This window comes from Paraburkholderia sp. SECH2, from assembly GCF_030464795.1.
Taxonomy (GTDB): Bacteria; Pseudomonadota; Gammaproteobacteria; order Burkholderiales; family Burkholderiaceae; genus Paraburkholderia; species Paraburkholderia aspalathi.
The window spans coordinates 343,879-457,693 of record NZ_JALPRH010000003.1 but is presented as its reverse complement, the minus strand read 5'-3'; the positions used below and the strand labels follow the sequence as shown (position 1 = coordinate 457,693).

The following is a 113,815-nucleotide window of genomic DNA, read 5'->3' as shown; positions in this document are numbered from 1 at the left end:
CGCCATCGAAGACACGGTCAAGCTGAGTGTCGAAGCGTTGATCAGCGACCCAGGCTTCGTTAATTCGGTGAATTGAGCGGACGGACCGAATAGGCGCCGTCTGCCGATTCGCTACAATCGGGAAATATCGAGAGGAACGCAAAATCGCGCAGCATCGAAGCGCCGCTGGCGCCTGCCGTCTCGCGTGCCCGATTCTGCAACCCTGTGCCCTTCTCCGTGCGAGCCGTCATGTCTATCACCACCTGGCTGTTCTTCCTGCCCGCCTGCTTCGCGATCAACCTAGCGCCCGGTCCTAACAATCTTCTATCCATCAACGTTGCCGCGCGTCACGGCTTCATGACGGCTTTCGTCGGCGGCACCGGCCGGCTGGTCGCGTTCGCGTTGATGCTGGTGTTGGCCGCGACTGGCCTCGCCGTCGTGCTGCACGCGTCCGAGTGGTTCTTCCTCGCAATCAAACTGGCCGGCGCCGCGTATCTGATCTGGCTTGCCATCCAGTTGTGGCGCAGCGACGCGCCGGCCATCGATACGATTCAACAGGACGACGCATCGCTCTGGCGGATTGCGCGGCAGGAGTGTCTTGTGGCTGCGGGCAATCCGAAGGCGATTCTGGTTTTCACCGCATTTTTGCCGCAGTTCGTGGATATCGCCAAACCGATACTGCCTCAGTTCGCGGTGCTCGGCGCGAGCTTCCTGGTCCTCGAATGGGTGGCGATCGCGTTGTATTCGTGGGCCGGCATGCACCTTGGCAAGTGGCTGGTTCGCGCCAAGGTTCGCCGGTGGTTCAATCGCTGCTGCGGGGCGTTTCTGGCGGCGATCGGTGTGAGTTTTCTGCTGGTTCGGCGGACTTAAAACGCCTGAACTCGAAACCTGATATTCAGCTTTCCGAATCATCTGTTCAGCAGCGCCTCAGCTGTACGACGCCTTCTCGCACCGTTGAGAGCTGAATGGCAGTCGGCCTGTTCGTGAAACCATAAACAATAGGTAATGGACGACCGCATAAACTTTAACTGTCAGTAATCGTCCTGCGCCTTTATGCTCGAAGAATGACCCGCCGCCGCAGCTGGACCATACGCGGCATCGGACAAGCGACTTCTCATAGTCATAGGGGCGGCATCATGAAGATCTGTATCTTCGGAGCAGGAGCGATTGGCGGTTTGATGGGCGTGCAACTGGCGCGTGCCGGCGCGGATGTGAGTTTCGTCGCGCGCGGCGCGCATCTTGCCGCCATGCGCGAACACGGCGCGCGCCTGATCATGGACGGCGAGACGATCAGCACGCCGGTACGCTGCACGTCCGACCCGCGCGAACTCGGTGTGCAAGATTTCGTGATCATCACGCTGAAGGCGCACTCGCTGCCCGGCGTAGTCGACGCGATGCAGCCGCTCCTCGGCAAGCACACGGCCATCGTTACCGGCGTCAACGGCATCCCCTATTGGTACTTCTATCAGCACGGCGGAAAATTCGCCGGCACGCGCCTCGCCAGCATCGACCCGGACGGCAGCCAATGGACCAAACTCGGACCGGAACGCGCAATTGGCTGCGTGCTCTATCCCGCCGCGGAAATCGTCGAGCCGGGCGTCATCAAGCATGTGTACGGCAAGAAATTCCCGATCGGCGAGCCGAGCGGCGAACGCACGCCGCGCATTCAGCAGTTGCACGAGATCATGCAGGCAGCAGGATTCGATGCGCCGATTCGCGACAATATCCGCGACGAAATCTGGCTCAAGCTGTGGGGCAACCTCTGCTTCAATCCGATCAGCGCATTGACCCACGCCACGCTCGATATCCTCACCAGCGACCCCGGCACGCGTGCGGTATCACGCACGATGATGCTGGAAGCCAAGCGCATTGCCGATCAGTTCGGCGTGCATTTTCGCGTGGATGTGGAGAAGCGCATCGACGGTGCGGGTGCGGTCGGCGCGCATAAGACCTCGACGCTGGTCGATCTGGAGAATCGCCGTCCGATGGAGATCGATCCGCTACTGACGGTGGTGCAGGAAATGGGCCGTCTCGTTGCCGAGCCCACGCCGACTATCGACGTCGTGCTTGCCCTCATCAAGCTGCGCGAACGGATGGCATTGCAGGGCGATTGAGATTGAGCGCCGGTTGGCGCTTCGACCGACGTCTCACAAGCTTCAGAAAAGGATCGAACGCCACGCGTTCGATCCTTTTTTACATCGCTATTGATCGATCGCCAGCCACACCGCCTTGGGCTCGGTGAAGTTTTCAATCGCCACGTCGCCGTGCTCACGGCCAAAGCCTGAATCGCCGGAACCGCCCCAGGGCAAGCGCACATCGGTATAGCCGTAAGTGTTGATCCACACGGTGCCCGCCTTCAGGTCACGCGCCACTCGATGCACGCGACCGATATCCGCGCTCCATACGCCAGCCGCAAGGCTATACAACGTGCCGTTGGCGATACGGATCGCGTCGGCTTCGTCGTTGAAGCGAATCACACTCGCCACCGGCCCGAAGATCTCTTCCTGCGAAATGCGCATTTCATGTTCGACATTGGCGAACACCGTCGGCTCGACGAAGAAGCCGCGCTCGCCCACCCGCACGCCGCCGGTCACGAGCGATGCTCCTTCGGAGCGCCCCGTCTCGACATAGCCGAGCACGGTTTTCATCTGCGCCGCGGAGATAAGCGGCCCCATCGACGTTTCGCGCGCGGCCGGATCGCCGACCTTGATCGCCTTCGCACGCGCCGCGAGACGCTCGACCACTTCGTCGTAGACGTCTCGGTGAGCCAGAATGCGCGAGCCGGCCGAACACACCTGGCCGGTGTTGAAGAAAATCCCCGACGCTGCGGCTCGCACCGCATTGTCGAGATTCGCATCCGGGAAGATCAGGTTCGCCGACTTGCCGCCGAGCTCAAGCGTGACGCGCTTGAAGTTGCTGGCCGCGCCCTGCAAAATACCGCGCCCCACGGAAGGCGAGCCCGTGAAGGTCACCTTGTCGATGCCGGGATGCGCCACCAGCGCATCGCCGACCACCCGCCCCTTGCCGGTGACGATGTTCAGTACTCCCGGCGGCACACCCGCCTCGAGCGCGAGTTCGCCGAGGCGCAACGCCGTCAGCGGCGTAATCTCCGCAGGCTTGACGATCAGCGTGCAACCGCATGCCAGCGCGGGCGCGATTTTCCACATGCCGATCATCAGCGGGAAATTCCACGGCACGATCGCGGCGACCACGCCGACCGGTTCGCGCAGCGTGTACGTCAAGGCATCGGGACGTACCGGCACCACCTGCCCATTGATCTTGTCGCACCAGCCTGCGTAGTATTCGAGCGTATCGATCGCCGCCGGAATATCCTGGCGCATTACCGCCGAGATGGGTTTGCCTGCGTCGAGGCTTTCGAGCGCCGCGAGTTCGTCCAGATTCGCGCGCATCAAGCCGGCGAGACGCATCAGTATGCGGCCACGCTCGGCTGCCCGTATGGCATTCCACACTTTCAACGCGGCGCGCGCCGCGTGCACCGCGGTGTCGACATCGGCCGCGCTGCCTTGTGCAACCAGCGCAATCGGCTCTTCGGTCGCCGGGTTGATGTCGACGGAATATTCGCCGGTGCCAGGCGGCAAACGCTTGCCGTCGATCAGCAAATCATGGCGCCTGAGGTCGGTTTCGGTTTCCATCATGAAGCTCCTTGCTTGGGATATTGCGTGGACTGACCGGCAGCGGATCGGCCGGCACCGCCCTGGCGGCAGGCGAAGCCGCACCGGCGAGCGCAGCAAACTGCGCCCAGGCCGCTGCGGCGTTGGGTCTGAGGGAGCGATTGCGGCGATGCACGAGCAGCGTCGTGAGATTTATCTCGGGAAGTAGCGGCCGGCTCACCAGTGCCGCGCCGGGCGCGGGCCAATGTCCATCGACGGGTAAAACGCCGACACCAAGATCCAATTCGACCATGCGCGACACTGCCGCAACATGGCCGAGCTCCTGCACAGGCCGTCGCTTCAGGCCGTGCGTGTTGAAGGCAAGATCAAGCGCGGCGCGCACACCCGCGTCGGCATTCAAGGTGACGAGCGCCCACTCGCGCAATGCATGCCATGCGACGCTGGCTTGCCGCGCCAGCGGATGCGCGGGTGGCATCACCACATGCAGCGGCGTTGTGAACACTACTTGCGCGTGCAACTGATCGTTGGCCAGAGGCTCCGCCACCGAGACCACGCCGAAGTCCACTTCCCCCTGCTCGACGCTCGCGAGCACGCTGCTTTGCGATTGATCTCTGAGGGATACGACGAGTTCGGGAAACGCTGACGCGCAACGCGCCAGCCCCTGCGCCACCCAGCTCGACGACAACACGGGATTGCTCGCCAGCACGACCACGCCAGTGTGTCCGTCGTAAGCGGCCCGCTCCTCGCGCAGCGTCAATTCGATTTCATCGAGCAGGCGGCCGATTCTGCGCTCGAGACTCGCGCCGGCATGAGTCAGTTCTACTTGCCGCGTGGTGCGGTCGAAGAGCTTCAATTCAACGGCGTCTTCAAGTTCGCGCACACAACGGCTCACCGCCGACTGCGTCAGATCGAACTCGCGCGCCGCGCGTGTAAAGCTCCGTTCACGCGCGACGGCGACAAACACCTTGAGTTGCTGCAACGAAACATTCATAACGTTACTGCCGGGTGTAGATGGGTCACCCTATTCCCCCGATTGCTCAGGCCAGTGGCTAAGCCGCGAGGCCTTGCTGCCGGCAACGGCCAGCACGCCCTGGGGCTCATTGTGCGCTTCGATCCAGCGTGAACGCATGGGCGCAAGAATGAACTTCGCCGAGATGCCCGCGGCAATCGTGACGACGGCGGACACAATAAAGACGAGACTCCAGCCACCTGTCGCCGACAGCACCGAAGCAATCGGCACCAGCAGCGAGGCGGTGCCCTTCGCGGTGTACAGCGTGCCCGCATTGGCCGCCGCATATTTGCTGCCGAAGGTATCGGCGCAAATCGCGGGGAAGATCGAGAAAATTTCGCCCCAGAACAGGAAGATCAACGCGGCGAACGTCATGAACGCATACGGGTTGGTGCCGTACTGCATGAGACCGAGCAATGCGAGACCCTCGCCGATGAAGATCACGAACATCGTGTTCTCACGGCCGAGTTTGTCGGAGATGAAACCACACAGCGGACGGGTAAAGCCGTTGCAGATATTGTCGATGGAAAGCGTGGCCGTGAGCAGCGGCAGGGTCATACCGAAGATCGTCATCGGAATGCGTGCGAGCCCCCAGTCTTTGGCGATCGGACCGATTTGCGCGGTCGCCATCAGGCCGCCCGCCGCCACCGCGACAAACGATACGTAGATCACCCAGAACACCGGCGTCTTGATCATCTGGCCCGGCGTGTAGTCGACCTTGGTGACCGCGAACTTCTTCTTCGGTGCGGCTTGCTGGCGCAAGTTCGGTTTCTTCAACAGCAGCGCAAGCAAAAGTATGCTGACGCCCTGCAGGATGCCGAAGAAAAAGAAGGTGTGCTCGTAGCCCGAGCGCGTGATCATGTTGGCGATCGGAATGACCGTGACGGCAGCACCCGCGCCAAAACCTGCAGCCGTCAAACCGGCCGCAAGACCCCGGCGATCCGGAAACCATTTCAACGCGTTGCCGACACAGGTACCGTACACGCCGCCTGCGCCGATCCCGGCAATGACCGCTGACACATACAGCATCGGCAAGGTCGTCGCATACGAATTCATCACCCACGCGATGCCGGCGCATACCGCGCCGCCTGCGACCACCGGGCGTGGTCCGAATTTGTCGACCAGCCAGCCCTCCACCGGCACGAGCCACGTTTCTGTGAGAATGAAAATAGCGAATGCGAGCTGAATGGATGCTTCACCCCAGTGATGCCGCGAATTCATCGGCGTGACGAACAACGTCCATGCGTATTGCAGATTGGCTACCAATGCCATGCACATCATGCCGATGACGAGCTGCCACCAGCGGTTCGCCCAGAATACGCGAGTCGTGGTCTGTCGAGTGATATCGTCCATGAGCCTTGTCTCCGCTATTTATTGAGTGCGGCCGGCCATCACGCCGCACTGTATGCGTCTCACCTTATGCTTATGACCCGGACAGCCTTGCCATTCGGGAATATTTAATATTTGCGTCTTTAATTCGAATTCTTTAAGGGCTGCTCCTGCCTGAATCACCGTTTTTCAGACGATTTCTTTATTCCGATCAATTAAGTATCGACACTGCATCGGCGCTTCGCCGCTTCCCTTGCTACGCCTCAAATACAAGCGTTAACCCGAGTACCGCATCAAGCACAACGCCGACAATTCCGCTTCTTATACAGCCCCATGCTAGGGTCATTGCTGAATAACTAATAATTAAAGTTTGTTATTATGTCGATTCATATTTGCTTATACATCGGCCATGACGATGCGCAATGCCACTCTGCGGCAATTGAAGGTCTTTGAAACGGTAGCGCGCCACCTCAGCTTCTCGCGCGCCGCGGAAGAATTGCATCTGACGCAGCCCGCCGTCTCCACTCAGGTGAGGCAACTTGAGGAGCACGCAGGGCTGCCGCTGTTCGAACAGCTCGGCAAAAAAATCTATCTGACGCCGGCCGGCACCGAGATGCTTCACTACAGCCGCGCGATCATTCAGCAGTTCCACGAAGTCGACGAGGCGATGAGTCAGCTGAAGGGTGTCTCCGGCGGCAAGCTGAACGTCGCGGTGATCAGCGCCGGCGACTACTTTTTCCCGCGCCTGCTGGCCGAATTCACGCGGCGTTACGCGGGCGTCGTGCTCAATCTCGCCGTGCACAATCGCGCAGAACTGCTGCATCAGCTCGCGACCAACCAGACCGATCTCGCCGTGATGGTGCGGCCGCCGCACGAGACCGACGCGACCAACGAACCGTTCGCGCCGCACCCTTACGTGATCGTGGCGGCGCCTACGCATCCGCTCGCGCACAAACGCAACATCAAGATGAGCCAGTTGGCGAGTGAGGCCTTCATCGTGCGCGAACGCGGCTCGGATACCTGGAATTCGATGGAAGAAGGCTTCGCCGGCCGTCTCGCCAACCTGAAGATCGCGATGGAGATCAAGAGCACCGAAACGATCAAGCAGGCGGTGATCGCCGGCATGGGCATCGCGTTCCTGTCCGCGCATACGATCAGTCTCGAGTTGCAGCTCGGCCATCTGGTCGTGCTCGATGTGGAAAGCTTTCCGGTCATGCTCAACTGGTACGTCGTGCATCGCAAGAACAAGCGCCTGCCGCCGGTTGCGGTCGCCTTCAAACGCTTCCTGATGGAGGAAGGCGCGGGTCTCATCGAGAAGATTACGCGCGTGAAGGAATTGAGCGTCTATAAGCAGTAGGCTATGGAAAGCCAATGAAACTTTAACTATTGCGGATTGATCAGTATCCCTATGCTGCAAGTGAGTTCCCTTACTTGTCAGCCCAGGAGGCCGATCATGAACCACGCTGCGGTTGAGTCTCACGCCAGCACACGTACTGCACGCGCCACCGCGAACAATCCGGACGACGCCCATCTGAGCGCGTTCAACGCGGCCTTCAGCGACCTTGGCCTGCGGTTCCGCTGGGACCAGGCCACACTCGATGTGCTGAAGGAATTCAACAGCGAAGCGGCGCGCGTCACCGCCTACATCGAGCGGTTTCACGCGCATCTTCACAGCGCATACGACGCCGATTTTCTTGCCCAGATGATTCTGAGCAAGAAAGCCAGGTACTACAGCGAATTCGCGGCTGCCGGCGAATAAGGGCTTCGGCGGGACGATTCCGCCGTTCGCCCTGCTCGCCGTCCGGCGCATCGGTGTATTCATCTTTGACGGCACATTGCACGGTGGGTGGCGCGTTGGCGGACAGACCCGCGCTTTTGTACGCCCACCGTCCCAGTGTTATGCCAGCCACGACGATGCCGGTATGCTGCCGCGCGCACCATGCCGGGCGTTATCTCGCGCAGCGCCCACACCTGCTCTTCGCCGCCGTGCCATTCGATGCGCGCCAACAACCCGCGCCGCTCCAGTGCAAATCCATCGCAACGTCCGGCAAACGCATGACAGTGTGAATCGCGAACGTTCGTCGAGTACTCGCGGCTGGTCATCAGATGCGTGCCTAGCGCAACGGCCAGCACGCTCATCGCAAGCAGCGCGGCGAGTCCGAATGGCTGCGCCTGTTCCGTGACGAAGCCGTAGCCGAGCCAGCCACACAGTAAAAGCGCCAGGACGTTGACAATGCCATGCCCCGGAAGCGCGACTGTACTCAGGTCCAGCACGCCACGCAGTTTGCAGAATGCGATGGCGGAGGTGGCGAAAACCAGCGCACCGATAAAGACCGCGGCATAGAGCTCGATACGCTCGACATTCGCCTGCGCCGCCGCCGACAGGTAGCACGCAAACCCGCCCACCATAACGGCGAGCCCCGTGCCACTGCCGAGCAACGCAACGAGCCGCGGCCGTCGCGTCATAGCGCTAGCTCACACACAGTGGTCAAGGTATTGCTCAATGTACCGATCCCTTCGATTGAGATCGTCACGGTCGCGCCGTCCTTGATCGAGCCGACGCCGACCGACGTGCCGCACGCAATCACATCACCCGGTTCGAGCGTCAGGTCCTGTGAAATCAGACTCACCTGCTCGGCAGGTGAAAACACCATATCGGCAAGCGGATAGTTCTGCCGCTCCACCCCGTCGAGCATCGTCACGAGGCGTGCCGCGTGCCAGTCGAAACCGGAGACGATCGAGGGTCCAATACAGCAGAACGTATCGAAGCCCTTCGCACGGCACCATTGCGGGAAGTGCGGATTCTCGTTCAGCAGATCGGCGGCGGTCACATCGTTGACCAGCGTGTAGCCGAAGATCGATTCCGCAGCCTCTTCGATACTCGCGTCGCGGCAGCGCCGCCCAATCACGATACCGAGTTCGCCTTCGTAGACGATCTTGCCAGCGTAACTGAGCGGCCGACGGATCGATTCACCTGAACCGATCACCGACCCCGCCGGCTTCAACAAAAATAGCGGGTGCGCCGGCACGGGCTTGTCGAGCTTCGCCGCGAGCGCGTGAAAGTTATTCCACAACGCGACGATCTTGCCGGGCGCACAAGGCGCGAGCGGCGTAAGCGCACGTGTCGACAACACCGCACCGGTCGGCACCGGTTGATCGAGACTTTCGTACTCGTGTAAATAACCGCCTTCCACCCGGCCGAACACGACACCACCGTCGCTCGACATGAAACGCATCCACGTATCCATACATCGCTCCTTGAACTCTCAAATCGCGCCGGCGGTCCGCAATGCGCTGATCTGCTCGGGCGAGTAGCCGAGTTCAGTCATCACCTCGTCGGTATGCTCGCCCAGCAGCGGCGAGCGCGTAACTTCGGTCGGACTGTCCGACAGTTTGATAGGATTACCAACCGTCAGATATTTACCGCGGGTCGGATGATCCACTTCGACAATCGTGCCGGTCTTGCGCAGCGACGGCTCTTCGGCGATTTCCTTCATCGAGAGAATCGGCCCGCAAGGAATGTCGTATTTGTTGAGGATCTGCATGGCCTCGAACTTGGTCTTGGTCATGGTCCAGCGCTCGATCTCGGCAAAGATATCCTTCAGATGCGGCAAGCGCGCGGCAGGTGTCGCGTAGTTCGGATCGGTGGCCCATTCTTCCTTGCCGATCACGTTGCAGATCTTCGCCCACACTGGCGCCTGCGTGATGAAGTAGATATACGCATTCGGGTCCGTCTCCCAGCCCTTGCACTTCAGAATCCAGCCAGGCTGACCACCGCCCGAAGCATTCCCCGCGCGCGGCACGGCTTCACCGAACGTCCCGTTCGGATATTGCGGATACTCCTTCATCGTGCCGGTACGTTCGAGCCGCTGCTGATCGCGCAGCTTCACGCGGCACAGGTTGAGCACGCCGTCCTGCATCGCGGCGAGCACCTTCTGACCGCGCCCGGTGAGCGTGCGCTGATACAGCGCCGTGACAATGCCGAGCGCCAGATGCAAACCCGTGCCGCTGTCGCCGATCTGCGCGCCGCTCACCACCGGCGGCCCATCGTCGAAACCGGTGGTCGAGGCCGCGCCGCCCGCGCATTGCGCAACGTTCTCGTAGACCTTGCAGTCCTCGTAAGGGCCGGGGCCGAAACCCTTCACCGAAGCCACGATCATGCGCGGGTTCAACTCCTGAATCCGCTCCCACGTGAAGCCCATCCGGTCCAGCGCGCCCGGGGCGAAATTCTCCACCAGCACGTCGCACTTCTGGATCAGCGCCTCGAGCACCAGCTTGCCTTCCGGGTTCTTGGTATCGATCGTGACCGAGCGCTTGTTGTGATTGAGCATCGTGAAGTACAAGCTGTCCACGTCGGGAATGTCCCGTAGTTGCTCGCGCGTGATGTCGCCGGCGCCGGCCCGCTCCACCTTGATCACGTCCGCGCCGAACCACGCGAGCAACTGCGTGCAAGTCGGACCCGATTGCACATGCGTGAAATCGAGAATGCGCACGCCGTCGAGTGCTTTGCTCATGTCAAGTCTCCTGTCCTGATCAGTCTCAGTTGTGTGCAACGGTTATCGACCGACGCGCCTGCTTCGATAACGTCCGCTCCAGCGGATGTCCGGTTAGCCCCGGTACATACGGTATGTGATATATCACATTCAATCAAGCGCGGTCTCAAAATGCGGCTGCTGCGGGATTTCTGCTCTGAATGCTTGTCAGGCCTACGTTTCAACGAGATGAAGCCGCGCCGGTCTGCTCGATTCGAGGGAAAACACCGAGATGTCGCTTGCCTCGATCGCCTTTGATATATCACATACTACATTTCAGTCACCGTCAAGCCGGGCTTAACCCCACCCACTGCGAGGCGACGACTAGAGAGGAAAGAAATGGATCGAAAACGCAAAAAGGCCCGCGGTGACGTCGTCACCGCGGGCCTTTCTTTGTCATTCGTTGCGCCAAGCAGGTGCTCAGGTCACCATCAATCCAGAAAATCGCAATTCGCTTCGACGAACGCCGCCAGATCGAGCGAATGCTGGCGCGTAAGACGCTCAGCCAGTTCGGTATCGCGCTGCTCCAGCGCCTCGATAATGCGCAGGTGGTCGACGATCGAACGCGACGCGCGGTCGCTTTGCGAAATGGTCATGCGGCGAATCGCCCGCACATGGATGAAGATGTTCTTGATCGTGTCGAGAATGATCTGCGATTTCGACAGCTCGACGATCGCCTGATGAAACGCGATGTTGGCGTCGGAGTACTCGGCAATGTGCTCGGCCGGCGTGGCGTCGCGGAAATTGTCGAACATGTGGCGCAGGCGGGCGATTTCCTCGTCCGTGGCGTGCAGCGTGGCAAGACGCGCCGCCATGCTTTCCAGCGCGGCCCACATCTGGATCATTTCGACGATTTCACGCTTGCTCTTGCGCACAATATAGATCCCGCGCCGCGGCACCATGCGCAAAAAACCTTCCTGTTCGAGCAGCGTCATCGCTTCGCGCACCGGCGTGCGGCTCACGCCCAGCGATTCGCTCAGCACGCGCTCGTCGAGGCGGATTTCTTCGTGAGTCCGGTAGATATCCGCGTCAGCAATGGCCTGGCGGAGCATGGCATACGCCTGATCGCGCAAGCTCACGCTCGCGCTGATCGGCTGCAACGACAACGTCAGGGGTGGGGCCACTGCTTCAGTTTGAAGTTCTGACGACATTCATCGCCTCTTGTTGAACATGCGCACGGTAGGGCACCACTGCGGGCGCCACTGCGGCCATTCTGCCATCCTGCTCGCCCAGGCCGACGAACCGGCCATGTTGCGCTGCAAGTTGCGCAACCGGCTGCGGGATCCAGCGGGTCAGCAGAACGGTGGCGGCAGCGCCCAAACCTACGAAACCAACGGCGAGCAGCGAGAGAGGAACAAATTCCATTTGTAACTCCGAATGATTGAGTGAATAGATGACTCAATCATATGCTGCAGCGCCGCAAAAATCAATATTCCGTATGTAGTATATCAGTCACTGTTGTTTTTAGGATTAGATGTTCAAGGTAGCACGGGCAACCCGCGGGCGCTTCTCCTGCTTGTCCCAACACACGACGCTCGGTGTAAACGCGCAAAACGCGCGCTATGCGCGCAGTCGCGTTCGATGATCGCGCAAATTCACCCGAATGCGGATTGTGGGAACCGCTACGCATCATTAATCTTCGGGGAATCCTGTGATGGGCCGCAGCGTCCCCTGCCCTGCATCTGCCGCGCGCTTCCAGACAGCATCCGAGAATTCGAAGGAGACACCGTCATATGAGTACCACTATCCCGAGCGCGCCGAAAACGTCCATCACCGACAACCGCGCGGCGCGCAGCCAGGCACGCAAGGCGGCGCTTGGCAGCTTTGTCGGCGCCGTAGTCGACTGGTATGACTTTCTGCTGTACGGCATCGTCGCCGCGCTCGTCTTCAACGCCGAGTTCTTCCCGAAGGTCAGCCCGGCGATGGGCACGCTCGCCGCATTCGCGACTTTCGGCGTCGGCTTTCTGTTCCGGCCGCTCGGCGGCTTCGTGTTCGGCCACTACGGCGACCGGCTTGGACGCAAGCGCATGCTGGTCCTCACAGTGATGATGATGGGCCTCTCCACCGCAGCAATCGGTCTGCTGCCGGCTTTCTCCAGCATCGGCTGGTGGGCGCCGGTGCTGCTCGTCACGTTGCGCGCGATCCAGGGCTTCGCGGTCGGCGGCGAATGGGGCGGCGCCGCCTTGATGGCGGTCGAAAGCGCGCCGGAGAAGAAGAAGGCGTTCTACAGCAGCGGCGTGCAGGTCGGCTATGGCGTGGGTCTGGTGCTCGCGACCGGATTGGTCGCGATCATCAGCCGCTCGATGGACAACGCGTCGTTCCTGAGCTGGGGCTGGCGCCTGCCCTTCCTGTTCAGTGTGGTGCTGGTGCTGGTCGCGCTGTGGATCCGCTCGAGCATGGAAGAATCGAAGGAGTTCGTCGAGAAGGTCGGCGAACGGGGCGAACGCAGCGTGCGGCTGCCGATCGTCGAGGCCTTGCTGAAGCACCCCAAGGCTTTCCTGCTGATCATCGCGCTGCGCCTTGCCGAGTTGTTCACGATGTATATCGTGACCGCGTTCGCACTGAACTACTCGACGGCGAATCTGCACATGCCGCGTGAGTTCTTCCTCTCGATCGGCCTGCTGGTCGGGGCGGTGAGCTGCGTGACGATTCCGTGCTTCGCGTGGCTTGCGGACCGTTTCGGCCGCCGGCGCGTGTATATCATCGGTGCGCTGGTCGGTATGTTCAGCGCGGTGCCGTTCTTCCTCGCGCTCGAAGCCCGCTCGACGGTGTGGATCGTGATCTTCGCGGTCATGCTCGCCAACGTCGCCCACGACATGGTCGTGAGCGTGCAGCAGCCGATGTTCACCGAACTGTTCGGCACCGAGTACCGCTATAGCGGCGCGGGCGTCGGTTATCAGGTGGCGAGCGTGGTCGGCGGCGGCTTCACGCCGTTTATCGCGGTGGCGCTGGTCAGCTTTGCCGGCGGCTCCTGGCATCCGGTGGCGGCGTATCTGGCGGTCGGCTGTCTGATCTCAGTATTGGTGGCAGCGAAGATGAAGACGGGGCGCACGGTCGCCTGATTCCTACCGATGAGGATTGCGGCGGGCCGGCGTGGCAGAGGTGCTACGACCGGCCCGTTGGCTTTTGAATGAATACTGGATTTCTCGCGAGTAGCGCTACTTCATGCCCCTCGCGCACCTCCCCCCAACACTCCGCTTTTTGCCGATTCCGGACACTGATTGCCCTGCATTCAGTAGCTCGTTCCCGGCCTTCGTGCCGCATCGCCGCATTTCCGCAGATTACGGTCGCATTTCACCAGGCTAATGCCTTATGCATTTACATCTCATATTGCAAACGCCAGGTTCGCGCCCTATCGTTCGACGGAACGAGTTTTGTCTGAATTTGACGACCGTCATATGAAATAAAAATACATATATCTAAGCCACATGAATCTGCAATTTTTACGCTGCGACCCTAAAGCATTCTGTAAGAAGCGCCGATAACAAAGCATTCGTCACACCGGAGACCGACCATGAGCAGTATCACCGAGCCGAGCGGGAATTCAGGCTCTGCCCCATTCTTTTCCAAACAGGCCACCATCGCGAAGCCGGGGTTTTCGCGCTGGATGGTTCCGCCCGCAGCGCTCGCCGTTCACCTTTGTATCGGTCAGGCGTACGCCTTCTCCGTGTTCAACGGACCGCTCACGAAAGTCATCGGCATTACGCAATCCGCCGCTGACGACTGGTCGCTGACCTCGCTCGGCTGGATCTTTTCGCTGGCGATCGTGTTCTTGGGTTTGTCGGCGGCATTTGCCGGCAAGTGGCTCGAACATGTCGGCCCGCGCCGCACGATGTTTACCGCTGCGTGCTGCTTCGGCGGCGGCTTCCTCGTCTCCGCGCTCGGCGTGCATCTGCATCAGATCGCGCTGCTTTATCTCGGCTACGGCGTGATCGGCGGGATCGGACTCGGTCTTGGTTATGTGTCGCCGGTGTCGACGTTGATCCGCTGGTTCCCGGACCGTCGCGGTATGGCGACCGGCATGGCGATCATGGGCTTCGGCGGCGGCGCGATGATTGCCGCGCCGTTGTCGGTGGCGTTGATGAACCACTTCCGCAGCGCGACCAGCATCGGCGTGGCCGAGACCTTCGTCGTGCTCGGCATTGCGTACTTCATCTCGATGTCGATCGGCGCACTTGCGATTCGCGTGCCGCCGGCTGACTGGAAGCCGGCCGGCTGGACGCCGCCCGAGACCACCCAGAAGAAGATGATCTCGCGTAACCACGTGCACATCGATCAGGCGTTGAAGACGCCGCAGTTCTACCTGATCTGGCTCGTGCTGTTCCTGAACGTGACGGCCGGCATCGGCATTCTCGGCCAGGCGTCGGTGATGATTCAGGAGAGCTTCAAGGACACCGTGACGGCTGCCGCGGCGGCTGGTTTCGTCGGCCTGCTCTCACTGTTCAACATGGGCGGCCGTTTCGTGTGGGCCTCGGCTTCGGACTGGATCGGCCGCAAGAACACCTACTTCATCTTCTTCGCGCTCGGCGCCGTGCTGTACTACCTCGTGCCCGGCTTCGCGGCTTCCGGCCAGATCGCTCTGTTCGTGCTCGCGTACTGCGTGATCCTGTCGATGTACGGCGGTGGCTTCGCGACGGTGCCCGCGTATCTCGCGGACATGTTCGGCACGGCGTTCGTCGGCGGTATTCACGGCCGCTTGCTGACGGCCTGGGCCGCGGCGGGTGTCGCCGGTCCGGTGCTGGTGAATTACATCCGTGCCTATCAGGTGGCGCACGGCGTGGCCAAGGCGGACGCCTACACGATGACGATCCACATCATGGTGGTGCTGCTGGTGATCGGTTTCGTCTGCAACCTGCTGGTCAAGCGCGTGGACGACAAGCACCACATGACCGACGCACAACTCGCCAAAGGCGCCTAAGGAGACTCGCATGTCGACCGTTCAAGCCGTTCATCCGACCAACAAGGTCAAGCTCGCCGTCTTCTGGCTGTATGTGACGTTGCCGCTCGCATGGGGCGTGTTCAATACGCTCTCGCAAGCGATGAAGCTGTTCAAGTGAGTTAAGTGTTGCACGCGCCCCGCACGATCGAACTTGCGGGGCGCCAGCAAAGCGTCACAACGCGCGCACGAGTTGCGCGCGGTCTCCTACCCTCCGCCTCCGGCTACTGCGGACACACCGCACTGCCGCCGCTTCAGATCTTCTCGAACAGTACTTCTTGCGCGCCTTCCCACAGCACCTTGGTGCCGAGTTCGCGCAGCTTTTCCTTGCCTTCCACGATGGTCAGGAAGTGATTGCCCGCGAGCTGGCCGAGCTTGCTTGCGAAGCAGCACGAGCCGTACGCAAGAATGATCTCCGTTTCGCTGTAGCCGCCCGGATAGAACAGGATGTCGCCCACCGACGGATGGCTCGTGTGATTTTCGAAGCCGACCGCCACGCCGTCGTTTTCGAGCTTGAAGTCGCCGAGCGGAACCCAGCAGCCCTCGCCGCTCCAGCGCACGTGAATGATCTTCTGACGATATGGCAGAAGCTTCAGAAAGGCGGCCACCGTTTGCGGCGCGTCGGGATGCGTTTCGGCGGTAAAGACGTGGCCGCAGGAGGTGATTCGGAGTCGGGTCATCGCTAAGGTATCCGGTGTGAAGGGTTGAGTGGAAGGGTCGGTCAGACGCCGGCTGGGGCCAAGCCGACGGCACAACATTCTGTCGGCCGGTGCAAGGCTTCGACAGATACAGTTGCCGAGCAACTGGTCAGGCCAGTTAGCCCAATGGCCGCGGCGAACGCGCATTGCACAGGCCATCGCGCGTTCATAGCGCTCCACCGTGTGCTACCGCAAACCAACAAGCGCAAAGGATGCAAGCGGTTCTATCGTTCACCGCGCATGAAATCACAGGGCTTCAAAATTGGCCGGAACAGCACCGGGGCGCATCCATGCCAGCTTCATCCTCAATCGCGCCACGAAACTTCGTAGTTTGCAAGCCGCGCAATGCGCAGCAAACTGCGAAAAGTGCGTGATTGCCGTTTTCGGCGCTTCATCAAACCTTGCCCTCGACAACCCGCCGCGACCGGCCTCGATACACGGTGCCACGCGGCGATCAGGCGTTCCCGCTCTGCACAGCAGCATAGCGTGTCGCGACCGACGAATCCCGCGTGCCGTCAACTGTCGGCATGCAGCTCGGGCATCGCATAGTGGCGAGCCGCCCACACGATCCAGCCGCGCAACCTGACGCTCAGCCGCGCAGCCGGTAGGCAAGCGGCGTTACGCCGTAGCCACGCTTGAACTGCACGGAGAAATGACTGGCATTCTCGAAACCAACCGCAAGCGCGATTTGCAGCACCGGCTGATCGGAGGCGCGCAGCAGCCTCGCGGCTTCCTCGAGACGCAAGCGCGTGACGAACTGATGGGGTGTTTCACCGGTCTCGCGGCGGAACACACGCGCAAAGTGGAAGCTGCTTAACCCGGCCTGCGCGGCCAGTTCGCTGATGGCCAGATCGGCGGCAAGATTGGCGCGAATGTAATCGGTTACACGGCGGATGCGGCGTGGCACCAAACGCTCGGGATGCGGCGGCAGGCCGGCCGGAGCGTGACGGCCACGCGAATAATGTTGCAACAAATGGGCGGCGAGCGCGTGGGTCAGCGCGTCGACATACAGCCGCGAGTCGGCGGGATCGCCCGCGGCGCGATGCAATGCGCGAAGCATCTCGGCGATCAGTGGATCGTGAAATTGCATTGCGTCGCCTAGCGTCAGCTCGCGTGAACCACCCAGCTCCATCTGGTCGGCGACGCTGTCGATCAGGCTGCGCTCCAGGTGCAAATGAACGGTCGACAGCGGCTCATCGCTGATCGAACGCCAGCGCCACGAGATCGGCACGGGCGGCACGAACCAGACGTCGCCCATACGCAGGTCGGCGCTCTCCCAGCGTCCGTCCAGGTTGCGCTCGAGGTGTTCGGCGCCGCTGCCGAGCGTCATCAGCGTGACGTCCTGCAGGCCGGGCGCCTCCAGCAGTTCCTGCTCGTCAGGTTCGAGATACGAGCGCAGCACCAGGTGCCGCCACGGGCGATCCACGCTCGACACCAGTTTCTGGCCCGCCATATAGCGGTCGTAGGCAAGCGTCGTTGTCAGCTTTGGAATTTTTGCCATCACATCTCTTTCAGGGAGGTCCTATATGCACATGAGCAAACCCTGCCGCACCCGCGTCGCCGGTTAGAGGTCAGCGCAAGATCTCAAAAATGATAGCAAGGAACCGGCTACCGTAATATTTGGAAATAGTTAATCATCCAGGTTGTCGTCTTTCACGCGTTTCGAACGCCGGAGCTACCGTTTCATGGAACACGAATGCGATACGTTGCCGCATTGGCTGACGGGCTCGCCGCAAGGCGAGGCCAGCCACGTGTCGGCGGCATACAACTCAGCGGTTACCGCACAACCGGCTTACCCGGCCGGCACGCGGCAACTCGAGAATTCAGCCCACGCGGCTGAAGCATCCAGGACATCAACCCGCATGGCGTCAGGCATTTCGGCTGGCGGTTTCCTGACTCTTTTCACCGAAGAGGAGATCGGCACGCCCTCGCCAGCCGCACGACGTGCAGCGCCAGTCATCAGTCCGCTGGTGCGTTTTGGCAGTGCGCAGGACCGCATCGAATTCGTGCGGCGGCGCATCAAACAACTCGGCTTCGACTCGTTCAGCTATTCGGCCACGCGCACCACCGCGCATCACAAGTCGATGTTCGTGCTGACCAGCTACGAGTCGCAGACATGGCTCACGCGCTATTTCCGCGAGCGTTATTTCGAGCTCGATCCGCGCGTTGCGCTGGCGTCGCCGACCGGCATGCCGTTCCTCTGGAACACCGCCGACATGCGCGCCGACCTGCCGCGCGCGCAGATGCGCAGCGAGCGGCTCGGCGGGCTGATCGACATGCTGGAGGCCAACGGCCGCAAAAGCGGGATTCTCACGCAGATGCCGCTGCCTGAGCCGGAGCTGAGCGCGAGCTTGTGCTTCAACTCGGAGATCGGCAACCCGCGCTGGATGACGGAATCGATCGTGGCCGAAACGCTGATGTTCGCGCACACGATCCATGAATTCATCTGGATGCACGCGAAAAGCGTGATCGGGATCGCACCCGAGCAGCAGCAGCGCGTCTCGCTGAGCGAATTGCAGCATGCAGTGCTGAAGGCGGTTGTGCAGGGACAGCGCGACAAAGAAATCGCCTACTTCCTCGGGCTGTCGCCGCATAACGTCGACTACCACTTGCGGCGCTTGCGGCAGTTGTTCAACGTGCGCAATCGCGTGCAGTTGATCAATGTGGCGCAGGGGTATGTGACTTAAGGGAGGGACTAAAGAGCACTGCGGCCGGCGCGCATGTCGAGCCGGCCGCGTGCGCTTGAATCATGAGCGCCGTTAGCTCTTGAGCCGGTACCCGGTCTTGAAGATCCAGGCAACAATCACGAGAAACACCGCCAGAAACAACGCGGTCATGCCGAGGCTGACACCGACATCCACATCGGCCAGACCATAAAAGCTCCAGCGAAAACCGCTGACCAGGTAAACGATCGGATTAAACAGCGTCACGACCTTCCAGAACGGCGGCAGCATATTGACCGCATAGAAACTCCCGCCGAGGAAGGTAAGCGGCGTGATGATCAGGAGCGGCACGAGTTGCAGCTTCTCGAAGCTATCCGCCCAGATGCCGATAATGAAACCGAGCAGACTGAACGTGACCGCGGTGAGCACCAGAAACAGAATCATCCAGAACGGATGCTGCACCTGCAGCGGCACGAACAGGCCGGCAGTCGCCAGAATGATCAAGCCGAGCAGAATCGATTTGGTGGCGGCCGCGCCCACATAGCTCACCACGATCTCGAGATACGACACCGGCGCCGATAGCAACTCATAGATCGTGCCGGTAAAGCGCGGAAAGTAAATTCCGAACGACGCATTCGAAATGCTTTGCGACAGCAGCGAAAGCATGATCAGACCCGGCACGATGAACGCGCCGTAACTGATGCCGTCCACTTCCTTGATACGCGAACCGATGGCTGCGCCGAACACGACGAAATAAAGCGAAGTCGAAATCACCGGCGCGATGATGCTCTGCATCAGCGTGCGCCAGGTGCGCGCCATCTCGAACTTATAGATCGCGCGAATTGCGTAGATATTCATTGATTACCTCGGAGCAGACTGACGAAGATGTCTTCGAGCGAACTTTGCGTCGTATGCAGATCCTTGAAGCGGATGCCGGCATCGTCAAGCGCTTTGAGCAGCGCGATGATGTCGGTGCGCCCGCCGTCGCCCTCATACGTGTAGATCAACTCGTTGCCACCCTTGGCGACATCCAGTCCATATCCGGCCAGCGCCGGCGGCACTTCAGTTAGCGAACTCTCCAGTTGCAGCGTCAACTGCTTCTTGCCGAGTTTGCGCATCAACTCCGTCTTCTCTTCCACCAGCATGATCTCGCCCGCATTGATCACGCCGATGCGGTCGGCCATTTCCTCGGCTTCGTCGATGTAGTGCGTGGTGAGAATAATCGTCACACCGCTTGCAGTAAGCGAGCGCACCAGCTTCCACATATCGCGGCGCAACTCGACGTCGACACCGGCCGTGGGTTCGTCGAGAAACAGCACGCGCGGTTCGTGCGAGAGTGCCTTGGCAATCAGCACGCGGCGCTTCATGCCGCCCGACAGCGTAATGATCTTGTTATCGCGCTTTTCCCACAGCGACAGATCACGCAAGACCTTCTCGATGTAAGCGGGGTTTTTCGGCTTGCCGAACAGCCCGCGGCTGAACGAGACGGTCGCCCAGACCGTTTCGAACGAGTCGGTGGTGAGCTCCTGCGGCACGAGGCCGATCAGCGAGCGTGCGCCGCGATAGTCCGTCGCGATGTCGCGGCCGTCCACCATCACGCTGCCAACGCTCGCATTGACAATGCCGCAAATGATGCTGATGAGGGTGGTTTTGCCCGCCCCATTGGGCCCTAGCAGGGCGAAGATTTCTCCGCGATTGATCGCCAGATTGATGTTTTTGAGTGCATGAAAACCCGTGGCATAGGTTTTCGACAGATTCGTGACTGAGACGATAGGCTGCATGGATTCGACGATGGCAGACACCGGTATCGGATTAAAAGGGGGCGGGACGAATACGCCGCCGCACCCGCAATGTAATTGAAAGTGGGAAAGCCTGCAGCGTAACCGCGAGATTTCGGAGGAGCGGATACCGCCGGTAAGCGTGTCAGCCTTTCAGGGCCGGCCGAGTTCTTGCCAGACAGGCCGGTGCCCGTCACGGTTCGGCGCACGTGAAACTGCTGGCGAGATTCACATTGCCCTTGCCGCTATAGCGGGGAAACAGCGGGTAACGGCACAACGGACGCGAGCGTCCGTTGGTCGCGACCGCGATATCCGTAGCGGTCAGCGTTTCGGGCGATACGCCACGCGTCACCCAATTGTCGAGCGCGCCCAGCAGATCCACCGACGGAATGAACACGCCGCTGCCATGCTGGAAACCCGGCACCATGTAGAGCCGCATGAATGCATCGACCTGGTCGATGCCGAATCGATCGATCAGCGCATCGTAGTAAGCGATCGTCTGGTTCGGGCTGATGACTTCGTCGGCGAGGCCTTGCAGTGTGATGAGCTTGCCGCCCTTCGCGATGTAGCGAGCCAGGTCGGGGTTCATCGCGCCGATCGTCTGTGAGAGCGCGATGAGCTGTCCGCGATATTTGCCGGGATGAAGCGGGTCGAACCTGAGCGGGTCGAACTCCGCATCGTGGGCCACGAAGTAGCGGACGTAGCCGTCGCCCTGCGCGAACAGATAGCCGTTGGCGAAGAAGGTCGGCACCGGCAGTCGCCCGGCTTGATGTCCGAGACCGAGCATGCCGGTCAGACGCGTGCCCTGAAAGATGTTGTAGCCGCTATAGCCGCTGACATTCCACGCCAGCTTGTAGGGCAACGACAGGCCGTCGCGCATCAGCAGCAAGGTGGAGAGCTGCGTGTCGGTGAGGCACTCGTCATGCGAGGGAGACCGTCCGGCGCAGCGCAACGAGGCGATGATTTCCGCTTCGTGTTCCTTGCACCCGTCGACGTCGCTGACCACGCCGTCCGCCGCGCCATCGAGCCGGTCGCAGACCGCGAGCGTGCGTTGATACACGTGCTCGAGCAGTACTGGTGAAACGAAACCGCCGGGCGTCGCGTATTCCGCCTGACCGAGCTTCACACCCATCAAACGCACGCCGGAAAAATTGAGCGCGGGTGAATTGGCGATTACGCCGTCGTAGTCGTCGGGATAGCGCTGCATCACCGTGTAGCCTTCGCGGCCGCCCGTCGAGCCGCCGGCGAAATACATCCGTTGCGGCGGCCGGCCGTAAGCGCGTGCAATCAATGCGAGCGCGGCATCGTGCGTTTTCTTCAGATGCGCGTAGCCGAAATTCGTCACCGCTTCATCCACGAGGCCGAACACCGCGAGCGATGAATCGCCCACATGCCCCGAGTCGTCGCCGAAGGTCGCATAGCCTTGCGCGAGCGGTGCGCGATCCGGAGAGAACGGCATCACGCCCGTCCCGCTCACCACCACGCCGTTATAACCACCGCCGCCGATCTGCAACGCGCGGCCGTTCCAGCGGCGCGGCAGATTCAGGTCGAAGCGAATATCAGGCGTGGTGGCTTTGAGCGCCTTGATGCGCCCGGTGATACGGCAATATTCGCCGCCTTGCTGATTGCCGAGCGCGGTGGCCGCCACCATCGCCGCACTTTCGATTTGCACGCCAGCAGTCGGCAAAGCGATCAGTTCCGGGGGCAACACCGCGCCCGCGAATTCCGCGCAACGCATGGCGAGCGGCGCATCCTTGGGCGCGGCGAATGCCGGTGAGGCGTTCGTCAGCCATAGCACCGCGCCGGCCACCGTGACAGCAGTGCGTGAACGCCCCTTAGAAAGCCCACGGCGGACATGGCGCACCCGCGCCCTCATCCGTAACCCGCGCCGTTGACAGCCGCGCGCGAGCGCGGCCCTCTCCAGTCGTTCCAGCCGCGCGCGATCATCAGCACCGCGCCGATGGCGACCAGATCGCCGCCGAGTCCGATCAGCGTGCCGCGAAAGCCGTGGAACGTATGCGGCGTTGCCGTATCGACGATCAACGACACCAGCGTGCCGGCGACAAAACACACAAGCCCGGTACGGCCGACCGTCACCACGGCCGGCAAGCGCTGCGCGAGCCACGCAATGCTGCCCGTGCGCACGAACTGCGCAGCGAGCCAGGCGATGACGAGAAAGTTGATCACGCGTTCCACGGAAAGGTTCTGTTTATTCAAGCCGGGCAGCGGCTGCGTCAATACAAAGAGTTTAACAATGGCGAACCCCAGCACCGCGATCACTGCGGCACGCGTGAACCAGTGCGCCGTGCGGGTGGCGTGAAAGCGCTCGCTGACGGGTTGCACCCGGCACAGAATACCGAGCACGAACATCAATTGCCATGCAAACGGATTAAAAGCCCAGTCGGCCACGTCGTCAATGCTGAATAGCGCGGCCAGCGGCCGGGCAAGCGCCCAGATCGTCACGCTCAGGCCCAGCGCCGCGAGCGACGACCGGCGCGCCAACGGCACCACGAATGGCACGAATAGCGCAAAGATCACGTACATGGGCAGCACGCTCGACAAATACGGCTGGCGCCGCAGCACGGCAATATCGAATGCTTCGCGCAGCGGCTGAACCGCGAACGGCTGCCAGCCGGTCAGGTCGACCATCGGCTGATTCAGATGCAATAGCGCGAGGACGGCGCCGGACAGCAGCGTCAATACGGCCGTCAATAGATAGGCGCGATAGATCTCCCAGCAGCGCCTCACGAAACGCATCTTCGCCGCACTTTCGCCACGGCCCGCGAGTACCGCTGTAAACGCTGCCGCCGACGCATAGCCGCCGAGGAACACGAACACTTCCGCCGAGTCGCACAGGGCATACGTGTGCAACATCAGATGCGACAGCGTGCTGCCGGGAATGTGGTCCAGCACGATGACGATCAACACGACGCCGCGGAAGAAATCCACTTCGATCGAGCGTCCGCGGCGGGTGTCCATTCTGGTTCTCGCAAGATGGCGCGTGCGTGCAATGCGCCGTGAAAAGCGGTCATACACAGGGAGTTCCATGTAGGAACTCCATGAGAATAAAACGTTCCCAGCAAGGCCGTGCGCCAACTCGACATGCGCTGACAACCGCCCTCTAAATGCATTCGGAGTGCCAGCAATCTGAAAATCAGATGTCGGCATGCAGTAATACTGAGTTGTCGTGCCATGGTTAGCGGAAAGTCTTGCAGCAAGTTTTGCGACTTTCAAACCATCCAGCACAAACACGATCGGTAAAGGTCACTGAAAAAAATCACTGATTGCGATGCGCGATTTTTTTCGCTTTTTTTCATCGTAGGATGGGTTAATGCACGCCCGTCGGACCCCGCGCATTTCCCGCGATACCACCCCTCGACGGCGGCCACTCATGTGGACCGGACACGCTGCCGGGCTGATCTTCGATCTCCTGGTTTGCTGAGCGTCATTGCGACGTTTTCCCTTTGCCGTTGTTGACTTTGCCGTCACCGGTACGTTCCGGTCCTTCCACTCTCGCCCTGAACGGCAGCGCTTTGCGCACCGCCTTCGCACTGGAAGATAACCACATGAACAACAGAATTGCAGGCTTCGACGGATTGCGCGCGATCGCAGTCCTTATGGTCTTTTTTCAGCACCGTTTATTCGGCGACATCGGCGAAATTGGCCATCTTGGGGTGTGGATATTCTTCGCGTTAAGCGGCTTTCTGATCATCGGTATTCTGTCCGCACAACGCGCACGCATCGAAACAAACGGCAGCCGGTTCGGTCTGGAATTGAAGCGTTTTCTGTTTCGCCGCACGTTGCGCATTTTTCCGATTTACTACCTGATGCTGGCGGTGATGTGCGTGCTGATGGCGCTCGGGATGGCGAGCCCGGAGCTCGCGAGCGGCATGCCGTTTCATTTCGCCTATCTGTCGAACTTCTGGATCGGCTCGGTGCTGCATTACTGGCCGGGGCGTTACTCGCATCTCTGGAGCCTCGCGATCGAGGAGCAGTTTTATCTCGTGTTTGCGCCGCTATTGCTGCTGGTTGCGGTGCGGCGGCATCGCGCCGTGTGCCTCGCGATCATCGCGGTGGGACTCGTTTCGCTGCTGGCAATGCGTGCGGCACAGTGGCAGGACATCACGATTTATACGCATCCGCTGACCAACTTCTGGCTGCTCGCCTTGGGCGGGATTGGCGGCTTGATGATCGCCGGGAACGAGAGCCGTTTGCGCATCGTGCTCGGGCATGGCATGACGCTGTTCGTATTGAGCGTTTGCCTGGTGGGCTTTTGTGCGACTGAGCCTATGTGGAGTCAACTGGACAGTTCGCTTGCCTTCACGACGGTCAGCGCCTTGTATGGCCTCTGTATCGCGGCACTGGTGTGTTCGATTGCGTGCTGCCGCAACGCCGCCGTGATCGGCCTGCTCGAAACCGGCTGGCTGATGAACTTCGGGCGCATCAGCTACGGCTTTTATCTCTATCACAATCTGATTCCGGACCTGACCCGCAACCACCACGCCACGGCGTTCTTCGGCGGTACCGTGCCGCTGTGGGCGCATGTCGCCGGAATTGTCGCGTCATTCGTGATTTCACTGACGATGGCCGTGTTGTCCTGGCGCCTGATCGAAGCACCCATTCTTCGCTTGAAAACACGGCGTGCGCCGTTGGACACCACGACACCAACTACTACGCAAACACCGGCCTCTTTTGCTGCCCGCAACGGGCATGCGTTGAGAGAAAAAAGCACCGCTTCAGATGCCGCCTGAAGGACTCACCCATTACGTTCTGCTTTCATGCGACATGAGTAAGGGCGCGGTATCATGCGGCCTCACTTGGCCGGCTGCTTCGACCCTTGCGCGACACGCAGGCACTGAACAGGCCGAACGATAAAAACAAGCCACTGCCCGCGCGAACTCCGGTCCATCTGGTCCGCGCGGTGGGCTCGCGGACTTCAACGATGTTTCATTTCAGTTTCGCCAACGGCGTGCTTGGCGCGAGCCTGCAGACGCTCAGCCTTTACGCGCTGCTCGGCATTGTTGCGGCGCTATTGCTGGGCGGAATGGTCAAGGGCGTGGTGAGTATCGGCGTGCCGCTGGTGGCGATGCCGATTCTCAGCCAGTTCATGCCGATCAAGGAGGCCGTTCTGTTGCTCTCGATGCCGATCATTCTCGGCAATATTCCACAGGCACTGGAAGGCGGCGACATGCTGCCGACGGTCCGGCGCATTGCCGCGCCCTTGATCGGTACGGTGATCGGCAACATCGTCGGCGTGAGCGTACTGATTTCGCTTGCGCCCCATCGCGCGCAGGCTGCTGCGGGCGTATTGCTGATCGTTGCGGCGCTGCTCCTGTTGCTTTCACCGCGGCTCACGCTGTCACCGAGATGGGCGAAACCGGCGGGCTTCGTATTGGGATTCGGGGCGGCGGTGATGGAGAGCATCGCTTCGGTGCCGGGGCCTTTGCTGGCGATGTATCTGATCGCCACGGGCGCGACGGGAAAAGTCTTTACCAAGCAGATCGCAATTATTCTGGTGGTGTCGATCATCACGCTGGTTGCCACGTTTAGCGGCGGTGCGCATGCCAGCTGGAGCGATCTGGTCATTTCGGTCTGCGCGAGTGTGCCGGTGATCGCGGGAATACTGTTGGTACGGCCGCTTAGAGACAGATTGCCGCCGGGAGCGTTTCGCGTTCTGGTTCTGGTGTTCGTTCTGGCAGCCGCTGCGCAAATGGTCTGGAAATCCGGGGTTTTATAAGGGTGTGGGCTGTGCGCACCAGCCGTGGAACGCGTATTGCTGCTCATTGCTCATAGCAATCCACCGGAGAGCCAGCATGGCAAACCTGCCCAATCCCCCGAACGAGCACGAAAACAAGCCGGATGAAGACCCCGGCAGCCCGCCTACCGAGGTTTCCAAGCCTATCGGCGACGCCATTCCTACCCCAGTCGAACCGGGTCTCGATCAGCCTCTGCCGCAAAAGGGCGACACGCCACCACCCAAGAAATGACGTTCCCGCTCTCGTGGCGGCAAAACGGAACAAACGCGGATCAAGCGGCAGCCGGCTCGTGGACGATCTTCAGCGCGCTCTTGTGCTCTTTGATCAGCCGGTAAACCGCTTCGCCCGGAACCGTCTCCCGCTCGAGCAGTTCGTCGGCAATGGCGCGCAGCACGGGCTCATAAGCATGCAGCAGCCCGTAGCACAACTCGTTCAACTCCTTGAGCAGCACGTTGGCGTGCTCGATGGCGCTCTTCATTTGCAGCCCCGCGTACTGCGACGGCAGCGCCGCGAGGCTGAACAGATCGCCATCGCGATTGAAGCCGAACTTCGACACCATGTCGAGACTGATGCGCGACGCTTCCTGCAGATCCGACGCGGCGCCGCTCGACGCTTCGGAGAACGTGAGAATTTCGGCGTTGCGACCGCCGAGCAGGACCTGAATCTCGTTGCGGATCTCGGTTTCGCGGTACAGGTGCTTGTCTTGCGCCTTGGTGATGAGCGCCACACCCAATGCGCCGCCGCGCGGCAAGATCGTGACTTCTTCCAGCACACCGGTGCCGAGCAGCGCGGCGACGAGACCGTGTCCCGCTTCGTGCACCGCGATACGCGTACGCTCGTCTTCGCTCAGTGCCCGCTCTGCCCCGCTCACGTCGCCGATGCGCGCAATCTTGATCGCCTCCATGAAATGCTTCGCGGCGATTTCCGTCTCGCCGGCTTTGCGCGCGACCAGTCCCGCCTGATTCACGACCATCGCGACCGTTGCCGGAGACAGACCAGTAGTCAGGCGAGCGAGCTGGTCGTAGTCGATGTCGGCGGCCTTCGACTTCAGCTTCTCTGCGTAGAAGCGGAAAATTTTCGCGCGGTCTTCGCGGTCGGGCAAACGGACCTGCACCGTGCGATCGAAACGGCCTGGCCGGCGCAACGCCTCGTCCAGATTGTCGGGATGGTTCGTGGCCGCGACGATGATGACGCCGTCATTCGAAGCGAAGCCATCCATTTCCGCCAGCAGCTGGTTGATGATGCGATTGCTCTCGGCTTCGACGGGACCGCCGCCGGTATCCGTGCGCTTGGCGAGGCCGTCGGCTTCGTCGATGAAGATGACCGTGGGCGCATTCTTGCGCGCGAGTTCGAACAGGTGTTTGACCTTCTGGATGCCGACACCGTAGTACTTCGCACTGAAGTAGCTGCCGGTGATCGAAATGAAGTTCGCGCCGCATTCGCCGGCGAGCGCCTGGGCAAGCCGCGTCTTGCCAACGCCAGGGCCGCCGACCATCAGAATGCCGCACGGTGCGCGCACGCCCATCGACGTGAACTGCTTCGGATCGGAAAGATAGCCGCGGATGTCCGCGAGCGCCGCCTTCGCTTCACCCGCGCCGATCACGTCGTCGAAACGCAGCGTAGGCGCCTTGCTGAGAAGCGACGCGCCGCCTCTCATCTCGCGGCGCATGAACCACACCATGCCGCCAATCAGCAATAGCGGCAACAGCAAACTGATCGCGTCGCGCACCTGATTGAACACCGGCACCCAGCGCGATGCGCCGGTGCGAATGTCGGCGTCGGGTAGCCAGACGAGCTGGTAGGACGCGGCCTGGCCAGCTTTGGGTTCACCGAGCAATAGTGCGTGCGAAAACGTCGCGTTATGGTCGGTGACGAAGTATTTCGCGCCATCGCGCTTCGACACGAGAATCGCGTTGGGGCTCACGCCGATCGCGGCCACGTTGGCGTCGTGAATATCGCGCAGCATTTGCGACGCGTCTTTCTCGTCATGTGTCCACGCCGAGGGATCGTGACGCATCTGATTCGCGATGCCGGTAAGCGCCGGAGTTGTCCGCACGTCGCGCTGCTGATAAATCCAAACGCTGAATGCGAGCAATGCCGCGATTAATACCGCACTGACCCCAATGGCGATCTTGCGTGCGCGTCTTTTCCCAAGCGAGTTCTTTCCCGGCTTCATGAGTCACTTCCAAAAACGGGCTAAAGGGAGCCCTGATACTGGTCAAATACAGGTAGTAGCGGTGGGTAGTCCGGCGATTTAAATCGTCGAATTTGGGGGAGCGATCGGCGCCTTGAAAGCGACGACCTGTTGTTCCGGCGCACAGTTTATCAGCGCTATATTCACTGCGTATTCTGCATACCTGAAAGTAACCGCGCCCTATTTAAAAGCGGTCAATATTGCAGTAAATCGCGGAATATTAGAGGCGCAATTCCAAACAGGCTGGCGGCTATATAGGCAGGTTTGGTATGACGCAGGCATGAGCCGAGCGAGCGCCCGGCGAGGACGACACTTTCGTGGCGATCCCCCGCCGGTTGCTCGGCCAAGTCCGCAGGTGTGTGTTGCAACACCCCCAGACGTCCGATGGGCAAGACGCCCATCGGTTTCACAACTGAGCGGCGAACCTCTGTGGGCCCATCCGCATCATTACCGCACTCTCAGGTCCTTCTTTTTTATTGCCGGTACCTTGTGGCACCGATCTTCTCTCCTGCAACTACCCCCGATCCTCGCAACCTTTCCCTTCAGTAAATCTGAACTCAGGCAGCGGTACGCCGCCTCAGCTTCATCTGCGCATCAGTCCCGAGCAGGTCGAGAAGCTTGATGACGCGTTTGCGATGGCTGGCAAGTAGCTCATGAGTCTCTTCCAGCGCGCGAATGCGCTTTTCCCAATACTCATGGTCTAGCGGGACCAGCACGCCAGCCGCGTCGCCACGTGTCACGTACTGAACCATGTTCTCAAGATGCTCCAACTGGCTATCCACCAGACTGGACGGACGCCGCCCGCCGCGTTGGGCGGTCGGTTGCCTGTTCGTGCCGCTCATCTTTCGATTCCCCGTAAATTGGCCGCCGGCAAAGCCCGGGCCTCGCACCCATTGCGCCGAGAATGCCAATCGGCGCGCTTTCTGCGTGCTTTGCGTGTTCAAACGCGGAGCCTGTTATAAACGCATGGTGGCGCCGTCGATGAAACCGATCTGCATCTAATCATCCGACGATACCGCAGCTTTTTTGTTAGGCTTTACCATCCGTCTCAATATTGGACGACGGCGTGTTAAATATCTGGTTACCGCCGCTGCCCGCCGGAATCACACGCATTGTTCGCAGCAACCGATCCATGAACCAGCGCACCTTACCGCCGCACCTGGCTGCTGCCGCCGCAGCCGAATCGCGCTCCGCCATTTCCACGAGCCGCTTCAGCACGCACGCGCTCACAGCCGACGAACAATTTCTGGCCTGGCGCCAGCGCGTGGGGCATGTGGTCGACGTGCCACCGTCGAAGGAACAGGTCGCCGGCGGATTTCGCGGCGAGATCGATCTTTATGCGGTCGGCGGCATGGTGTTTACGGACTGCAGCACGGACGCGGTGCTGCTGGAACGATCGGTCGCGCGGGTTTCCACAGACTCGCGGCGCGATTACGCCTTTCAACTGTTCGTGGAAGGCGAAGTCGGCCACGTCACGGGCATGCGCAAGAAACGCAGCGAGCAGGGCTCGGTGCAGGGCATCGTCGCGTTCGACCTGAATCAGCCGTTTCGGGCCGAGCGACCCGAATGCCGGCTTCTGAGCCTGTTCGTACCCGCTGCGATCGTGGATGAGGAACTGCGCGACGCCACAGCGATTCACGGCCGCGTCGTCCAGCAGGGTGCGCCGTTGACCAGTCTTGTGCTGGACCACATGACGGCAGTTGCCCGGGAAATCCCCAGGCTCGATCCAGCCAGCGCGGCGGAGGCATTACATGCCGGCGCCCAACTGCTGATCGCCGCCTTCCGCAAGGAGGCGCGACTGACCGGCGCGAGCCGGGCGGCGATGCAGGCCGCCGTGATGGGACAGGTGCGGCGTTACGTCGAAGCCAATCTTCATCAGGGCGACCTCACACCGACCAGCGTGGTTCAGGCCTTACAGCTGAAACGCGCCACCATCTATCGCTGGCTCGAGCACGACGGCGGACTCGGCGCCTACATCCGCAATCGCCGCTTGCGGGAAGCAGCGGACGAACTGGTTCGTTTCCCGCATCTTCAGGTAACGGAAATCGCCTATGGACTCGGCTTTCAGAGCGCGTCCGATTTCACACGCGCGTTTCGCCGCGCCTTCGACATGAGCCCGCAGGACATGCGGGCGCGCGCCGTGGACCTGCAGCACCGCGGCACGAGGGAGCGCTGGGGGAGCGCGCTTAAGCCGATTTAAGCCGGTTTAAGCCGGCGGCTGCGAAGCACCGGCAAGGCTCGCATCCGGCGCCTCTGCCTCCGGAAAGGCCCTTACCGCAGCAAGCGTAAGCAGGGTCGCGGCCATCAGATACCACGCCGGAACCATCGGATCGCCCGTGCGGTTGATCAGCCACGTCACGAGGAACGGCGAAAATCCGCCGAACAGGACGACGCCGAAGCTGTAAATCATCGCAACTCCCGCCGCGCGCCGATGCACCGGAAACGCCTCCATCATCAGCACGGAACTCGGACCGGCATTGTTGACCGCAAGCGCGACGTACCCTGTGATGATGACGAGCGCGGCAACCTCACCCACGCCGTGGGTCAGCGCCCAGAATGCCGGCCACGCGGCCGCCAGCGACGCCACGAGTGCCGCGTACTGCAACGTCTTGCGGCTTACGAAACGGTCGGCCGCGTGCGCCACGAGCGGCGTCACTACCAGGATCACGAGGCCCGACAGGCAGGCTGTCAGGAGACTGATTGCCGCCGGCCGATGCAGCGTACGAACCAGGTAGGCCGGCATATAGAAGACGGTGAGGTAGATGCCCACCGAAGGCGCCGCCATCATCAGAAGGCCGCAGACGAAGGGACGCGGGTACTCCATGAACATGCGCCTCGCACTGAGCCGCGTACGCGGCAGCGGCGCGGCCACCGGCATGCGGCGACGCAGGTACCAGCCGACCGGTCCGATCAGCCCACCCAGCACGAATGGAACGCGCCATCCCCAGTCATGCATGGCGGCGGGCGACAGCAGCGCCGTCGTGCAGGCCCCAACCAGCGCGGCGGCGAAGGCCGCCGCGCCCTGGCTCGCGCCGCGCCAGCTCACCATGAAACAGCGGTGCCGGTAGGCGACCGACTCCATCAGCGAAGCCGACGCCGGCCCGATCTCACCGCCTGCGGCGAGCCCCTGCATCAGGCGCGCGAGCACCATCAACACCGTCGCGGCCGGACCGATCGACGCATAGCCTGGCAAGCACGCGATCAGCCACGTGCCAAGGGTCATCAGCGTGAGCGATACCGTGAGGCCGGCTTTGCGGCCACGGCTGTCGGCAATGTAGCCGATCATGATCGCGCCGAGCGGGCGCATCACGAAGCCCGCGCCGAAGGTGGCGAGCGAGAGCAAGAGCGACGACGCGGGATTGCTCGATGGAAAGAACAGATTGCCGATAATGACCGCGGAAAAGCTGTAGACGGTGAAGTCGTACGCCACGAAGCCGTTACCGATAACAATTGCCGTGACGATACGCCTGAGTTCGGCGCGGGACGGTTGGGCCGCTTTGCGGGCAGCTGTTTGCATGGATTGCGGTCGACGGGGGAAGCGTCGAGGTGTTCAGGAGATGGGCAGAATTGCGGTAAAGCCTTTTTTAGCGGCGCAAAAAGACGCAACTTTACACCGCGCGCGCGGATGTCGCCTCGCTTACCTCACCAACGGGTGGTGTCATTGTCGGATGCCGCGAAAGCATCTGAGCGCACTGCTACACTTGCAAACCGCTAACTTCCCGAAGAACCGTCGCTGCCGTCGTCCGGCACATTCTTCGGCTGACCCACTCCGCACGTCATGCTTCGATTCGAGAACCTCAGCAAACGCTATAGCGAACGCATCATCTTTCAGGGGCTGCATTACGACACGGCGGCAGGATGCGTGGCGCTCAACGATGAATCCGGCAGCGGCAAGTCGACGTTGCTGGGCATCCTCGCCGGCACGATCGAGCCCGACGCCGGCGACGTGTGGCTCGGCGGCCATTCGCTGCGCACCGCGCCGCGCGAGGCGAAATCCGTGCTCACGTACGTGCCCGAAGACTGCATGACGTATCCGGAGCAGACCGGTCGAGACTATCTGGCGCGTGTGGCGTCGGAGAGAAAGACAGCAGTCGATAGCCACACGCTCGACCTTGCCCTGCGCTTCGGACTCGAGCCGCATCTCGACAAGCGCTTCGAGCAGATGTCGTTTGGCACGCGCAAGAAATTCTTCCTGACCGGGGCCGTACTCGGCGAGACCAAAGTCGTGATCGCGGATGAACCGGTCGGCGGACTCGACGCATCGGCGCGTGGCGTTCTGGTCGATCTGTTTAAAACGCTGGCCGAAACCCGCACGGTCTTTTTCTCGAGCTACGACACCGCTTTTACGCAAGCATGCGAAGCGAGAACCGTCAGTTTTGCGGACCTGGGTATGCGTGGCTAGAAAGATTCCGCACCCTATTGGCGAGCCAACGCGCCGTAGCTTCAGGCCTCACTGATAGCTCATCGTGAAGGTGGCGAGCCCCTTCACGATGCCCGGCCCTACCGTGCCGGTGGAGATGTACTGTGCGGTCAACGGAATGCGAGTCGTGCTCGACGATGCACCGACCAGCCATTGATTCCGATTGCCCGCCACCGCCGAATCCGGCCCGTAGCTGACTGCCGTTCCACCGCTATTGAGCACGCGTAACGCGACACCCGTCGCGGTTGACCCGCTCGCCAGCGTCAGATTACTGGTCGTATTGCCGGGAGTAGTGGCGTCGGTCAGCGTCACATAGACATTCGCGCCGGCCTGACACGATAGTCCGATGCTGAGGCTCGTGTTACCGAGTGTCGTGTCGACGGGGCTCAATGCGCTGGCATTGACGGTAGGCAGCGTGATGCTCACCGACGGCGTGGTCACCGTGCACGTGGTCGCGACAATCGAGGTGTTGTTGACCGAGATCGTCACGAGAGCCGGCGACGTTATGTTGGCGGGAATATTGTGGCTAACCAGCGTGAGCAACTGCGGGATGTTCACCGCGCCACCCGTTGTCACCTGCGCGGCCGTTTTGACCAGTTGGTAGGTGAACGTGAAGCTGCCCTGGAACGCCGCCGTGTTCGTAATCGGTGCGCCGAAATCGCCCCACTTGCCGACTGCCAGTGAGGACAAAGTCGTATTGCCGTAGGTCACGTCCACGACCTTGATGCCGATGCCCGCAATACCGGTGTTCCACACGCCCGCTACCGGGCTGCTCGTCAGTTGCGGGTAGTACTGGATATACCAGCCGTTGTTGTATGGTGGCACCGTCCCGGGATTCGACGGGCAGTTAACAGAAACGGTCGACGACTGCACCGGCCCGATTGCCGTGCCGACTGGCGTATCACGTGGCACGGTGAGCGTGCCGAAGCTGATCGCCGCCGATCCGCTAATCGTGCATTGCAGCGCTGCGTGAGCGGGTACGCTGGCGATCAGACCGGTGGATGCAGCAGCGAATAGCATCAGGATACCGAAGCATCGGCGCAAGGCACCGAACGAGAGAGACATCTTCATTGCGCTTTTCCTCCAGCAGACGAGCCCGCCGCTGCCTGGTTCGTCATGCCGGCCGCCGCGCCGCACACGGCATCGATATGCGCGTACGCGCCGCGATCTTCGCCCTTCGGCGGCAAGTGATAACCGAAGGCACACTGTTCATCTGCTGCATCCCCCCACTTCACCGTGAGCGCCCCCTCATCGGCCACGCCGCGCACAAAGATGCGACTGTTCTGGCCGATCGCGCCGACACCTTGCCCCTTCGCGTCGTACACCGTCGCGCCGAAAGGCAACGGTGCGCCGTTCGGCAAGCGCGCGGAGATCACCGCTGCCCTGCCCGTCACCGTGCCGAAGTGAATCATCACCACCGAGTTGGCACGCGGCGCCACCTGCTGGCTGGTCGACTTGAATTCGACGTCGAGCGGGATTCCCTTCGGATCGATTTCGACCGTGTTCAGGCTATACGGCGTCAGATACGGAATCACTGCATAGCCGAAGTTGTCGACGCGCACACCGGACGAATTGGTGATGCGGGCGCCCTTCGCGTCTTTCGCCTCGACCACACCGATCGTGTCGCCCAGATCGTTCGCGAAGGTCACGCCGCCCGGATGCGCGACGATCGCGCCGGTCACGCCGGCCGACACTTGCGAATAACCGGAGCCGCCGCTTGCGCTCGCCGCCAGCGTCGCGTACGGACTGCGGTACTGGCCGTTCACGCCGCCCGCACTCGAGCCCGGCGCATGGTTTGCCGTCACGCCATAGGTGAATTCGTTGTCCACGCCGGCGGAGCCGTTCAGCATCGCCTGTTCGGACGAACCGCTCTGACTGTTGTGCGTGAAGCTGGTCGAGAGGGTCGGCGCATGCTGACCGTTGCCGAGCGGAATCGAGATGCTTGCGAAGATCTGATTGTTCATCTGCCCGGTCAGGCCGTCGCGCTGCCTCGACAGCGACACGTTGTAGCTGAAGTTGGTGCCGAGCGCGCGCAACACGTTGTTGTAGCCGATCTGGAATTGCGTGGTGGTGCCGCTGCGATTCCAGTAGTCAAGTGTCGAGCCGACCACATAGGCATTGCCCCAGCCATTGCCGAAGCTCTGGTTCATCGTCAGTTGGACCTGATTGCGCTGGCGATCCACCGAGGACGGGTCCTGCCCTGCGGCAACCGCGCTGCGCGCCAGCATGGCGTCGCGCAACGCCCAGAAACCGCTCGACGAATAGCGATAGGCGGCGACAGTGAAGTTCGTGTTGGTGGTCGGCACCAGCTTGCTGTAGCTGATTCGCACGCTCTGGCCGGTGGTGTTGGTCACGCCGCGAATGTTGGCGCGCGCCTCAGTTACGTCCAACGCAACCGCGCCCAATGGCGTGTTGACCGCTGCGCCGAGCAGCCCGGCGAGATAGCCGTCCGCAACAATCGTCCCCGCGTAGCCGGTGATGACGTTGTTGAAACCGTGCTGCACCGTCCCCTGTAGGAGGTTGTCGTGCTGATTGACCTGCGCATCGCGAAGCTGGCCCGCGGCGACATTGAAACGCGTGATGCCCGGACGCAGCAACTGCGCGACCGACGCATAGGGCACGGAGAAACTATGCTGACTGCCGTCGGCTTCAGTGACCGTGACGAGCAGGTTGCCGCCGTAGCCGGTGGCGTACAGATCGTTGATCTCGAATGCGCCCGGTGCGACGGTCGTTTCGTACAGTTTGTTGCCGTTCTGCGTGACGCTCACGCGCGCATTGGTCATCGCCACACCGCGAATCAGCGGTGCATAACCGCGCAGCGAGTCGGGCAACATGCGGTCGTCGCTCGCGAGTTCGACGCCGCGAATGCCGATGCTGTCGAACACTGCTCCATCGGTAAAGGCATCGCCGAGCGTCAACTGGCTGCGAATCGACGGCAGATCGTGCTGCACGTAGGTCGCGATGTTCTGATACGTGCGCGGTCCGTTCGATTGCCACGTCAGCGCGGAATTTTGCCTGAAGTGCCAGCTGCCTACATTGACGCCGCTATTCAGGCCGAGATAGGTCTGTGTGTTGGACAACCCCGCGGAGCCCGAACCCGTCACGCGAAACGAATTCAGGTTGTAGCCCAAAGTGGCCGAGGTCACGCCTTCGTCCCAGAACTCGGGACTCACGTAGCCTTGCGGATTGCGCAGCAGCGCCGCCTGCGGGATGCTCAGGTCGAGCCGCAGATCGGACAGGTCGAAGGATTGCGACGCACCGTCGACGAGATTGGCAACGTTCGCGCACTCGCCCGCCTGGGCTTTCGCGAGTTCGCTGCGGCCCTTGTCCGACAGCGTCGAAAAGTCCAGACCGAGGCGCTCGATCAGCGCCTTGCTGAAACACGGCACGGCGTTCCCCGCGCCGTCCCGTGCCACGAAACGCAGCGTGTCGTGGCCGACCCAGTTTCCGTTGACGTAGAGGTCGACGGTGTACTCGCCGGGCTGCACCGGATTGCCGCGCTCGAAACGCGACACGTCGACGCTTTGGCCTTTCGGCTTCATCAGAAATTCGCTGTTGAACTGCACATCGGCAAGCATCGTGGAGTCGGCGAACGCGGGCGTTGCGCCCCATGCGGCCAGCGCGCCGAGCATCACGGCATGGCTGCGCCTGAGCGCGAACCAGTTTCCGGCTCGCGGCCGCGAAGAATATTCCCGGGTGCGCATGATTACTTGCGGGTCCCGTCGCGCAGCGTTTTGCCGGTGACGCCGGCGCCGTAGTCGTTGATGAAGGTGTAGTCGACTTGCGCCGGCACGTCGGCGAGCGGTGCAACGTTGCCAATGTCGAAGTCCGCGCTCGCGCCCGGGTCGACCATGCCGCCCTTGTCGCTGGCCCAGCTCGTCGTGCTCTCGCTCGCGACGATCTTGCTGAACGTCACGTGATACGGCGTCGGATTGGTCGCCTCGAGCGCGTAGGCGCCGTTGTCCTTGCGCACGAATTTCCAGCTGACTTTCGCGGCCGCTTCGTCCGCATTGCCCGGCAGCCCCGCCGGACGGAAGAACAACTTGATGCGCGAACGGAACGCCAGCTGCAGCGAATTCGGATCGTCCGCTGTGGTGCTCGCTGCCGCGCGCGGCGGCACTTCAAGCACGTTGAGCCAGAACAGGGACTCCTTGTCTTGCGGCAACGGTTCCTGCGTGTAGATCAGGCGCAGGCTCTGCCCTTTCTTCGGATCGAGGCGAAAAAGCGGCGGCGACAAGGTGAACGGCACCTTCGATTCGTCCGGCATCGCGTTCGGATTGCCGGTGTCGAGCCACACCTGAACCAGCGCCGGTGCGTCACCTTCGTTACTGAGCTTGACGGTTACTTCACGCTCTCTTGCCTGATAGATCACGCGCGTGCCGCTGATCACGACACCCGCATGCGCGCTGCTCACCAACCACGACAATGCGAAAACCGTCATCGCCCTTGATAAATTCTTTCGCATTGCCATTTCGTTATCCTGATTTCGTGGCGAACTCGTGGTTCGCTCTGTTCTCCTCGACAGCCGGCGCCTCTCGCGGGCGCCGGCTACCGCCCCGTAGCGTCCTGCTTTTACTGGTAGACGATCGAGTACATGACGGTCGTATTGACGGTACCTGCCGTCGATGCGCCATTGGTTGCCACGTATTGCGCAAAGTACTTGAGCGTGGCCGCACCGCTTGCCAGCGCGACTGCCTTCGAGTTCTGCGAGGCCTGCGCCGCACCCAGCGTGATCACGCTGCTGTCGCCGTTGAGCAGGCCGATTTCGACGTTGGTCGCCGTGCCCGAAGCGTTGATCAGTTGGCCCGTGGTCGTATCGACCGTGGCGCCCGGTTCGAAATAAGTCGACACGTTGCCCGAGTTCGGCGTGCAGTTCGACAGTGCGATGTTGAACGGCGTGCGGCCCGCGGTCGTGCCCGCAGTGGCGAGCGCCGAGGTCGAGACAGTCGGCAGCGTAACGGTGAAGTTCTTGCCGCCGCCGTTACCGCTGATCGTGCAGGTCTGGCTGGTGATCTGGCCGTTGAATGTGATGGTGCCGTCGGCTGCGTGCGAAACGGCCGGCATGGCGGCTGCTGCAGCGATGGCCGTAGCGAGAACGCCTGAGCGCGTGAATTTCATGGTTATCCCCATTGATAAGTAATGCGTCGTATTGAAAGACCGTGTGTGTGGCGGGTTCAGCGATGGCGTTGCGCTCAAACCGACCGCGCCGGGGGCAATTATCGGGACGATGGCAAAAAGGGACAGTCAAGCACTGTCAAGCTGGACGGGAGAAGGTTGAAGCAGTGTCAAAACGAACGTTTTCTGGAAGTAAGAGCTACTTGCGTGGCTGCTTTTGTGGCCGAAAAGCGCGTCTATCTACCGGATTTATTCATACGAATAGGACTTAATCGAGAAAAATCTACGTTTAAAACGTGAGTGCAAGTCGATTTTGCCGGAAAGAGCTTTTTGTTGTCCGTTACCGGACTGTCAAATCGCCTTAACTGAAGCTCGTTGTCTTCGCTCCCCAGCAGTGATCACGCCTCGGAGTGCCTCGACGCATTCAATTGACGCGCGGGCATCTCCGACGACATCTATTCGCGGAGTCCGAAATGAAACGCGCGCTCATGATGCTTGCGCCGGTCGGCGGGATGCTGGTTGGCGCTGCCCACGCGCAAAGCTCGTTGACGATCAGCGGAACAACGTACACGTACTGTGCGGCCGAGGGTCAATTCTGTTCATTCACAGGCACGGCGAACGTCGTCTACGGCACCACGTCGCCTACGCTTCAATACGATATCAATGGGCCGTTCACGGGCGGGGTGCAGTGCTCGACGGGAGCGGTGTCGAGTACGGACCCAGCGTTCGGGTATGGGAAGAGTTGCTGGTACAAAAGCACTTCGGCACCCACGCCCACGCCGACTCCTACTCCGACGCCAACCCCCACCCCTGCTCCGACGCCGAGTCCCTCTGGTGCGTGGACGCAGTGTGCCGTCGAGAACGCGCGCTGTTCGTTCAGCGGCAAGATGACCGTGCTTTATGGCGCGAGTACGACTGCCAATAACGTGAGCAAAGTTTTCACCAATGGCGTGACTTGCAGCAATACGGCTTTTGGTACCGACCCGGCGTACGGGGTTTCGAAGTTCTGCTGGATTCCGAAGACACCTGCACCGGCGCCTACACCTACACCTACACCTACACCGACACCTACACCGACACCGACACCGACACCTACGCCGACACCTACACCTACACCTACACCTACACCTACACCTACACCTACACCTACACCGACTCCAACACCAACACCAACACCGACACCGACACCCACACCGACGCCAACGCCGACGCCGACGCCAACGCCGACACCCACACCGACGCCAACCCCAACGCCGACGCCGACTCCAACACCGACGCCTACGCCTACGCCTACGCCGGTATCCGCCATCGCCTGCGCAGCACCGACGTCAGCAGCCGGAGGCACCGCCAATGGCCTGATCGTCACCGACACGCCAAGCAGCAACGGCACACGCCTTTTCAATCAAGGCAGCAGCTTCCAGGTGTCGTTCGTCACCGCGGCGACATCGGCGGACACCGTCGTCTGGTCGATGCAGGATCAACTAGGCAACATCAAGGGCAGCGGTTCGTTTGCCGTTGCGAGCGGGACACGGACCAGCACGCTGTCGTGCCAGAGCAGCTCGGCGGGTTACTTCGCGATCACGGCGACGCTGTCGCACTCAGGCGGCACGCTGCCGCAATTCGGCACACGTCCAACCGGCATCGCCACGTTCGGCATCTTGCCGAACCTGTCCAGCACCATACCGGCAGTCAGCTACGCGCATCAGGAGCAGCACCGCTTCGGCATGCAGGGCTTCAACGACAATGGCGCGATGCTCACAGCGCTCGGCATCTCCCAAACGATCGACGACCGTGAACTGTCCGCCATGGAGCCCAATGCGGCGAATACGTGGACGCCTTCCTTATCGGATCTCGATCCGTTCTATACGAATGGCAAGATCATGCGGCTCATCAGGCTGGACGGCATTCCCGGGTGGGCGAGTCCGACTGGCGCGTTTCAGGACGACACCAACGCACCGTCAAACGAAACCTACTACCAGAACTACATGGCGCGCGTGGGCACCGACAGCGCTGCGATCCGTCAACAGTATTTTCCCAATCAGCAATACAACTATTATCAGGTGACGTGGGAGCCCCAATGGGTCGATTCAACCGCCAATTTCGTCGCGATGTACGCGGCGGCCTATAAAGGCTTGCATTCGACTGATCCGAACGCGGTCGTGATGGGCACGACCAACGTCTTCCCCGCCAACTGCTCGGCGCAATGTACGCAGGGATATCTCGCCACCTACGCGTCGCTAGGGCTCGGCAATTACATCGACGGTGTGACGACGCACGGCTATTACAACGCCGGCACGTTTGCGGGACACCCGCCCGAACAATACGATACCGATCCGAATCCCGCGAACGTCGCGAACGCCCTCGATCAGCAGATGAGGTCGTTGCGTTCGCAGATGCAGTTGGTCATGCCGAACATGCGCTTGTGGATGACCGAGCTCGGCATCACCTACGACGCCGGCGCCGCTTATGGGCCGAGTTATCCGCCGGCGAACCAGCTATATGGGCAAGCTGCAGTTGCATTGCGCGCGCACCTCATCATTCTTGGCGAAGGTGCACAGGTCACTTACTTCTTCTACGGCTCGGACTATCCGGCTGACGTGGGCATCGGCACGTTCTTCGATCTCGCTGATCCGCAAGGGCAATATGGCGCGACGAATCTGAGTCCCAAACCAGAAGCGCTCGCGTTCGCCGCACTAACGCGCGTCCTCGACGGCACGCAAACGCTCGGGCGTCTCAACGGGCTTCCTTCGATGGTGTATGGCTATGCATTCCAGCAACTGAACTCAGGACCGGTGATCGCGGCGCTCTGGACGCACAACAATTCGAACTGGCCGACGTCATCGGGCACCTACAGTTCGACCTATAGCACCACCTATGCATTGACCGTGAACTCGACCGGCACGAACGGCACCGTAAGCGTCATCGACATGATGGGCAATGTAAGCTCGGTGAGCTACACGAACGGCGTCGCGAATCTCACGCTGACCGAGTCGCCGATTTACGTGGTGCTCGCGAACGCCAATGCGATCCAGGGCAAGTACACAGCACCCGTGGGCTATGCAGGACAATAATTACGCCTGGATAAAATCACGCCCATTTTCCTTTCGATATCCTGACTACATCTGTTCTCGGGTATAGTCCACTGGCACACCGCGCGAAACTGCCCTACATTTTCGTTGTCGATCGCCGATGACCGCAGCCGCGGTCGCTACTTGTCATTCTCCTTACGCCCGAACCATTCGGGCGTCGAACCATAGACAACAGCAGTCACACCGGCACGCCTGACCGGGCCTGGAGGGGACATGGCCGTCTTCGCTAACTTCTGGCGCCTGATAGTCGGCAAGCCGCTGGATCCGCTCGATCCCCGGACTCGTCACGCGATCGCTGTCACGCCGCTGCTAGCCTGGGTGGGTCTCGGTGCCGACGGGTTGTCGTCGTCATGCTATGGGCCTGAAGAAGCCTTCCTCGCGCTCGGCCAGCACACCTCGCTTGCCGTGTTTCTCGCACTGGCTACCGCAGCGACAGTTTTCATCATCGCGCTCGGCTATAACCAGGTCATCCAGTTGTTCCCCACCGGTGGCGGCGGCTATCGCGTTGCGACCGCATTACTGGGCCCGCATCCAGGGCTGGTGTCAGGCGCCGCGCTGCTGGTCGACTACGTCCTGACCGTCGCGACCTCGCTTGCAAGCGGCGTCGATGCCTTCTTCAGCTTGCTGCCGGTGAGCGCACAGGCGTTCAAGCTCGCCACCGAGCTCATCCTCATCGTCCTGATGACAGGCCTCAACTTTCGCGGCATGCGCGAGTCGATCATGGTGTTGCTGCCGATCTTCCTCGGCTTCGTGGTGCTGCATCTCGGCCTCATCGTGTACGGCATCGCGGTGCACGGCGATCATCTGGCCGCCGTCGTGCCGGGCGCGATCGGCGAGGCGCACAGCATGTCGCACGCGGTCGGCCCCCTCGTGGTGGTGGCGTTGCTCATGCGCGCGTTCTCGTTAGGCGGCGGCACGTATACGGGCCTCGAAGCCGTGTCGAACAACGTCAACATGCTGGCCGAACCGCGCGTGCCGAACGGAAGGACGACGATGTTCTACATGTCCACGTCGCTCGCATTCACGGCCGGCGGCATCATTCTGCTGTACATGTTGTGGCATGCTCAGGCGGTAGAAGGTCAAACGCTCAACGCGGTGGTATTCGGCAGTGTCATCGACCATCTCGGGCTCGGCTCCGCGTTCGCACGGCATGCGCTGCTTGCCGCGGTGCTGGCCTTCGAAGCCGGTCTGCTGCTGGTCGGCGCACAAACCGGCTTCCTGGATGGGCCGGCTGTGCTGTCGAACATGGCGTCGGATTCGTGGGTGCCGCGCCATTTCCGTGATCTGTCCGCGCGGCTGGTCAGACAGAACGGCATCGTCGTGATGGGGCTGGCGAGCCTCGCCATCCTGATCTGGACGCACGGTGACGTGTCGATCCTGGTGGTGCTGTACAGCATCAACGTGTTCCTGACTTTCAGCCTCTCCCTGCTGGGACTGTGCATTTACTGGTGGGGCCATCGCCATGAAGGCGAAAACTGGCTGACGCACTTCGCGCTATCCGCATTGGGGCTTTCGGTCACCAGCACCGTGCTGGTGATCACGCTGATCGAGAAGTTCACGGAGGGTGGCTGGCTGACGGTCCTGGTGACCGGCGCCGTGGTGGCGCTGTGTTTCGCCATCAAACGGCACTACAGCGAAACCCGCGCACTGATTGCGAAGGAAGATGCCCTCTTCACCGGCGCTCCGCCCGAGGTCAGCGAAGCGGCGGCGGCGCTCAAACCGGACCCATCCCTGCCGACTGCTATTCTGCTCGTCGGCAAACACCGCGGCGCCAGCATGCATGCCCTGCTATGGGTGAACCGGTTGTTCCCGGACCACTTCAGGAACGTGATATTTCTCGCAGTCGGCGAAGTGGACGCGCAAAGCTACGAAGGTGCGGAGCACCTTGAGCAGTTGCGGCAAACGATTTCAGCAGCGCTCGAATACTATGTGGCGCAGTGCCGCCGGCACGGAATGGCCGCCGAATACAGGATCGCTTTCGGCACCGATCCTGTGGAAGAATTCGTCGGACTGACCGGGACCGCCATGGAGGAGTTCCCGAACAGCGTGTGCTTCGCCAGCAAACTGATTTTCAAACGGGTGAATATCCTGACGCGGTGGCTTCACAATCACACACCGCTGGAAATCCAGACACGTCTGCACCAGCATGGCAAACAGATGGTGCTACTGCCGATGAACGTGGGATGACTCAGTGGACCATCGTTACCGGCGTAACCGTGCGCCTTGACAGCGACGCCAACATGGCCAGTCTTCTAAAGAAGCCCATGTGGCTCGCGTCGATCACCATGACGTCCGGCTGGGTCGTTGCCGCATAGTCGGCAATCGCTTTCGTGCGGTGGCCGAATACCCGCTTCCAGTGGTACGGCACGCCCGCTTCTTCGAGAATCGTTCGGGCATCGATCAGCGCCTTGAGCATGGCGTGTTTTTCCATCCGCACCAGCGAGCTTCGAGTATGGAAGGCTGCAGCGCGCCCCTGATCGACAGGCTCGAGCACTTCAAGCAGTTCGACTTCAGTTACGCCGCGCTCCAGAAACATGAACGCCGCATAGCGCGCGGCTTCTATCGCGCCGCCGTGGTCGAGAACAGGGATCAGCATTCGTATCATCGAGAACTCCTGGCGGGTACTTTGTACTTTGAGCTTAGCGAAAGCGGCATTAATGTCGTGTAAAAAAACTGCTGTTTTTGCAGCACGCACGCGCGCAAATTACACGGCGACGAAAGGCATCTTCACGATGCCTGTATCGCAGCCGGATTCAGCTCGATATGCAAGATCACCAGCCACCGCTTCGGACAATCCTCTGCAATCTGCAATTCCTGTTTCCTGTCACCGCCCGTCTTCACAAAACCTTTCGCCCGCGCGAAGCCGAACGCGCGCCGTGCATCGGATTGCAGCCACAGCGTCAGCAGCCCGCATGTCACGCAACTGAACAGCCAGATCGTTTCGTGAGGCAGCGTCGCATCGAGTTGCTGCGCGACGTACGTAAAAATCGTCGTGAGAACCTGATTGGTGACGAAGGCAATGGCGACGACCTTGCACATTCCCCTGAATATCATGGCGGGTCTTGAGGGCGTCATGGCAGGTCAAAACCTGGTGCGGAAAACACGCAAGCCTCCACGGTCACGTTGCCCTTTGTTTGTTTGACTGCCATACACCCCTCCAGCAAAACCCAGATTTTTCTTGCGGCGAAACGCCAGACTCGAACTATACGGAGCTCGCCGTAAAGGCCGAGAATCGATTGCCGCCGGCGATATAAAAATCCTGTGAAAATCACCGCACGCCGACCAGCCGGTAGCCCACGCCGGCCTCGGTGACAATGTGTTCAGGATGTGCCGGATCGCGCTCGAGCTTATGCCGCAGATGCCCCATGTAGATACGCAGGTAGTGGTGGTTGTCGGTCTGCAATGGGCCCCATACCTCGCCGAGCAGTTGCTCGTGCGTCAATACGCGGCCTGGATGGCGCACCAGCGCGGAGAGCAGGCGATATTCGGTGGGGCTGAGATGGACGATCCGACTGCCGCGTACCACCCTGCGCTCGCCGAGATCGATTGTGACGAGGCCGAACTGAACCTGAGGCACGCCAACCCTGTCGCCGCTGGCCTGCCTGCGCAAATGCGCTCTGATCCGCGCGCTAAGTTCGGGTAAGCCGAACGGTTTGGTGAGGTAATCGTCGGCGCCGGCATCGAGCGCGGCAACCTTGTCTTCTTCGCGGCTTCGCGCCGAGAGGACGATCACCGGCATCGCGGACCAGCCGCGCAACTCGCGGATCACCTCGATGCCGTCCATGTCCGGCAAACTCAGATCGATGATGACAAGATCCGCCAGCCGCGTCGCCGCCTGCGCCAAACCTTGTGCGCCGGTCTGCGCGTCGAAGACACTCATGCCGGCTGCTTCGAGGCTAGTACGAATGAAGCGGCGGATAGCTTTGTCCGCGTCGATCACAACGACTGTTACGGTGGGATCGCTCATCCGCAGGCTCAATGCATCGGCTTGAGGTCATCCAAAGCCAGGTTGAGCTTCAGCACGTTCACGCGTGCCTCGCCGAAAATGCCGAACTGCCGCCCCGAAGTATTGCGCCCAACAAGATTGGTCACCTGATCGACCGGCAGGCCGCGGGCCTGCGCCACGCGCGCCACCTGATAGGCGGCAGCGGCCGGACTGATCTCCGGGTCGAGGCCGCTGCCCGACGACGTCACGAGATCCACCGGCACCGGTTGCGACATGTCGTTGCCTGCTGCCTTCAACGCATCGAGACGGCCTTTGATTTCGTCAGCGAGCGCGGGATTGGTCGGGCCGAGGTTCGAACCACCTGAATTCTGCGCGTTGTAGGGCTGCGGCGAGGTAGCCGACAGGCGTCCCCAGAAATAGTACGGCGCATCGAACTGCTGGCCAATCAACGCGGAGCCGGCCACCTTGCCGTCCTTCTCGAGCATGCTGCCATTCGCCTGTGCCGCGAAGGCAGCATGACCGATTGCGGTCACAACGATCGGATAGATCACCCCGGTGAACACCGTCATCAGGATGAACAGAACAAGTACCGGGCGAATCAGCGTTTTCATGATGTTCACTCTTTTGGGTCAGACCCAGCCAAACACGTTCAGCACCATATCGATCAGCTTGATGAACGGGAACGGCAGCAGAATGCCGCCCAGCCCGTAGATCAGCAGATTGCGGCGCAGCAGCGACGCCGCGCCGAGCGGCCGGTACTTCACGCCCTTGAGTGCCAGCGGAATCAGCGCAACGATAATCAACGCATTGAAAATCACCGCCGAGAGAATGGCTGACGACGGCGAGCTCAGATGCATCACGTCGAGCACACGCAATTGCGGATAAGTCGTCGCGAACGCCGCCGGGATGATCGCGAAGTATTTGGCCACGTCGTTCGCAATCGAGAACGTGGTGAGCGAGCCGCGCGTCATCAGCATCTGTTTGCCAATTTCGACGATCTCGATCAGCTTGGTCGGATTCGAATCGAGGTCGACCATGTTGCCGGCTTCCTTCGCTGCCTGCGTGCCGGTATTCATCGCCACCGCGACGTCGGCCTGTGCGAGCGCAGGGGCGTCGTTGGTACCGTCGCCGGTCATCGCCACGAGCCGGCCTTCTGACTGGTGCGAGCGGATCGTGGCGAGCTTGGCCTCAGGCGTCACCTCGGCGAGGAAGTCGTCAACGCCGGCCTCGGCGGCGATCGCTGCCGCGGTCAACCTGTTGTCGCCGGTCACCATGATGGTCTTGATGCCCATCTTGCGCAGTTCGGCGAAGCGCTCCTTGATGCCGCCCTTGACGATGTCCTTCAACTCGATCACGCCCATGCAGCGTGCGCCGCTCTCGCCGCGCACTTGCTGCGCGACGACCAGCGGCGTGCTGCCGCGCCGCGCGATTTCTGTCACCGCCGCCGTCAACTCAGCCGGGAAACGACCGCCGTGCGCCTCGACATAGTGTTTGATCGCATCGGATGCGCCCTTGCGAATCTCACGGTCGGGCAGATCGACACCGCTCATGCGCGACTGTGCGCTAAACGCGAGGAACGTCGCCTGCAATGCGTGCATATCGCGTTCGCGGATATTGAAGCGCTGCTTGGCCAGCACGACGATGCTGCGCCCTTCCGGTGTTTCGTCCGCGAGTGAAGACAACTGCGCCGCGTCGGCGAGCTGTTCCTCCGTGACGCCCGGCGCAGGTGTGAAAGCCGAGGCTTGGCGATTGCCGAGCGTGATCGTGCCGGTCTTGTCGAGCAGCAATACATCGACGTCGCCTGCGGCTTCAACAGCACGGCCCGAGGTGGCGATCACGTTCGCCTGCATCATCCGGCTCATGCCCGCTACGCCGATCGCCGAAAGCAGACCGCCGATGGTGGTCGGAATCAGACACACTAGCAGCGCGACCAGCGCGGTGATCGTGACTACATGCCCTGCTTTCGCGGCTTCGACCGAGAACATCGAGAACGGCAGCAGCGTCGCGGTTGCGAACAGCAGCACGAGCGTCAACGCGACCAGCAGGATCGTCAAGGCGATCTCATTCGGCGTCTTTTGACGCTTCGCCCCTTCCACCATCGCGATCATCCGGTCGAGGAAGGCCTCGCCCGGATTCACGCTGACGCGCACGACGATCCAATCCGACAGCACACGCGTGCCGCCCGTCACCGACGAGAAATCGCCGCCCGACTCGCGGATCACCGGCGCGGACTCGCCCGTGATCGCCGACTCGTCGACCGACGCGACGCCTTCGATCACTTCACCGTCCGCCGGAATCACGTCGCCGGTTTCCACCAGCACGACGTCGCCCTTGCGCAGATCGGTGGCCGTCGTAATGCGAATCGGCGACTTGGGATGCGCCTCCTGCAGCTTCTTCGCCATCACGTCGCGCTTCGCGCCACGCAGCGAAGCCGCCTGCGCTTTCGAGCGCCCCTCAGCGAGCGCCTCCGCAAAGTTGGCGAACAGCACGGTAAACCACAGCCAGAGCGCGATCGCCAGAATGAAACCCGCCGGCGCCTCGGCCTGGCCAGCGAGCGCGGCGACCCACAGAATGGTCGTCAGAATGCTGCCGATGTATACGCAGAACATCACCGGGTTACGCAACTGATGGCGTGGTGCGAGCTTCCTGAACGAATCGACGAGCGCCGGCCGGGCAATCGACGGGTCGAACATCGAGCGCGCCGCGTTGCGCGCCTGACCGATGTTGCCCGGCTGATGAACCGGCGGTTGGAGTCCGTTAGTCATGCTGTCCTCTCAGTCAATGTCCCGCGACCATGATCAGATGTTCAACGACCGGGCCGAGCGCCAGTGCAGGCACGTACGTCAGCGCGCCGACCAGCACCACCGTGCCGAGCAGCAGCACGACGAACAGTGGGCCGTGCGTCGGCAGCGTGCCGGCGGTCGCGGAGATGCGTTTCTTTGCGGCGAGCGATCCGGCGATTGCCAGCACCGGCACAATCGAGCCGAAGCGGCCGAACCACATGGCGATGGCCAGCGTGCTGTTGTAGAACGGCGTATTGACCGAGAGGCCCGCGAAAGCGCTGCCGTTGTTATTGGCGGCCGAACTGTAGGCGTAGAGAATCTCGGAGAACCCGTGCGGCCCGGGATTGGAGACGCCCGCCACGCCGGCCACCGTCAGCACGCCGATTGACGCGCCGACCAGCACGAGCAGCGGCGTGAGCAACACGGCGATCGACACCATCTTCATCTCGTACGACTCGATCTTCTTGCCGATGTATTCCGGCGTTCGCCCGATCATCAGGCCGGCCACGAATACCGCGAGCAAGGCGAACACGAGCATGCCGTACAGGCCCGAGCCCACGCCGCCGAAGATCACCTCGCCGAGTTCGATCAGCAGGAGCGGAACGAAGCCTCCCATCGGCGTCAACGAATCGTGCGTGTTGAGAACGGCGCCACACGAGGCGGCAGTGGTCGCCACGGTAAAGATGCCGGACTGCGCGATGCCGAAGCGGGTTTCCTTGCCTTCCATGTTGCCGCCCGTTTGCGCGGCCGACGCCGTTTGATCGACATGCAGCGACGCATACAGCGGGTTGCCGTTCTGCTCAGACGAAATCTCGCCCCAACAGGCGACCGCGAACGCGATCGTCATCGCGGCAAGCACCGCATAGCCCTGCCGCTTGTCGCCCACCATCCGGCCGAACACCAGGCACAACGCAGCAGGGATAACGAGCATCGCTATCATCTGAACGAAGTTGGCGAACGGCGTCGGGTTCTCGTACGGATGCGCGGAATTGGCGTTAAAGAAGCCGCCGCCGTTGGTGCCGAGCATCTTGATCGCTTCCTGCGACGCAACCGGCCCCATGGCGATGGTCTGCTTGTCGGCCTTGTTGTCCACCATCACCGGGTTGCCCTTGGCGTCCTTGACGGGATTGCCCTGGGCATCGGTCTTCGGCGTCTGATACGTCGTCACCTGCAGCGTCGGCACGTCTTCGTATGACTTGAAGTTCTGAAGCACCCCTTGACTGATCAGGACGAGCGCAATGACCGTCGCGAGCGGCGCGAGGATATACAGCGTGATACGCGTCAGATCGACCCAGAAATTGCCGATCGTCGTGGCCGTATGGCGCGCGAAACCGCGAATCAGCGCGATCACGACAGCAATGCCGGTGGCGGCTGAGAAGAAGTTTTGCACCGTCAGCGCGGCCATTTGAGTCAGATAGCTGACCGTCGATTCCGGCGTGTAGTCCTGCCAGTTCGTGTTGGTCACGAAGCTGACCGCCGTGTTGAAGGCGGCGTCGGGCGTCATCGGTCCGAAGCCCTGCGGGTTCGCGGGGAGCCATTGTTGCAAACGCAGAAATCCGTACACCGCGAGCACGCCGAGCGTGTTGAAGACCAGCACGGCCAGCGCGTAGTGCTTCCACGACATTTCGGCGCTGGGGTCGACCCCAGCGAGCTTGTAGAGCGCGGTTTCGATCGGACGCCCTATCCGGCGCACGACGACCGAAGAACCGTCCACCACGGCGGTCATGTAACGTCCGAGCGGAATGGCGAGCGCGATCAGCACGACGATAAACAGGCCGGGCTGAAACAGGTTGTTGAAGTTCATTCGAGAGCCTCCGCGCGTAGCAAGGCATACACGAGGTAAGCGAACAGAATCAGCGTCGAGGCCGCCGCGAGCCAGGTCATCCAGGTGGTCATGGACGGCCTCCGGGGGCGCGGTGAAGCTTGTCGCAGCCAATCACGAAGCCCGCGACGAGGCCGCTGAATGCAATGATGGCGATGAGGTAAAGCAGATCCATGGTCCGGTCTCCCACAGGGGACTCCTGCACCATGAAATTTAGGAAAATCCGCGTAAACGCAGCGTTAATACTTCGCGCGGTTTCGTAAAAACGATGGACGTGGTGCGGGAGAGCGCTGGGTTAAGGCAGCGGTATGGTCTTGCTGGGGGACTTTCGGGCTTTCGTACTGCTGTTTGAAAACGGCTGGCGCTTGAGTGGCTTAAGCGGCCTAAGAGACTTAAAGGGCTTAAGCCGCCTTGGCCGCCTTACTCGCTTGAACCGCCTGGGCCACCTGAGCGGCTTGAGCAGCTTCGCGCGCAGCCTGTTCGATCCAGAGCCGGCTATCGGGAAACCAGAACGCGTCCGGGCGCGGCGGCGAGACGAGCTTCACCGGAAGGGAGGGATTGAATATCTTCGACCATGCGGACAGATAGGACGGTGTCTTCACGAGGAAGCCGCAATTGGCCAGGAGCAGGCAGGACACCAGCGCCTCGCGGCCGATTTCGAGTCCCGGATAGCCGCTGAAGTGAACGGGCGTGCTGCCACGGGCGAGATGTTTTGCCGGTGCGACTCTGACCGGCTTGCTGAATGGCCAGGCGACAAAATAATCGATAAACGCCCGTTCGTCGCTGGAGACAAAAATATTGGTCAAGTGCGGGTTTTCAGCAAGCGAGGCTTCCACCTGCCGGCAAAAGCTTCCCCACGAAACCGGGATGGCTTCCTGCGCCTTGTCGGTCCCTCTGAAATGCGCGCCAAGGGTCGACGGGCCGAGCCCGAGCTTCTGGCAGATCGCATCGACTTCTTCGCAGATATGCGCGGCCGGACGATAGTGCGCGAAGAAAAGCTCGCTTGCACTCCTCAGTCGAAGCCGCGCTTCATAACGCTGACGAAAGCCGAGTTGAACCAGGTCGCGCACTGTCGACGTTCTGATCTTATGAGTGATCGTGACTCCGGAGGTGGTGTGCACGGACTCGAAGAAGGCCGAGAACCAGTCCAGCTTCCCTTCGGCATCACCATACAGCCCGCCGCGTGCACTGATGCACGGGGTGAGGCATTTCTCGTCGCAATACATCAGAATAAACAGGACCATCTGCATCACGGAGAAGAAACCGGAGTTCTCCTGAATCTCGATGGAAAAAATGCCCCTATTCAAACGCTGTGTTGCATGGAGGGAAATCCGGCGCGGCATGGCCACGCTATGCTTGAATCCCTCGCTACGTCGGATCTGTTTCGCCCGATCGACTACCTTTCTCAACATGCCTGACTCCTAATTAATTAGGTATTTTTTAAAATGGCACGGACCTGTTTGCTGCGAAGGAAGGGACGGTTGAGCATAACATTTCAAAAGCACGACCACGTAAAGTTTGGCTCATCTTGGTGAGCTAGCGTACAAAGGATCGGTAAGGTTTTCCCTGGATGGCCGCGCCGCACTGCCGGCTCAACCCTCCGGCATCTCGCCGGTGTACTCATAGGCCACCGTCCCCTTGGGATGCCTGAACCACCCCGGATCGCGATAGTCGTTGCGCCCCAATCCCTCCCGCACTTTCACGACGGTGAACATGCCGCCCATCTCCAGCGCGCCGAACGGCCCCGTGCCGGTCATCATCGGCAGCGTGTTGTCGGGCAGCGGCATTTCCATTCCGCCCATCGAGCCGCCCGTGCTGCCCATCGCCATGTATTCGGGCACCAGCTTGTTGATGCGTTGCGCGAGGTCCTTCTGCGGCACACCGATCAGGTTCGGGACCTGATGACCCATCGCGTTCATCGTGTGATGAGACTTGTGGCAATGAAACGCCCAGTCGCCCGGACGGTTCGCCGTGAACTCGATGGCGCGCATCTGGCCGACGGCCACGTCCGCGGTCACCTCGGGCCAGCGGGCGGACGGTGGAATCCATCCACCGTCCGTGCCCACCACTTCGAAGTGATAGCCGTGCAGATGGATCGGATGATTGGTCATCGTCAGATTGCCGACGCGGATGCGCACACGATCGCCGGCGCGTACCGGCAAGGAATCAATGCCTGGAAAGACGCGCGCATTCCACGTCCACATGTTGAAGTCGGTCATCTCGTTCACGCGCGGCGTGAAACTGCCCGGGTCGATATCGTATGCGGACATGATGAATACGAAGTCGCGATCCACCTGCATGACGCCCGGGTCTTTCGGATGAACAATGAATGTACCCATCATGCCCATTGCCATCTGCACCATCTCGTCGGCATGCGGGTGATACATGAAGGTGCCGTGTTTCTCCAGTTGAAACTCATAGACAAAGGTCTTGCCCGGCGGAATGTGCAGCTGCGTGAGACCGCCGACGCCATCCATGCCGCACGGCAGGAGCATGCCGTGCCAGTGAACCGTGGTGTGCTCCGGCAGCTTGTTGGTCACGAAGATGCGCACCTTGTCGCCTTCAACGGCCTCGATGGTCGGCCCTGGCGCCTGGCCGTTATAGCCCCACAGGTTCGCGCTCATGCCCGGCGCCAGTTCACGCACCACCGGCTCGGCAATCAGATGAAACTCCTTCCAGCCATTCTTCATACGCCACGGCAGCGACCAGCCGTTCAACGTGGCGACGGGTGCATAGGGCCGGCCGTTTGGAGGAGCGAGCGGCGCCTGCATCGCGGCCATGGCCATCGTGGGCGCTTCAGGCAATGAGGCAGCGCCGGCCTTGCTGACGAGTGCTGCGCCCAACAACGCGGTTCCAGAGCCGCCCAGAAAATTTCGACGAGACACCATGTCATTGACCTTCGGAATCGGTGGATGACGCTTGCGGCGTCATGGATGTAAATGGCGCAGCGGCCATCGCGAGGGGCGGCAGACGACCACCGAGCGACTGCTGCAGGTCGGTTTCCGCGAGCCAATAGTCTTTGAGCGCGTCGATATAGCTATTCACCGCGCCGATCTGGTCGCGCGAATCGGCGAGCAGTTCGAACACGCTCGCGAGCATGCCGTTATAGCGAAGCAGCAGTTCGTCCGAAATCGTTTTGCGGATGGGTACGACTTCGTCGCGATAGTGCTTCGCAACGTCGTAGTCGGTCACATAAGCCGAATACGATTCTCGAACCTCTGAGCGCGCGTTGATCGCGGTCTCGGCGACGCGGTTCGCCGACTGCAGATAGATCGCTTCGGCGCGCGCTACTTTCGAGGCGCCCCAATCGAAAATCGGAATCTCGACGCTGATCTCGTAGCCCTGTTCGCGGCCGTCGGAGGTCGTGAAATTGTTCTGATAGCCCACATCCAGCGCATTGATGAATCGCGTTGCCCTACTTAGGCCCAGTGAGCTTGCAACGCTCTGCGTCTGGAGTTTTTCTGCTTGTATGTCCAGGCGATTCTGCATCGCGAAGTGTTCGAGGTCCTGCAATTCGGGCCTCGTTGCAGGCAGGTCAGGCAGACGCTCGGGAAGGTCGTACTGCGCTTGCGAGCCCCATAGGCCCATCGTGCGAGTGAGTTTTTCTCGCGCGGCTACCTGTTGCTGCCGCGCTTTCGCTAGTTGCGCCACAGCTTCCGCGTAGAAGGCCTGCTCACGTGCATAGTCGAGCTTGCTGAAGTTGCCGGCTTGCTGCATACGCAACGCGAGTTCGGCGCCGGCTTCTGCCGAGTCCTTCACCTGCTCTGCGTAGACAGCGGACTGCTTCGCCGCGACGGCACCGATATAGGCGCGTCGGGCATCGGCGGCGACCTTGAGCATGGCGTCCGCTGCGAGCAACCGGGTCTGCTCGAAACGGCGACTCTCGATGCGTGTCGCCAACGGCAGCGTCAGCACGTTCAGCAAGCCGAGCGTAAATGTGCGGCTGATGCTCAGATCGTTGCCGCCGTGCGTGCGGCTGAATGTGAAGCCGGGATTCGGCAGTCGTCCCGCCTGCACCAGGTCCGCCTCGGCAATGCCGAGTTCGCTATACGAGGCCTGCAATCCGCGGTTATTCAACAGAGCGATCTGGATCGCGTCGTCCATGCCGAGTGGCCGGGATAGCAGTTCCTGTGTGCGTTTGGCGATAGCGTTTCGGTCTTCGTCTGTCTTGACTAGTACAGCGTCTTTGCCGAGCCGCTGCGATGCTGTGGTGGACACGGTGTCGAAGCCACCGTCCTTCGAAAAGGTCGTGCAGCCGGCGAGGAACGCCAATGCAGTAGTGGCAGCAATGACGCGGCCGGTGGGAAAGAGAGGCGGCTTCATTCTGCCGGCCCCTCTTGATGAGAAGCGTGGCCGCTGTGGTTGGCGTGAGGGTTGGAGCCGTGGTCGGAGTTGTGGTTGGCACCAGCGTTGGCACTCGCTTTCGCATCGCCCGAATGCACTTGACCGTGGTCCATCTGCAGCTTGCCCGATGGACTCGCCACCGCGCGATTAAGCGCTTGCCAGCTTGGGGCCTTCTGTTCCCGATATGGCCGATAGTCCGCGAAGGCAGACGGCACATTGACCGCAGGAACCGATGCTGCTGCATCCACCGGATCAGGAGGGAGTGATATGGCGTGCACGAGCACCGGCAATACTGCCGTCGCGCCGAGCAGCGCTGCAATAAACGTTCGCATTGATTTTCTCGTCGTATGCCACCCGGACGGCCGACGTGCAACGTGCGGCCATCAAGGCGAAATTGAACATCGCAGCATCACGCTGCGAAGGAACTAGACGAAAGAGATTCGAGGAGGTCGTTCGATGCCGTCAGTCAGAAATGACGCGACACGAACAGAGGGAGCAAGAGGTACAGCGAAATGGACTGCGTCAGCAGATATCGCCGCAACCGGAGCGGCCGGCAAGCCGCCGCCGAAACAGCACGACGCGCAGGCCGAGCAGGCATGCGCATGATGCGCGCCGTCAGGGTGACTGTGGTTTTGCGAGTGATCACCGGCGATGTCATTGGCGCTATCGGCCATCATCGCGGCATGGTTATGGTGGTGAGTCGCCACGCCAGCATTCTCATGGAGCGTGGACACCCCTTCTCCACCAACATGCGAGGACTCGCATTTCATGGAGACGGCCGCGAACGACTGAACCGGAAGGCTCAGCACGAGCAGCACGACGAGAAAGAGTTTGCGCCAGTAAGACATGGGTACGGAGTCTAGCACGCTGTTTAAGAGGAACGTAAGGCTGGAACCGCTACAGTCTGTGGCGGCTTTTTGCGTCGATAGGGCCACGCTTGGCGGCAGAATAAACAACATGGACGTATATGCTTGACCTTCCCTCAGTGGGAAGGTCCAAGCTTAAATTCTGATTTCTCATCGGAGGCAAGAAATGGAATTCCAGATCCCGGACATGTCATGTGGCGGATGCGCCAACGCCATTACCCGTGCAGTCACTCGCATCGATCCAGAGGCGAAGCTCGACGTCGAGGTCGCCGTTAAAATCGTGAAGGTCGCATCGACCTTGCCGCCGGAACGCGTGATCGAGGTAATCGAAGCGGCGGGGTTTCACCCCTCGCTCAAGCGCTAAGCGGATCACATGAAGCATGTGTCTATCGATTAAGCTAAGCACCCTGTTCGCAGCATCACGGTCACCCGCTATCACTGTTTCCCCAACGGAAAACCCAATATGAAAAACCTTCGTGCATTCCGTGCCCTTTGCCTTTTCAGCAGCGTTGCGTTTGCTGTCGCCGCGGCGCCCGTCTACGCCCAGCAGGCTGCGTCGATGCCCGGCATGGACATGTCCGGTTCAGCGGATGCCGGGTCGAGCGCATCGACCCAGGCGTTCAAGGACGCCGACGAGAAAATGATGCAGGCCATGGATGCGCCCGCCTACACGGGCGATGCCGACAAGGACTTCGTCGCCCACATGATTCCGCATCATCAAGGCGCGGTCGAAATGGCGCAGGTGGAACTGAAATACGGCAAAGATCCCGACTTGAAGCGCCTCGCCCGAAACATCATCAAGGCGCAACACGACGAGATCGCCTTCATGCAACGCTGGCAGGCGAAGCACGGCGTGAAGTGACAACGGGCAACCTGCCCGCTCTGACGCCTCCGACGCTTTAGCGTTTCAACACCGCGCCTGGCTTCGCGGCGGCGCCTGCGCCGCCCCGAACGCTGGAATTCAGCCGCGAATGACTGGTGTTTACCCGCCAAACCCACTCTGACACTTGCCACTTCGTCGGAATGTGGCTCAAAATGTAAGCGCTATCATTTTAAACACGCAGCTTTAGCTAGCTGAAATGACCACCTGATACACGGTCAACACGTCAATATGTAAGCGCTAACATAGCGCGAGTAATGGCAATTGGAGAACCCCGATCTCCCGGCAACCTGACACCGCATCAGCGCGCCCCACCCCAAACAAAGACTTAAACCGGAGACAACCAGCATGAGCGCCACCCCGAATCTCGAGCAGGCCCCACCGAAAATCCGCCGCGCCCAGATCGTGGCGCTCACGCTGCTGATGGTGAGCGGCATCGTCAACTATCTGGACCGTGGAACGCTCGCGGTAGCCAATCCGTTGATCCGTCATGACCTGGGGCTCTCGCTCGGCCAGATGGGTCTGCTGCTGTCCGCGTTCTCCTGGAGCTACGCGTTGTTCCAGTTGCCGGTGGGCGGCCTCGTCGACCGGATCGGACCGCGCAAGCTGCTCGGCATCGGCCTGATCGTCTGGTCAATCGCGCAGGCCTCCGGCGGATTCGTCTCGACTTTCGGCTGGTTCGTCCTTGCGCGAATCGTACTGGGCATCGGCGAGGCGCCGCAGTTTCCGTCGGCGGCGCGTGTCGTCAGCAACTGGTTTCCGTTGCGCGCGCGTGGCAAGCCGACCGGCATCTTCAATTCGGCGTCCCCGCTCGGTACGGCGCTCGCGCCGCTTTGCCTGTCGATCATCGTGGTTCAGTTTCACTGGCGCTGGGCCTTCATCGTGACGGGCGTGCTGGGTCTGGTGGTCGCTGTCGTATGGCTCGCGGTGTATCGCGATCCCGTCAAAGCCACGATGAGCGAAGCAGAGCGGCGCTATCTCGAAGGCGACAAAGCGGACCGCAAGCCGGCCCCCGCGGTCACGTTCGCCGACTGGCGTTCGCTGTTTTCCCACGGAACCACGTGGGGCATGCTGATCGGCTTCTTCGGCTCGGTCTACCTGAACTGGGTGTACCTCACGTGGCTGCCTGGCTACCTGACGATGGAGCGGCACATGAGCCTGATGCATACGGGCATTGCTGCGTCGATACCGTTCTTCTGCGGCTTTCTGGGCTCGCTCACGGCCGGCTGGTTCTCCGATCTCATCACGAGCGGCAGCTCGAACCCGGTCACCAGCCGCCGCAATGCGGTGGTGATCGCGATGCTCGGCATGGTCGCGTTCACCATTCCGGCGGCGCTCGTCGAGAGCAACACGATCGCGATCGTGTGCATCTCGGTGGTGATCTTTCTGGCGAACGCCGCCTCCGCCAGTTCATGGGCGCTTGCCACCGCCGCCGCACCGCCGAACCGCGTCGGCTCACTCGGCGCGATCCAGAACTTCGGCGGCTTTCTGGGCGGCGCCCTCGCACCGATCCTGACCGGCTATATCGCTCAGACCTGGTCGTTCGTCCCTGCTTTGCTGACGGCCGCCGGCATCGCGTTTGCCGGCGCCATGAGCTACCTCCTGCTGGTGCGCAAACCGATCGACGACCAGCCCGTCTCCACTGAAACCCTGCGCGCGCCCGCCTGAAGGCGGCCGCTGCGCCCTCTCATCGAACTCTTCCCCGGAGATCAACAACATGACTACCGCCAAGCAAGCCACGACCTCAGTTGAGGGCATCGTTCCCGTGATGCTGACGCCGTTCGACGATTCCGGCGCCATCGACTACGCCGGACTCGAACGCCTGATCGAGTGGTACATCGCGCACGGATCCGACGCGCTGTTCGCCGTCGCCCAATCGAGTGAAATGCAGTTTCTGACGCTCGCCGAGCGTGGCGCGCTGGGACGCTTCGTCGTTGAGAAGGTCGCCGGCCGCATTCCTGTCGTGGTCTCGGGCCACATCAGCGACGACGCCGATGCCCAGGCCGAAGAGCTGAACGTCGCCGCGTCTACCGGCGCGCAAGGCGTCGTGCTCGTGACGAACCGGCTCGATCCGAATCGTCAGGGAACGGAGGCCTTCGCGGCCAATCTCAAGCGGCTCCTCACGCGACTTCCTTCGGACATGCCGCTCGGTTTGTACGAATGCCCCGCGCCCTACCGCCGGCTGCTGTCCGACGATGAACTGAAGCTCTGCATCGATACCGGCCGCTTCATCATGCTGAAGGACGTGAGTTGCGATCTCGCGACCGTCAAGCGGCGCGTCGCGCTCGCCCAAGGCTCGCCGCTGAAGATCCTGAACGCCAACGCGGCCATCGCGTGGGACGCCATGAAGGCCGGTTCCGCAGGCTTCAACGGTGTATTCACGAACTTCCACCCGGATCTGTACAACTGGCTGCGCAATGACGCGGCACAGGACCCGGCTCTCGCGGAGGAACTCGCGACGTTTCTCGTGCTCGCCGCCGTATCCGAAGCGCTCGGTTACCCCGCGCTTGCAAAGATCTATCACCAGCGTATCGGCACGTTCGATTCGATTCGCTGCCGCGCGATCGACTATGACGTGCGCGAACGTTTCTGGGCGCTCGACGCGGTACTCGACAAGATCGTCGCCGGCACCGAGCATTTCCGCTCGCGCATCGCCGCACTCGGTCAACGCGGGTAGGCTCGTGGGCATCAGCCGTCAGAAACACCCAGTGACCGGAACGCGAGCACCCACTGCCATATCCGCCCGCGCTTCGCGCGCGCAGGCGGCGGTAAGATGTCGGGCGTTCTCCGATTCACTCTTCGTTTTCTGATCCAATGCCCGATTCCGCCGACTCCCCCGCGTCCTCGGCCACCGTCCGAACCCCGACGAACCGTGCCCGCCGCAACACGGGCCGTACCGTGCTGTCCGATGTCGCCAAGCTTGCGGGCGTATCGACGGCGACCGTATCGCGGGTCTACAACGAGCCGGACAAGGTCTCGGCAAACGTGCGCGAGCGTGTCGAACACGCCGCGCTCACGCTCAACTGGTTCCCCAACGCAGCGGGCCGCGCGCTTGCTTCGACGCGCAGTCACATTGCCGGCATCATCATTCCAACGCTGGACGACCAGGTGTTCGCTTCGCAAGTGAGCGCCATGCAGGCTGCGTTCGCGGCACGCGGCATCACACTCGTGCTCGGCTGCTCGAACTACGATCCGGCGCAGGCGCTCGTGCAGGTGCGCGCCATGCTCGCACGCGGTGTCGAGGCGATGGCCGTGGTTGGCGAGGCTCACCCGCCCGAATTATTCGAGGCGTTGCGCAGTTATCGCGTGCCTTATGCGGTCACGTACGCGTATCGCAAGGACAGTCCACATATCTGCGTCGGCTTCGACAATCACGCGGCCTACACGGAGATCACCGAACATCTGATCGGCCTCGGGCATCGCTCGTTCGCGGTCTGCATTCAGCCGACGCGTGACAACGATCGCGTGCAGGCGCGCGTGGCAGGCATCCGCTCGACACTCGAACGCCATGGCCTCGCGGTGCGGCCGGAGCACATGCTCGAAGGCAAATCAACGATCGAATTCGGCCGACGCTGCCTGCGCTCGATCTGGCAAGCGCCATGCGAGCACCCGACCGCGATCATTTGCGGCAACGATCACATCGCGCTGGGCGTCCTGCGCGAGGCGGAGGAACTGGATATCGCCATTCCCGGTGAACTATCCGTAACGGGCTTCGACGATCTTGAGATCGCGAAAGAGCTACGCCCCGCACTGACGACGATGCGAGTCGACACGTACGAGATCGGGCGTCTTACCGCGCAGTATCTGCTCGATGTGCTCGACGGCAAGCGCCCGCAGCACGGACACGAAGTGCGTGCGCTATTCCAGCTCAGGCAATCGACCGGGCCGAGCGCGCGATAGCTGCGCGGTTGCGCATGGCTGCTTTGTCACACCGAGTCAATCGGATCGCTCACCGCGCCTTGCTGCACCGCGTGCCCCAACTGCTCGCCGAACTGCAGAGCGGCAAGCTGCGCATAGAGCGGTGAACTCAGAAGAAGCTCTGCGTGACGGCCCTGCGCGACGATGCGGCCTTGTTCCAGTACGACGATGCGGTCAGCCTGTTGCACAGTCGCAAGACGGTGCGCGATAACCAGTGTGGTGCGGTTCTGCGCGGCATTGTCCAACGCCTTTTGCACCAGCCGTTCACTGGCGGCATCGAGCGCGCTGGTCGCTTCGTCCAGCAGCAGAATGGGCGGATTCTTCAGGATCGCGCGAGCGATCGCAATGCGCTGGCGCTGTCCGCCAGACAACCGCACGCCACGCTCGCCGAGAAAGGTGTCGTAGCCTTGCGGCAGTTCGTCGATAAAGCCGGCCGCAGCGGCCATCTCGGCCGCCCGTTGCACTTGCTCGAGCGTGGCTTCCGGCGCGCCGTAGCGGATGTTGTCGAGCACGCTGCCGGAAAAAATCACCGACTCCTGCAACACCACGCCGATTTCCTTGCGCAACTCGACGAGCGGCACATCGCGCGTCGGGACGCCGTTGATCAGAATGCTGCCTGACTGCGGATCGTAAAAACGCAACAGCAATTGAAACAACGTGGTCTTGCCCGCACCGGACGGTCCGACCAAAGCGACATGTTCGCCCGGACGGACATCGAGCGAGAGTGCGGAAAGCGCTGCGATGCCGGGGCGCGACGGATACGAGAAGCCGACGTTGTCGAAGCGGATGCCCTCGCCTCGCGCAGGCAGCGCGACCGTGGTCTCGGCCTGCACCACCGGCGAACGCGCCGCCAGCAGTTGCAGCAAACGTTCAGTGGCACCGGCAGCGCGCTGCAGATCGCCCCACACTTCGGCAACTGCTCCCACGGCACCCGCCGTGAACACCGCGTAGAGAATGAACTGCGACAGCTGGCCCGCTGTCATCCGCCCAGCCAGCACCGCCTGCGCGCCGAGCCACAGCACGAACACGATGGCGCTGAACACCAGCACGATCACCACGGCGGTCAGCCAGGCGCGCGCGCGAATGCGCGTGAGCGCCGTATCAAAGGCTGCTTCCACCGCGCCGGCAAAGCGCCGCACCTCGAAGGGTTCCTGCGTATACGACTGCACGGTCGGCATGGCATTGAGCACCTCGCCTGCCAACGCGCTGGTGTTCGCGATCTTGTCCTGGCTCGCGCGCGAGAGCCGCCGCACACGCCGGCCGAAGATCACGATCGGCGCGACCACCACGACCAGCGTCGCGATGATGTAGCCGGACAGCACCGGGCTCGTCACCGCCAGCATCGCCACGCCGCCGACCAACAGGAAGAAGTTGCGCAATCCCAGCGACAGGCTCGTGCCCACCACCGCCTGGATCAGGGTGGTGTCGGCGGTGAGTCGTGACAGCACCTCGCCGGTTTGCGTGGTCTCGAAGAACTGCGGACTCATTCCCAGCACATGATCGTAGACGGCTCGCCGCAAGTCGGCCGTGACCCGCTCTCCCAGCCACGACACGAGGTAGAAGCGCAGCGCCGTAGCGGCGGCCAGTACCAGCGAAACGAGAAACAGCGCGAAGAAATAGCGATCGATGTGCGCCCGGTCGCCTCCCGCGAAGCCACGATCGATCAGGTATTTGAACGCCACCGGCAACACCAGCGTGGCGCCGGCCGAGGTCACCAGCGCGAGGAACGCGAGCGCCCAGCGGCCCGCATAGGGGCGCAGGAAGGGCAACAGGGCAAACAGAGGGCCGATACGTCGTGAAGCGGATGCAGGCGGCGAAGACGGGACAGCGTCTGACATGGAAATTCCCTGGTGAATCGGAGGTCACCCCGATTGTGCCAGTCCTGTGGATTCGAAGGCGGTTCACGTAAAAGCCTCTTTCACGTGCTTGCCGCGACTGGCCATCTGTATCAAGATCAAGCCGACTCATCCGGACCTGGCTATTCCCATGAAAGACGACTCTGACTCCGATTCCGATCCCGACAAACTGAAAGGCCCCGGTGGTTTGACGCTGCGCCAGATCCACAATCAGGTGCAAAAGAGCGTCGAGCGCGACCGCGAAGAGCAGGCATCACGCAACGCTATCGCTCCGCAACGGAGCAGGTGGCAGCGTTGGATACGTTACGTGTGGGGCCGCAGCGGGCGTCGTTAGGTGGCGAAGATGGCCGCGCAAAGCCAATGGGTAGCCACAGACCCTAGACGATGGAAATCGGCTCCGCACTCTGCTTCGCCTCAGAAAGCAGCCAGTTCCGGAAAGCCACGACGTTGGCGCGCTCCAGCGCCGCAGCCGGATACACAAGCCAGTAGCTGTAATCGTTGGGCAGCACGACGTCGAAAGGCTGTACCAGTCGACCGGTACGCAGATCGTCCGCGGCGAGCATCAGCCGGCCTAATGCCACTCCCTGCCCCTCCACCGCGGCTTGCAATGCGAGGCTCGTGTCGTTAAACGACGCGCCAGCATCCATGTCGAGTCCCGCTATTCCCGCCTCGTCGCACCAGTGCCGCCACGCCTCGCGCGGCGTGTCGTACAACAAGCGGACATGGCGCAAGTCGGTCGGAACACGAATGGCAGGCGGCCCATCGGCGAGCGTCGGACTGCAGACCGGACTCAGCGTTTCACGAGCAATCAGGTCAGCTTTCACACCGGTCCATTTCCCGAGTCCTGAGCGAATGCCGAGATCGAAGCGCTCCGTTGCGAATGTCCACACATCAGCCGAACTATCGAGGCGCACGTCGATGTCCGGATGCAAGACGCGAAACGCTTCAAGACGCGGCACCAGCCATCGCGAAGCGAACGACGGCAGAACCGTGATGCGCAGCGGCCGCGCATCGGGCTCCATCAGACGCAGCGTTGCCGCCGCGATGCGATCGAGCGCGCCGGCCAGTTCCGGAAGATAGGCTTCGCCCTTTGCGGTGAGCTTCAGCGCATGCCCGCGACGCTCGAACAAACGAAAGCCCAACCAATCCTCGAGCTGGCGAATCTGATGACTGATGGCCGCCTGCGTTACATACAGTTCGGCAGCAGCACGGGTAAAGCTCAGATGCTGGGCCGCGGCTTCAAAGGCGCGCAGCGCACCTAGCGGAGGCAGGCGTCGCATGGATTCGTCGATTACCGTGGTTTATCGAGAGCATGAAGATAACCCGTTTGTGACGCAGGAGGAAGTCGCTTCTAATCACACACTGCGCGGGCAAACGTGATGTCCCGGCTCCTTATCGACATGAGGTCAATCGATGATTGCATGGAACATCTGGATCCTGTTTCTTGGCTACACCGTACCGATGGTCGTCAGCCCCGGTCCCGGTAACACGGTCCTCGCGACCGCCGGCGGCCGCTACGGCGTGGCCGGCTCGATTCCATTCTGGGCCGGCTTCGAAATAGCCAATCTCGTGTTGTGCCTCGTCTACGGACTGGGTCTCGGCAAGGTGCTGCACGGCCACCCCGAAATCCAGATGGTGCTCAAGTGGGCGGGCACCGTCTATCTGCTCTATCTTGCCTGGGGATTTTTTCGTTGGTCGGCCCAATCCGCAAACAGCAGCGAGCAGGATCATTCACGCCTGAATACCGGCGACGGATTTCTATCCGTGATCCTCAACCCCAAGATTCACTCGATGATTCTGGTAATGTTTTCGCAGTTTCTCGACTCGGCAAAACCGCTCCCGGGACAAGTCTTTCAGTTCGCGGCAGCGTTTCTCGTGGTGTGCATGGTCTGCCATTTTCCATGGATCTATGGCGGCCAGTTGATTCTTCGCCGGTTTCGATCCGCACGTGCGTTGCGGATTCAGGGACGTGTGTTCGGTATCTGCATGATCCTCGTGGCGGCTTATGTCGCCTTCGCCTGAAACGCGATGTTGCTGCACGTGCAATTGCCGCAGCACGTCAGCGCTGGCTGTACCGGGTGACCTCGAACACACTTGAATTTCAGAACGATCAGTCTTAATATTGTTTCACCATGAGACGACACCCTCCTTCCGCCAGCCCTTCCGTCCCGTCGCCCGAGCGCGGGCGGCCACGTGAATTCGATCTTGACGAAGTAACCGGCATTGCCGGCAAAGTCTTCTGGGAACAGGGCTACCATGCAACGTCGATTGAATCCTTATGCCAGTCAACGGGCCTTTTCCGTGCCAGCCTCTACAGTACGTTCGGCGATAAACACGGGCTTCTGGTCGCCGCATTCGACCGCTACGCAGAAGGCGCCATTGCTCGCCTGAAAGAGCGACTCGCCGCCGATCTGCCGCCGCGAGAAGCACTTCGTGAGGCTTTGCTTCACTACACGCAGGTCGCCAGCAAGCTGTCGGGGCGCCACGGATGCCTCATCACAAACGCAGCCATCGAAATGTTGCCGGCTGACGAGGCTTTGCGCCCTCACATCGAGACCACCTTGAGACGTATTGCCTCACATCTGGTAGCTGCAGTGGTTCGCGGCCAACAAGCGGGGGAATTCAACGCCGAACTCGACGAGCAATCTGTCGGCAACTTTCTGCTCTGCATGGTTCAGGGCTTGCGCGTGCTGGGGAAAGTGAATGTGAGCAGGAACGAACTGGTGTCGATCGTAGACATGACTATGCGAGCGCTGGTCTAAAAAATTTTTCCTATTTCTGGAACGATCATTCATGAATAAACCCATCGAATTTTCTGTCACGCCAGTGTCGGGTCGGGGTAGCCCGTCTGCCGGTCTGGTTGCGCAGTCGATCCGCGGTAGCTACTGGAAGGGCGTTGCGTTTTGCGTGGTGGCAACGATCTTGATGGGCATCATGTTTCCAGTGATGACGAGCGCCCTTGTGTATGTCGATCCATTTACGTTTACGTCGCTCAGGTACCTGATCGCCGGCGCGGCGTTTCTCACCCTGTTGCTGATAAAGGAAGGAAAGGGGGCGCTGAAGGCGAATGGGGAATCGTTCGCCCTGGCGTGGCTGCTCGGGTCGGTCGGCTTTTGCGGATTCGGATCGTTCGTCTTTCTGGGACAGCAACTGGCGGGGCGCGAGGGTGCACTGACTGCATCGATCATGATGGCAACGCAGCCCATGATGGGCCTGCTCGTGAACTCGATCGTGCGCAAACACCGCCCGCCGTTCTATTCGTTTCTGTTCATTCTGATGTCATTCGCCGGCGTCTCGCTTGTGGTGACAAAAGGGGACGTCGCTGCCGTTCTGCGCGAACCGCAGCACTATTCGGCGAACGCCTTGATCGTCCTCGGCGCGCTGTGCTGGGTGATATATACCTTTAGCGCGTCCCACTTCAAGCGCTGGTCCGCACTCAAATACACGACGATGACCACCTGGCTCGGACTTACCACGATCGTTGGCCTGAACGTGGTGTTGTTCGCGCTTCACGTTGTACCGGTGCCATCAGCAACGGCATTGCATGCGATCGTCCCTCACCTTCTCTATATGGGCCCGATCGCCGGCTTCATCGCGATCCTGTTCTGGAACACGGGTAACAAGATTCTCACCCCGCTCAACGGCGTTCTGTTCATGGACGTGTTGCCAGTCACGACCTTCGTGGTGTCTTCGTTGACCGGTGTGGTTCCGGGACATTGGCAAATCGCAGGCGCGTGCATGACTGGCGCCGCGCTAATCTTCAACAACATCTATTTGCGACGCCAGGCCCGGAAACCGGCATTGCAATGCTAGTGAGCGAGCCCGGCGTATCGATTTCGACGATCCGGAACAGATAAACGCGTGCGAGAGCGGAAAACATCGAAACGACACTGCAGCGCTGGTAAAGTGCCGGTAATTTGGTTGCTTCCGCCACGTATTCACTCACCTCGCGACGCCGCAATGCCGTTCAAACCAAATCAAAGAAGCGCCTGCGACCCGATCGTGCTCCGCACGCGGTATCTTTCGGCCGTCGCTGCCCTTAGCCTGTCCTTGCAGGGGTGCACGCTGCGCGGTGCGCCGTCGTATGAAATCTTCGGCGCCTACTTTCCGCTCTGGCTGTTGAGTGCGGTGATCGGACTCATCGGCGCGCTCGTCGCCCATCGGATCTTCGTGTCCACGGGGTGGGCGCAGATCGTTCCGCTTCAACTCTCCGTCTGCCTGGCCATCGGTTTGACGGTCGCCGTGCTCTGCTGGCTTTCGGGAACGGGACAACTTCTATGAAAATCGCCGGCAAGCGGAAGGCCTCCGTCAAGGGCCGCGTGATCGCGGGCGTCATCGTCGTAGTCGGCCTCGCGGCGGCCTGGTACGGCTATGACCGGACCACCCGGTTTCCGTCAACGGACGACGCGACGATCGATGCCGATGTCGTCCACGTCGCGTCGCCAGTCGGCGGCCGGATCATCAGGCTGCCGGTGGAAGAAAACCAGCGGGTTGCAAAGGGCGACGTGCTCTTCGAGATCGATCCTGTGCCTTATCGACTCGCGGTCGCGCAAGCGCAGGCCGACCTCGAACTGGCCCGCGCGTCGCTCGACACGCGACGCAGGTCGATTGTCGGCGAGCGCGCCACGGCGGTTATCGCCGGCGACCAGACCGGCAAAGCGGCACACAACTACGAACTGGCAACGCGCACCGTCGAGCGGCTCACGCCGCTCGTGGCGAAGGGCTATGTCCCGGTTCAGCAACTGGATCAGGCGCAAGTCGCGCAGCGTGACGCGGCGTTGTCGCTCAAACAGGCGCAGGAGCAGAAGCAGGCCACCGCGCAGACGATCGGCGACGAAGCGGGCGCCATCGCCTCGGTGCACGCGCGCGAAGCCGCCCTCGCGCTTGCGCAGCGCGGTCTCGAGGACACCGTCGTGCGCGCGCCGCAGAATGGCTTCGTCACGGGGCTGTCGGTGCTGGCGGGCGAGACGATCGCGCCGCATCAGTCGATCTTCACGCTCGTCCATGCGGACGAATGGTTTGCCGTCGCCAACTTCCGGGAAGGCGCGCTCGCTCGGATCGAGCCAGGCGATTGTGCGACCGTCTATTCGATGATCGACCGCAGCCAGGCGATCCACGGCAAGGTGGTCGGCATCGGCGCGGGCGTTGCCGATTCCGACCGTATCAATCTGCCGCGCACCTTGCCGATCGTGCAGCAGTCCGTCAACTGGGTGCGAGTCGCCCAGCGCTTCCCCGTGCGTGTGCGGCTCGACGAGCCGGCCGCCCGGCTGGTGCGGATCGGTGCGAGCGCGATAGTCGAGGTCCGGCATGGCGCAGCCTGCCGGTGATCTTGCCCGACCGGGCCCCGCCGACATCCTGAAGCTGCTGGCGCCCTATCCCGGGCGCGCGGCGATGGCGACGCGCATCGCGCTGATCTGCGCGCTGACGGCGTTCGTGACGAGCGCATACGGCACGCCGGAAGCGGCGATCTCCGCCTATGTCGTGTTCTTCCTGAACCGGCCCGACCGGGTGCTGAGCGTGATACTGAGCTCGGCGCTGCTGGTGCTGGTCACGCTGATGATCGGCCTGGTCACGGTGGTGGCCATGTTCGCGCTCGACGATCCCATGTGGCGAGTTGCGTGCATCACGGGGCTATCCTTCGGTCTGCTGTTCGTCACCTCGGCGAGCAAACTGCGGCCGGTGGGCGCGATCCTCGCGATGATCGTCGGCTTTGCACTCGACGAACTCGGCAGCGTACCGTTCGGTGAAGTGGCGACGCGCGCCCTGCTCTACGTCTGGCTGATGGTCGCGATTCCGGTTGGGATCTCGATTGGCGTCAACCTGCTGATCGCGCCGTCGCCACGGAAGCTGGTCGGGCGCGCACTGGCGAAACGTCTGCGACTCGCGGCGCAGAGCCTGGTGGAACCCGAGGCAACCGCCGACGAACTCAGCGCATGTCTGCGCGAGGGCGACGCGGAAATCGGCACCTGGCTCAAGCTCTCGGTCGTTGACGGGTCGTCGGTGCGTGATGATGTCGGGCCGCTGCGGCAAGCCGTGTCGTCGACGCTGGCGATTCTGGTCGCGGCCGATCTCGCCGTGCGCGACTCTTCGGGACGGCTGCCGGCATCGTTCGCCGCGCCTGTTGCCGAGACACTGGAGAACATGGCGCAGATGCTTGAGGCAGGTGGGTATCCAATCGACATCGAACTCAAGCTGCCCAGCGGGGCCGAACTGACGCCGCTCGCGCGGATCGTCGTCGAGGATCTGCACGATGCGATCACGCGCTTCGCCGTGGTCGAGGCGCAGGCAGATGTCGATGGCGCAGGCAAAACTGAAACCGATGCGCGAACCCAGGCGCAAACTGATGCCGAAGGCAAAGTCGCAACCGCCGCGCGAACCGAAGCCCAACCCCAAGCTCAAGCTCAAGCTCAAGTCAAAGCCGAACCCACGCCGCCCCCCGCCGCCAAGGGCGGCGGGTTCTTCCTGCCGGATGCATTCACCAATCCCGAACACGTCCGCTACGCGCTGAAAACCACCGTGGCGGCCATGTTCTGCTATCTGCTTTATTCGCAGATCAACTGGCCCGGTATTCACACCTGCTTCATCACGGTCTACATGGTGTCGCTTGGTACCACCGCTGAAACCGTCGAGAAGATGACACTGCGGATCGCCGGGTGTCTGGTGGGCGCGCTCCTGGGTATCGCGGCGATCGTGTTCGTCACGCCCGTGCTGACGTCCGTCGCCGGGTTGATGACGCTCGTACTGGTCGGTGCATGGCTGTCGGCGTGGATCGCGTTCGGTTCGCCACGGATGGCGTACGCCGGTTTCCAGATCGCCCTGGTGTTCTTCATGTGCGTGTTGCAGGGCGCGGCGCCTGGCTACGATCTGACGGTCGCTCGAGATCGCACGATCGGGATACTGATTGGCAACGTGGTCGTCTATCTGGTTTTCACGCGCGTGTGGCCGGTCACCGTGGCCGCGCGCATCGACACCGGGCTCGCCGCACTGCGGCAGCAATGGGAACGACTGGTGGCGCTGCCGGATGCCGTCACGCGCCGGGCGCAGGCCGCGAGCGCCATGGCTCAATGCGGCGCACTGGAACAAGACATCGCGTTGATGCATTACGAGCCGTCGTGGGTTCGCCCCGAAGCGCAGTGGATCGCCGAACGCCGCAGCGCGCTGGCTAAGCTCGATGCGCTGGAAGGGCCAATGTTCCTGCTTGCGGAACGTCGACCAGGCGATGCCGCGATTGAAGGCTGGATCAAGCGGGCCATGGACGGGCTTCCGATGCCGGCGGCTGAAACCGGTGCCAAGGTCACGCCTTTACCCGTCGCCCCAGATGCGGCTTTAACGGAAGCCGCAGCCAACGACGACACACGCACCGCTTTGCTACGCCTCGGCGATGCACGCCTCACTCAACTCGAACACGCTGCGTCGGACGACGCAGCGAAGGGACTCGCGACTCATGCGCCGGCTTAACCCTTCATTCGCACTGGCGATCCTGGCCGCAGCGGGTTTGGCAGGATGCGCCACGTCATCGCTGGACATGGCGCCGGATAGTCCCGATCGTCCGTGGCAACCGCAGACGGATGCGGCGGGCGCCATCGTGCCTGGGCCGGCTTCGGCTGCTTCAGCTGCTTCCGCTGCACCGGCTAACTCCGCAGCGTCGACTACTGCCGCACACAGCTACCAGCTCCCCGCCAATCCCGCACTCGCTGCCGTGCCACCTCCGCCGGCACTCGAGCAGGCGCATGCATACGACCTACCCGAACTGATCGACCTTGCGGAGTCGGCGAATCCGCTAACCCGCATCGCCTGGAACGACGCGCGCAACGTAGCGCTCGCGGCCGGCATCGCGAAGAGCGCATACCTCCCGCAACTGTCGGTCGCGGCGATGGGGCAATACGCCGGCTTTCATAATTCGGAGACGTCCGTACTTGGCGATTCATCGTCGACCGCAACAGGGCACGGCATGACTTCGGTGGTCGCGTTGCAATGGCTGCTGTTCGATTTCGGCGGACGCGCCGCGCGCGTCGAGGCTGCGTCGCAGGCCTCGGTGATGGCGAACATCGCCTTCACTGCCGTTCACCAACAGGTGATCTTCGACGTCAGCGTCGCGTTCTATATGTATCAGGCCGCGCGCGCCCTCATCGTCACGACACAACAAGGGCTCGACAACGCCGAAGCGATCCTCGCTGCCGCGCAGTCGCGCTACAAACACGGCGTCGGCACAGTCATCGAAGTCGCGCAGGCTAATCAGAATCGCGCGCAGGCCAGGCTCGCGCTCGTCCAGGCGCAGGGTGCCGAAAGCAACAGTTATCTCGCGCTGATCGCCGCGATGGGGATTTCTCCGCTGTCGAAACCCAGGATCGCCGAGATGCCGGCGCACACGCTCCCGGCGATCACGAACGACTCGATCGACCGGATCGTGTCGTCCGCCATCGCTCGACGCCCGGACGTGTTGAGCGCCTATGCAGCCGAGCGGGTCAATCTGGCGAAAGTGAAAGCGGCCGAGTCGGACTTCATGCCGAAGGTATTCCTCTCGGCGAATGGCGCGTACAACACCGGCAGTTCATCGATTTCGGCGGTGCCGGCCATCGGCCAGCAACTGCCGACGGTGAACCTGAGCGGCGGTCGTTACGGCGGCAGCGTGATCGTCGGCGTGACGATTCCGCTGTATGACGGCGGCCTGAGATCGGCCGTGCTCGCACAGGCACGCAACGATGCCGACAGCGCGTCGACCCGTCTTACGCGAAGCCGCGAAGAAGCGGTTCGGCAAATCGTCGCCGCGCAGAATACGCTGCAGACGAGTCTCGCCGCACAGGCTGCGTCGAAAGAGTTGCTTGCCGCCGCGCAAACGACGTATGACGCCGCGTTCGATGCCTATCGGCACGGCGTCGGCTCGGTCACCGACGCGCTGCTTGCGCAGAATCAATTGCTGGCAGCGAAGAACGCGGACGCCGATAGTTACAGCAGTTCGTTATCCGCAGCGGCGGCGCTTGCGCTGGCGGCTGGCTCGGTTGACTCAATTCCGATGCGGGACAATTGGTGAGCGAGTGGCTGTGGACGCGACTGCGGATTAAACGCTCGGCATCACCCCTTCGTTTGCGCTTCACGGATCTCACGAACTAGCGTCTCAACCAGTTCCGCCGCCGGCATCGCACGTGAAAGCCGCACGGCTTGTCCTGCCCATTGAGCCGCATACTCAGCGCTTCCCTGCGCTTTCGCGGCCGCATGCAAGGCCTTGCCGGCGTCGTAAGTAATCGGATAGTCAGGCAGCGCGGGGCGCGCTGGATCATCGCCCAACTCACTGAAGCGGTTCTCGATGCCGCGCGCCGCCCGTCCGGAAATCGCGCTAATGAACGTCGTGCGGCTCTCGGGACTCAGCAGCGCGGCACGATACGCAGCATCCGCAGCAGATTCGGGCGACGCCACGAATGCCGTGCCGAGTTGCGCGGCCTGTGCGCCCAGCGCCAACGCAGCCGCGATGCCCGCGCCGTCCATGATGCCGCCGGCCGCAATCAGAGGCAGCGGAATCTCGCGAACAATCAGCCGCACGAGCGCCATCGTGCCGAGCAATTCGTCCGGTGCCGAAGGATCGAAATTGCCCCGGTGACCGCCCGCCTCGGCGCCCTGCGCGACGATGCCGTCCAGTCCGGCCGCATGGATCTGAGCGGCTTCGTCGAGGTTCGTGGCACTCGCCACCAGCACGATTCCGGCTTCGCGCAACGCCGCGATTTTCGCAGCCGACGGCAAGCCGAAGTGAAAGCTGACCATCGCCGGACGCTCGTCGAGGAGCATCTCGAACATCGCGTCATCTTCGACAAAGCTCGTGTAGATCTCGCGCAGCGCCGCGGGCGGTTTCGCGCCGAAGCGCGCGAAGTGCGGCGCCAGATACTCGAGCCAACGCGCCTCACGAACGGGATCGGCAACGGCCGGCGCATGGGTAAACAGATTGACGTTGAACGGCTTGCTGCTCAATGCACGAATTTCGTGGATCGCCGCCCGCGCGCTCTGCGCGTTCATCGCACCGACACCGAGCGAGCCCAGTGCGCCCGCATTCGATACCGCCGCCGCCAGCGCCGGCGTACCAACGCCCGCCATCGGCGCCTGGATGATCGGCAACGCGACGCCCAACCGGGCGAGCAGATTCGGAGAGTCCTTCATGTCCTCAGCCCCTTGAAATCGCAACGCGCTCAGCGCTGCCGTGCTCGGATGTCTGTGATCGATTCACCGCCCCAGCCCCAATTGTCCGTATCGACTTCCTCGATCACGACAAAAGTGGCTGCAGGGTCCTTGTGCAACACGCGCACCATAAGATCGGTGGCGCCCTTGATCAACTCGTTCTTCTGTTCACGCGTGACACCTTCGCGCGTCACCTCGATCTTGACGTACGGCATGATGCACTCCTTTCAGTTGGCCCAAGTTCGACAGGGGATTGCCAGCGGCCGGCAGTCGGTCCGCCATCCACAGGCACCGCGGGGCGTCCCGATGTCTGTCCCGCTCCCACGTAACTCACTATACTTATGCCACTCGCGTCGATAAATACGTCCATGTCAAATTCATTTGATACGCCAAGTAATGAATAGCCCGCGGATCATCGAACGAACCAGTAAGCGTCAATTCGACGACTTGATGCTGGGCAGTATCGAGCTGTTCTGTCTCGCCGCGGAACTGGAGAGCTTTACGGACGCCGCCACCGCGGCCGGCGTCACGCCTGCGGCGGTGAGCCGCTCGGTATCGCGGCTCGAGGAGCGCCTGGAGGTGCGGCTCTTCGTCAGAACCACGCGCCGTATCCGGCTGACCGACGCGGGTAGAACATACTACGAGCGTTGCCGCGAGGCGCTCGGACAACTCCTCGACGCGGAGCGCGAAGCGACCGGCCAGCAGTCCGCCGCCGCCGGCGTGTTGCGCATCAGCATGCCGACACCCTACGCGCACTATCGCGTGCTGCCCATCCTGCCGGCGTTCCGCGAACAACATCCGCAAGTGCACGTCGACGTCCACATCAGCAATCGCAACATCGATTTCGCCGAAGAAGGCTTCGATCTGGCGATTCGCGGCAGCGCGCCGGGTGAATCAAATCTGATTGCCCGCAAGCTCGAGGACGCGGAACTGGTCGTGGTGGCCAGTCCCGCTTATCTGTCGCGAGCCGGAATGCCCAGGTCGGTCGACGACCTCACGCACCACGATTGCATCCAGTTCGACCTGCCGAGCAGTGGCCGCAAAATTCCCTGGCTGTTCAAAGACGGGGAGCACATGCAGGAGCATTTCACGGACGGCGGTTATTCGAGCGCGGGCGACGTACTCGGTGGCGTGACGTTGGCGCGCTGCGGCGCGGGACTGTTCCAGACGTATCGTTTCGTGGTTGAGCGGGACCTGGCGACTGGCGGTCTGGTGGAAATTTTGCCCGCGTTCGGCGGCGCCTCGCGGCCGTTCGTGCTGTTGTACCCCCACAAGCGCCATGTCTCGTTGCGGGTGCGGCGCTTCGTCGATTTTCTTGTCGAGACGCTCGGCTCCGCCCGGCACGACGACGCCACCTCGACCCTCCCCTGAAGGCTGACCGGCGATGGATCGAATCGATGCGATGAAGGTGTTCGTCTGCGCCCTCGACGAGGGCAGCCTTGCCGCGGCGGGCCGGCGCCTCGGCCGCTCGCCCGCCGCCGTGAGCCGGGCCATTGCGTTTCTCGAAGCGCACGTCGGCATGGCGCTACTGCATCGCACCACGCGCACGATCAAGCTGAGCGAAGCCGGCGAGCGTTACGCCGCCTCGTGTCGGCGAATCCTGACCGACCTCGAAGAAGCTGATCTGATGATTGCCGGCGAACGCGCGGCGCCGCGCGGCACGCTGACGCTGACCGCGCCCGTGGCCGCCGGTCAGGACTTTCTGCGTCCGCTGCTCGACGAGTTTGTGGATCAGTATCCGGAAGTCACCGCGCGCCTCTACCTGCTCGACCGCCCCGCCAACCTGATCGACGAAGGGATCGACGTCGCGCTGCGCATTGCCCACCTGGCCGATTCGACGCTAATCGCGATGCCGGTCGGCGAAGTACGCCGCGTGGTAGTTGCCGCCCCTCGCTATCTCGCCAAACACCCGCGCCTCAAGGAACCCGCCGATCTCGCCCAGCACCGGATTATTTCGATGACGCATTTCGGCGTCGATTCATGGAGCTTTCCGTCGTCGAACAATTCCGCCGCGCCGCAAACGGTGCACTTCACGCCACGGCTGATCGTCAACAGCGTGCAGGGCGCGGTGGCCTCCGCCGTCGACGGGCACGGCGTCACGCGGCTCTTTTCGTATCACGTCGCCGAACAGGTTCGCGACGCTTCGTTGAAGATCGTGCTGACCGGGCACGAGCAGGCGCCGCTTCCTGTTCATCTGCTCACGCCGCAAGGCCGTCTCGCGGTGCCTAAAGTCCGGGCTTTCGTCGACTTCGCGGTCCCGCGTCTGCGCGCCCATTTCAGCACGCTCAAAGCGATCACCGACGCGGATTGAACCGCCGCGCGGAAGAATAGCTGCCGCGCGGCGGCGATTCTCTCGCTGCGTGTTTGTTCGTAAACTGCTCGCCATGGGTAACAGCTGCGGCCAAACCTGGCTGCAACGCCAAACGCATGGAGCAGGCAATGGACTCGGAACAGAACGTGGTGCTCATCGCCGGTGCGCGGTTGCGCGCCGGATCACGGGGGGCGTTATGAATCAGCCAGCTAACGCCGCGGCCGGTGAGGTCGGGATCGGCTTTACAAACAACACCACCAGCTACGCGGCACGAAACACCCTCTACTGGCGCCGCAACCTGTTCATTTGCGTGTTCGGCTCATTTACCACGCTCGTCAGTTTGAGCATGCTGCTGCCGTTTCTGCCGCTCTACGTGCAGCAACTCGGCGTGACTTCGCAGGCTGCGATCGTGCAGTGGTCAGGCGTGGCGTTCGGTGCAACCTTTCTCGGCACGGCCGTCACGGCGCCGCTCTGGGGACGTCTGGCCGATCGTTACGGACGCAAGCCGATGCTCGTGAGGGCGGCGGTCGGCATGGCGATCGTGATGTCCTTGATCGGCATGGCGCACAACGTGACCGAACTGGTGATATTGCGGCTGCTGGCCGGATTGATCGGCGGCTATGCCTCGGCGTCGATTGTGATGATCGGCACCCAGGCACCGCGCGAACGTGCGGGGTGGGCACTCGGCATCCTGTCGACCGGCTCGCTGGCGGGCAGTCTCGTGGGTCCGCTGGTGGGTGGTGTGCTGCCCTCGTTGATCAGCATTCGCAGCACGTTCTTTGCAGGCGGCGCGATGATCGCAGTCGCCGCGCTGCTGACGATCCTGTTCGTACGCGAAGATTTTCACCCGGACTCCGACGCCAAAGCGCGCGCCTCGAGCCACGCCACAGCGCCGAAGCTGGCTAACCGCACCGTGATGATTACGCTGCTGCTCACCGCGATGATGGTGCTGCTCGCCAATATGTCGATCGAGCCGATCATCACCGTCTATATCTCGCACCTCAATGTGCCGACCGACCATCTGGCCCGCACTGCCGGCATCGTGATGGCATGCTCTGCGTTCGGCAGCATGCTGACCGCTGCGCGGCTCGGCGCACTGGCGGATCGGATCGGCAGTTGGAACGTAATTATCGGTTGCCTCGTATTGACCGGGCTCGTGATGGTGCCGCAAGCATTTGTCACGCACTGGTGGCAACTGGCGGCTCTGCGCGGGTTGATGGGGATGACGCTGGCCGGTCTGCTGCCGTCGATCGCGAAGCTGGTTCGGCACACGGCCACGGAAAGTCAGTCGGGAACGATGCTCGGGTATCTTCAGTCGGCGCAATTCGCCGGTCAGGTTGTCGGACCGCTGATCGGTGGCGTGATCGGCGTCCATCTCGGTCTGCACGCTGTGTTCTTTGTCACGGGTTCGTTGTTGATTGCCTGTGCTGTGCTCGGTCAAACCGTGCGCAATCGGCCGACGCACGCATGACGGCGTCCTGCGTGTTGTTCCGCGTCGAAAGAAACAATGCCGGCAGCGGGACACGGGCGCCACCGGGCTACAACGCGGGCTCAACCTCCCGCAACGGCGAGTGTCCGGGCGGCAAGCGGCGCAATGCCCACGCATCGCTCGCCGCCACAATCGCGCCCTGCAATGCAGCACCATGACCGAACGCTGCAATTGCCTTTCATAGCCCTTCCTCGAATGATTACTGGTTTGACGAATCATGTTGTTGTCGCAATGCATCTGGAAGCTTAGTCTTCCGACGAACGCATCGACACGTCGCCGACGACCACCCCTCTCAACCCCTCCCGCAACGCCGTAACATTGTCTACACCGTTCAGTTGCTCGAACTTCCGCTGCGCTTCCTGCCAGAGAGGGGCCGCCCTTTCGTGCAGGCGCCGTCCCTCTTCGGTCAGTTCGACAAGGCGGCTTCGACCATCAGTGGGCGAGGGCTTGATCGTGACGAAGCCGTCGCGTTCCAGGAAGCCAACCATTTTCCCCATCGCCGTTCGTTCGATATCGAGCCGTTCGGCAAGGGCATTGACCGGGGTGCTTCCCACCTCGTTTAGGGCGGCCAGGGTGAGGAATTGCGTGATGCGCAGACCCGCGGGCTCGAGATGGCTGTCGTAGAGTCGGGAGATCTGCCTGCTCGCTTTCCTCACGGCGAAGCAGTTGCATTGATCGATTCCAAGCGGCTGGTTGACCGGCAACATCTGTTTCACTCCTGATTTCGGTTAATTGGGCTAACGCTGCGCGCGCGTCGCGCGAAGGTACGGCGGTATGTTTCGATGAAAGCCGGGAGCGACAGCGCTGGCGTACGGCGAACTGCGCACCTCATGTCTCGCTGCTGAAACCGACCGGCGTCATCTCGGTGTTCAAAGCCCTGCAGGCGGTGTGATGTAGCCGGGTATCTCGGCCGCAAGCGTGCTCTTCAGCACCGCTGTCCCCTCGTCGGCCATAACCTCGCTCTTGCCGGCGGCGAGAGCGTCGTAGGTCTGTCGCACAACGTCCTCGGGACTGGCTTTCGGCACGTCAATGCCGTTGGTCAGATCGGTATCCACGAACCCGACGTGCAGGCCCAGAACCTGGATGCCACGCTCGTGCAGGTGAAAGCGAAGCTGGTTTGTGTAACTCCAGGCTGCGGCCTTCGACGCGGCATACGGTGTCAGATAGGGCCGCGGAAGCCACACGATGTCGGAAAGCACGTTGATGATGGCAGCATGCGGCTGGGCCGCCAACATCTGCTCGAAGGCCTGTGTGACGCGCACTACGCCGTAGTAGTTGGTATCGAACATGCGGGTGGATTGCGCTTCCACGTCGGCCGCCAAAGGCCCGTCGATCAGAGCGGCAATGCCAGCGTTGTTGATCAGCAGAGTCGTATCCGCCGCCAGTTTCGCGGCCTCGGCGATCGACGCCGTATCCGTGACATCGATCCTGACCGGCACAATGCCCGGCTCGTCGAAACCGCTCGTGTTGCGCATGCCTGCGTATACTTTCGCCGCGCCGCGCCGACGTGCCTCTCGTGCAAAAGCCAGGCCCAAGCCACGATTGGCACCGGTGATGAAGACGGTAGCGTTCCTGATATCCATGACAAGCTCCTCTTTCAAAAGCCGCATACGGGGGGAGAGTCAACTCCCGCCACTAGCCTGCGGGTGTTTGGTTCAAAGAAAGATGTTTTCCGGCAACTGCTTCGAAAGCGCCTCCCGCAGATGGGTGGCGAGAGTCAGTACAGCGCCAAGCGGGCTCATCCGCACACTGACACGCGGCACCGATCCGTCGGAATTGCGATCGACGACAACGGCCGCGCTCAACTTCTCGCCGCTCGTCAGAACAGCCTCGTATTCAAGAAAAAGCCGCGAGCCGACGGTATGAAGAAACGTGGGCGTCTGTGAGACGTAGAAGGTTCCGACGGCGTCGACGGCGAGGCGGATGTCGTCGCGCCCGATTACGGGACTGCGCAACACTGAGCTGAACAGCTCCGCGTCAGCCGTCAGATCATCGAGAAACGGGTGACGTTCATCTTGGGTGAGTGACATTTTCAAACCTCGATTCGCTTTAAGGACGTGTTCACACGAATGCGGCCCGATTTTTGGCGACGAAATTCTGGACCGAAAGCGGCGGCTTTCCGGTGATCTTCTCGACGGCATCGTTGGTGCCTGAGAAGATGCCGTCGCGGTAGTTCTGCGCGACTTCGACCAGATGCTGCGTGAGGAACGGCGGAAACTTGTAAAGGGTTTCCATCTTGATTCGGAATTCCTCGATAGAAGTCGGCGCGTATTCGATCCGGGCACCGAGAACCTCGCTCATCGCGGCTGCGATCTCAACATGGTTCATCTCGACGGGGCCGTGGAGCGTGTAGGTCTTGCCCTCGTGGCCTTCGGGGTTGGCGAGGACATGGGCGATGACGCGTCCCTGATCATCGGTGGCGATGGGCGCGTGACGGCCGTTGCCAAAGGGAAATTCAATCTTCTTCGTGGCCCAGATCTCCCTTGCAAAATGCGGATAGACGAGCCAATCGGCAAAGAAGGTGGGGCGCAAATGCGTAGTCGCGACACCTGACCAATCAAAGACCTGCTCGGAAACCCAGTGGTCCTGTGCTGCGTGGCTCGCCGACTCCCGGCGTGCGGAAATCTGCGACATGTTGACGATCGACGTGACGCCCGCTTCCTTTGCTGCCTGCGCGAAATAGGCCGCGGCCCCGATGATTCCGGGCGCGATTGGATGAAGGAAATAGGCCGATCGGATTCCTTCCATCGCTGCCCGAATGTCGTTGATGTCGGTGAAGTCCCCGACCGCGATATCGACACCGCGCTGCTTCAGGGCGGCCGCTCGATCGTCATCTGTGCGCACATATGCCCGCACGCGTTTGTCCATCTTGAGCAGTTCGTCAATGGCAATACCTCCGGTCCGTCCGGTCGCACCGCTCACAAGAATCTCAGCCTCGTTCATCGCTTCGCTCCATTTGAAAGTAAGAGCATATGCTCTCTTGAGGCAAGAATAGGAGCATGTGCTCGCACTGTCAAGTTTTTCTGGTTCTTGCGCAGCCCGAGGGACACCACGCTCGATTCGGCTGGCGGCGTTGCTAGCGACGCATCGACGGGCTGCTGCGTAGGTGCCCCGCAATGCGAAGCGCCTGAAGGTGTCGATATCGTCCCTGCTTATCTGAATGGCGAGATGTTCAATATCTACGACCGTTGGGATCGACGAAGCGATTCCCTATGGTGTGACGAGGGCGCTGAGATCAGTAAGGGCCTCGAGATTCCGAACTACCCGCAGATGCGTAGATCCGTACCAAAACCAAACCGCAAATTGTCGTTTGCGCAGGTCAGCGATAAAAATACAAAGGCCGAGATGCGACTGATCAGCTAGATGTGTGAGGGGCGGCTACCGTCTCTGGAGCCGACATTTGAGTGTCCATCCGCGGGCGCGAGCGAACGACTGAAAATGGCCGATCTGGAAGTTCGGCCAGCCCCCGTCAGTCACCAGATCGGCCTCGGCTCGAATTTCTCTTGTCGACCCGGAGCGGTCCTTCGGCTGCGTGATCTGAATGACCGGAGTTTGGGTGCACCTGACGTCGGGTCACTGTCTGGCCTTCCGTCACAGTTCACCTGCCCTAAATTCATGACGGCAGGTCCAGTAATTGCGCGAAATTTGAACCTCGCATCCAGCATGCGTCGCCGGCTCTGGCGACATGTGCCGTCGCGTGTCTGTAAGTGTTATCTCGCGCCCATATTACTGGTAGAAGTTAGAAGGAGATTCCAAATGAAAACCATGACGTGCAAGGAGCTCGGCGGCCAATGTGATCAGGAGTTATCGGCTGAATCATGGGATGAAATGGTAAAAGTCATGACGAAACACGTCATGGAAAAGCATCCGGATGTCGCGAAGGAAATGGAAAAGATGCACAAACAAGATCCGCAGAAGTGGGGGAAAGAAATGAAACCAAAATGGAACGCGGCGCCCGACCTTTGAACGTTCGCCGAGTCTCGAGTGCCCGGTCTGTCTGCGACGGTCCCAACCGATTCCGCTTGTTGTTGCTGAACAGGCGGTTGAGGAACTTGAGCATCATTCGTCCTTTTTCCTGGCCAACTCCATACAGCAGACCGGCAAAACTGGGATGCCGGTTTTTTGTCCTTTTCCAGGCTCAGCGGTCAGCCGTTCGAACGTCTCCGCTCTCTCGATGATGAACGCCTGGAATTGGCCCGGCATCTGCCGATAAGGAACGACCGTTTTCAAACAATGAACGGGTGTAATCTGCGGTCGTATGCACGCCATTTCGCCGACGTCGGCGCTCATTGTTTGGAGAAGCGATGAACATCAGCGCAAACAAGCCTGACACTCCCACCTGTCAACTGGTGCACGCTGGCCCACAGTTCGAGGGGAAGCAAGGGCTGACCTATGCGGTAGGTATCTCAGCTGAAAGTGTGGGATCGAAGCATGTGCATCTTCAGCTGGCAACAATTCCGCCGGCTGCCCGGGCCAAAGCCCATCTCCATGCGGAGCATGAGACGGCCATCTATCAGCTGAGCGGCATCTCGGGATGCTGGTATGGCGAACGATTGGAGCGCCATGCGGTGGTTCGGGCCGGAGATTTCTTCTACATCCCGGCAGGGATGCCGCATGTTCCGTACAACGCGAGCGCGGATGAGCCTTGTGTCGCGGTAATCGCCCGAACCGATCCCAACGAACAGGAAAGCGTCACAATGCGGCCGGATCTTGATGCCTTGCCTGACTGGTCGAGCGTTCTGCCTTCATCGCTCTGATTGAGCTGAGTGACGATGCATCTTGCCGTAGATGCCCATATTTCCGTGCTGCCGGCGCGAGGTCGCCTTCGTTAGCCATGAAAAAATTCAGCCCCGTCGCCAGAGTCGTCGATTCACACCTTCACTTCTACGATCACAAACGAAACCGGCACACATTTCTGGATGAGGTCGACCCCAACTACGAGGCGTTTGTCGGCAATTACGATGCGCTGCCCAGGCGTTACCTGCTGGACGACTATCTTGCCGACAGCGATGGTTATAACGTCGAGGCCGTCGTGTGGCACGAGTTCCTTTCGTCCGACCCCTTCAAGGAGGCGGCTTGGGCGCAACAGGCGGCAGCCCGAAGCGCGATACGTCATGCGCTAGTCGCATTCGTTGACTTCCTCGATCCCGAGTTGGAACGCAAGCTGGAGCAATACAGTGCGCTTTCCAATCTCACATCGGTTCGGGAACATCTTGTTTGGGACGATGACAACCCTTTGAAGCGATTCGCCAAACGGCCAGATTTGCTGACAGATTCAACATGGAGCAAATCGCTGGCTTTATTGGGCAAGTACAACTTCAAGTGTGGGCTCGAAATATTCGCCCATCAAATGCCCGACTTGACTCGCACCATACAAAATCATCCGAATATCGGTTTCACCATCGCATTGATGGGGTGGCCGCTCGACCTGAGCAAAACCGGCTTTGACCGGTGGAAACGGGATCTTGTACAGCTTGCCGGTTGTGAAAACATTTGCGTCGACATCTCTGCGCTGGAATGTATCTTTGGCATGCAGTGGTCCGTTAGTGAGGCAGCCCCCTGGGTGTTGACCGCAATCGACATCTTCGGCGTATCGCGATGCATGTTCGGTAGCCACATGCCTGTTGCGAAGCTGTCAACGGGATTTGCTGAGCTTTACGATAGATTTGCGCAATTGGTCGCTGGCTTCTCAGCCAGCGAAACAGACGAGATATTCTTTGGTGTTGCTGACCGCTGGTTCAATCCAACGTGATCAACGCGATTCGCCCTAGTCGGCCGCGCGCTCCTCTGCAGTCCGTCGGACTGCTCCTATGCAAGTCTGCTAAACGCGACGCAGTGACCGATGGTTCAAGCGAACGGCCAATTTGCATTTGCCCTGACCCAATCCATCGATCCCTTCGATCACGCGCACGAGACTACATCACCACGGGATCGTTTCGTTTTCCCACCGCGTGAACGTTCCTGTCGGGCTGTCCGGGCCCAGCAGTGCTACGCGCACCGCCTCACGAGCGCCCTCCTCGACAGTTTCCGTGCCCGCATATCCGTTGAGGTTCGTCCTTGTAAAGCCCGGCGAGACGGCATTGACCTTGATCCCCTCCGGCTCCAGCTCGATTGCCATGGCGACCGTCAAAGCGTTGAGCGCCGTTTTGGATGCAGGGTAGACGGGGCCGAAGATCGAGCGGTAGGGGAAGGCCGGGTTCGAGTTCGTCGCTAGCGACCCAACGCCGCTCGACACGTTGACGATGCGTGCGCCCGGCGTCTTGCGCAGAAGCGGCAGCATCGCCTGGTAGAAGGCAAGAACGCCGAACACGTTGGTGTCCCACACCGCACGCATTTCATAGATGGACACGTTGCTCGGGCGGGTCGTCTTCGCATATTCCTCGACGGACTGACCGGGAAGCTTTTTCGTATTCGAAATGGCTGCGTTCTGGATAAGCACGTCGAGGCGGCCAAACTCGTTGCCCACGCGCTCCGCTGCGGCAATGATCGAAGCCTGATCCGTCACGTCGAGCTGGAGCGCGTGGGCGTCCGGCCCAACCTCCCTGGCCGCTGCCTCGCCGCGTTCGAGATCGCGCGACCCGACCAGTAAAGTGAAGCCGTGTCCCGCGAGATCCTTTGCAATCTGAAGACCAATTCCTTGATTAGCCCCGGTGACCAGGGCGACGGGTTTGTCCTGCATGGCAATTTCCTTGTCGTAGTGCGCAGTAGCGCGCAGAAATTCAGAGCGGTGGCGCCAGTCGTTCAGCGAGCCTCGGCAGCCCATGCTTCAGCGTCAGCGCCGGCCGGGATGCGCATCGGGGATGACGGGTCGGTCGCCGCGCGCCATACAGCTTCGGCGACGTCCTGTGCCCGGGTGACCGGGGACGACGTGTCCGTCAACCTCGCAAGAACGCTCTTGACGAGATCGGCATAGGCTTCGTGGTCGAAGCCGCGCATGCGGGAACGCGCGTTGTCTCCGAAGCGGGTCTCGGGCGCCCGACCCGGCAGCACCAGGCGCACCCGCACGCCGAACTGCTCGAGCTCCAGCGCAATCGACTCGGTGAACGCGTTCACCGCCGCTTTGCTCGCGCGATACGCGGCGATCAGAGGGATTGCCTTCAGCGTCACGCTCGACGTAACGTTCACGACAACGCCCGCCTTGCGTTGCCGAAACTGCGGCAACACCGCTTGCGTCAATGCGATCGTGCCGATGGTGTTGGTCTCGAAAAGCTCGCGCACCGTCGCGAGTGGAACGAGTTCGCCCGGGGAAGCCGCACCGAAGCCCGCGTTGTTGACGAGAACATCGATCGGGCCTGCAGCCTCGACAGCCTCGCGAATGCTCTCTGGATTCGTGACGTCGAGCGCCAGCACGCGCAAGCGGTCTGAAGGCGGCAGCACGTCGGCACGCGGCGTGCGCATCGTGGCGATGACCTGCCAGTCGCGTGCCAGAAAGAAGCGGGCGGTCTCGAGGCCGAATCCGGAAGAGCAGCCGGTGATCAGAACGGTTTTCATGGAAATTCCTGTGTGTTGGTCTGTGTGTGCCCATACGATAGATCGCCGATGTCGTACTTGCTACAATCAATAATCCGAATTTCATTTGCAGGAGTCCGGCGATGATCGATCCGTTAGCCGAGGTGGTGACGCTGCTGCAGCCGAATGCCCGGTTTTCCAAACTTGTTCACGGCGCCAGCCCGTGGCGCATCAGTCGCTCGGATGCCGGCCAGCCGTTCTATTGCGTGATCCTCGAGGGCGGGTGCCGCCTCGCGATCGACGGACACGAGCCAATCGAACTGCTTCCGGGTGACTTCGTCCTGATTCCTGCGGCGTACGGCGTCGCGATGTCCAGTCTCGAGCTGCCACCGCCGGGCGTCGAAACGGCGGCGCCCATCGCGCTGGGCAACGGTGAATTCAGAATCGGCGCTCCGGGCAGCCCGATCGACTTACGAATGGTGGCGGGCCACTGCAGCTTCGGTTCACCGGATGCGACCCTACTGGTCTCGCTGCTGCCGCAACTCGTGCATGTTCGCGGCGAACAGCGGCTAGCCACGCTCGTACAACTTGTGCGAGAGGAAACGCGCGAGCAGCGGCCCGCGCGCGAGGTCGTGCTTTCACGACTGCTGGAAGTACTGCTGATCGAGGCGCTGCGGTCCACAGCAGGAACGAGCGCGTCACCGGGCCTGGTGCGCGGACTCGCCGACGGCCGCCTCGCCGCCGCGATCCGAGAGATGCACGAACACCCAACGCACGCGTGGACCGTTGCAGAGCTCGCAAAGGAGGCCGCGCTCTCGCGCTCGACTTTTTTCGAGCGCTTCAGCCGCGCGGTCGGCGTCGCGCCGATGGAATACCTGCTCACGTGGCGCATGGCATTGGCGAAGAACCTGCTGCGCCGCAACGAAGGGCGTGTCGCCGAGATTGCGCAGCGCGTTGGCTACAGCTCCGCCAGTACCTTCAGCGTCGCCTTCACGCGGCACGTCGGCCGGCCACCTACCCAGTATGCGCGCGAGGAGCAGGCTGCCGCGAACGGCGCGTAAGACGACGGAAAGAGGTTCCTTCCGGATCTGGACACGCGTGTCCCTGGCTCAATCATGTCCCACGCGTACGTGCTGCGCCATCGCCAGATAGCTCGGTCGGCGGCGGGGTGTTCACTTGTCTCCTTCGCGTTTGACGAGTGGAACGGCGGCAACGGGTCGAAGGACTGAAACCGCTCGCGCGGTAATAGGACGCCGCATCGACTTTGCGGTCTGACAGCCAGAGGACTAGCTTTCATGAGGGAAGCCAAGCCCGAACCTGGGCGCGAGTTTTCCACCCTTTGATGCCCGCGCCTTCTCGAGATTCGAGTTGGCTCCCCGATACGCAGATCGCGAATCGAAACAACATGAAAGCTTCCTGACGCCAATCATTCATACGTGCGTGATTGAATGGTTGGCGCTTGTTGTAATGCAACCTCCGCGTGGCCCCCTGTTGTCAGATCGGATCAGCGTTGTGAAGCAGGTTAGATAAGCCGTCCCGGCACCGCGATTATCTTTGGGTAACACTACTGGGAGCCACACAATGCTTTGGCGTCGGATTACCGTTATCTCGCTCACGGCTGTCGCTCTTGCGACGACGGCTGCATGGAGCGCCAGCGAAGACCACGACGGGGACCAGCATGGCTCCCGGCGGGATGAAGTCCATACAGCCACACCCATCAAGCATCTGGTAGTGATCTATGGGGAGAACGTGTCGTTCGATCACTACTTCGCGACCTACCCGCATGCGGCAAATCCGTCTGGAGAGCCTGCGTTTGCAGCGCAAGCCGGCACGCCAGAGGTGAACGGCTTATCGGGCACGTTGTTGACGGCCAACCCGAACTATACGAACGCCGCCAATGGCGCGGGCGCGGCCAACCCGTTCCGTCTCGATCGCACGCAGGCGGCCACAGCCGACCAGAACCATGCGTACACGGCTGAGCAGCAGGCATACGACAACGGCAAGGTCGACCTCTTTCCGAAATACACGGGCAACGGCACCACAGGCGGCGCCGGTGCGTTCGGCACGGCCGGCCAGGTGATGGGTTACTACGACGGCAATACGGTCACGGCGCTCTGGAACTACGCGCAGAACTTCGCGATGAGCGATAACGCCTATACAGCGACATACGGTCCGTCGACGCCAGGTGCGCTCGAAGTCGTCTCGGGACAAACCAACGGCATGAAAGTCGTCCTGACGTCGAAGCAGCCCTCGACGGCCGGCTCGTATTACGTCAACGACGGCCAAGGCGGATTCACGATGATCAACGACGTCGATCCCGCCAACGACCTGTGCTCGAGTACCACCGATACCGCGCAGATGACTGGTAAGAACATCGGCGACCTGCTCAACGCGCGCAACATTTCGTGGGGCGGCTTCATGGGTGGCTTCAATCTGTCCACCACGAACAGCAACGGAACGACAGGATGCAAACGCAGCACGACGTCGCAAGTGGTCGGCGCCGCCACGGCCGACTACATTCCGCACCACAACTGGTTCCAGTACTACGCGTCGACGTCAAACCCCCAGCATTTGCGGCCCAGTTCGGTGTCGGCCATTGGGCATACCTACGGGGCACATCGCTCGAGCGTCGATCCCGCGAATCACCAGTACGATATCGACGATTTCTATCGTGCTGTTCAAGCTGGCAATTTCCCTGCGGTGAGCTTCCTGAAGGCGCCTGCCTATGAGGACGGTCACGCCGGGTACTCGGACCCGCTTGACGAGCAGGCGTTCGTTACGAAGGTCGTCAACTTCCTGCAACAGCAACCGGATTGGCGTGACACGGCCGTTATCCTGGCATGGGATGACTCCGACGGCTGGTACGACCACGCATACGCGCTGCCGACGAGCGCTTCGTTCGACTCAGTCGCGGATCAGTTGACCGGCCCAGGAATTTGCGGCTCGGGCACCGGACCCGACGGGTTGAATGGCAAACCGGTGAACGGCCGGTGCGGTCCCGGTACTCGCATTCCGTTTGTTGTGATTTCGCCATGGGCGAAACAGAACTACGTCGACCATACGCCGATCGATCAGTCGTCAGTAGTGCGTTTCATCGAAGACAACTGGCTTGATGGCAACCGGATCGGAGGCGGCTCGTTCGACGCGAAGGCGGGCAGCATCACGGGTATGTTCGATTTCAACCGCCGCCACGATGAGCACCGGGAGAGCAAGCTCTACCTCGATCCGACCTCTGGCTTGCCCGTCAAGACGCCTCCATCCATCTGACACGTAACGCTTATCCTTCCGAGGATGAATGTCTTGCGCCGCAGCCCGCTATCGCGGGCTGCTTCATTTTCTTCCGTATGAATCGCCAATGAGTTGCCCTTTCAACAGCGCCTCGAGCCAGTCGGCGAACACCTGAACTCTGCGCGATAAATGCTGCCGGTGCGGATAGAGCAAGGTCATCGGCATCGGCGCAGCCCGGTATTCGGGCATCACCTCGATCAGTTCGCCGGCGCGCAGATGCTGCTGCACATCGTAGGCAGGAATCTGGATCAAACCGAGTCCCGCAAGGCAGCACGCGATATACGCCTCGGCGCTGTTGACGCTCACGCGGCCTTGCGTGGTCAACGTCCTCACGGTTTCGCCATCGAGCCATTCCCATGGCGCGATACGTCCACTCGATGGCGACGCATAGTGAACGGCCTGGTGGCTCGCCAGATCGCCGGGCGTACGAGGCGTACCGCGCTGAGACAAATAGAGTGGGCTCGCAACATTGATCAACGGCAGATTGCCGATGGGCCGCGCAATCGTGCCGGAATCTTGCAGCTTGCCAACGCGAAGCGCGCAATCGACGCGCTCTTCGACAAGGTCGATCGCCCGATCGGTCAGGCCGAGCTCGATATCGATGTTCGGAAACGCGACGAGGAACTCCGGCAGCGCGGGGGCGATGATCAGCCGGCCGATACGGCCCGGCACGTCGACGCGCAGCACGCCGCTCGGTCCTACCGATGTCTGCCGGAACAGGTTCTCGGTCTCCTCGACATCGGCGATCAGACGCAGGCAGCGCTCATAGAGCGCGGCGCCGTCCTGAGTCGGCGACACCTTACGCGTTGTCCGGTGCAGCAGCCGGGCGCCGATCCGCCCTTCCAGCTCCTGAATCGCCGCGGATACCGACGAGCGAGGCAGGCCGAGCGTGTCCGCCGCGCGCGTGAAATTCGCGCATTCGACAACGCGTGCAAACACGCGAAACAGGTCAATACGATCCACGGGCCCCTTTTCCACTGTTCGACTTTTCTGACCAGTGATGTCAGAAACAGTAGGTTTAAATGATTTTCCTGGAATATATCATCCAGCAGGGTGAGAGGCTGCATCGGGCGGCTTCGGTACTGGGGATGGACCATGGCAAACCACAGCATCAAAGGCAAAACCGTCGTGATTGCGGGCGGGGCGAAGAATCTCGGTGGACTGATTGCGCGGGATCTCGCGGCACAGGGCGCCAAGGCAGTGGCGATCCACTACAACAGCGCGAGCTCGAAAGCTTCGGCAGACGAGACACTGGCCGCGATCGAAGCAGCGGGCGCGAAGGCGGTCGCATTCCAGGCCGACCTGACATCGGCCGGCGCGATTGAGAAGCTGTTCGCGGATGTCGTCGCTGCCGTCGGCCGCCCCGATATTGCGATCAATACGGTGGGCAAGGTGTTGAAGAAACCATTCGTGGACATCACCGAGGCTGAGTACGATGAAATGACGGCGGTCAATTCCAAGTCTGCGTTCTTCTTCCTTAAAGAAGCCGGCAAGCACGTCAATGACAACGGCAAGATCGTGACGCTCGTCACGTCGCTGCTTGGCGCGTTCACGCCGTTTTACGCGGCCTATGCAGGCACCAAGGCGCCGGTCGAACATTTCACGCGCGCGGCGGCCAAGGAATTCGGCGCGCGGGGCATCTCGGTGACAGCCATCGGACCCGGACCCATGGACACGCCGTTCTTCTATCCCGCCGAAGGCGCGGACGCGGTGGCTTATCACAAGACCGCCGCCGCACTTTCACCGTTCTCCACGACTGGGCTGACCGATCCTGGGGATGTGGTGCCCTTCGTCCGCCATCTGGTCAGCGATGGGTGGTGGATTACGGGGCAGACCATCCTGATCAACGGCGGTTATACGACCAAATAAGCAACCAGATAAGCGGCCAGGTAAGGGACCAGGTTCATGACTTACGGAACGACCAAAAGCTCAGAGCCGCCTTAGGCCGGGAGCGCAGCAGCAGATAGAAGGCGGCAACGTGCGTAATCATCAGCAGAGGCACGTAGATGATCGGAATCGCGTACGTAGTGCCAAATTCTCCTGCACGCGCAGGAAGATCGGCCTGGATAGCGTGGAAGTAGTCGACGATGAGGTCGGTCGTTCCCACGAGATTGAAGGCCACGACGAATAACCAGAAGAGCGGCCGTCTTCCTGCTGCGAGTAGCGCCAGCATCGCCAGAACGCCCGTTGCGAAGTCACCGTATGCGGCGAACGCGGCGAAGCTGGCAGGCAGATCGGGACTGACGACGCCCGGCAGAATGAAGACCAGCCCGAAGAAACGGAAGCTATGCAAGGTGGCGATGGCGCGTTGCGCTTCGAATAGATCCATCGACTTGAGCCTGGGCCAGACGTATACGCGAAAGCAAAGCAGCCAGGCGACATAGCCCAGTACAAGCTGCGTTTGGAAGATAAGTTCCGGTGACATGTTGCCTCCAGTCAGGTGTTGTCGGGCGCGTTGAAGGATAGGAAGGAGATCAGCGGTTCTACAGGTGAATTCAGGGCTTCGTGGATGCGGCCTCGAACACCGCGGTGAGAATGCCGAGTCGGCCGTCCAGGAGATTTCGCGCCAGGTTGGTGAACAGCTCTGCGAAGTCCGGCCCCATCACCACGCCGAGATTTGGCGAGGGCGGCGGGCCTGACGCGCCCTGTTGGGTGATCCAGGCCCTGGCGGCCTCGGTGTCGTTTTGACATGCCAGCGTGTGGAAACCTGCTTGTTCGATCGCTTCGCGCGTCGCATCGGCCGTCAGAAGAAAGCTTGTTGTCGGCGTTCGCGCCCAGGGAACGGGGTAGTACGGTTCGCTGCCGTTTGCGACGACGTCGAACGTCGCAAACCTGCCGCATGGCTTCAGCACGCGTTCGATCTCGCGGTAAAGACGCGCGCGCTCGGAGATGTTCATCGCCACGTGCTGCAGCAATACGGCGTCGAAACGGCGGCCTTCGAAGGGAAGTTCCAGCGCGCTGGCGGTATGGAACGAAACCTGTTCGCGCTGCCCTGTGCGCCGGGTGAGATAGCGTGCGGCATCCACGAATGGTTCGCTGAGGTCGATGCCCGTCACCCGGCAGCCATAGGATGCAGCCAGAAAACGGGCCGGCCCGCCAATGCCCGAACCGACGTCCAGCACCGACATATCGGCGGTGATCCCGGCCAAGTTGGCAAGCTCGGTGGTGGCAGCAAGACCACGTGTGTGAAACTGGTCGAGGGCACCCAGTTGCTGCGGTGTGAGCCGCTGATCTTCCGGCCCAAAGACCGTGAGCGCCATCTTCAGCCGCTCGGTCAGGCCGGTCGCGCGATAGTGATCTCGCACGCCATCAAGTGCATCAGTCATTGCAGAGTTCCTCCACGGTCTTAGCGGATTGTTCAGGGCTTGCGAGTCGACATCGGCATGCCCCCTCGTCTGCAGGCGTAGGTGTACCATGGCCTCTCGCGAGCGACTATTCATCACAATGTTGACGGGCTATGAAGCAGAACTTCACAGTCAGGCAAGGCGCGCTCGATGGCGTGGAGGTGTTCCTGAGCGTTGCCCAGCATCGCAGTTTTCGCCGGGCAGCCGCGGAACTCGGAGTGACACCGTCCGCCGTCAGCCAGACGGTGCGTGTACTTGAGGCGCGCATTGGCGCAGCGCTCTTCATACGCACCACGCGTAGCGTCGGCCTCACCGAAGCGGGCGAACGGTTTCTTTCGCACGCAAAGCCTGCCTTCGACGAGCTTGTCGCCGCTAGCGAGGTTGCGCGCGGAATGGGTCAACGGCCCGCCGGGTTGTTGCGTCTTTCGGTGCCGCGTGCCGTGGTGCCGATCCTGTTGGAACCACTTGTCGCATCCTTCTGCCAGGCTTATCCCGAAGTCGAAGTGGAGATCGCCACCAGCAAGGAGCTGATCGATCTTGCAGAGGAAGGGTTCGACGCCGGTATCCGACTCGGTCAGTTCGTCGACGCCGACATGGTCGCCGTACCGCTGACGCCACCGTTTCGTCTCATCGTCGTGGGTAGCCCCGCTTACTTCGCAGCGCGCAGCCGCCCCAGGCACACGGACGATCTGCGCCAGCACGCATGCTTGCGGTGGCGACGATCCAGCGGCGCGCTCGCGCTATGGTCATTCAACGACAACGGCCACGCGATCGAGATCGCCGTATCCGGCCCTCTTATAGCCAACGATTTTTCCACCATGCTTGGCGCGGCAGTCGAAGGTATGGGCCTTGCCCAGCTACCTGAGCCGATGGCCGCTGAAGGATTGAGAACGGGAAAACTGGTGCACGTGCTGGAGCCGTTCGCGCCGGTGATGCCGGGGGTGTTTCTCTACTATCCAGGCCGCCGGCAGATGACACCGAAGCTGCGCGCCTTCATTGATCATGTGAAGAGCCGCCCGGCAGGCCAAAGCGACGTCACATCAGATCCCGGCCTTCCCTCGTCGACGTAGCTACGGCGATGCATCCGTTCAACGCGTGACATCCGTTACGTCTTTGCGACGCGCTTGCCCTTAGCGGTCGATTCGTTGTTCGCAAACAGTTCGGTAAGCCAATCGATGAACACGCGAGCTTTCGCGCTCAGGTGCCGATTGGGCTGATAGGCAACAAAAACAGGAACGGGATCCGATACCCAGTCGCTCAGAACTGCTTCGAGTGCGCCGCTTTGAAGGTGTGCTGTGGCGGAAAACGTCAGCGCATGGACGACACCGAGACCCGCGAGGCCAATGGTCAAACACGCCATGATGTCGTTGGCGGTCAGTCCGCGCCGATTCTGCACTTCCACACGTTCACGATCTTTCGTCACCACGATCGGAAAGGGGCGATTGGTTCGCGAGGCAATGGTTCGAATGACGACGTGACCATGCTCGAGGTCAGATGGATGCGAAGGCCGTCCGTGCCTGTCCCAGTACGCTGGCGTCGCGCACAGGATTTGTTTAACGGCGCCAATCTGCCGCGCGACGAGTGATTGATCGAAGATTTCCCCCGCGCGCACGACGCAGTCGACGTTCTCTGCAATGAGGTCGACCGGACGATCGCTGATTCCGAACTCGATCTCGATGTCCGGATAACGCTCGACGAACGCCGGTAACGCGGGAAGTATCACCGAAAGAGCTAATGGCACAGGTAGATCGACACGCAAGCGTCCTCGCGGGTTGGTCTTCGCGCGCGACATCGTGCCCTCGAGCTCCGCGAGATCGCTCATCAACTGCAGCGCGCGCTCGTAGTACGCGGCGCCGTCCGCTGTTGTCGAGACCTTGCGCGTCGTGCGGTTGAGCAGCTTTGTGCCCAGTTCGACTTCGAGCGACGCGATCAGACGGCTGACGGCCGTCTTCGGTAAGTCGAGCACCTGCGCAGCCTTGGTGAAGGTGCCGCTTTCGACCACTCGAATGAACGCCTGCATGGCGTGAAACTTGTCCACGGTACGACTCCTCGCTGTCCTATCCCCGCCTGCCTGATTGTTTCACTGAAGAAACAATGTGGAATCGTAGCAGCGATTTATCCGCCTGCGCGTTCTCGGTATCGTTCACCCATCGCCACACGAACTTCAACGGCGCCTCGAACGGACCAGATCGTTCGACCTGCTTTCGCAGCTGCGCCGAAGTTCATCTTGAACAGGGAAATATTCATGTCTATCGCTAGAGAAACGCATGCCTCGGACCGCCCAAAGGCGGTGGTTATCGGAGTCGGGCCGGAGCAAGGGCTCGGCGCGGGCCTGTCTCGTCGATTCGCCGCCGAGGGGCGTCATGTCGTCATCGCGGGACGCACCGAAGCGAAAATCAAACGGGTGCGCGAAAGCATCGTCGAGGCAGGCGGCTCGGCAAGCACAGTCGTCATGGACGTGACGAACGAAGCGGATGTGATCCGCTTGTTCGACGTCGCCATGCGAGCAGACGAGCGTGGCGGCAGTGCCGACCTCATTGCCTACAACGCAGGCAACAACCAGCCTCTGGATCTGCGGACGATGGAAGCGGACGTCTTCGAATCGTTCTGGCGGCTCAACTGTTTTGGCGGCTTTCTCGTGGGTCGCGAAGCCGCACGGCGCTTTGTACCCCTGGGCCGAGGGTCGATTCTTTTCAGCGGGGCGACGGGTGCACTTCGAGGCTTACCAAACTTCGCCCACTTCGCGTCAAGCAAGGCCGGCTTGCGCATGCTCGCTCAAAGCATGGCGCGCGAATTCGGCCCGCTCGGGCTGCACGTTGCCCATGTCGTGATCGACGGCGGCATCGATGGAGAACGCGTGCATACGCGCTTCACTGAGCATGTCCAACAGAAAGGCCCCGATGGACTGCTCGATATCGACGCCATCGCCGATGCCTTCTGGTCGCTTCACCGCCAGCACCGTTCCGCGTGGACGCACGAACTCGATCTGCGCCCCTTCAAAGAAGCGTTCTAAACGAGCGCGAACCCCAACGCAGTCCATTTCGAGGAGTCAATGATGAAACTTATCGGTCCATGGTTTTCCGGCTATACCCGCCGGGTCGGCATCACACTAAAGCTGCTCGGCATGCCGTTCGAGCATCTCCCCTATCACGCCTATGAGCAGCAGGATCTTATCCGCCCGTACAGCCCGATGGTGAAGGTGCCGGCGCTCGCGCTCGACGACGGCACGGTTCTCTACGACAGCACAGCCATCATCGAATATCTGCACGAAGAAGTCGGCGCAGAACGCGCATTGCTCGTACCCTCCGGCGTGAATCGGCGCGACGCCTTGCAGTTCATTGGTATCGCATCCGCGATCTATGGAAAGCTCAGCGATATGTATGACGAGTCGATCCGTCCGCCCGAGCATCAGATCGCCACGATCGTCGCATCGCTGCGCGAGCAGGCGTTGGCGGGATTTCAGATGCTCGAGTCGAGAGCCGGTAATGGCTGGCTGGTGGGCGATGCCCTGTCTCAAGCCGATGTGATAGTCGTGATTACCTGGCAATGCGCATCATTGGCGTTAATGCCCGACGTCGTGCATCCGGCTGCTTTTCCCAAGCTTGCCCGATTGGCCGCGCGCGCGATGGAGATAGACGCGTTCTCCAGTACGCTGCCTTTCAAGGGATAGGGACTACTCGCGCGGCCTCAGCCGCGCGTGCTATTTCTTTTGCTGCCCCCTGCTTTGCGGACAGGCGTTGTCGTGTCCGCAAACAGATCGACCACGACCTCGCGCAGCCAGCGATTGCCCTCGTCGTGCTGGACTCGTGTGTGCCAGAGCAGATGGATCGGCGCGGCGGGCAGCGTCATGGGCAACGCGCGCAGGCTGAGCGAGAAAGGCGTTGCCAGTTGCAGGGCAAGCCGCTCCGGCACCGTGGCGATCAGATCGGTGCGTTGCAGGATGTAGCCCACGCTCATGAAGTGCGGCACCGTCAGCCGCACCTGGCGCCGTACGCCGCGCCGTTTCAGCCATTCGTCCACCTGCCCGTGCCCCGTGCCAGCCGCCACGACCACGAGATGCTCAGCTTCGCGCCATGCAGCGAGCGTGAGCGGCGCGTCCTCGAGCGGATGGCCGCGCCTGAACAGGCACACATAGCGCTGATCGAACAGGCGGCGCTGATAGAAACCACCCTTGAGTTGCGGCAGCAAGCCAATGGCCAGATCGACCCGGCCGTCGGCCATCTCGTTGCTCAGATTGACGCTTGTATCGCGCACGGTATTGAGTGCGACGCCCGGCGCGACACGCGACAGTCGTTCGAGCAGCGCGGGCAGAAAAACGACTTCGCCGATATCGGTCATGCCGATCGTCATGGTGCGCATCGCGCGCTGCGGATCGAAACCCGTCACCGGATTGAGTGCGGCGTGCAGCGTGGCGAGCGCCTGCGAGACCGGTTCCGCCAGACGCAGCGCGAACGGCGTGGGCACCACGCCGCCCGGCCCGCGCACGAACAAGGGATCGCCAAGCCGGCGGCGCAGCTTGGCGAGCGCGTTGCTGACGCCGGGCTGGCTCATGTTCATCTGCTCGGCGACGGTCGCCACGCGCCGCTCCTGCATCAGCCGCTGGAAGAGCAGCAGCAGATTGAGGTCGATTTCGCTCAGTTCCATAACTCACGCACGTCCAGGTCTCATTCAATCCAGTGATGAAGCAGATTCATTTCATCTTATTGAGGAATGAAGGTCTAGTGCTGAAAATACTGACACGGCACCCGCATTCGCCATGGCATCCGGAAATGCCATGGCGGCCCACACCATAAATCTGGATATCGGAGACACAGTCATGAAGCAGATGGATCTAAAGATTGCGATCGTCGGCGCCGGCGTCGGCGGCCTTACGCTTGCGCTCGCGCTGCGCGAGCGCGGAATCGATGCGCAACTCTACGAGCAGACCGACGAGCTGCGCGAAGTGGGCGCGGCCGTCGCGCTCTCGGCCAACGCGACGCGCTTCTACGAACGCATGGGATTGCGTGCGGACTTCGAGAAGGTGTGCGCGGAGGTGCCGGGCCTCGTCTATCGCGACGGACGCAGCGGCGCGGTCATCGGTCATCATCGTGGCACGCCCAGCTCTCGCGAGCTGTTCGGCGGCTCGTACTGGGGCATTCATCGTGCTGATCTGCAGGCTGTGCTGTCGAGAGCTGTCGGCCTTGAGCGCATCAAGCTCAGCCATCGGCTGGTCGATCTCGTGCAGCACCCGGATCGCGTGAGTCTGGCGTTCGATAACGGTCAGCATGTCGACGCCGACCTCGTGATCGGCGCCGACGGGGCGCGCTCGATCACGCGACGCTGGATGCTTGGCTATGACGACGCACTGTATTCGGGTTGCTCGGGCTTTCGCGGCGTGGTGCCGGCTGAACGCATGGACCTGCTGCCCGATCCCGAGACCATCCAGTTCTGGGTCGGACCCGGCGGCCATCTGCTGCACTATCCCATCGGCGACAAAGGCGACCAGAATTTCCTGCTGGTCGAGCGTCATCCATCGCCGTGGCCGTCACGCGAGTGGGTCATGCCCGCCAGCGAAGGCGAACAACTGCGCCTCTTCAAGGACTGGCATCCGGCCGTCGTGCAGATGATTACGGCAGTGCCAATCAGTCAGCGTTGGGGATTGTTCCACCGTCCTCCGCTCGGCCGTTGGAGCAAAGGCCGCGTGACGCTGATCGGCGATGCCGCGCATGCGCTTGTGCCGCATCACGGCCAGGGCGCTAATCAGTCGATTGAAGATGCCGTGGTGCTGGCCGCTCAATTGGGCTCTGCGGGTCCAGGCAATTGGCGCGAGGCGCAGGAAGCCTACGAGCGCTTGCGCCGGGGCCGCACGCGCAAGGTGCAGTACGCGTCGATCACCACGGCGGATGTGCTGCATTTGCCCGACGGGCCGGCCGCGCAGGCCCGCAACGCCCGCCTCGGCGCGCGCGACAGCGTGCTGAACCACCTGGACTGGATTCACGATTTCGATGCGCTCACAGAAGAGCCGAGTGAACGGCAGGGTGGCACCTGGCTTTGAGCAAGCGCTGCTTAAGCGGTCCTGAGAGCGATCCTAGCTGTGCGCGCGGCCCCCCTTGCCCACTGCACCGGCATGACGGGCAGGATCACCGTGCGGAGTAGCGCGCTCCGCACTATCCGCCTCCTCATAGCTTGCGAACAACTGGCACACAGCCCGCGGCTCGAGACAGCCATGCAGCAGCTCGCGGAATCGGTGATCGCAAAAGCGCTGCGCGACATCGGCCAGCAGCCGCAGATGCGTGCTGTTCGCCCATTCCGGGACGAGCAGCACGACCACGTCGCTCACCGGCTTGCCGTCTGGAGCATCGAACGGAATCGGCGCCACGGGCCGGACGTAAAATGCCATGGCCTGGCGCAGCGTTCGTATTTGACCGTGCGGAACGGCAATACCCTGACCGAGGCCAGTCGAGCCTAGCGCCTCACGTGCAGTGAGCCCCGCAGTCACGGACGTTGCCGGTAGTCCATAGTGCTGTTCGAAGAAACGGCCGAACTGGGCAAACAGTGTTTCCCGATCAGCCACGTTCAGACCAAGCAGAACATGATGTGGCGAAAGCAGTTGCGCAAGGGTGTCACCTTTTTCGGCTGCTTCAGCGCCATCGGCGGGCGAGTCGGCGCGCGGCAGCGGCCCGCCATCCATCAAATCCCGCCAGGCCTCCGTGGGCGCATCGGGAATTTCAAGCAGTTGCCCCACCTCGGCGGCCGGCGCCAGATGCGCGAGGCGTTGCATTGCGCTGTTGACTGCCTCCTTGGGCAAGTAGAGCGATAGGCGCACGCGGCCCGTTCCGTGCAGCGGCGCAACGCGAATGGTCCATTGCTGATCGCCGCAATCGCGGATCAGCGCCTGGCGCAACGGCGTGGCGTGTTGGGCGTCCAGGGTGACGCGCATCATCACATTGCGGCCGGGTGCGGCCCGCGACCGGCCATGGGGCAGCGTTTTACTCAGTCCGAGAAGAGTCCGTAGACCAACCAGCGCGCGAGTCATAGCGGCTCCTATGCGTTATCTGCTATCAGGTTAGCCGGATCGCCATTAACTTGGCGTAAAAATCACTGGGTGAAATTAGTCGTCGAGATGAACCGAATACAAATCGACTAACCAGTCGATGAAAATGTCGACCCGTTTTGGCCTGGTTCGATTGGGCATATACACAATGGACACAGGGCGAGGATCTAACGGATAGCCTCTCAGAACCTTGCTCAATCGGCCGGCACGCACATGAGCGTCGAGTATAAAGGTGCTGCCCTGTATCAATCCGAGACCCGCAAGCCCGCATCAACACCCTCCAGTACGGAGGGCTTCCGCATTGACACGTCAGTCGACCGCTGCGTGTTTCAGGGCACCGCCAACCCGTGTTCCGGGCTTCACATAGCTGCCAAGCGACAGCAGCAGAACGCCGGAGGCAAGCAGCAGAAACGGCGCGGCTTGCAGCGGTAGTCCATAGTTGTGCCGCAAGTCGAAATACCGCCCGACTGCGATCGGTCCAAGCACGGCGCCAAATGCGTAGCCCGAAAACGCGATCCCGTAAAACAGGCCGAAGCGTTTCAGACCGATATACGAGCGAACCATATACGAGAGAAGGTCGCCCTCTGCGCCGACTGCAAGCCCGACGAGCACCGAGGCACACAGTGCGCTGGGGTAGCTGTCGAACTGCTTTAGCAGAACAAATCCGGTAGCGCCGGCCGCGAAGAAGAGGCAAGCGACAATCGGTGCATGCACACGATCCACCAGTATGCCGGACACAAGGCGGCCGATGAGAATGCCGAATCCTACGAGCGAGGCACTGCGCGCCGCATCGTGAGCCGATATGCCGCGATCGATCAGAAGAGCAGGAAGATGAGGGCCAAGCGACAGTACCGCCGTCGAGGCAAGAAACGCCGAGAGAAAGATCACGGCAATGCGCAACAGCTTCGTACCGGCGTGGGGTGAGGCATCGCCGACATTCACGTCCCTGGCGTGCTCGCGCGTTGTCGTGCCGGACCCCTTCTTCTCCTTCGTCAGCGCGAACGCCATCAGTGCGCCCATGAGCGACATGCCCGCGAGCACCTGATACGCACCACGCCAGCCAATGCCGGTGATGAGGAACTGCGACAGGGCAGGCATCACGATGGTCCCGATCCCTAGTCCGACCATTGCGAGGCCAATGGCAAGGCCCAGCCGCCGATCAAACCACTGCGGCAATATCGCGAGATAGCCGAGAACGGAGGTCGCGGCGCCCGACATGCCGATCACGAGCGAGAGCACGATCCACCAGACCGGATGCCCGTCCTGCAAGCCCATGCACGCAAGTGCCAGCGCGAAGACGAACGCTGATGCCAACACCACACGCCTCACGCCGAAGCGGTCCATCAGGGTGCCCACGAGAGGACTGACGATTGCAAGTCCGAGCATGGATGCCGCGTAAGACTCTGCTGCCTGGGCACGTCCCCAGTGAAAATCACGCACAACGGCTGGTATGAACACGCCGTTGGTCGAAATGAAGATGGCGGCAAAGCCGAACGCCATGCCGAGCGCGACGCCAATCACGGTCACGATATATATCTGCCGCCCGCCTGCTTCCGTTGCGTGCTGTGTCATTGTCTGTCTCCACGTAGTTCTTGTCTGGACGCGTGTCTTGCGCACGCGCCGCTCCGTGACGCATGAAAGCCCGCTGTCATCGCCGGGATAAACGCCCGCGCCCGGCAATGCGATGGTTCATTTCTGCGCTTCTTTGAATTCGGGTGTGATTCGGGCGTGCCGGCTAAGAACGGCACGCAAAGAAGGGGGGATGTCCGTCGCCACGCGCACATCGGTGCGCACGCAAATGGGGGAAAAACGTGCGTCGAAAACCGGTTCGGCATTCAGCGTGCAAGCGTGACAGTGGATGTCGTACGAGCGCCTGCGGATCTCGCCGATCCAACATTCGATATCGATCTCGTCGCCCGGCCAAAGCGTCTTGATGAAGTCGAGCGACATGCCCCGGCAAGGCGTGCCCACCCCGTGTGCCTGTCCAAGCGACTTGCCGGCACGACCCGCCATGTGGTCGCTGAACAGGCTGACGGCTGAGAGCACATACGTCGAGAACTGGCCGGTATAGACAACGCCCGCGGGATCGCAATCGCTCCAGCGTACGGTCCGCCGGATCACAAAGGGCTCATCGCTCAACACGTATTCGCTGCTGTGGATCATGGCAGGCGCTCCACCTCAACCGCGACGCCGGCGTTTTCCAGCTCCTTGAACAGTTCGGGGTACTGGTCGCGAAGCCTCAATCCATCCACACGTCCCGTCCGTGTCATGAACTGATAGATGAATTCGTGCGGACAATAGCCGTCCATCCACTCGCGAATGCGTTCATACCACTCGAACGATGCCTTGGACGCCTCGATCAACGAGCGCTTGCGAGGTTCTCGCAGATCGACATATGACGCCAGCGCTGAGGTGACATTGTCGGGATGGAGCGCAATTCCCTCGGCGAGTGCGATGGCGTCTTCCATCGCGATGCGCGTGCCCGAGCCTATTGAGAAATGCGCACTCGCGAGTGCGTCGCCGATCAGCACCCGGTTGCCCGCGTGCCAGTTCGCGTTGCGTATCACCGGAAACTGGCGCCAGTTGGAATTGTTCGAGATAAGCGGATCGCCTGATAGTTCGTTTGCAAATACTTCCTCGAACAGCGCTTTGCGGGCATCGTCGGTCATCGCCTGCATGCCGAGATCGATCCATGTGCGGTGATCGCACTCGGCGACGAACGTGCTCATCGAATCCGAATACGGGTAGTAGTGCGCGACGAAGTATCCGCCGGCATGTTTGTGGAATATCAGCGCCGGACACTCGAACGCACGACCCACGCCGTACCACGCAAAGTGATTCGCGAGCGAATAGCGGGAAGTCCCGAAACTTTCCTCAGCGACGCTTCGCACGCGTGAGTTCACACCATCGGCACCGACGATCAGATCGCCGTCCAGTGCGTCGATATCATCGACTCGCGAACAGTACTCGATCTCGATTCCGAGCTCTTCCACGTATCGCTGCAAGACCGACAGCAAGGCGATGCGAGGGATGGCGCCGCCGCCCTGCCCGGGACGTTGCACGGTGATCGGCGTCTCGCTCGATACGATTGTCTGGCGCGCGCTGAACGTCATCTCGGCGACCAGGTCGGCGCAGACATCCGGGGCCGCGTCGTTGAGCTTTGCCAGCCCTGCGTCGGCCAGTACCACACCGAAGCCGAAGGTCGCCTCACGCGGGTTCTGTTCGTAGATGCGCAACTGCGCGTCGGGCACTTTGCGCGCGACAAGAATGGCAAGGAACAGGCCCGCCGGGCCTCCGCCCACGATATCGATTTTCATGGCCGCTCCGACGGTTCGATGACCAGTAGGTCAGCATCGAAACGCTCGATGTGCCCGCGTAAGCCCCCGGTCAACGCGCCGTACCAGACGGCCGGCTTGAAACCGAGTTCCTTGCGCGAGAATTGCAAGGTGGGATTGCCATCGATGCGGATGTAATTGCCGTCGACTGCCGACGTCCGGTATCTCGCGTCTTTGGACGCGACATCGACAAGCGGGCGAAACTCAGGCACGTCGAGCACAAAAATCGACGCGACATCTGTCGCCGCGGCCGATGCGTCGAGCGCGCCGCCCTTCCGTTGCCATACTGCATCGATCGAAGGGAACGCTTCGCCTGTTGCAGCTGCACGCTCCTGATCGATCGCGGCTTCGATCGTACGGGTTGCGTCATTGGCGTCGGCCGAGTCGAACGGCCGGGTTTGGTACGTGATTTCGATCGGATAACCGTTGGGATCGTTGAAGTAGATCGATTCGATCACTTCATGACGCACCTGATACCGCAGCGGTATGCCGACGGCCTCGACCCGGTCGCGCCAAGCCTTCAATTCCGCATCATCCTTGACCTGCCATGCCGTGTGCGTCGCACGGCTCTGATAGTGCTCGGACGGTTCGAGATGTGCAGGTTGCTCGGTGCCGATGTAGTAGAAGAACGCAATCGTGCTGCCGTTACCGCTATCGAAAAAGAAGTGCAGAAAGTCGGCGTGATCCACCGGCCCCCAGCCTCGTGCCGAGATGGCATGCAACAACGGAAGGCCGAGCAGGTCGCGATAGAAATGCACGGTCTCTTCGAGCTTCCAGGTAGGACGAGCAGTGTGATGGACGCCGCGCAGCACCGGTTGCGCAAGACTATTCAAAGAACTTTGGGTCATGACATTTATCCGTTGGAAACGTTGCTGGCGGACTGTTCGGCCTGAAGCCGCTCAATCAGTCCGTTACGAAGCAGCACTTTGCTGAGCTTTCCGGATGCGGTGACCGGAAACTCAGAAACGTTCTCGATGCGCTCGGGCCACTTGAACTTTGCGACGCCTTCCTGTTCCAGGAAGGCTGTGAGCGCGGACAACCCGATCGTGGCGCCCGTCAGGCGCGGCACGACGAACGCACAGACGCGCTCGCCGTACACCGGGTCAGGCATGCCGACCACGGCCGAGGCCAGCACAGCAGGGTGCCGGTTGATCAGGTTCTCGAGTTCTTCGGCGTTGATCTTCTCGCCGCCGCGATCGACCACGTCCTTGGTGCGGCCGCGGAAGAAGAAGTAGCGCTGGCCGTCTATGACCTCGGCCTTCATCAGGTCACCCGAGCGATAGAACCCGTCGGCGGTAAATCGATGGACGTCCTGCTCTTCGGACCGGTAGTAGCCGCGAATCGTGTACGGGCCGCGAAACAACGCCTCGCCGACTTCGCCATCCGGGACTTCGTCTTCAGTGCCAGGCTCGACGATCTTCACTTCGTCCCATTCGCAAACCGGCCGGCCGACGGACTCATCGAGTACGTAGTGCGGATCGCCCTCACGAGCGAACATGATCACCCCCTCGGTCATGCCGAAGATGTGATAGCACGGCGAGCCCAAAGCCGTCGACAGACCCGAGGCATTCTTCGGCGCAGTCAGTTTGCGTTTGAGTTTCACGTCCGGCCTTGCGGCCACGAGTTCTTCGGCAATGCGCGAGTAAATCGGGCCGGCAAGACCATACCAGGTCGGATCATAGTCACGGATCGCCTGCCTCAACGTAGGCTCCGCGATGTCGGGACAAACGACCACGGCGCCTCCCGTGAGCAGGATGGGACCGAAGAAGCACACCATATTCATGTTGTGCATCAGCGGTGTTGGCATGAAGAGGACATCGTCCTGGGTGTACCGATTCCACGCACCCACCAGTCGCATGTTCAGCAGATATTCGTTCTGAAAGCGGGGAATGATTTTTGGCACGCCCGTGGTGCCGCCGGACAACTGGAAAACAGCCGCCTGAAAGGGGTCGTGGTCGACGCCCCACAGATACGTACGAGCTTCATCGCGTGGCATACCGGCGATCATGGACCAGAGCGTCTGCGCGATGCCGCGCTGTTCGCCTCGTGCCTGAACGACGATGGAAAGACTGGGCGCTACCGACTGCATTTCCTCGGCGAAGGCGACGTCGTCGAATTTCGGATCATCGCCCTGGACCAGATGAATCCGTGCAGCGGCCAGATTGGCCAGATACGAGATCTCATGACGGCGGAACGCCTGTAGCGCGCATATCGGAATCAGATCCGCTTTCAGGCAGCCGAAAAATGCGATCAGCAACTCGTTGCAGTTGCCGCATTGCATGACGACGCGATCGAGTGGCCGCGCGCCCATCTTCAGCAGCGAAGCACCGAACCGGTCGGTCAGATCATCCAGCTCACGATAGCTGATGTTTCCCTCCGGGCTGAGCAGCGCCATCCGGTCAGCGTGCTTTTCAAATGCTTCGCGCAGCGCCGCGGCGAGACTTTGCTCGGGCAACACACCTTGGGTTACGTAGCGCTCGAGCGTCGCCGGGTCCTGGTAACGTACGCCTTCAAGCGCGGTGCGTGGCCGATACATTTTCCTTTGCATGACTTCCTCCATGTTTCCTCCGCGGCCTATGCGTTGTTTTGTGTTGGGTCGAAACGCTTCTTCAACCAGGCCGTGATAACGCGTCCGGCGACCACACGCCCCGATTCCTCGTCGGGCGCCAGCGCCATGCCGTGATGATTTCCTTTCACCCGGACGCGCTGCTTGTCGTCGTTGCCGAGCAATGCGTAAATCGCGTCGATGTCCGCGGGAAAGGTGCATTGATCGCCCGTATATTCAATCAGCAAAATCGGGCGGTTGATGGAGGGCGCGCATTTCTCGAGCGACGCATTCGACGAGATACCGGACCATGTCGAAAGCCATGATTCCGGCGTCACCGTGCGAGCGAAAGCCACGCTTCCCCAATTCGAAGTAAAGGGATCGCTACCCCAAAGCGAACCGGTCACGCGATCGGACGGATCCATGCTGATGTCCCACGACCGAAGATCCGCATCCGTTCGCCAGACCTGGAAAATCGGAGCATAGGCAGCAAGGCGCCTGTCGGTCATGGTTGCGGAACCGGTTTTCACGCGCGTGCGTGCCTGCTGCTTCCGCTCGATCAGTGCGCGGGCGATGCCGTCGATACGCTCTACGCGCTGACGCTGCGCCGCCCGATAGCGACTCACGAACTGCGGGGAATATTGCGCCTGGCGGGTTCGCGGATCATATCCATTGGCTTCCGAGAACGGGTCCAGTGACTCATCAATCGCCATCGGATCGCTTTCGTCGATAACGCTGGGATCGATACCGCTCATCAGAAGCGCGCCCTGGCCCGGATGGGGCGAAACGAATACGAATCCATCGGCACTTTGCATGGGGAGCTTGTCCAGGCCGGTCGGCCGGCCCCCCGGCGTTTTTTCGATCCGTTGCTCTGGGGGAAGCATCGCCTGCTGATGATAAAAGGCATAGAGCGCCGCACCGCCGGAATTGCCCAGCATGACGACTGACTCATACCCCGACTGGCGAAGATGCGACATCCCGGCCGCGACATCGAACAGCGCGATCTCATGTTCGAGGCGCAGGTCGTTTCCGATCGAGCGCGGGCCTTGCACCCAGCATGCGCAACCCGCGTCGAGAATCGTCGGCACAAGGTAGTGCGTTACCGACATTTCCCGCGGATGCATGATCGAGACCACGCACGTCTCCTTGCCCGTTCTCGTGAAGAGAAAGCCGAGTGTCGCCTGACCGTCGGCGGTTTGAAGCGAATACGGGACCACTGTGTAGGGCCGGCGCATCAGCGCCGGATCCCAGTTTGCACCGCGTAGGCCCGCGGTGACCTGAGGAAGAACTGCCTGTTCCACGCCCATCTCCTTTAAATGACACCCCTATCAATTAGGTTAGGCTTTATTTGATATAGTGTCAATTAAATATTGCGTGTAAGCTTGCACGACACTGAATCTCCCGCGTGAACGCTCGCACAACAGCATGGAAAGAAAAGCAAAACCAGTCTTGCAAACGGAAGCAACGCCGCGTCGGCGAGGGCGCCCTCCACGCGTCGAATCTCCGATCGGCGCCGAGCCGATGCTCTCGCGCAACGTGTTGATCGACCGCGCCGCCGAAATGGCGAAGCGCATGTCACTCGACCAGATATCGATGGTCCAGCTCGCCAAGGAATTCGGCGTCGCCCCGGGCCTGATCCACTACTACCTGGGCAGCCGCGACGATCTCATCTCTGGGGTGCTGAACAAGTACTATCGGGAGCGCGTGGAAAGGCTCGCCCCACTGACGGGGGACTGGCGAGCTGACGTCGTGGGTATCTCCAACGTCACGTTTTCGCTCGCGACAGAATGGCCTGGTATCAGCCTGTACGTGGTGTCGCATAACCGCTTTCGCCTGTTTCAGGAGGTGCCCGCCGGCGAGACCGACTACGGCATGGTGCTGTTCGATCACATCGTTTCAGCATTCCTGCAGGGCGGATTCACGACCGATTCAGCGGCACTCGCCTATCACCTGCTAGCCCAGTTCCTGCTCGCGAGCAGCGTCGCCGTGGCCGGCCGACAGGCACCAGCCGAACACAAGGGTTTCATTCTCGACAAGTTCGCCAGCGTTTCGCGAGAGCGCTACCCGGCAGCCACTGCGGTGGGTCCCGCGTTTGCATCGCTCGACTCCGACAAGGCTTTCCAGGAGGGCTTGCGGCTGTTGCTCGACGGTTTCGAGCAATGGGCGAATACGAATACCCTGAAGACCGCATCCGTGCGTCCAGCCAGCAAGAAAAAGGCAAGATAAGGCGGCAAGCCGCCTTATCCGCAAGCGCCTAGAACTTGTGCCGGATGCCAAGCCGCGCGCCGATCTGGCTGTTGGTGGCTGACGGCGTGAATCCACTGATACTCGCAACCGATGCCTGTCCCAGCGAGTCCACTCCCGTCGCGCGTTGCAGGACCGTCAGAGCATAAAGATCAGTGCGCTTCGAGAGACTGTAGATAGCGCCGAAATCGAGTTGCAGATATTTGGCGCCGCCGTCGCCGTTGACCGAATTGCGTTTGGTGTAATCGAACGCGGTGCCGACGAGCAAAGCCGGCGTGACGTAAGTGCGTACGCTAAGCTCCGCGTTCGTGAAGTTCGCGTTGCCGGTGTATTTAAGAGGATTCGGCCCGATAGTCGAGCCCAGATTCTCGAAGCGTGTATTGGTAACGACGATGCCGATTGTCGTGCTCGCCACGGTATACGCAAGCGCCGCACCGGCGAATTGGGTCGTCTTGGCCGACGCATAACCGGCGTAGACGGGCATAGACTCTGCGCTCGTCGCGGAGCCAAACGAGCCAATATTGTTTACCGTCGCAACGCCCTTGTTCGGTGTATTGCCGTAAAGGGACACGTTCGGGTCGCGTGCGTTGAAGTAACCCGCTGCGATAGAAAGAGGGCCATTTGAATAGCCGGCACCGAGTGACCAGATCTGGTTCTGCGTTGCATTCCCTGCAACACCGCCAAGGCTGTAAAGGCCGCCCGCACTGAAGCCGCCGTATTTCACCGTCGTGAATTTGATCGAGTTATTGGTGCGGTTCGTGTTGGTGAGATTGTCGAGATCGTCCGGGTGGGAGCCCATGTAGCCTGCGAAAGTCCCGGAGGCTGCAAGCGGTTGCAGGAATTCGATGTAGGGATCGTATTGTCGTCCGATGGTCACGGTGCCATACGGCGACGACAACCCAACCCAGCTCTGCCTGCCGAACTCGGCGCCGCCTTGCGCCAGCGTTCCGTTGTTGGCGAAGAAACCGTTTTCAAGCACGAAAATCGCTTTTAGCCCGCCGCCCAGATCCTCCGTTCCGCGCAAGCCCCACCGGCTGCCGCTAAGACCTGTGGCGTGCGCATCCGTTAAGGCGAACTGACTTGCACCGACAGGGCGCCCGGCCACCTTCCCGGTCTGTGCGCTATTTGTATAGGTCAAACCTAGATCGATGATCCCATAGAGGGTCACGCTGCTTTGTCCGTGCGCAGCCAGACAGGTCAGCGCAAGCGGCAATGCCAGGCAACAGCTCTTCATCTGCATCTCCAATTTTGTTAGTCATACTATTTATAATTGACGTGACCTTGGCGAATCCGGTTTCGTGATCCGCGGAGCGTGTGAGATCCCCTGCGTCCCGCATTAATTGATAGTCAATCAATTAATGCAAGGCTAGCATAATTGCCATCCCTGTCAATACTTTAGTTGGCTTTGGCAGATGCGGAGAAACCCTTGATTGGCGGGCTGGGCCACCCGCTCACCGGCGTGAGAAGTACTCACGTGGGACCGACATCATCAATGGTCAGGCCAGTTGCTTAACCATGAATACCCGCTTTAAACCTTTCTCCTCCGCCCGATGCGTCTCGGCATAGCCGATGCGAGAGTAAAGCGCGATATTTTCCGTCATGGTCTCGTGCGTGTAGAGCCTGATGACGCGATAGCCGGCTGCTCTGGCTGAGCGCTCAGCGAATTCCAGCAGGCTGCGACCTAGTCCTGTTCCCCTGGCGGAAGGCGCTACTGCCACGTTGTCCAATAGCATCGCGTCCTGCTCGGGGATGAGCACAACAATGCCCTGTATGGCGCCCTCCAACTCGGCAACATAGACTCTGCCCTCGCAGATCAAGACTTCATAGTCATCCAGCATCGGTCCCGGCGGCCGCCCGATACGAGAAATATAAGGCGAGTAGGCCTGTCGAACGATTTCCTCGACAGCTTCAAGGTCAGCAAGAATGGCGAGACGGGGATCGGGATGCATTGCCATGTTTCGCAAGTATTCGACTGAAAGCGCGGTGGTGAATAGGGTAGCTCTTTCATGACGGAGAATACCGCGCATCGAAGAAGGCCTACTGTACCGTCTCCGACGTCTGCAGCAGTAGCAAAACGTCGTTATTGACATATCAGTCCATAATTCATATCCTCGAGTCATGGTTAGACCTAGAGAGTTCGATCGCGACGAGGCACTGGATCACGCAACACGCGTGTTCTGGGCGAAAGGTTACGCCTCGACTTCAACCGAAGACCTGCTCACGGCCATGAATATCGGGCGCCAGAGCCTCTACAACGCGTTTGGTGACAAACGGAAGCTCTACCTCGAAGCGCTGGAGCGATATCAACGGGAAAGCAATGCCGGCCACCTGGAGCGCCTGAAAAACAGTGCATCGCCACTAGGCGGTATCGAGGCGCTGTTGCTTGGCCTCATTGCTGACGATGACGACATACGTGCACTCGGATGCATGGGTGTCAACGCGGTCAGTGAATTTGGATCTGCGGATCCGGAGCTTGTGATGCTACGGAGCAAAGTAGGTCCAAGGCTTTTCAGATGCCTGGTCGAACGCATCCGTGAGGGACAGGCATGCGGAGAGGTCGACCCCACCATCGAGGCTCGCGAAGCCGCGGCCTTTGTGCAGATGACAATGCAAGGTATTCAGCTCGCCGCCCGCGCCGGCAGCGATGCCAGGAATCTGCGCGCACAGGCCAGATTTGCAATCAACCGTTTCAGACCGCGCTAGGCAGTAAAAGCCTGACGTGGTTGCTGCACGCCCAATTATGGACTGATCTGTCAACAACGGAGATACTAGTGAACGAGAACTATGGACTTACCGGGAAGGTTGCCATTGTCTTTGGCGGCTCGCGCGGCATTGGCGCGGCTGCAGCGAGACGTCTCGCCAGTGAGGGCGCCGATGTAGCGATCACCTACGTGTCGGCGCCGGAGCGAGCGAAAGAAACGGTCGGGGCAATTGACGCCACCGGACAATCTGGCCTTGCAATCAAAGCGGACAGCGCGGATCCGGCAGCGATCAAGGCCGCCGTTGCGCAGACCGTGGATCACTTCGGAAAACTGGATATCGCCATCGTCAACGCCGGCATCCTGAAGCTTGGCGACATTGCGACGGTGAGCGTGGAAGATCTTGACCGCATGCTGGACATCAACGTGCGTGGTGTCTTTATTGCCATCCAGGCTGCGGCTGCGCGTCTCACTGACGGCGGCCGGATCATTACGATCGGCAGCAACACAGCGGTGCGTAGCGGACATCCGGGCTCGAGCGTTTACTCAATGACGAAGGCTGCGGTTGCTGTCATGGTAAAAGGTATCGCCGTTGACCTGGCCAGCCGGGGCATTACAGTCAACAACATTCAACCCGGGCCAACAGTAACGGACATGACCGCCGATCATATCGAGGCGATCAAGCCGCTCATTCCGCTTAAGCGCGCCGGCGATCCGGATGAAATTGCAGGTCTGGTCGCCTACCTCGCCCGCAAGGAGTCAGGCTACATGACCGGCTCCAGCCTCACCATCGACGGTGGTATGGCGCTGTGACCGGCCGGCGGCCTGTTCTACTTCGTTGTCCGACTTTCCGCCTGGGCGACCAGCGCCGACAAGACTTCAGGGAAATCGGAAGAAACGCCAGCGCAAATATCTTGAGCATTTTCTCCGACTACGCTGATCTTGTAGCTGATGCGATTGCCCCCGCCAGGTAGTGGTTCGATTTCATGCACCACGCGAACCACAACGTCGCCAAGCCTCGTTTCGTCTGTGAACAGGTGCTGCGCGTCGACTTCGACGAGTTGCGACCTGATCACCTCCTGGTCAGGAAGCGTCATGGTTAGCCATGAGCCCACAGCGAAAGGACCGTCGATAGAACAGGCGTGGACACCCGTATTCCAATTCTTCCAACCGGAAACGGCCTCGAAGAATGCCCAGATTACTCCTGCCGATGCGGTGGTCTCCTGGCTATAGGAGGCGGTGGCGTGCGTACTGTCGGTCATGTGAGATCCTCTAGTAAGAGCACAGATAGTATGCGAGCTTGCTAAAGGATATCAACCGGAGAAGTCGGCGCATCTTGCCGGATCAGTTCCCGGCGCTTCAGCTCGGCCCAGAACGCCGGTGGAATTTCAGCGCGGAAGGTTTGCAGGTTGTCGTCCAGCTGCGCAACCGTACGCACGCCGGGGATGTTGGTCGGGATCGCGGGATGGGCGAGAACGAATTGCAGCGCCGCCGCTTTGAGCGGCACCGAGTATTCCTGACATACCTGCTCGATCTTGCGCACGCGCTCAAGAATGGCTTCCGGCGCGGGTGCGTAGTTGTATTTCGCGCCTGGCACCGCACCCGTCGCGAGAATGCCGCTGTTGTAGCCGCCACCGAGAATGACCGACACCTGCTGCTCTTCGCACAGCGGCAGGAAACCGTCCAGCGCCTCCTGCTCGAGCAAGGTGTAGCGTCCAGCCAGCAACAGGCAGTCGAAATCCTGCCGGCGAATCGCTTCGTGCGCGACCTGCCACTCGTTGACACCGAGCCCCACCGCCTTCACAACTCCTTCGTCACGGAGTTTCAGCAGTGCTTTCGACGCGCCAGCCATCGCCGCCTCGAACATCTCGGACTGACGCTCGCCATGTGTCAATACGTCGATGTCGTGAATCAGCGCAATATCGATGTGCTCCAGCGCCAGACGCTGCAGACTGTCTTCGATCGAACGCATCGTGCCGTCATAGCTGTAGTCGAAAACGGTTTCGAAAGGTAACCCGTCAACCCACGGGTCAAAGTTGATCTCGGCGCGTTTGCGCGGCTTCAGCAGGCGACCAACCTTGGTGGACAGCACAAACTGGTCGCGTGGATACCAGCGCAGCCCCTGACCACAGCGCGCTTCGCTCAACCCGTGTCCGTACATCGGCGCGGTGTCGAAGTAGCGCACGCCGGCGTCCCACGCTGCCTTGATCAACGCAGCCGAATCCTCTTCACTAATCGGCCTGAATATGTTGCCGATCGGCGCGGCGCCGAAACCCATCACACTTGTCTCGAGCCCTGAACGCGGCCATTTACGCTTTGCTACCGGATCCATCTTTATCTCCTTTGTCGAGCGGAGCCATTGGTTCCAAGCCGACCGCCACGCAACGCCCGTCTACTTAATCTTCGCGGCAGCGGCAAGCTTGCGCACGCCCTCTTTCGGGTCCTCGTTCGAGTTCATGAAATTCGTTACGACGTCGGTAATCGCGCCAGCGGTAACCGGAGACTGAAGATTGCCGAAGGCCAACGAAGGCAGGAACGCACCGGATTTAATCGTGGCCTGCTCGTCAGCGAATGACTTCCGGGCGCAGCTATCGAACTTGTCCATGGGTACGTCCAGCCGAACAGGAATTGAACCCTTGTAGAGACTGAACTGCTGCTGGAAATCGACGGACATGATCGTCTTTGCAAGCGCAAGCTGCCCAGGCGACGCCTGCTTCTTACCGTTCTGCTGAAAGAACGCGAACGAATCCACGGTGTACGTGTAGGCATTCGACGTACCAGGCGCGGCCGCGCAAATATAGTCAGTGTCTGGCTTCTTGTTCGCATTGGCGAATTCGCCCTTCGCCCAGTCGCCCATGAACTGCATGCCGCCCGAGCCGGAGATGACCATTGCCGTTGCGAGATTCCAGTCACGGCCGTGGTAGCCCTTATCGAAGTAGCCGCGGATCTTCTGGACGATCTCGAACACCTGCACCATCTGCGGCGAAGTCAGCGTTTTCTGGTCAAGATCAACGAGGGCTTTCCGATAGAAATCCGCCCCCTGAGAGAGCACGACCGTCTCCCAGATGGTCATGTCTTGCCATGGCTGGCCACCATGTGCGACTGGTGTGATACCCGCTGCGCGAAATTTGTCGGCGAGCGCGAAAAATTCCGGCCATGTCGTGGGCGCCGTGCCCCCAACTTTTTCAAGGTCGGCCTTGTTGATCCACAACCAGTTGATTCGGTGTACCGAGAAGGGTGCAGCCACATAGTGACCGCCTGCCTTCATGGAGCTATCTATCTGCGATGGCGAATGCGCTTTCCAATCGGTAGCGGACTGATCGACACTGACCAACATGTCCTGATCGGCCCAATCCTGAATCAGAGGACCCTTGATCTGCGCGGCCGATGGTGCGTTTCCCGAAATGACCTGCGTCTTCAGCGCCGTCATGGCCGCCGCGCCCGCTCCTCCCGCTATGGCGAAGTCCTTCCACTCATAGCCCTGTTTGGTCATATCGTCCTTCAACACCCGGATCGCTTTCGATTCACCGCCAGAGGTCCACCAGTGCAGTACCGAAAGCTGTTCAGCGGCCAAACCAGCATGTGTTCCAGCCACGAGCAGCGTAATACCCGTCGCAAGCGACGTGAGTGATCGTTTCATTGCAGTCTCCGAAGTCTTCGTTATTTGATCGAGCGGCGCATTCGAAGCTAAATCGAACGCCCATGCGTGCCCGTTTTCATGCGTGTCAAACGTCCTTGCCGATCTACAGATCAAACCCAAGTTGCGACTTGCCGAGCGGTGTCAGGTCGTCAGCCGTTGCGCGTCCGGTGAAATCCACTTCGAAATGGTCGGCAGGAAAATCGGGCGGACTTTCACCCTTGAGGAAGCTCGGCAACTGGCGCTTCAGATAAGCGTCGTTTTTGGCGCACGCGGGCGCCGAGGCGATGTACATCACATTGCTGTAACCCGCTCCCCTGTGCTCGTCTTCGACTGCATGGATGACATCGCTGTGCCAGAACACGGTGTCCCCCGCTTCCATTTTGGGAATCGACGACAGCGCCTCGAACAAAGGCGCATGAAATTCCGGCTTGATCGACAGCGCCCGTCCGGGCATGGCACCGCACAGATCGTCCTCGGCGACATCGTCCTGAAGCGCGCGCAGCAGGATGTACACCATCGAATTGGCGATGGGCACGAGTTGCAGCGTGCCGTCGCCCGGGCCTTGCGGCGTCAGGGCAGTCCAGCCCTGGAAGGTGCGGAACATCGAACATACGGCCGGCGACGCGATCTCCTGCACGTCGGGTCGGAAAGCCGCATCGAAGGCGTCGTAGTCGCGCCAGTTCCCGGCAAACACGTGGCGATACACCTTCCGGAAATTGCTTTCGATCCAGCGCTCGACTGACCCGCCGTCGCAATGCGCCGACAGACCAAGCGACGCGGAGCCTGGCGGCCGGCGGCGCAGACGATCGGCATAGACCGGCACGCGCTCCGGATCGAAGTGCACCTGACCGCCGCTCTCATTGCGCCATAGCCGGTTCAGGAATACACGTGCTTCGGTTAGTGACGCCGACTGACGGGCCAGCACTTGCGGCTTCGACCAGTACACCCCATAGATTTGCGGTTTGCTGGACGCCAACTGGCCGAAGTATTTGTCTTCAGCGCGGTTTTCCAGGTGCTTGTCGAGATTATTGCGCTCGACATAGTCGGCAATATCCTCGTCCCAACCCTGCACCAGCGCACGGGGAAAAACATTACGGATCACGCATGCACCGCGCGCCTTGACGAGCGCGATCTGGTCCGCGGTGACGCGTTGTTCGGCGATGTCGGAAAACTGAATCTCGGGGATGACGTCTTCTCCACGATCCCGCTGCGTAGCGATTCGCTTCGCCTCGGTGCTGATCGCTTCTTCGACTTCGGCAAAGACCTGCCGGTAGTCCGGCAACGCCGCGCGCAGCTCCTTTTTCGCTTGCCGGATTGCGCCCGGCAAATCGTCGATTTTCAACGCCATGACTGTCTCCGTAGGGATTTGATATGCCCCGAGGATATGACGTGCATGCGTGGCTTGGTGATACTATTCAGGCAATCTTTTTGCGTATTCGGCCATGAAACCAGCCTATGAGCATGTCGACTTCGGTGGGGACTGTTCGGTGCGGGTTTACCACCGGCGGCTCCCGCGTATTCCGTTCGAGTGGCATCACCATCCGGAGTACGAGTTAACGCTGACGATGAACAGTCATGGCAAGCGCTACATCGGCGACTCTGTCAACGAATACGAGGCTGAAGATCTGGTCCTCGTGCCGCCGGATCTTCCGCACACCTGGGCGTCGAATCGTTCGATCGATCCATCCTCGCCGCAGGTCGCCATCGTCATCTGGTTCGACGGCGATTGGGCGCGGCGTATGGCGGACTGTTGCCCAGAATATGAACCGCTGCGCAAGCTGTTACGCAGGGCCGCGTGTGGGCTGGCCTTCGAGCCACCCGCCGGCAAATGGATGCGCGAGCGCCTGGAACAATTGCTGTCGAGCGTGGCGCGCGATCGCCTTGGCGCCGCTCTCGACATTATGTGCACGCTCGCCGACGCGCCGGGCCAGCCGCTCGCCTCGCCGAGTGCTTTCAACGAGGCAACCACCGGACCATCCGGCCACGAGCCCGAACGGATCAACCGGGTCCTTTCGATGATTGACGCGCGCTTTGCCGAACCGTTGCGGCTGTCAGAGCTCTGCGCGGCCGCCAGCCTGTCGGAACGCACGCTCACGCGTTACTTTGTTCAGCATATCGGTGAGAGCGTCGGCCGCTATATCACGCGGGTTCGGATTGGTCACGCGTGCCGGATGCTGGTTGACACCGCCATGCCGGTTGCCGTCATCGCTGCTCGTTCGGGCTTCGCGAACGTCGCCAATTTCAATCGACAGTTCAAGGCCGCAAAGCAGGCGACGCCGGCCGAATATCGACGGCAGTTCGCCGCCGCGGGTTCTCCGGATAAGGACGCAGCGGCGCGCTTGACTGAACGGTCTCCGTCACTGCAAAAGAAGCGGAAACTAGCCAGTGAGCGAAACGTGGAAGAGATGGCTGGCCAGTCCCGCGCCTGATCCCGCAGATAGCAATCTGCGCCCCGTTTCCGACCTTCGATGGCCTTCGGCGAGCAACATCGCGAACGTTAGCCCGCATCGGGCATAGTGTTAACTTTTATCAAATAACACGCTGCCTGAGAAAACCTCGTCAACGACATCGCAGCATTTCCCGTTTACGGAGGATCGGCGAATTACATGCCGTGCACCGTCACTGCGGCGACAGGCCAAGTGCATTCATAGAATTCTATTTTGGAGTACGGCATGAAATATCCTCTCTTGGCAACGTTGGTCGCGAGCTTGGGAATTGGCCTATCCGGC

110 protein-coding genes and 1 pseudogene (2 of these 111 running past the window's edge) are annotated in these 113,815 nt (G+C 61.2%); 47 read left to right on the top strand and 64 right to left on the bottom strand.

Features of this window, described 5'->3' with window-relative positions; translation table 11 throughout:
* From M0D66_RS09240 to M0D66_RS09230, 3 genes are all read left to right on the top strand, one after another.
* On the top strand, positions 1-76 hold the final stretch of the coding sequence (locus tag M0D66_RS09240) for a hypothetical protein (RefSeq protein WP_234488171.1). 488 nt of this gene lie to the left of the window's left edge; only the last 76 of its 564 coding nucleotides appear in the window; the start codon falls outside the window, past its left edge; it ends in the stop codon at positions 74-76.
* A gap of 152 nt (positions 77-228) precedes the next feature.
* On the top strand, positions 229-849 hold the full coding sequence (locus M0D66_RS09235; RefSeq protein ID WP_093632991.1) for a LysE family translocator: 621 nt from the start codon (positions 229-231) through the stop codon (positions 847-849).
* A 266-nt stretch (positions 850-1,115) separates the two neighbouring features.
* Complete coding sequence (locus tag M0D66_RS09230) at positions 1,116-2,093, top strand: 2-dehydropantoate 2-reductase (RefSeq protein ID WP_154563581.1); 978 nt, start codon at positions 1,116-1,118, stop codon at positions 2,091-2,093.
* Positions 2,094-2,180: 87 nt separating this feature from the next.
* On the opposite strand, the gene M0D66_RS09225 is transcribed toward M0D66_RS09230, so the two are convergent.
* From M0D66_RS09225 to oxlT, 3 genes are read right to left on the bottom strand one after another with little or no spacing between them, the layout of a single operon-like run.
* Entirely contained in the window at positions 2,181-3,632 is a 1,452-nt protein-coding gene (locus M0D66_RS09225) for an aldehyde dehydrogenase family protein (RefSeq protein WP_211702839.1), read from the bottom strand.
* Positions 3,601-4,602: a LysR family transcriptional regulator gene (locus M0D66_RS09220; protein ID WP_200655106.1), complete on the bottom strand. Its 1,002-nt coding sequence runs from the start codon at positions 4,600-4,602 to the stop codon at positions 3,601-3,603. The genes M0D66_RS09225 and M0D66_RS09220 overlap by 32 nt, the downstream gene beginning before the upstream one ends.
* A gap of 30 nt (positions 4,603-4,632) precedes the next feature.
* The gene (gene oxlT, locus M0D66_RS09215) at positions 4,633-5,973 is read right to left on the bottom strand and encodes an oxalate/formate MFS antiporter (protein ID WP_093632995.1); all 1,341 of its coding nucleotides are present in this window, start codon (positions 5,971-5,973) and stop codon (positions 4,633-4,635) included.
* 385 nt (positions 5,974-6,358) lie between these two features.
* On the opposite strand from oxlT, the gene M0D66_RS09210 reads away from it, so the two are divergent.
* Complete coding sequence (locus tag M0D66_RS09210; RefSeq protein ID WP_093632996.1) at positions 6,359-7,306, top strand: LysR family transcriptional regulator; 948 nt, start codon at positions 6,359-6,361, stop codon at positions 7,304-7,306.
* 96 nt (positions 7,307-7,402) lie between these two features.
* Positions 7,403-7,708: a hypothetical protein gene (locus tag M0D66_RS09205; protein WP_093632997.1), complete on the top strand. Its 306-nt coding sequence runs from the start codon at positions 7,403-7,405 to the stop codon at positions 7,706-7,708.
* 59 nt (positions 7,709-7,767) lie between these two features.
* On the opposite strand, the gene M0D66_RS09200 is transcribed toward M0D66_RS09205, so the two are convergent.
* The 5 genes from M0D66_RS09200 to M0D66_RS09180 all read right to left on the bottom strand — a co-directional run bounded on the left by M0D66_RS09200 (position 7,768) and on the right by M0D66_RS09180 (position 11,846).
* A complete protein-coding gene (locus M0D66_RS09200) occupies positions 7,768-8,415 on the bottom strand; it encodes an NAD(P)(+) transhydrogenase (Re/Si-specific) subunit beta (RefSeq protein WP_200621700.1) in 648 nt (215 codons plus the stop codon).
* Positions 8,412-9,197 carry a fumarylacetoacetate hydrolase family protein gene (locus tag M0D66_RS09195; RefSeq protein WP_200621701.1) on the bottom strand — a complete coding sequence of 262 codons (786 nt, stop codon included), beginning with the start codon at positions 9,195-9,197 and terminating at the stop codon, positions 8,412-8,414. The genes M0D66_RS09200 and M0D66_RS09195 overlap by 4 nt, the downstream gene beginning before the upstream one ends.
* 18 nt (positions 9,198-9,215) lie before the next feature.
* Complete coding sequence (gene frc, locus M0D66_RS09190; protein WP_093633000.1) at positions 9,216-10,463, bottom strand: formyl-CoA transferase; 1,248 nt, start codon at positions 10,461-10,463, stop codon at positions 9,216-9,218.
* 449 nt (positions 10,464-10,912) lie between these two features.
* The gene (locus tag M0D66_RS09185) at positions 10,913-11,632 is read right to left on the bottom strand and encodes a GntR family transcriptional regulator (RefSeq protein ID WP_200654292.1); all 720 of its coding nucleotides are present in this window, start codon (positions 11,630-11,632) and stop codon (positions 10,913-10,915) included.
* A complete protein-coding gene (locus tag M0D66_RS09180) occupies positions 11,610-11,846 on the bottom strand; it encodes a hypothetical protein (RefSeq protein ID WP_200654293.1) in 237 nt (78 codons plus the stop codon). The genes M0D66_RS09185 and M0D66_RS09180 overlap by 23 nt, the downstream gene beginning before the upstream one ends.
* Before the next feature lie 368 nt (positions 11,847-12,214).
* Here M0D66_RS09180 and shiA point away from each other — a divergent pair, with 368 nt between their 5' ends.
* The 3 genes from shiA to M0D66_RS09165 all read left to right on the top strand — a co-directional run bounded on the left by shiA (position 12,215) and on the right by M0D66_RS09165 (position 15,538).
* Positions 12,215-13,543, top strand: coding sequence for a shikimate transporter (gene shiA / locus M0D66_RS09175; RefSeq protein WP_093633002.1), 1,329 nt, complete (start codon positions 12,215-12,217; stop codon positions 13,541-13,543).
* Between the two features lie 452 nt (positions 13,544-13,995).
* Positions 13,996-15,399: an OFA family MFS transporter gene (locus tag M0D66_RS09170; protein ID WP_200564778.1), complete on the top strand. Its 1,404-nt coding sequence runs from the start codon at positions 13,996-13,998 to the stop codon at positions 15,397-15,399.
* 10 nt (positions 15,400-15,409) lie between these two features.
* Positions 15,410-15,538, top strand: coding sequence for an oxalate:formate antiporter (locus M0D66_RS09165; RefSeq protein WP_093633004.1), 129 nt, complete (start codon positions 15,410-15,412; stop codon positions 15,536-15,538).
* Between the two features lie 133 nt (positions 15,539-15,671).
* Here M0D66_RS09165 and M0D66_RS09160 read toward each other — a convergent pair whose 3' ends face one another.
* Positions 15,672-16,097 carry a DUF3830 family protein gene (locus tag M0D66_RS09160; RefSeq protein ID WP_054042606.1) on the bottom strand — a complete coding sequence of 142 codons (426 nt, stop codon included), beginning with the start codon at positions 16,095-16,097 and terminating at the stop codon, positions 15,672-15,674.
* A gap of 607 nt (positions 16,098-16,704) precedes the next feature.
* Positions 16,705-17,616, bottom strand: coding sequence for a helix-turn-helix domain-containing protein (locus tag M0D66_RS09155; RefSeq protein WP_266210620.1), 912 nt, complete (start codon positions 17,614-17,616; stop codon positions 16,705-16,707).
* A 184-nt stretch (positions 17,617-17,800) separates the two neighbouring features.
* Between M0D66_RS09155 and M0D66_RS09150 the strand changes: the two genes are divergently transcribed.
* Complete coding sequence (locus tag M0D66_RS09150) at positions 17,801-18,802, top strand: LuxR family transcriptional regulator (RefSeq protein WP_093633006.1); 1,002 nt, start codon at positions 17,801-17,803, stop codon at positions 18,800-18,802.
* A 72-nt stretch (positions 18,803-18,874) separates the two neighbouring features.
* Here the strand turns inward: M0D66_RS09150 and M0D66_RS09145 are convergent, their stop codons facing one another.
* From M0D66_RS09145 to M0D66_RS09130, 4 genes are all read right to left on the bottom strand, one after another.
* On the bottom strand, positions 18,875-19,636 hold the full coding sequence (locus M0D66_RS09145; protein ID WP_093633049.1) for an ABC transporter permease: 762 nt from the start codon (positions 19,634-19,636) through the stop codon (positions 18,875-18,877).
* Positions 19,633-20,559 carry an ABC transporter ATP-binding protein gene (locus tag M0D66_RS09140; protein WP_093633050.1) on the bottom strand — a complete coding sequence of 309 codons (927 nt, stop codon included), beginning with the start codon at positions 20,557-20,559 and terminating at the stop codon, positions 19,633-19,635. The genes M0D66_RS09145 and M0D66_RS09140 overlap by 4 nt, the downstream gene beginning before the upstream one ends.
* 190 nt (positions 20,560-20,749) lie before the next feature.
* Positions 20,750-22,366: a tannase/feruloyl esterase family alpha/beta hydrolase gene (locus tag M0D66_RS09135; RefSeq protein WP_266210638.1), complete on the bottom strand. Its 1,617-nt coding sequence runs from the start codon at positions 22,364-22,366 to the stop codon at positions 20,750-20,752.
* Between the two features lie 62 nt (positions 22,367-22,428).
* Entirely contained in the window at positions 22,429-23,535 is a 1,107-nt protein-coding gene (locus M0D66_RS09130; RefSeq protein WP_256457744.1) for an OpgC domain-containing protein, read from the bottom strand.
* A gap of 587 nt (positions 23,536-24,122) precedes the next feature.
* Here M0D66_RS09130 and M0D66_RS09125 point away from each other — a divergent pair.
* The 3 genes from M0D66_RS09125 (at position 24,123) to M0D66_RS09115 (ending at position 26,543) form a co-directional block, all read left to right on the top strand.
* Positions 24,123-25,307 (top strand): acyltransferase, encoded by a 1,185-nt coding sequence (locus M0D66_RS09125; protein ID WP_266210619.1) that lies wholly within the window; start codon positions 24,123-24,125, stop codon positions 25,305-25,307.
* A 191-nt stretch (positions 25,308-25,498) separates the two neighbouring features.
* Positions 25,499-26,293, top strand: a complete 795-nt coding sequence (locus tag M0D66_RS09120; RefSeq protein ID WP_171926452.1) for a sulfite exporter TauE/SafE family protein — start codon at positions 25,499-25,501, stop codon at positions 26,291-26,293.
* 76 nt (positions 26,294-26,369) lie between these two features.
* A complete protein-coding gene (locus tag M0D66_RS09115) occupies positions 26,370-26,543 on the top strand; it encodes a hypothetical protein (protein WP_167378287.1) in 174 nt (57 codons plus the stop codon).
* Between the two features lie 40 nt (positions 26,544-26,583).
* On the opposite strand, the gene M0D66_RS09110 is transcribed toward M0D66_RS09115, so the two are convergent.
* Positions 26,584-28,488, bottom strand: a complete 1,905-nt coding sequence (locus M0D66_RS09110; RefSeq protein WP_266210618.1) for an AAA family ATPase — start codon at positions 28,486-28,488, stop codon at positions 26,584-26,586.
* A 575-nt stretch (positions 28,489-29,063) separates the two neighbouring features.
* Positions 29,064-29,348: a hypothetical protein gene (locus tag M0D66_RS09105; RefSeq protein ID WP_266210617.1), complete on the bottom strand. Its 285-nt coding sequence runs from the start codon at positions 29,346-29,348 to the stop codon at positions 29,064-29,066.
* Between the two features lie 212 nt (positions 29,349-29,560).
* On the opposite strand from M0D66_RS09105, the gene M0D66_RS09100 reads away from it, so the two are divergent.
* The gene (locus tag M0D66_RS09100; RefSeq protein ID WP_308112678.1) at positions 29,561-30,706 is read left to right on the top strand and encodes an AraC family transcriptional regulator; all 1,146 of its coding nucleotides are present in this window, start codon (positions 29,561-29,563) and stop codon (positions 30,704-30,706) included.
* 6 nt (positions 30,707-30,712) lie between these two features.
* On the opposite strand, the gene M0D66_RS09095 is transcribed toward M0D66_RS09100, so the two are convergent.
* The gene (locus tag M0D66_RS09095; protein ID WP_266210616.1) at positions 30,713-32,023 is read right to left on the bottom strand and encodes an MFS transporter; all 1,311 of its coding nucleotides are present in this window, start codon (positions 32,021-32,023) and stop codon (positions 30,713-30,715) included.
* Positions 32,024-32,284: 261 nt separating this feature from the next.
* Between M0D66_RS09095 and M0D66_RS09090 the strand changes: the two genes are divergently transcribed.
* The gene (locus M0D66_RS09090; protein WP_200620451.1) at positions 32,285-32,908 is read left to right on the top strand and encodes an ATP-binding cassette domain-containing protein; all 624 of its coding nucleotides are present in this window, start codon (positions 32,285-32,287) and stop codon (positions 32,906-32,908) included.
* 48 nt (positions 32,909-32,956) lie between these two features.
* Here M0D66_RS09090 and M0D66_RS09085 read toward each other — a convergent pair whose 3' ends face one another.
* The 5 genes from M0D66_RS09085 to M0D66_RS09065 all read right to left on the bottom strand — a co-directional run bounded on the left by M0D66_RS09085 (position 32,957) and on the right by M0D66_RS09065 (position 39,431).
* Positions 32,957-33,997, bottom strand: a complete 1,041-nt coding sequence (locus M0D66_RS09085; RefSeq protein ID WP_266210615.1) for a fimbrial protein — start codon at positions 33,995-33,997, stop codon at positions 32,957-32,959.
* On the bottom strand, positions 33,994-36,630 hold the full coding sequence (locus M0D66_RS09080) for a fimbria/pilus outer membrane usher protein (protein WP_266210614.1): 2,637 nt from the start codon (positions 36,628-36,630) through the stop codon (positions 33,994-33,996). The genes M0D66_RS09085 and M0D66_RS09080 overlap by 4 nt, the downstream gene beginning before the upstream one ends.
* A gap of 2 nt (positions 36,631-36,632) precedes the next feature.
* The gene (locus tag M0D66_RS09075) at positions 36,633-37,391 is read right to left on the bottom strand and encodes a molecular chaperone (RefSeq protein ID WP_234486875.1); all 759 of its coding nucleotides are present in this window, start codon (positions 37,389-37,391) and stop codon (positions 36,633-36,635) included.
* Between the two features lie 107 nt (positions 37,392-37,498).
* Positions 37,499-38,044, bottom strand: coding sequence for a fimbrial protein (locus M0D66_RS09070; protein ID WP_200620455.1), 546 nt, complete (start codon positions 38,042-38,044; stop codon positions 37,499-37,501).
* Between the two features lie 895 nt (positions 38,045-38,939).
* The gene (locus M0D66_RS09065; RefSeq protein WP_266210613.1) at positions 38,940-39,431 is read right to left on the bottom strand and encodes a hypothetical protein; all 492 of its coding nucleotides are present in this window, start codon (positions 39,429-39,431) and stop codon (positions 38,940-38,942) included.
* A gap of 79 nt (positions 39,432-39,510) precedes the next feature.
* On the opposite strand from M0D66_RS09065, the gene M0D66_RS09060 reads away from it, so the two are divergent.
* A complete protein-coding gene (locus M0D66_RS09060) occupies positions 39,511-41,112 on the top strand; it encodes a hypothetical protein (RefSeq protein WP_266210636.1) in 1,602 nt (533 codons plus the stop codon).
* A 231-nt stretch (positions 41,113-41,343) separates the two neighbouring features.
* Positions 41,344-43,317: an APC family permease gene (locus tag M0D66_RS09055; RefSeq protein ID WP_093633061.1), complete on the top strand. Its 1,974-nt coding sequence runs from the start codon at positions 41,344-41,346 to the stop codon at positions 43,315-43,317.
* Position 43,318: 1 nt separating this feature from the next.
* Here the strand turns inward: M0D66_RS09055 and M0D66_RS09050 are convergent, their stop codons facing one another.
* The 12 genes from M0D66_RS09050 to M0D66_RS08995 form a co-directional block, all read right to left on the bottom strand.
* On the bottom strand, positions 43,319-43,735 hold the full coding sequence (locus tag M0D66_RS09050) for a universal stress protein (protein ID WP_093633062.1): 417 nt from the start codon (positions 43,733-43,735) through the stop codon (positions 43,319-43,321).
* 122 nt (positions 43,736-43,857) lie between these two features.
* Positions 43,858-44,184 carry a hypothetical protein gene (locus M0D66_RS09045; protein ID WP_234486876.1) on the bottom strand — a complete coding sequence of 109 codons (327 nt, stop codon included), beginning with the start codon at positions 44,182-44,184 and terminating at the stop codon, positions 43,858-43,860.
* A gap of 214 nt (positions 44,185-44,398) precedes the next feature.
* Entirely contained in the window at positions 44,399-45,097 is a 699-nt protein-coding gene (locus tag M0D66_RS09040) for a response regulator (RefSeq protein ID WP_093633064.1), read from the bottom strand.
* Positions 45,098-45,105: 8 nt separating this feature from the next.
* Entirely contained in the window at positions 45,106-45,687 is a 582-nt protein-coding gene (kdpC, locus tag M0D66_RS09035; protein ID WP_266210612.1) for a potassium-transporting ATPase subunit KdpC, read from the bottom strand.
* A gap of 18 nt (positions 45,688-45,705) precedes the next feature.
* The gene (gene kdpB / locus M0D66_RS09030; protein ID WP_093633250.1) at positions 45,706-47,769 is read right to left on the bottom strand and encodes a potassium-transporting ATPase subunit KdpB; all 2,064 of its coding nucleotides are present in this window, start codon (positions 47,767-47,769) and stop codon (positions 45,706-45,708) included.
* A gap of 85 nt (positions 47,770-47,854) precedes the next feature.
* Entirely contained in the window at positions 47,855-49,663 is a 1,809-nt protein-coding gene (gene kdpA / locus M0D66_RS09025) for a potassium-transporting ATPase subunit KdpA (RefSeq protein ID WP_211702688.1), read from the bottom strand.
* Positions 49,660-49,755 carry a K(+)-transporting ATPase subunit F gene (kdpF, locus tag M0D66_RS09020; RefSeq protein WP_028193906.1) on the bottom strand — a complete coding sequence of 32 codons (96 nt, stop codon included), beginning with the start codon at positions 49,753-49,755 and terminating at the stop codon, positions 49,660-49,662. The genes kdpA and kdpF overlap by 4 nt, the downstream gene beginning before the upstream one ends.
* Positions 49,756-50,082: 327 nt before the next feature.
* Positions 50,083-51,093 carry a hypothetical protein gene (locus M0D66_RS09015; RefSeq protein WP_211702687.1) on the bottom strand — a complete coding sequence of 337 codons (1,011 nt, stop codon included), beginning with the start codon at positions 51,091-51,093 and terminating at the stop codon, positions 50,083-50,085.
* Between the two features lie 180 nt (positions 51,094-51,273).
* Complete coding sequence (locus M0D66_RS09010) at positions 51,274-52,569, bottom strand: multicopper oxidase family protein (RefSeq protein ID WP_266210611.1); 1,296 nt, start codon at positions 52,567-52,569, stop codon at positions 51,274-51,276.
* A 1-nt stretch (position 52,570) separates the two neighbouring features.
* Positions 52,571-54,004: a TolC family protein gene (locus M0D66_RS09005; RefSeq protein ID WP_266210610.1), complete on the bottom strand. Its 1,434-nt coding sequence runs from the start codon at positions 54,002-54,004 to the stop codon at positions 52,571-52,573.
* Positions 54,001-54,357 carry a hypothetical protein gene (locus M0D66_RS09000; RefSeq protein WP_200652211.1) on the bottom strand — a complete coding sequence of 119 codons (357 nt, stop codon included), beginning with the start codon at positions 54,355-54,357 and terminating at the stop codon, positions 54,001-54,003. Before M0D66_RS09000 ends, M0D66_RS09005 begins: the two co-directional genes overlap by 4 nt.
* Before the next feature lie 93 nt (positions 54,358-54,450).
* Complete coding sequence (locus M0D66_RS08995) at positions 54,451-54,984, bottom strand: hypothetical protein (RefSeq protein WP_307850136.1); 534 nt, start codon at positions 54,982-54,984, stop codon at positions 54,451-54,453.
* A 73-nt stretch (positions 54,985-55,057) separates the two neighbouring features.
* On the opposite strand from M0D66_RS08995, the gene M0D66_RS08990 reads away from it, so the two are divergent.
* The 5 genes from M0D66_RS08990 to M0D66_RS08970 all read left to right on the top strand — a co-directional run bounded on the left by M0D66_RS08990 (position 55,058) and on the right by M0D66_RS08970 (position 59,671).
* A complete protein-coding gene (locus tag M0D66_RS08990) occupies positions 55,058-55,255 on the top strand; it encodes a heavy-metal-associated domain-containing protein (RefSeq protein ID WP_266210609.1) in 198 nt (65 codons plus the stop codon).
* Between the two features lie 99 nt (positions 55,256-55,354).
* Entirely contained in the window at positions 55,355-55,753 is a 399-nt protein-coding gene (locus tag M0D66_RS08985) for a DUF305 domain-containing protein (RefSeq protein ID WP_054038385.1), read from the top strand.
* A gap of 366 nt (positions 55,754-56,119) precedes the next feature.
* Positions 56,120-57,439, top strand: coding sequence for an MFS transporter (locus M0D66_RS08980; RefSeq protein WP_266210608.1), 1,320 nt, complete (start codon positions 56,120-56,122; stop codon positions 57,437-57,439).
* Between the two features lie 49 nt (positions 57,440-57,488).
* Positions 57,489-58,448: a dihydrodipicolinate synthase family protein gene (locus tag M0D66_RS08975; protein ID WP_211702682.1), complete on the top strand. Its 960-nt coding sequence runs from the start codon at positions 57,489-57,491 to the stop codon at positions 58,446-58,448.
* Positions 58,449-58,585: 137 nt separating this feature from the next.
* Positions 58,586-59,671: a LacI family DNA-binding transcriptional regulator gene (locus M0D66_RS08970; RefSeq protein WP_266210607.1), complete on the top strand. Its 1,086-nt coding sequence runs from the start codon at positions 58,586-58,588 to the stop codon at positions 59,669-59,671.
* Positions 59,672-59,697: 26 nt separating this feature from the next.
* On the opposite strand, the gene M0D66_RS08965 is transcribed toward M0D66_RS08970, so the two are convergent.
* Positions 59,698-61,527, bottom strand: coding sequence for an ABC transporter transmembrane domain-containing protein (locus tag M0D66_RS08965; protein ID WP_266210606.1), 1,830 nt, complete (start codon positions 61,525-61,527; stop codon positions 59,698-59,700).
* Positions 61,528-61,675: 148 nt separating this feature from the next.
* Between M0D66_RS08965 and M0D66_RS08960 the strand changes: the two genes are divergently transcribed.
* Positions 61,676-61,879 (top strand): hypothetical protein, encoded by a 204-nt coding sequence (locus tag M0D66_RS08960; RefSeq protein ID WP_256457733.1) that lies wholly within the window; start codon positions 61,676-61,678, stop codon positions 61,877-61,879.
* A gap of 43 nt (positions 61,880-61,922) precedes the next feature.
* Here M0D66_RS08960 and M0D66_RS08955 read toward each other — a convergent pair whose 3' ends face one another.
* Positions 61,923-62,825, bottom strand: a complete 903-nt coding sequence (locus M0D66_RS08955; protein ID WP_256457732.1) for a transcriptional regulator GcvA — start codon at positions 62,823-62,825, stop codon at positions 61,923-61,925.
* Positions 62,826-62,958: 133 nt separating this feature from the next.
* On the opposite strand from M0D66_RS08955, the gene M0D66_RS08950 reads away from it, so the two are divergent.
* The 7 genes from M0D66_RS08950 (at position 62,959) to M0D66_RS08920 (ending at position 70,576) form a co-directional block, all read left to right on the top strand.
* Positions 62,959-63,567 (top strand): LysE family translocator, encoded by a 609-nt coding sequence (locus M0D66_RS08950; protein WP_200620471.1) that lies wholly within the window; start codon positions 62,959-62,961, stop codon positions 63,565-63,567.
* A gap of 110 nt (positions 63,568-63,677) precedes the next feature.
* Positions 63,678-64,307, top strand: a complete 630-nt coding sequence (locus M0D66_RS08945) for a TetR/AcrR family transcriptional regulator (protein WP_266210605.1) — start codon at positions 63,678-63,680, stop codon at positions 64,305-64,307.
* A gap of 31 nt (positions 64,308-64,338) precedes the next feature.
* Entirely contained in the window at positions 64,339-65,358 is a 1,020-nt protein-coding gene (locus tag M0D66_RS08940) for a DMT family transporter (protein ID WP_256457730.1), read from the top strand.
* 147 nt (positions 65,359-65,505) lie between these two features.
* A complete protein-coding gene (locus tag M0D66_RS08935; protein ID WP_244864129.1) occupies positions 65,506-65,826 on the top strand; it encodes a hypothetical protein in 321 nt (106 codons plus the stop codon).
* A complete protein-coding gene (mdtN, locus tag M0D66_RS08930) occupies positions 65,823-66,872 on the top strand; it encodes a multidrug transporter subunit MdtN (protein ID WP_211702670.1) in 1,050 nt (349 codons plus the stop codon). The genes M0D66_RS08935 and mdtN overlap by 4 nt, the downstream gene beginning before the upstream one ends.
* Positions 66,853-69,003 carry an FUSC family protein gene (locus tag M0D66_RS08925; protein WP_266210604.1) on the top strand — a complete coding sequence of 717 codons (2,151 nt, stop codon included), beginning with the start codon at positions 66,853-66,855 and terminating at the stop codon, positions 69,001-69,003. Before mdtN ends, M0D66_RS08925 begins: the two co-directional genes overlap by 20 nt.
* Positions 68,990-70,576 (top strand): TolC family protein, encoded by a 1,587-nt coding sequence (locus M0D66_RS08920; protein ID WP_266210603.1) that lies wholly within the window; start codon positions 68,990-68,992, stop codon positions 70,574-70,576. The genes M0D66_RS08925 and M0D66_RS08920 overlap by 14 nt, the downstream gene beginning before the upstream one ends.
* Positions 70,577-70,617: 41 nt before the next feature.
* On the opposite strand, the gene M0D66_RS08915 is transcribed toward M0D66_RS08920, so the two are convergent.
* Together M0D66_RS08915 and M0D66_RS08910 are read right to left on the bottom strand one after the other, a co-directional pair.
* Complete coding sequence (locus tag M0D66_RS08915; RefSeq protein WP_266210602.1) at positions 70,618-71,691, bottom strand: nitronate monooxygenase family protein; 1,074 nt, start codon at positions 71,689-71,691, stop codon at positions 70,618-70,620.
* Positions 71,692-71,720: 29 nt separating this feature from the next.
* Positions 71,721-71,924 carry a 4-oxalocrotonate tautomerase family protein gene (locus M0D66_RS08910; protein WP_266210601.1) on the bottom strand — a complete coding sequence of 68 codons (204 nt, stop codon included), beginning with the start codon at positions 71,922-71,924 and terminating at the stop codon, positions 71,721-71,723.
* A gap of 181 nt (positions 71,925-72,105) precedes the next feature.
* On the opposite strand from M0D66_RS08910, the gene M0D66_RS08905 reads away from it, so the two are divergent.
* From M0D66_RS08905 to M0D66_RS08895, 3 genes are all read left to right on the top strand, one after another.
* A complete protein-coding gene (locus M0D66_RS08905; RefSeq protein WP_211702666.1) occupies positions 72,106-73,080 on the top strand; it encodes a LysR family transcriptional regulator in 975 nt (324 codons plus the stop codon).
* Between the two features lie 13 nt (positions 73,081-73,093).
* A complete protein-coding gene (locus M0D66_RS08900; protein ID WP_093633088.1) occupies positions 73,094-74,020 on the top strand; it encodes a LysR family transcriptional regulator in 927 nt (308 codons plus the stop codon).
* A 196-nt stretch (positions 74,021-74,216) separates the two neighbouring features.
* Entirely contained in the window at positions 74,217-75,491 is a 1,275-nt protein-coding gene (locus M0D66_RS08895; protein WP_200620480.1) for an MFS transporter, read from the top strand.
* Between the two features lie 263 nt (positions 75,492-75,754).
* Here the strand turns inward: M0D66_RS08895 and M0D66_RS08890 are convergent, their stop codons facing one another.
* The 4 genes from M0D66_RS08890 to M0D66_RS08875 all read right to left on the bottom strand — a co-directional run bounded on the left by M0D66_RS08890 (position 75,755) and on the right by M0D66_RS08875 (position 78,452).
* Positions 75,755-76,216: a MarR family winged helix-turn-helix transcriptional regulator gene (locus tag M0D66_RS08890; protein ID WP_200652231.1), complete on the bottom strand. Its 462-nt coding sequence runs from the start codon at positions 76,214-76,216 to the stop codon at positions 75,755-75,757.
* A 162-nt stretch (positions 76,217-76,378) separates the two neighbouring features.
* On the bottom strand, positions 76,379-77,092 hold the full coding sequence (locus M0D66_RS08885; protein ID WP_093633091.1) for an SDR family oxidoreductase: 714 nt from the start codon (positions 77,090-77,092) through the stop codon (positions 76,379-76,381).
* A gap of 72 nt (positions 77,093-77,164) precedes the next feature.
* Complete coding sequence (locus tag M0D66_RS08880) at positions 77,165-77,539, bottom strand: hypothetical protein (protein ID WP_266210600.1); 375 nt, start codon at positions 77,537-77,539, stop codon at positions 77,165-77,167.
* Positions 77,540-77,570: 31 nt separating this feature from the next.
* A complete protein-coding gene (locus M0D66_RS08875; protein WP_266210599.1) occupies positions 77,571-78,452 on the bottom strand; it encodes an NmrA family NAD(P)-binding protein in 882 nt (293 codons plus the stop codon).
* Between the two features lie 813 nt (positions 78,453-79,265).
* Here M0D66_RS08875 and M0D66_RS08870 point away from each other — a divergent pair.
* On the top strand, positions 79,266-79,475 hold the full coding sequence (locus M0D66_RS08870; RefSeq protein ID WP_093633095.1) for a DUF1059 domain-containing protein: 210 nt from the start codon (positions 79,266-79,268) through the stop codon (positions 79,473-79,475).
* A 93-nt stretch (positions 79,476-79,568) separates the two neighbouring features.
* On the opposite strand, the gene M0D66_RS08865 is transcribed toward M0D66_RS08870, so the two are convergent.
* Positions 79,569-79,799, bottom strand: a complete 231-nt coding sequence (locus M0D66_RS08865; protein WP_093633096.1) for a hypothetical protein — start codon at positions 79,797-79,799, stop codon at positions 79,569-79,571.
* A 14-nt stretch (positions 79,800-79,813) separates the two neighbouring features.
* On the opposite strand from M0D66_RS08865, the gene M0D66_RS08860 reads away from it, so the two are divergent.
* Positions 79,814-80,266 carry a cupin domain-containing protein gene (locus M0D66_RS08860; RefSeq protein WP_093633097.1) on the top strand — a complete coding sequence of 151 codons (453 nt, stop codon included), beginning with the start codon at positions 79,814-79,816 and terminating at the stop codon, positions 80,264-80,266.
* Between the two features lie 77 nt (positions 80,267-80,343).
* Positions 80,344-81,261: an amidohydrolase gene (locus M0D66_RS08855; RefSeq protein ID WP_093633098.1), complete on the top strand. Its 918-nt coding sequence runs from the start codon at positions 80,344-80,346 to the stop codon at positions 81,259-81,261.
* A gap of 168 nt (positions 81,262-81,429) precedes the next feature.
* Here the strand turns inward: M0D66_RS08855 and M0D66_RS08850 are convergent, their stop codons facing one another.
* Positions 81,430-82,188, bottom strand: a complete 759-nt coding sequence (locus tag M0D66_RS08850) for an SDR family oxidoreductase (protein WP_266210598.1) — start codon at positions 82,186-82,188, stop codon at positions 81,430-81,432.
* A 62-nt stretch (positions 82,189-82,250) separates the two neighbouring features.
* Complete coding sequence (locus M0D66_RS08845; protein WP_266210597.1) at positions 82,251-83,000, bottom strand: SDR family oxidoreductase; 750 nt, start codon at positions 82,998-83,000, stop codon at positions 82,251-82,253.
* Between the two features lie 101 nt (positions 83,001-83,101).
* On the opposite strand from M0D66_RS08845, the gene M0D66_RS08840 reads away from it, so the two are divergent.
* Positions 83,102-84,019, top strand: coding sequence for an AraC family transcriptional regulator (locus M0D66_RS08840; protein ID WP_200652236.1), 918 nt, complete (start codon positions 83,102-83,104; stop codon positions 84,017-84,019).
* 520 nt (positions 84,020-84,539) lie between these two features.
* A complete protein-coding gene (locus tag M0D66_RS08835) occupies positions 84,540-86,225 on the top strand; it encodes a phospholipase C (RefSeq protein WP_266210596.1) in 1,686 nt (561 codons plus the stop codon).
* Positions 86,226-86,288: 63 nt separating this feature from the next.
* Here M0D66_RS08835 and M0D66_RS08830 read toward each other — a convergent pair whose 3' ends face one another.
* Positions 86,289-87,209: a LysR family transcriptional regulator gene (locus M0D66_RS08830; protein ID WP_266210595.1), complete on the bottom strand. Its 921-nt coding sequence runs from the start codon at positions 87,207-87,209 to the stop codon at positions 86,289-86,291.
* Positions 87,210-87,341: 132 nt separating this feature from the next.
* On the opposite strand from M0D66_RS08830, the gene M0D66_RS08825 reads away from it, so the two are divergent.
* Positions 87,342-88,115, top strand: a complete 774-nt coding sequence (locus M0D66_RS08825; RefSeq protein WP_093633105.1) for an SDR family oxidoreductase — start codon at positions 87,342-87,344, stop codon at positions 88,113-88,115.
* A 34-nt stretch (positions 88,116-88,149) separates the two neighbouring features.
* Here the strand turns inward: M0D66_RS08825 and M0D66_RS08820 are convergent, their stop codons facing one another.
* The gene (locus tag M0D66_RS08820) at positions 88,150-88,671 is read right to left on the bottom strand and encodes a hypothetical protein (protein ID WP_211708575.1); all 522 of its coding nucleotides are present in this window, start codon (positions 88,669-88,671) and stop codon (positions 88,150-88,152) included.
* 70 nt (positions 88,672-88,741) lie between these two features.
* A complete protein-coding gene (locus tag M0D66_RS08815) occupies positions 88,742-89,572 on the bottom strand; it encodes a class I SAM-dependent methyltransferase (RefSeq protein ID WP_266210594.1) in 831 nt (276 codons plus the stop codon).
* Positions 89,573-89,703: 131 nt separating this feature from the next.
* Here M0D66_RS08815 and M0D66_RS08810 point away from each other — a divergent pair, with 131 nt between their 5' ends.
* Positions 89,704-90,660, top strand: coding sequence for a LysR family transcriptional regulator (locus M0D66_RS08810; protein WP_266210593.1), 957 nt, complete (start codon positions 89,704-89,706; stop codon positions 90,658-90,660).
* A gap of 35 nt (positions 90,661-90,695) precedes the next feature.
* Here M0D66_RS08810 and M0D66_RS08805 read toward each other — a convergent pair whose 3' ends face one another.
* Positions 90,696-91,628, bottom strand: a complete 933-nt coding sequence (locus M0D66_RS08805; RefSeq protein ID WP_266210592.1) for a LysR family transcriptional regulator — start codon at positions 91,626-91,628, stop codon at positions 90,696-90,698.
* A gap of 207 nt (positions 91,629-91,835) precedes the next feature.
* Between M0D66_RS08805 and M0D66_RS08800 the strand changes: the two genes are divergently transcribed.
* Both M0D66_RS08800 and M0D66_RS08795 read left to right on the top strand, forming a co-directional pair.
* Positions 91,836-92,603 (top strand): SDR family NAD(P)-dependent oxidoreductase, encoded by a 768-nt coding sequence (locus tag M0D66_RS08800; RefSeq protein WP_266210591.1) that lies wholly within the window; start codon positions 91,836-91,838, stop codon positions 92,601-92,603.
* Between the two features lie 39 nt (positions 92,604-92,642).
* Positions 92,643-93,260, top strand: a complete 618-nt coding sequence (locus M0D66_RS08795) for a glutathione S-transferase family protein (RefSeq protein ID WP_266210590.1) — start codon at positions 92,643-92,645, stop codon at positions 93,258-93,260.
* A 17-nt stretch (positions 93,261-93,277) separates the two neighbouring features.
* Here the strand turns inward: M0D66_RS08795 and M0D66_RS08790 are convergent, their stop codons facing one another.
* Positions 93,278-94,234, bottom strand: a complete 957-nt coding sequence (locus M0D66_RS08790; protein ID WP_266210589.1) for a LysR family transcriptional regulator — start codon at positions 94,232-94,234, stop codon at positions 93,278-93,280.
* 172 nt (positions 94,235-94,406) lie between these two features.
* Here M0D66_RS08790 and M0D66_RS08785 point away from each other — a divergent pair, with 172 nt between their 5' ends.
* Entirely contained in the window at positions 94,407-95,624 is a 1,218-nt protein-coding gene (locus tag M0D66_RS08785) for an FAD-dependent monooxygenase (RefSeq protein WP_200619887.1), read from the top strand.
* A gap of 33 nt (positions 95,625-95,657) precedes the next feature.
* On the opposite strand, the gene M0D66_RS08780 is transcribed toward M0D66_RS08785, so the two are convergent.
* The 8 genes and pseudogenes from M0D66_RS08780 to M0D66_RS08745 all read right to left on the bottom strand — a co-directional run bounded on the left by M0D66_RS08780 (position 95,658) and on the right by M0D66_RS08745 (position 103,639).
* Positions 95,658-96,605, bottom strand: coding sequence for a PTS sugar transporter subunit IIA (locus M0D66_RS08780; protein WP_266210588.1), 948 nt, complete (start codon positions 96,603-96,605; stop codon positions 95,658-95,660).
* 75 nt (positions 96,606-96,680) lie between these two features.
* Positions 96,681-96,875, bottom strand: a pseudogene (locus M0D66_RS08775) (LysR family transcriptional regulator); the annotation flags it as partial.
* A gap of 57 nt (positions 96,876-96,932) precedes the next feature.
* Positions 96,933-98,195, bottom strand: coding sequence for an MFS transporter (locus tag M0D66_RS08770; RefSeq protein WP_266210587.1), 1,263 nt, complete (start codon positions 98,193-98,195; stop codon positions 96,933-96,935).
* Positions 98,196-98,312: 117 nt separating this feature from the next.
* Complete coding sequence (locus tag M0D66_RS08765) at positions 98,313-98,765, bottom strand: thioesterase family protein (RefSeq protein WP_266210586.1); 453 nt, start codon at positions 98,763-98,765, stop codon at positions 98,313-98,315.
* A 17-nt stretch (positions 98,766-98,782) separates the two neighbouring features.
* Positions 98,783-99,940: an FAD-dependent monooxygenase gene (locus M0D66_RS08760; RefSeq protein ID WP_266210585.1), complete on the bottom strand. Its 1,158-nt coding sequence runs from the start codon at positions 99,938-99,940 to the stop codon at positions 98,783-98,785.
* On the bottom strand, positions 99,937-100,806 hold the full coding sequence (locus M0D66_RS08755) for a VOC family protein (RefSeq protein ID WP_266210584.1): 870 nt from the start codon (positions 100,804-100,806) through the stop codon (positions 99,937-99,939). The genes M0D66_RS08760 and M0D66_RS08755 overlap by 4 nt, the downstream gene beginning before the upstream one ends.
* Positions 100,807-100,811: 5 nt before the next feature.
* Positions 100,812-102,506: an AMP-binding protein gene (locus M0D66_RS08750; RefSeq protein ID WP_093633118.1), complete on the bottom strand. Its 1,695-nt coding sequence runs from the start codon at positions 102,504-102,506 to the stop codon at positions 100,812-100,814.
* Positions 102,507-102,532: 26 nt separating this feature from the next.
* Complete coding sequence (locus M0D66_RS08745; RefSeq protein WP_308112677.1) at positions 102,533-103,639, bottom strand: alpha/beta hydrolase; 1,107 nt, start codon at positions 103,637-103,639, stop codon at positions 102,533-102,535.
* 385 nt (positions 103,640-104,024) lie between these two features.
* Between M0D66_RS08745 and M0D66_RS08740 the strand changes: the two genes are divergently transcribed.
* Positions 104,025-104,729 (top strand): TetR/AcrR family transcriptional regulator, encoded by a 705-nt coding sequence (locus M0D66_RS08740; RefSeq protein ID WP_200619881.1) that lies wholly within the window; start codon positions 104,025-104,027, stop codon positions 104,727-104,729.
* A 28-nt stretch (positions 104,730-104,757) separates the two neighbouring features.
* Here M0D66_RS08740 and M0D66_RS08735 read toward each other — a convergent pair whose 3' ends face one another.
* A complete protein-coding gene (locus tag M0D66_RS08735) occupies positions 104,758-105,981 on the bottom strand; it encodes a porin (protein ID WP_266210583.1) in 1,224 nt (407 codons plus the stop codon).
* 262 nt (positions 105,982-106,243) lie between these two features.
* Positions 106,244-106,774 carry a GNAT family N-acetyltransferase gene (locus M0D66_RS08730; protein ID WP_266210582.1) on the bottom strand — a complete coding sequence of 177 codons (531 nt, stop codon included), beginning with the start codon at positions 106,772-106,774 and terminating at the stop codon, positions 106,244-106,246.
* A 91-nt stretch (positions 106,775-106,865) separates the two neighbouring features.
* On the opposite strand from M0D66_RS08730, the gene M0D66_RS08725 reads away from it, so the two are divergent.
* Positions 106,866-107,450 (top strand): TetR/AcrR family transcriptional regulator, encoded by a 585-nt coding sequence (locus M0D66_RS08725; RefSeq protein WP_266210581.1) that lies wholly within the window; start codon positions 106,866-106,868, stop codon positions 107,448-107,450.
* A 68-nt stretch (positions 107,451-107,518) separates the two neighbouring features.
* A complete protein-coding gene (locus tag M0D66_RS08720; RefSeq protein WP_211702650.1) occupies positions 107,519-108,259 on the top strand; it encodes an SDR family NAD(P)-dependent oxidoreductase in 741 nt (246 codons plus the stop codon).
* Positions 108,260-108,276: 17 nt separating this feature from the next.
* Here the strand turns inward: M0D66_RS08720 and M0D66_RS08715 are convergent, their stop codons facing one another.
* The 4 genes from M0D66_RS08715 to M0D66_RS08700 form a co-directional block, all read right to left on the bottom strand.
* The gene (locus M0D66_RS08715; protein ID WP_200652253.1) at positions 108,277-108,708 is read right to left on the bottom strand and encodes an SRPBCC family protein; all 432 of its coding nucleotides are present in this window, start codon (positions 108,706-108,708) and stop codon (positions 108,277-108,279) included.
* A gap of 41 nt (positions 108,709-108,749) precedes the next feature.
* Positions 108,750-109,778 carry an aldo/keto reductase gene (locus M0D66_RS08710; RefSeq protein ID WP_266210580.1) on the bottom strand — a complete coding sequence of 343 codons (1,029 nt, stop codon included), beginning with the start codon at positions 109,776-109,778 and terminating at the stop codon, positions 108,750-108,752.
* A gap of 60 nt (positions 109,779-109,838) precedes the next feature.
* On the bottom strand, positions 109,839-111,086 hold the full coding sequence (locus M0D66_RS08705) for an ABC transporter substrate-binding protein (protein WP_266210579.1): 1,248 nt from the start codon (positions 111,084-111,086) through the stop codon (positions 109,839-109,841).
* A gap of 103 nt (positions 111,087-111,189) precedes the next feature.
* Positions 111,190-112,434, bottom strand: a complete 1,245-nt coding sequence (locus tag M0D66_RS08700; protein WP_266210578.1) for a DUF1479 domain-containing protein — start codon at positions 112,432-112,434, stop codon at positions 111,190-111,192.
* A gap of 94 nt (positions 112,435-112,528) precedes the next feature.
* On the opposite strand from M0D66_RS08700, the gene M0D66_RS08695 reads away from it, so the two are divergent.
* Complete coding sequence (locus M0D66_RS08695) at positions 112,529-113,515, top strand: helix-turn-helix domain-containing protein (protein WP_211702646.1); 987 nt, start codon at positions 112,529-112,531, stop codon at positions 113,513-113,515.
* Positions 113,516-113,758: 243 nt separating this feature from the next.
* Positions 113,759-113,815 carry the start of a hypothetical protein gene (locus M0D66_RS08690; RefSeq protein ID WP_093633142.1) on the top strand. It continues 207 nt past the right edge of the window, so 57 of the gene's 264 nt are visible here — the first part of the coding sequence; the start codon lies at positions 113,759-113,761; its stop codon lies beyond the right edge, outside the window.

Coding starts and splice junctions, on each gene's coding strand:
- M0D66_RS08755 (WP_266210584.1), bottom strand. CDS start 100,806: ATGACCCAAAGTTCTTTGAATAGTCTTGCGCAACCGGTGCTGCGCGGC.
- oxlT (WP_093632995.1), bottom strand. CDS start 5,973: ATGGACGATATCACTCGACAGACCACGACTCGCGTATTCTGGGCGAAC.
- M0D66_RS08710 (WP_266210580.1), bottom strand. CDS start 109,778: ATGGATCCGGTAGCAAAGCGTAAATGGCCGCGTTCAGGGCTCGAGACA.
- M0D66_RS08850 (WP_266210598.1), bottom strand. CDS start 82,188: ATGCAGGACAAACCCGTCGCCCTGGTCACCGGGGCTAATCAAGGAATT.
- M0D66_RS09005 (WP_266210610.1), bottom strand. CDS start 54,004: ATGAAGCCGCCTCTCTTTCCCACCGGCCGCGTCATTGCTGCCACTACT.
- M0D66_RS09115 (WP_167378287.1), top strand. CDS start 26,370: ATGGCAAACCTGCCCAATCCCCCGAACGAGCACGAAAACAAGCCGGAT.
- M0D66_RS08695 (WP_211702646.1), top strand. CDS start 112,529: ATGAAACCAGCCTATGAGCATGTCGACTTCGGTGGGGACTGTTCGGTG.
- M0D66_RS09075 (WP_234486875.1), bottom strand. CDS start 37,391: ATGCGAAAGAATTTATCAAGGGCGATGACGGTTTTCGCATTGTCGTGG.
- M0D66_RS08705 (WP_266210579.1), bottom strand. CDS start 111,086: ATGAAACGATCACTCACGTCGCTTGCGACGGGTATTACGCTGCTCGTG.
- M0D66_RS09235 (WP_093632991.1), top strand. CDS start 229: ATGTCTATCACCACCTGGCTGTTCTTCCTGCCCGCCTGCTTCGCGATC.
- mdtN (WP_211702670.1), top strand. CDS start 65,823: ATGAAAATCGCCGGCAAGCGGAAGGCCTCCGTCAAGGGCCGCGTGATC.
- M0D66_RS09210 (WP_093632996.1), top strand. CDS start 6,359: ATGACGATGCGCAATGCCACTCTGCGGCAATTGAAGGTCTTTGAAACG.
- M0D66_RS08815 (WP_266210594.1), bottom strand. CDS start 89,572: ATGACTGATGCACTTGATGGCGTGCGAGATCACTATCGCGCGACCGGC.
- M0D66_RS08965 (WP_266210606.1), bottom strand. CDS start 61,527: ATGTCAGACGCTGTCCCGTCTTCGCCGCCTGCATCCGCTTCACGACGT.
- M0D66_RS09205 (WP_093632997.1), top strand. CDS start 7,403: ATGAACCACGCTGCGGTTGAGTCTCACGCCAGCACACGTACTGCACGC.
- M0D66_RS09220 (WP_200655106.1), bottom strand. CDS start 4,602: ATGAATGTTTCGTTGCAGCAACTCAAGGTGTTTGTCGCCGTCGCGCGT.
- M0D66_RS09230 (WP_154563581.1), top strand. CDS start 1,116: ATGAAGATCTGTATCTTCGGAGCAGGAGCGATTGGCGGTTTGATGGGC.
- M0D66_RS08885 (WP_093633091.1), bottom strand. CDS start 77,092: ATGGATATCAGGAACGCTACCGTCTTCATCACCGGTGCCAATCGTGGC.
- M0D66_RS09055 (WP_093633061.1), top strand. CDS start 41,344: ATGGCCGTCTTCGCTAACTTCTGGCGCCTGATAGTCGGCAAGCCGCTG.
- M0D66_RS08855 (WP_093633098.1), top strand. CDS start 80,344: ATGAAAAAATTCAGCCCCGTCGCCAGAGTCGTCGATTCACACCTTCAC.
- kdpC (WP_266210612.1), bottom strand. CDS start 45,687: ATGAAAACGCTGATTCGCCCGGTACTTGTTCTGTTCATCCTGATGACG.
- M0D66_RS08950 (WP_200620471.1), top strand. CDS start 62,959: ATGATTGCATGGAACATCTGGATCCTGTTTCTTGGCTACACCGTACCG.
- M0D66_RS08780 (WP_266210588.1), bottom strand. CDS start 96,605: ATGACTCGCGCGCTGGTTGGTCTACGGACTCTTCTCGGACTGAGTAAA.
- M0D66_RS08955 (WP_256457732.1), bottom strand. CDS start 62,825: ATGCGACGCCTGCCTCCGCTAGGTGCGCTGCGCGCCTTTGAAGCCGCG.
- M0D66_RS08995 (WP_307850136.1), bottom strand. CDS start 54,984: ATGTTGTTTATTCTGCCGCCAAGCGTGGCCCTATCGACGCAAAAAGCC.
- M0D66_RS08785 (WP_200619887.1), top strand. CDS start 94,407: ATGAAGCAGATGGATCTAAAGATTGCGATCGTCGGCGCCGGCGTCGGC.
- M0D66_RS08870 (WP_093633095.1), top strand. CDS start 79,266: ATGAAAACCATGACGTGCAAGGAGCTCGGCGGCCAATGTGATCAGGAG.
- M0D66_RS08980 (WP_266210608.1), top strand. CDS start 56,120: ATGAGCGCCACCCCGAATCTCGAGCAGGCCCCACCGAAAATCCGCCGC.
- M0D66_RS08715 (WP_200652253.1), bottom strand. CDS start 108,708: ATGACCGACAGTACGCACGCCACCGCCTCCTATAGCCAGGAGACCACC.
- M0D66_RS08770 (WP_266210587.1), bottom strand. CDS start 98,195: ATGACACAGCACGCAACGGAAGCAGGCGGGCGGCAGATATATATCGTG.
- M0D66_RS09015 (WP_211702687.1), bottom strand. CDS start 51,093: ATGTTGAGAAAGGTAGTCGATCGGGCGAAACAGATCCGACGTAGCGAG.
- kdpA (WP_211702688.1), bottom strand. CDS start 49,663: ATGAACTTCAACAACCTGTTTCAGCCCGGCCTGTTTATCGTCGTGCTG.
- M0D66_RS08935 (WP_244864129.1), top strand. CDS start 65,506: ATGCCGTTCAAACCAAATCAAAGAAGCGCCTGCGACCCGATCGTGCTC.
- M0D66_RS08810 (WP_266210593.1), top strand. CDS start 89,704: ATGAAGCAGAACTTCACAGTCAGGCAAGGCGCGCTCGATGGCGTGGAG.
- M0D66_RS09140 (WP_093633050.1), bottom strand. CDS start 20,559: ATGCAGCCTATCGTCTCAGTCACGAATCTGTCGAAAACCTATGCCACG.
- M0D66_RS09085 (WP_266210615.1), bottom strand. CDS start 33,997: ATGAAGATGTCTCTCTCGTTCGGTGCCTTGCGCCGATGCTTCGGTATC.
- M0D66_RS08900 (WP_093633088.1), top strand. CDS start 73,094: ATGGATCGAATCGATGCGATGAAGGTGTTCGTCTGCGCCCTCGACGAG.
- M0D66_RS08790 (WP_266210589.1), bottom strand. CDS start 94,234: ATGGAACTGAGCGAAATCGACCTCAATCTGCTGCTGCTCTTCCAGCGG.
- M0D66_RS09080 (WP_266210614.1), bottom strand. CDS start 36,630: ATGCGCACCCGGGAATATTCTTCGCGGCCGCGAGCCGGAAACTGGTTC.
- M0D66_RS09145 (WP_093633049.1), bottom strand. CDS start 19,636: ATGAATATCTACGCAATTCGCGCGATCTATAAGTTCGAGATGGCGCGC.
- M0D66_RS08760 (WP_266210585.1), bottom strand. CDS start 99,940: ATGAAAATCGATATCGTGGGCGGAGGCCCGGCGGGCCTGTTCCTTGCC.
- M0D66_RS08700 (WP_266210578.1), bottom strand. CDS start 112,434: ATGGCGTTGAAAATCGACGATTTGCCGGGCGCAATCCGGCAAGCGAAA.
- M0D66_RS08800 (WP_266210591.1), top strand. CDS start 91,836: ATGTCTATCGCTAGAGAAACGCATGCCTCGGACCGCCCAAAGGCGGTG.
- M0D66_RS08725 (WP_266210581.1), top strand. CDS start 106,866: ATGGTTAGACCTAGAGAGTTCGATCGCGACGAGGCACTGGATCACGCA.
- M0D66_RS09060 (WP_266210636.1), top strand. CDS start 39,511: ATGCAGGATCAACTAGGCAACATCAAGGGCAGCGGTTCGTTTGCCGTT.
- M0D66_RS08730 (WP_266210582.1), bottom strand. CDS start 106,774: ATGCGCGGTATTCTCCGTCATGAAAGAGCTACCCTATTCACCACCGCG.
- M0D66_RS08890 (WP_200652231.1), bottom strand. CDS start 76,216: ATGTTGCCGGTCAACCAGCCGCTTGGAATCGATCAATGCAACTGCTTC.
- M0D66_RS08845 (WP_266210597.1), bottom strand. CDS start 83,000: ATGAAAACCGTTCTGATCACCGGCTGCTCTTCCGGATTCGGCCTCGAG.
- M0D66_RS08960 (WP_256457733.1), top strand. CDS start 61,676: ATGAAAGACGACTCTGACTCCGATTCCGATCCCGACAAACTGAAAGGC.
- frc (WP_093633000.1), bottom strand. CDS start 10,463: ATGAGCAAAGCACTCGACGGCGTGCGCATTCTCGATTTCACGCATGTG.
- shiA (WP_093633002.1), top strand. CDS start 12,215: ATGAGTACCACTATCCCGAGCGCGCCGAAAACGTCCATCACCGACAAC.
- M0D66_RS09225 (WP_211702839.1), bottom strand. CDS start 3,632: ATGGAAACCGAAACCGACCTCAGGCGCCATGATTTGCTGATCGACGGC.
- M0D66_RS09010 (WP_266210611.1), bottom strand. CDS start 52,569: ATGGTGTCTCGTCGAAATTTTCTGGGCGGCTCTGGAACCGCGTTGTTG.
- M0D66_RS08750 (WP_093633118.1), bottom strand. CDS start 102,506: ATGCAAAGGAAAATGTATCGGCCACGCACCGCGCTTGAAGGCGTACGT.
- M0D66_RS08970 (WP_266210607.1), top strand. CDS start 58,586: ATGCCCGATTCCGCCGACTCCCCCGCGTCCTCGGCCACCGTCCGAACC.
- M0D66_RS09125 (WP_266210619.1), top strand. CDS start 24,123: ATGAACAACAGAATTGCAGGCTTCGACGGATTGCGCGCGATCGCAGTC.
- M0D66_RS09110 (WP_266210618.1), bottom strand. CDS start 28,488: ATGAAGCCGGGAAAGAACTCGCTTGGGAAAAGACGCGCACGCAAGATC.
- M0D66_RS08945 (WP_266210605.1), top strand. CDS start 63,678: ATGAGACGACACCCTCCTTCCGCCAGCCCTTCCGTCCCGTCGCCCGAG.
- kdpF (WP_028193906.1), bottom strand. CDS start 49,755: ATGACCACCTGGATGACCTGGCTCGCGGCGGCCTCGACGCTGATTCTG.
- M0D66_RS08860 (WP_093633097.1), top strand. CDS start 79,814: ATGAACATCAGCGCAAACAAGCCTGACACTCCCACCTGTCAACTGGTG.
- M0D66_RS08865 (WP_093633096.1), bottom strand. CDS start 79,799: ATGAGCGCCGACGTCGGCGAAATGGCGTGCATACGACCGCAGATTACA.
- M0D66_RS08895 (WP_200620480.1), top strand. CDS start 74,217: ATGAATCAGCCAGCTAACGCCGCGGCCGGTGAGGTCGGGATCGGCTTT.
- M0D66_RS08835 (WP_266210596.1), top strand. CDS start 84,540: ATGCTTTGGCGTCGGATTACCGTTATCTCGCTCACGGCTGTCGCTCTT.
- M0D66_RS09160 (WP_054042606.1), bottom strand. CDS start 16,097: ATGACCCGACTCCGAATCACCTCCTGCGGCCACGTCTTTACCGCCGAA.
- M0D66_RS09090 (WP_200620451.1), top strand. CDS start 32,285: ATGCTTCGATTCGAGAACCTCAGCAAACGCTATAGCGAACGCATCATC.
- M0D66_RS08880 (WP_266210600.1), bottom strand. CDS start 77,539: ATGTCACTCACCCAAGATGAACGTCACCCGTTTCTCGATGATCTGACG.
- M0D66_RS08820 (WP_211708575.1), bottom strand. CDS start 88,671: ATGTCACCGGAACTTATCTTCCAAACGCAGCTTGTACTGGGCTATGTC.
- M0D66_RS09185 (WP_200654292.1), bottom strand. CDS start 11,632: ATGTCGTCAGAACTTCAAACTGAAGCAGTGGCCCCACCCCTGACGTTG.
- M0D66_RS09180 (WP_200654293.1), bottom strand. CDS start 11,846: ATGGAATTTGTTCCTCTCTCGCTGCTCGCCGTTGGTTTCGTAGGTTTG.
- M0D66_RS08920 (WP_266210603.1), top strand. CDS start 68,990: ATGCGCCGGCTTAACCCTTCATTCGCACTGGCGATCCTGGCCGCAGCG.
- M0D66_RS09165 (WP_093633004.1), top strand. CDS start 15,410: ATGTCGACCGTTCAAGCCGTTCATCCGACCAACAAGGTCAAGCTCGCC.
- M0D66_RS09050 (WP_093633062.1), bottom strand. CDS start 43,735: ATGATACGAATGCTGATCCCTGTTCTCGACCACGGCGGCGCGATAGAA.
- M0D66_RS08910 (WP_266210601.1), bottom strand. CDS start 71,924: ATGCCGTACGTCAAGATCGAGGTGACGCGCGAAGGTGTCACGCGTGAA.
- M0D66_RS09000 (WP_200652211.1), bottom strand. CDS start 54,357: ATGCGAACGTTTATTGCAGCGCTGCTCGGCGCGACGGCAGTATTGCCG.
- M0D66_RS08840 (WP_200652236.1), top strand. CDS start 83,102: ATGATCGATCCGTTAGCCGAGGTGGTGACGCTGCTGCAGCCGAATGCC.
- M0D66_RS09120 (WP_171926452.1), top strand. CDS start 25,499: ATGTTTCATTTCAGTTTCGCCAACGGCGTGCTTGGCGCGAGCCTGCAG.
- M0D66_RS09200 (WP_200621700.1), bottom strand. CDS start 8,415: ATGACGCGACGGCCGCGGCTCGTTGCGTTGCTCGGCAGTGGCACGGGG.
- M0D66_RS08905 (WP_211702666.1), top strand. CDS start 72,106: ATGAATAGCCCGCGGATCATCGAACGAACCAGTAAGCGTCAATTCGAC.
- M0D66_RS08740 (WP_200619881.1), top strand. CDS start 104,025: ATGCTCTCGCGCAACGTGTTGATCGACCGCGCCGCCGAAATGGCGAAG.
- M0D66_RS09170 (WP_200564778.1), top strand. CDS start 13,996: ATGAGCAGTATCACCGAGCCGAGCGGGAATTCAGGCTCTGCCCCATTC.
- M0D66_RS08795 (WP_266210590.1), top strand. CDS start 92,643: ATGATGAAACTTATCGGTCCATGGTTTTCCGGCTATACCCGCCGGGTC.
- M0D66_RS09095 (WP_266210616.1), bottom strand. CDS start 32,023: ATGCAAACAGCTGCCCGCAAAGCGGCCCAACCGTCCCGCGCCGAACTC.
- M0D66_RS08940 (WP_256457730.1), top strand. CDS start 64,339: ATGAATAAACCCATCGAATTTTCTGTCACGCCAGTGTCGGGTCGGGGT.
- M0D66_RS08875 (WP_266210599.1), bottom strand. CDS start 78,452: ATGAACGAGGCTGAGATTCTTGTGAGCGGTGCGACCGGACGGACCGGA.
- kdpB (WP_093633250.1), bottom strand. CDS start 47,769: ATGTTCGACCCGTCGATTGCCCGGCCGGCGCTCGTCGATTCGTTCAGG.
- M0D66_RS09155 (WP_266210620.1), bottom strand. CDS start 17,616: ATGGCAAAAATTCCAAAGCTGACAACGACGCTTGCCTACGACCGCTAT.
- M0D66_RS09130 (WP_256457744.1), bottom strand. CDS start 23,535: ATGGACACCCGCCGCGGACGCTCGATCGAAGTGGATTTCTTCCGCGGC.
- M0D66_RS08825 (WP_093633105.1), top strand. CDS start 87,342: ATGGCAAACCACAGCATCAAAGGCAAAACCGTCGTGATTGCGGGCGGG.
- M0D66_RS09105 (WP_266210617.1), bottom strand. CDS start 29,348: ATGAGCGGCACGAACAGGCAACCGACCGCCCAACGCGGCGGGCGGCGT.
- M0D66_RS08990 (WP_266210609.1), top strand. CDS start 55,058: ATGGAATTCCAGATCCCGGACATGTCATGTGGCGGATGCGCCAACGCC.
- M0D66_RS09040 (WP_093633064.1), bottom strand. CDS start 45,097: ATGAGCGATCCCACCGTAACAGTCGTTGTGATCGACGCGGACAAAGCT.
- M0D66_RS08975 (WP_211702682.1), top strand. CDS start 57,489: ATGACTACCGCCAAGCAAGCCACGACCTCAGTTGAGGGCATCGTTCCC.
- M0D66_RS09150 (WP_093633006.1), top strand. CDS start 17,801: ATGGAACACGAATGCGATACGTTGCCGCATTGGCTGACGGGCTCGCCG.
- M0D66_RS08735 (WP_266210583.1), bottom strand. CDS start 105,981: ATGAAGAGCTGTTGCCTGGCATTGCCGCTTGCGCTGACCTGTCTGGCT.
- M0D66_RS09070 (WP_200620455.1), bottom strand. CDS start 38,044: ATGAAATTCACGCGCTCAGGCGTTCTCGCTACGGCCATCGCTGCAGCA.
- M0D66_RS09045 (WP_234486876.1), bottom strand. CDS start 44,184: ATGATATTCAGGGGAATGTGCAAGGTCGTCGCCATTGCCTTCGTCACC.
- M0D66_RS09195 (WP_200621701.1), bottom strand. CDS start 9,197: ATGGATACGTGGATGCGTTTCATGTCGAGCGACGGTGGTGTCGTGTTC.
- M0D66_RS08925 (WP_266210604.1), top strand. CDS start 66,853: ATGGCGCAGCCTGCCGGTGATCTTGCCCGACCGGGCCCCGCCGACATC.
- M0D66_RS08915 (WP_266210602.1), bottom strand. CDS start 71,691: ATGAAGGACTCTCCGAATCTGCTCGCCCGGTTGGGCGTCGCGTTGCCG.
- M0D66_RS08985 (WP_054038385.1), top strand. CDS start 55,355: ATGAAAAACCTTCGTGCATTCCGTGCCCTTTGCCTTTTCAGCAGCGTT.